Raw genomic sequence first — 108,221 nt, forward strand, 5'->3', positions numbered from 1 at the left:
GCATGTCGAGGTTCGTTCTGATGTCGCGGGCGATCTGTTCTGCATCCGGAATTTCAGTCATTTAACTGTCCCTTTCTTTTGTGAAAACAGTAGCAATTTTCAGCGGATTTCATTCATGCGTTTCGCGGTCATCAAAAGTGTCGATCAACGTCGCCAACGCCAACGTGAAATCGGTCGTCGTCGGCTGAGAGAGATGCGCGATGTCGATCACGGTCGACTGCGACAGATGCTTGTCGTATCGAATTTCCACGACGTCACGTTTGTCGCGATGTTTGAGCCCTCGCGCAAATTCGGCGGTGTCGACCGCGGTCCGTGCGGGGTTGGTGTTGTTCAGGACGGTGATCCGGTGATTGTTCAGATTCCCGACGCCGCGCTGATGTAGATCCGACTGCGTCTCGTACAGCGTCTGCACACCGTCTTCGACGGTCGGCGCCATCATCACCAAGCCGTCGAGGCTGCGGAGCACCGTGTTGTACAGTTCCGAATCCATCAGCGCAGACATGTCGACGAACACGAATCGATACATCTGCCGCGCAGCGTCAAGGATTGCGTAGTAGTCGTTCGGGGTGACCGTGTTCGCCTTGTTCGTCCGGCTACCCGGCACGAAGACGAATCCGTCACCGCCGTCCCATACCTTGCTTGAGATTTCGGCGCCGCCGCCCCGCAGCACAGAAGACAACGTCATCATGATCTGCCGGTCACCGCCCGACTCGTTCACACCGAATGCCCGAGACAACAATGTGCCGTGCAGATCGGTGTCGAGTGCGATGACACTTTCGTCGCGGATCTCGGCCAACAACCGGGAGAGCACGACCGTCGCAGATGTCTTTCCGCAGCTTCCGCGGTACGACGTGACTCCGATGACGATGGGTTTACCGAGGTCACGGCGGATCACCTCGTGTGCGTAGTCCATGAGGTCGTTGAATCGTTCGGTCGCGCCTTTCCGCACGGGAAGGCCCAGCTTCACCAGCCACGCGCGCCATCCCTCTTTCGCGAGGTCGGCGCTTGCCAGCGCGGTATCGACCTCCGGTTCGGCGACCGCATTCGCGGGCGCCGCGGCTGCAGGCGTGGCCCTCGTGGCGTCGGCGCTCGCGGTAGTCGTCGCTCCTATTTGGGCCAGCAGACCCGGGTTCTCCGCCAACAAAGCCTGCAATTGTTCGGCGGTGATCGACGGCGGCGCGACCGCAGGTTGCGCGACAGCGGAATGCGCGACCGGCGCCTGCGAAATAGGCGGCTGTGAAACGGGCGGCGGCGAAATAGGCGGCTGCGCGACGGGAGAATGCGCAGCGCGGTGCTGCACTGGTGGCGATTGCTCAGCGTAGGACTGCGCAACATACGACTGCCTCACCCGCGGCTGCTCTACGTACGACTGCTCCGCAAACGACTGCTCCCCGAACGGCTGCTCTACGTACGGCTGCTCTACGTACGGCTGCTCCTCGAACGACTGCTCGACCGGCGGGTGTGCCGCTGGTGGGTGTGCGATCGGCGGCGGCGCGATGGGCGGCATCGATGAGATCGGCGTCCACCCGTCGGTGTCCACAGGAATTTCTGTGCTCGCAACTGGCGGTTCCGGCGGCGGCGCGAACTGCTGCGCAGGCGGAGCGTGCGATGGCTGACCGGAACTGCGCGGGCGCATGTTCGTGAAGGAGGGCCGCGGTTCAGCGGGCGGCATCTCAGGCTCCGCCCGCTGCGACGTCGGCTGCTCCTCGGCGAAGTCGTCGACGTCCGGCAATCCCACTTCCACGGACTGCTGCGCCAATTCCGGAGCCCGCGTTTGTTGCGGGGCTACCGGCGGCGGTGGTGCGGGCGTGTGGGGAGTACCTGCCACCAGCGCGGCCCGCATAGCTTCCAGTTCAGCAATGTCATCATTCGATTCAAACGTGGCCATAATTCCTCCGGTAAAACGTCACCCATTCGTGTCGAAGAATAACACGCATTTCCGCACTTAAATTGCGTCTCCAAACCCGCCGCGACCACGGTATCTCACTTCATTCTTTCCATCCACAGTCGATGAATAGAATGTGATATTAGGGCGTTCTTCTGTGGATTCATTTGGTGGTGGTTCGATGTTCATTCCCATGCTCTTTGCAAGGGTCTTGTATTCCTGCCACTGGACGTCACTGCTCACGGTGGAAAGGAACTCGCCGGAACGTCCGACGACGCCGTCGGAGATCGGATCGACCTCGCCGGGCTCGGCGGTTTCGCTGTAGACCTTCGCCACCCGGTGGAATGCGGTGGTGTCGACGTCGTGTGTGGTGATGGTGGTCGTGACGCTGGTGTCTTCGACGGCGTCCGGGTCTACGGAGATTTGTTCGATCGCGTCGAGGTAGTTCGCAATGGTCTGTCGGCGCTCGGCTTCGGGGTCCAGGGCAACCACAGCCGCGACGGCTTCCGCCGCTCCGTTCGGGGTTTCGCCGTCGTTGCGGTGATGACGCCCTCCGCTGTCGTCGCCTGCTGTTCCGGGGTATCCGCTGACCCTGGTGGCGACGGCGCCAGCGGCGGTCGCTGCTGCCATACCGGCGACTGCACCGGCTCCGATGTCACCTCCGCCCGTCAACGATGTCGGGTCGGTGAACGCGTCGGCTTTGGCGCCGGACATCTGCGTTTCCGCGTGGCCATTTGCTTCGGCGATCAGCGCCGACGTCGCGGCTGCCGCAAATTCCGCCGAGGACATCGGCCCGGCCGCGGGCTGAACTTCTGTCACCGTGTCGACGCCGTTGGGGGCAGTCGAGGTGAGCATCTTTCCGGCGACCGAATCGAGAATGACGGCGGGTTGTTTCGTCGTCAGGTCAACCGTTTTCACCGCCTCGTCCAATGCGGGGTCCACTACCGGCTGATCCACCGTCGGGCCTTTCTGCGTGGTGCTCTGCGAGTGTGTCTCGCTGGTGCCGTTGATAATCGCTTCCGACATCGCCAGCTCCGCTTTGGATGCTTTCTGGGCCTCGTTGAACGGTTCGGCGAGCCACTTCCCCATTCCGCCGTTCTGCCGGAAATCGTTCCAGCCGGTGGCACCGGAATCGGTGATCTCGATGCGGTTGCCGTCCTTGTCGCGCTTGAATCGGCGTCCGATGTATTTGTTCGCGAATTTGCCTGCCAGGAAGAACAGGGCGGACGAGATCAGCATCGTGATCACAGCAGGCATGTTCGTCGACGACACCGCGGTGATCAATGCAGCTGGCACCGCTGAGGCCACCACCACTGTGATGATCAGCCAGGCAAGACTTTTCGCGGCTTCGAGGAATCGGTCCTTGACCGCGTTGAGTTTTTTGCGCTCGTTTCCCGGGCTTGCCATCAGCATCGCGGCCTGCCAGGGCACGACGGCGACGTTCACGATCATCGTGCACAGCATCCAGGAGAAGCGCATCAGGATGATCCACGAGAAGTAGATGAATCCTGCTGCCATCAGGATCGAAACGATCGCCAGCCCGAGGGTGACGTGATCGGCTGTGGTTGCGGCTTTCTCGGATGCTGTCAGGCAGGAGAGTTTGGAGACGTTGCCGCCACCGGCGAGCGTGGCCGACCAGGATTCCCCACAGGCTGGTGCGAGTACCTCCTGGAAATTGATCACCTGCAACATCGGTGCGAGGAATCCGTCGACCTGTGGGCTGGCGCCGGTGGACTGCGGAGCCAAGCTACCGACGAACCAGGTGATGCCCGAGAACACCTTCACCAGCAGCGTGAAGGGGTTCGCCATCGCGATGATGATGATGAACAACAGGACCGCGGAGTTCATCACCTCGCTGGTGATCTTTTTCCGGAACGCTTCGTCGCCGCCGAGGGTCGAATTGTTGAGCTCGAATCCGCTGATGCGGCCACCGTTCTTTTCGGTGGTCAACACTTTGTCCCCGATGAACATACGCGCGAACAAAATCATCGCGGCGATGACGGCGATGTACAACGGATTGACGTATTGGTAGATCGTGTCGAGCAGGGATTGGTACACCGATCCGGCGACCTCGAGGAATAGACCCTTGTTGATGATCAGGTCCACGATCCAGATCGAGTACGTCAACAACAACTGCACGAACATGACGATCAATTCGGTCGGTGCGCGCCAGATCAGTGTCGACAGGCTGCCGGAGAAGTCGACACCGAACCTGCTGACCTGAGTGCCGTACTTGTCCGCCAAATCAATGAAGTCGACCAGCGGATTAGACATGGCCACCCACCGTCGCCCGGGTGGCATCCTCGATACGGATCATGCTGCTGGTCGTCGTGTCGGAGAAGCGGTGACGCCGCGCGCTGGCCTGCGGCAGGACCTTCACGCGAGCGATCGACCCCGATCCGTCCCGGTACCACCCTTCACCCTCGCGACCGCGAATTGCGCGATTGTTATTTTTCTTGTCACCAGGTGAGGTGTCGACCATCATCTTCTCGATCATCAACTCGGTGGCGGGTATTCCCATCCACTGCAGTGCCGCGATCGCGTTTTCGCGAATGGTCTGACGGAATGCGAACTTCTTACGGATCTGGTCGTAATTGCCGTCCTGTAGATCTTTCGCGAGCTGCGAACCGGCGACAACGATGTTTCCGGCCTTTCGCCCGACACGGTCGGGAGTGCGCACGAGATCTTCGAGGACACTCGACCCTTGAAGAAAGGACACTTCGTCGGCGATAAACGCATTGAGGTCACGGCTCTGCGAGAACACGTACGCCGTGTACGCGGCGATCGCGGTGTACAGCACGCGTCCGAATTGCTTCGACGGCTCTGTCGTGGGCGTCACGTCACCCTTGTGCACGGAAATGCCGTGGGTGCGGAACACGACAGCCCGGTCACGGCTCGGGGCGAACGCGGGCAGCCGCCGGACACCGCCGTCATGTCCGATCGGGTCGAACAGTGTCCGGGTGTATTCCTGCGAGGCGTAGAACGCCAGGCCCGTCGCCAATTGTTGTCCGTCTGCGGTCTTCTCGAGGTAGTCGATGAGGTCGCGGCTGGAATGAATGCCGTGACCCTTACGGTTTGCCGGTGTGAGTGCGTTCGCCAGGATCGACGCGTCTTTGCTCATCGGCGACAGACCGAGCAGCGGGAGCATGAGATCGACGAACAGCTTTCCTGCGCGCTCCATCGGGAGCACCTTCAGCGGGTCCAGAGAGTACTGCGGCGCCATCGCGTCGATGACATCCACACCGCCGAGCTGCTGCGCGTAGACAACCCACTCGCCGTGCTCGCTTTGATCGATCACCCATGCCGGGCACAGGAGATCTGACATGTGTCCGGCGAGCATCTTCTGGAAGTAGCTCTTTCCGGATCCCTGCTCACCGGTGCAGGCGATCGAACCATTTCCGCCTTCGGTGCCGCCGAGATAATCGTGCAGGATGATCTGGCCGAGCGCATTTTCCATGTTGATGGCGATCGGCAGACCCTGCAGATCTCCGACGTGACTCGTACGCAGCGGCAGGCACGCGGAGAACGTGTGCACGGTGGTGGTGCCTTTGAGTTCGGTGCCCATCGGTGTGCAGGACGACCCGGGCATCATCATGTTCAGCAATTCGAATTGTCCGCCGACCGGAACAAACGGCTCGAATCCGTTTCCACGGAACGTCTCCTTCAGCGCAGCCACTTGCTTGGTCAGCGTGAGGCGGTGGGGGTGGGCGAACGCGAAGATCGCGGCAACTTCCATCCCCCGCGGACCCTTTTCTTCGCTGACCTGACTCTGCAGCAGCCGACGTTCCCGGCCTCGGTCGCCGTACGCCTGGGCGTCGAATTCGTCGACAGAGTTCGCCTCGTTTTCACCAGCAAGGGTCTTGAGGAATTGTCGCGTTTCGGTCAGCGAAATAGCGTCCTGACTGAACGAGAATCGGAGCGCGAAATCCGCGTCGACACCGATCTGCTGATCGACGAGATAGGTGAACGTGTTGAGCGCATTTTTGGGGGTCGTTGGCCATCCACCGATAGCCATCAAAGTCTGATAGCTCGTCGGCCCGTCGGGCAAACTATTCGTACGTTGTTCAGGATTGCTGATGGAAAGCTGCTGTCCGTAGCGGATGGAGCCGTAGTTCTCGCGCAGCCGACCGAGCTTCCGTTTCGGTGTGGCTCTGACAGCGCCGGAGTCCACTGCTTCGAGGAACTCGTCGAGGACCGCGCGTGTATCCGCGGCCTTGTCGATGATGACGTTTCCGAACCCCTTCGGCGAGATGGGTGTGGTGTTCTCTCGCGGCGGCGCGCTCGGCACCTCGATTCCGCGTAGGCGCATGCGTTCGTGGACCCACTGCAGCATCAGCGGCGTGGTCCGCGCGGGTTCGAATGCGTCGGGCAGGAGATCGAAGATCTGTGTTTCCAGCCGTGCGATGTAGTTCCGGTCGATGGAGGCGAAAGGGTCGGTGCCGTTCAGTTTCGCCACGGTGCCTGACGTTCCGCTTGCCGCGGTCGGGATTTCGATGCTGAGAATGTAGAGGCGCTGAAATTCTTCGAGCTTTCCGCGCTGCATCTGCTGGAAGAACGCATCGACATGTGCGGCGAGAGCGCCGTGTCGTCCGTCGGCGATATCGGGGATGCCTTTGAGCATGCGGTCGACGAACTCTTCGGGGGATGTTTTCGCCTTGATACCCAGTAGCAGCATGTCGCCGCTGCCGATCTGACTCAGGTTGTGGAAGAGATCTTTGTTGCGTGCCTGCCCGTTGGCGATCGACGTGCCCTGGTACGCACTGACGTTGATTCCGCTGAGGTGGTAGTTCGCCCAAATACGGCCATCGGCCGTGTAGATCAGGTTTCCCCGGACCTCGCGTACCGGAGTGAGGTAGTCCCCCATGTCGTCCCCTTCTAACAGTGTGAGTTCAGTGATTCCGGTACACGGAATTCGAATCCGTGAGCAGGTCGAAATCGTCGTTGATGTCGCCGTCGACGTCGGGCGTCTGGAAGTTCTTGACGCGACGCTCGCGCATCGCATCTCGAATCAGAGAGAGCTGCGTCCCCTCGCGAAGGTTGCCCATCTGCGTCAGCTTCACTATTGCGAAGAAAGCCGTCAGCAAAATGACGAAGCCGATGAAGACGACGAATCCAAGGGCGATAGTTCCGGCGACGAATGAGGCGAAGGCCGCGAGTGCCGCCGTCGCCGCGACGATGACTCCCAGAATCGCTGCCGACCCGATACCGATGTGATTACCAGCAACAGGGAAGGTGACACCGACTGCGCGAACGCGGTTGTAGACGCGAAAATGGCGCATCCGCGGTCACATCTTGTCTGTAATGAACTTCGCCACCCAGGTGACGAACGGGATGACCACGAGAATGGCTGCCATCGCGATTCCGGCGTCGATCATGATGGAAGCGGTCTGCTTGGCGCGGTCCTCGGGTGCAACGACTGCACCGTTCTGACCGGAAGACAGGTAGTTCTTGAAGAGGCGCCACGTCGCCACCAGAACGACCGCGCCGACCAAAATCCCAGCGACCCACATCGCGATCTTGGTGAAATCAATATCGCTTCCGGATGCCGTGATGCCTTGTGCGATCACGGCGAATGCATCTTCCGCACCAATGGTGTCCATAATTAATTTCCTTCTCCTGGGTGTACCGATCACACGTTCAAACGCGCCCGGTTCGGCAATTAATCGCGAGTGTCGGCGCCAATTTGTCTCGCACAGGCTAGCACCGGAAGCCACCATTTTTCCCACCCAATTGGCGCCATAAGTTTCGCCCCGAAGAGCCTCGGATGTTGACGCGGTACATCGCCTGAAGATGGCCCAGATGACCAACAAATGGCCACCACGTAATGTGCCCAAAGCGCAACCCGAGATAGCGAACCTGGGCGCCACGAATTGGGGTTGACAAGCCCTCCATACATCGTGATATGGCGCTCAGAGACGCGCCCAAGGATTGGCCAATTCCGGTGCCAAAACGAGCGCCACTCCCTCCGCCATAACCCTCGCCATGAGCTAATCCACCACCCCGAGGCACGCGAGGAGGCTCGAAACGCTTTTAACTGCATGTTTAGGTCGATTTCACGCCCTCCGGCGCATCCTGAGATACGCGATTAGTCGCCATGGACCCCGCCATGAGCATCGCCATGCTCATCGCCACAGCCCTCGCCATGCACCTCGCCAAACTAGGTGCCACGAGATGCGCCATGGTTGCCGCCATGAGCCTATTTTTCGAGGTCAGAGGCGGTCGCCATGCATCTCGCCAACGAACCCGACGCCGAAATAGCGCGTCGCCACTGGGAGAATACGGATCAATAATTCGGCGCAACCGCCAGAACAATTAGAGAACAGTTGCGTATCGGGCTGCCGAAGAAGTGCAATATCAAGCCGTTCACAGTGTCTATGATGACGTTCATGCGCCTCTACATGTCGTCGCCACAAGGCACGTCGATGAACCTCGCCCGAAACATGGAGCGAGTGGCGCGGCTATACGGCAAAGGGTTCCTCGACGACGCATCGACTGTGTGGATCAATTCGGATGTTCGGGCGCCCGCGTTCTGGACTTTGGCTGCGCGTCCGTCATGTGTTCTCTGGGTTTCCGCGCCGTCATCGGGCACGGTGCGGTTGACAAAAGATCGGATTCGGTGGGCGGCGACCTACAACGACACATCGAAAGCGCCCGCGATTGATGTCTCGGTGAGCACGCTGCCCGTCGACTCCATCAAACATGTGACAGTCGTCGTCGAACATGGACACCCCACCGAGCCGGTCCAGGTGATCGATGGGACCGACTCGGTGAAAATGGTGGACGGGTTTTATCAGGGCCATGAGGCTGCGGTGTTGGACCTCAACAATTTCGTTCCCACAGAAGGTGAACGGACGTTGCCTACGTACGCGACCTCATTGGCGTTCGTGCACGGAACGAATCTGCTCACGACCGGCATGGGCAAAAAGATGGTCACCGAATTCGAAGAGAACATCGAACGGCACGGCATCGACCTCTCTCCGATAATGCTCAACCAGTTGGTGGAGGCCGCGGAAACTTTCAATGTGACGGCGCGGCTACTCACCGAGCAAATTTCGTCCCAGTCGACTTAGTTGCCGGGGACGAGCTGGTTTTTCGACACTTCCACCACACTGTCGACGGAATCGATCTGCCATGTTCCGTTGTCCGTTCGGTGCACTGTCATCGGGACATCCATCGTGTGAAATGTCGTGAGCGAAAATCCCGCCCGAACGGTGACGAGAATCTTCAGCGCAGCTCCGACCTCATACTGATCGACGTTCACGCTTCCCTTCGTTCGGACAACAAGCGCATCCGCCGACGAATACGGAGAATTCGGAATAGGCGCACCAGTGAATGATGACGACACGAATCGACCGAGCGTCCCTTCCCCCGCCGTGAAATACGCCTGCGCGAACGAATTCACTGTCGTTCCGAGGCTCGACGTCACCGACACGTTGGAATCGAAATTCGGCGACAAGTCGACACCAGGCCGAGAATGATCAACCAACCGAGGCATCGTCAACGCCCGCAACGCCTCATCCTGCTCGATGACGGTTACCAGGTAATAGAGCCGCTGAGACGCGCCGTTGTTCGGAGGAACAATCGTCACGCCGAGCTTGACCCACCACTCGGTTCCCACACCACCAGGGTCGGATCGCGTGAGGTCCGCGACGCTCACGTCGGAAATCTCGACGGGCTCCGTACCCCACTTCGTAGGCAACGCAGAGGTGTCACTGACCATTTGTTTGACCGTCGGTGCGTCACGTTCGGTTCCAGTGAGCCAGACCGTCAGAAAATTCGTCGAGAAGAACTGCACTCGCTGCATCGTGGTGAACTCACGGGTGGTGTCCGGAATCTGCGGAGTCGGCTTCAACACGACCATCAGAAATAGAAGAAGAACGGCGACAACTGTGACGTAACCGATGAACGTATTTCGTTTGATCGTCCGCAACAGAGACGCCTCGGTAAACATCCCAGACGGAGCGGATTTAACACGCTTGAATGCGACGGGAACAGCGATCCGGATGCGGTCGATAATTGACATGAACCAATGATACTTTTTATCGGCGATCTCCGTGGGGAAGGAACAGTCCATGAGTAGGCCTTTGAGCGACGACGAACGTCGCTCCATCAACGTCAATAAAATCGACGATGCACTCGCTGCTTTTGCGAGTACACCGATCGATGAACTCGATGCCGACAAGTGGATGGCGGACCTCGACGACGCCCTCACCCCCGGACATACCCGTCGCCCGCTCGAGGTTCCGGACGAGCCGGTGGTGCGCACTCCGAAACGATCGATGCATCACGAAGTCGGCGGCGACGACGATGCCGACGAAGACGTTCAGCATCTACCGACGTGGGACGACGACGATGTCGTCAGCGACACACAATCCACGGTCGATGACGGCGCCCGCGTCGGCGTCGGCACCCCCGAACCCGATGACGCAATCCCACCCCCACCCGAAAATCCCGCGGCTGACGAGGAGTTCGCAGCGGAGCAGGTTCCGGACAACTACCTACCGACGCTCTCCTCGGCATTGGATCGAAACGCAGAGTCGGTTGATCCGGGTCTTCAGTTGAGTGCAGGATTTCGGGACCTGCTCGCACGCAGGCCGAGCGCGCCACCGTCGAACGACTTCTACGGCAACGAGTACGGCTCCGTCGACAACGATTCCCACGCCGCTGCGACACCTCCCCCGTCATCGCTCGCTCCTGCGCCCCCAGTGTCCGCGCCGCCCGCGCACAACGATCCGTACGCCGCGGCGCCCAACTCGGCCTCCACGTCCGACGACACTGCGGCGATCCCTACGATCGACACTCCTGGGGCTCCGGCCGCGCCACCGCCGATACCACTGCGGGGCGCTCGCACGGACAAGCCGAGCGCGCCGAGCGGCGTACTCGGCGCGCTGCGTGAGCGATTTACGACGATGTCTCCCGGGCGCCGCAAAGCCGTCAAGTTCCTGGCGCCCGCCGCGGTGTTGGTCGGGATTATCGTCGGCGTCAATTCCTGTATCCCGGACGAGAAAGCGCCGCCGCCCCCAGCCGCCGCAGCCACCCCGGGCGCAGGTGCTCCAGCCACGACAACGGGTGCCGCAACGGCGATCCCAGTCCCCGAGAGCGCCGTCGGAGTACTCGCCCCGAGCGCGGTCTCCGCGAAATGCCCCGAAGGCTCGACAGACGCCCGTTTCGCGTTCACCGCCGACAAGTCTCAGGCGTGGATCTGCAAGCGGGCTCTCGGAATCGACGGGGCGGTCATGGAGATCACGTTCCCGTACGCAGTGGTCATCTCCGACGTGTTTCTGACGCCGGGCTTCGACTACATCGAACCGTCGGGGATCGATCGCTGGATCGAACATCGCACTGTCTCTCGTGTGCAGTGGTCGATCGGCAATCAACGGTTCATCCAGGAAATCAACCCCTCACGTACCGGGGCGAACATGCCGATCCCCGAAGTGAAGACGCAGAAAATCACCCTCACGATCATGGCGACCGCCGAGCCGACCGGCGCCGTCAATCGAGGGTTCGGTGCAGCAGCCGGAGCGAAGGACGACTCTTTCGCCATCTCACTCATCCGCATCACAGGCCACCAGCCCTGACGAGAACTAGGACCACATGATGAACGCGACAATGGACGAGAAGCAGCTCGTCGAAACCCACTACCAGGCATTGCGATTTCTCTTCGAAGGAAACTCCACCGCCGCGCGCGAGCATTTCGTGTACGCAATCAGTGAGCAGACACTCGAATGCGACACCTTCCGCGGACTTGCAGCGTGCTCAACGGGGCGCTTCGCCACCGACGAACAAATTCAGGCGATCTACCTGACACGCAAGTCGTTCGGGGATTTGACGTACAAAGCGTTCCAGCACGAATCCCGCGAATACAACGTTCAACTGCGAGAACGAAAACTCACCACCCCGGAACCTGAATGCATTTATCAGACCAAGTTTTTCGGCGTCGACATCCCCATCCACTTCGTGGACAACCTGTGCGCCGCGGCAGCAGCGAGTTACATGAACGGTGACCGGTACGACCGCGCGTTGAAAGCGCTCGACGGAGCCGGAGACAAGCCGAGTGTGCACTTGATGCGTGCCGCGCTGTACTACCGCACCTCCCGGTGGATGGATCTCATCCCGGCGATCGAACCGCTGCGCAATGCCGCCATCGTCGACGAATACGGCGCGACTGTTGTTGATCCCCAAGGCGCTGCGGTGCCGAATGTGTTGTTCCACGAATTGGCATATCTGCTCCTGCACACCGCGCAGACGCACCTGGGTAACAGTGACAACTCGAAAGAGGTGTTCGACACCCTCACCAAATCGCGCTTCACTGCCGTGTCCGGCGAAGCCCATCGGATGCTCGGAATGATCGCGCGCACGAACGGCGACGAAAAAACCGCGCAGCAACACTTCGCGATGGGTGTGGCGTTGTCGCGTTCGGACGAACTCCTCCGAGTCCAGGGGGACCGCACCGAGTACCTACGGATCACCAATGCGGACTTGATTTCTCGCCGCGAAAGCTATTGGGACGTCAGCACGGAACCGTCGTTGGAAATGGAACAGCGGACGGAGTTGGACACTCATCGTTCGGATCTGCTGGCCAAGGGCAAGGCGGAACTGGCGCGACAGATCGGTATGTCGAACGTCAAGGCGCAGATAGCGACCCTCGAGAACACGTTGCGGATCAACGCAGAGTTCAAAAAGCGCAACCTCGCTGTCGCAGAACGCACGAACCACCTTATGTTCGTCGGCCCTCCCGGCACCGGCAAGACCACGATCGCCCGCGTTGTCACCGACATCTTCGGCGGCACCGGTGTGTGCCGTCTACCTAAGATCGTCGAGGTCTCACGCCAGGATCTCGTCGCCGAACACTGGGGCGCGTCGGGGCCGAAGACTCAGGCAATGATCGACAAAGCCCTCGGCGGAGTCCTGTTCATCGACGAGGCCTACAACTTGGTGCAGACCACCGACGGACAGAAGGACCCGTTGGGCCAGGAAGCCGTCGATGCACTACTCAAGGCAATGGAGGACAACCGGGACGATCTGGTGGTCATCATCGCCGGATACGAAAAGGAACTGAACCAGTTCCTGAACACGAACGACGGTCTGACATCTCGGTTCAACACCACCATCACATTCGAGACGTACTCCCCCGAAGAAATCGCCGACATCGCCGAAGTCATCGCCACCAGTCGCAGTCTGATCCTCGACGCCGCCGCCAAAGTATCCATCGTCGACGCAGTTCAAGACATGGTCGGCGTCACAGACGACAAGCGGAAAAAACTGATCGACAAAGCAGGCAACGGACGCTTCGCCCGAAACATCATCGAAAAGGCTGAAGGATACAAAAATTCACGCTTTGCGGGCGCACAAGAGTTGGGTCGCCTCAGCTCCGAAGAAATGCAAACATTGATCGCGAGTGACGTCGAATCGGCGATCGCTGAAATCAGGAAGAATCTCCGTTGATTCAACCGCCGAGACTGGGGAAATAGTGCGATGGCTCCACGCTTTCTGACAACAAAGACACAGATTTCTGGATACCGGATGCTGGTCCGCCGAATCGAACAGGCATTCACGCGCCGTGACACCCGGCTGTTGTCGTCGCCGTTCTCGATGCAGACGACAGCGGTGATCCTCGGCTTCGGTCTCGCCGGACTCGTTCTAGCCGCCGGGTTCGTGATGGGGTTGATCAAACCCCAGCCCACCCGCGGTGAGGCGTCGATCGTCGCGACTCAGTCCGGTGGCCGATACGTCATGTACAACGGCGCTCTGCATCCGGTGACGAACCTGTCGTCCGCACGGCTCATCGTCGGTAAAGCCGACGCGATCAAAACCGTCAAAGATGCGGAACTTGAAAAGTATCCACGCGGATTGTTGATGGGCATTCCCGGTGCACCGGACGAAATGATTCCCCGCACGGACGACACCTCCCGGTGGGCGGTGTGCACGCAATACAACTCGGCGACGTCATTGGATCTGACCCCGAATATCTCGACGCGAACCCTGCTCATTGCCGGTGATCCGGAAATCGTTCCCGCGCAGGAACCGATCAGTGATTCCGAAGCGATCCTGGTCAGCGAGCGCGACGGAAACACCAAAAAGACGTGGCTGCTCTACAACGGCATGCGCAGTGAGATCAGCATGTCGGAGAAGGCACTGACCTCGGCGTTGCAGGTCGATCAGGACATGCTCGACAAGGCCACACCGGTGTCTGCTGCTTTCCTCGACGCTGTCCCCGTCCGCGAAGCGATGCGGGCGCCGCGTCTGCTGCGCCAGGGTCAGACATCGACCGCCGTCCCCCAATATCAGGTCGGTGCCGTTCTCTCCTCCACCGGCATCGACGGCGATTCGATGTACCTGGTCTTCGACAACGGTGTGCAGCCCATCGGCTCGTTCACCGCACAGGTGATGATCAACAACGGCTCCAAGTTCGTCGACAACGTCTCCGCTGCCCAAATCGCCGCAGCCCCGCACGTCGTCGGCGCGGACATGGATCACTGGCCCGCTCAGCGCCCGACTCTCGTGCAGAAGGACACGGTGTGCTTCGACTGGTCCCGTCACGGTCAGGCCGCTGCCGATTCCTCCCTGTTCGCACTCAATTCGGTGCCACTGAAATCCGAGGCACGCGATCGCGTTGTCGCATTGCTCCCGGGCACTGATCAGAGCCCGCAGGCTGATTTCTTCTACACCGACCCCGGTCGTGGTTGGCTCGTTCAGGTGACCGGCGAAAGCGACGGGTCGCTGGCTCGTGAGCAGCTGTGGTGGGTCGGCGACAACGGTGTCCGCTATGCGATTACCGGTGATTCCGGCAGCTCACCGGGCGACACTCTCACCAAATTGGGGCTCGGTGATGCCGCTACACAATTGGTGCCGTGGTCCGTTCTGAGGCTGCTTCCAGAAGGCGCCAACCTTTCGCCGAATTCCGCTAGCGTTATCCACGAACAAATACCCGTGGAAATGGCAAAGAATCCGATCACAAATGTTGAAGGATTGAAGTAGTGGCGCAACGCGAATTTAGGTCCCGACCCCCCATTAATCCGAAGCTCGGGAATCACACCGTAGAACTCCCCGACCCACTGCCCCAGCCTGAGGGCACCAAGGGGCCGATTCTGCAGCGAATCCTGCCGTTCCTGATGATCGCGATGATGCTCGGCTTCGTCGGCCTGATGGTCACTCAGTCCGGATCGTTCAGCATTTACATGCTGATGATGCCGATGATGATGCTCATGGGTCTGACGTCGATGCTCGGCGGCGCCGGTGGCGGCGGAACCAGCGAACTCAACGCTGATCGCCGGAACTACTTCCTCGACATTCGTGAGCGGCGCACACTCGCGCATCGCAACGGTGAAGCGATGTTCACGGCACAGGAAATGTCATTTCCGCAGCCCGCTCGATTGACACAACTCATCGGGTCCGACGACAAGAACTTTCAGTCGATGTGGGCGGTCTGGGCGGCGAACCCAGGCGGTTTCGTCACCAAGGAAGGCACCGAGGACGAAAAGGCATACCGCCCTTATCTCGCCGCTCGAATCGGCCGTGGCACCGTCGAACTCGAACCGCTGATCGTGACCAAGGAATTGGCCGTCGCGGAACAGATCGAGCCCGTCACATTGGGCGCGTACCGCGGATTCCACCGGACCCAACGTTTCGTGCCCGGCTTCCCGATCGCATATCACCTGGGGCGCAGTCCGTTCCATTCGTTCGAAGGTGCCGACGCACGTGTTCTTCCCCTGGTGCGGGCGATGGTCGCGTCGCTGGCGTTCAACCACTCCCCTGACCGCCTCGAATTGGTGTTGATCACCGACGACCCCGACGGCGCGGACTGGTCAGCATTCAAGTGGCTTCCCCACGCCAATGACCCGACACGTATGACACCGGACGGTTCGGCTCGCCGGATCTACCGCAGCCTCGCCGATTTCGTGAACGATCTCCCCGAGTCCGTCAGCGAACGACCGGCGTTTCGTGACAACGCCTCCTCGAGTACCAACGAGGAACTCCCCTACGCGCACATGATCGTGCTCATCGATCTCCCCGACGCGGAGGTTCGGCTGCCGGAACTGTTCGGCGTCAGCGGAATCGACGGCATCACTTTGTTCGTCGTGCGGGCGGGAGTCAACGAGATTCCCTTCGCGGAAGATTCCGCGTTGACTCTCGACGCGGACGGCAAGCTCTCCACACCACTGGAACCGGCATTGATCACGGCCGACGAGATGAGCACCGCCGAATTCGATGCGTTCGCGCGCAAGATGAGCGGCTACCGCACCGGCCGCGCCGTCGTCCTGCCCGGAGTTGTCGACACGGCACCGGTATCGACCGGCCGCACCCCGTATCTGAAAGCACTCGGTATCAACGATCTCGAATCCTTCGATGCATACGAGTTCTGGAAGCGCGCCGCCGCCGACCGAGAACGCACCATCCCCATCGGCGACATCCTCGACGAAACATCGCTGCTCCCTACAGGTCTGCTGGCAGATCTGAACCTGTCGGAATCTTCGGTCGGTGGTTCCGGCCCGCACGGGTCGATGCAGGGCGCCACCGGTACCGGTAAGTCGTTCCTCCTGCAGCCGATGGTTCTCTCACTCTGCTGCAAGTACTCCCCCGATCAGGTCGCGTTCATCCTCATGGACTTCAAGGGCGGCGCGACGTTCATGGGGTTCGAGAAGTTGCCGCACGTGCTTGCGAACATCACGAACTTGGAGAGAGACCTCGACGTTCTGCAGCGCGCGGACATCGTCATTCGCGGTGAGTTGAACAAGCGTCAGGAATTCTTTGACAAGCACAAGGTTCCTGGCATCCTCGAGTACGTCAAAAAGCGTGCGAAGAACCCGGAACTTCCTCCACTGCCGGAATTGTTCGTCATCATCGACGAGTTCGGTGAGTTCATCGTCGAGAACCGTGACTTCCTCAAACTGTTCTCCAAGATCACCAAGGTCGGCCGCTCCATGGGCGTTCACCTGATGCTCGCCTCGCAGTTCATCGACCAGACCGTTGTCGGTGACATCCAGAACAACCTCACCTTCGGAATCAGCCTCGCAGTCAACAACTCCACGGCCTCACGGTTCGTGATCGGCAGCGACGCCGCCATCAACCTCCAAAGCGGCAAAGGGCACGCCTATTTGCGTCGCAGTGGCACCAAAGACTCCGGCCTGGCATTGATCCAGGGGTTCCCGGTCAACGCCCCGTACGTGCCGTCTGCGGCGCCGACTGTGGACATCGGTGTCTCCGGCGCCGACGTCGACGAAACCACCGGCACCGACAACGACGTGATCCCGTTCAGCTCCATCAGCACCACCACCACGGTCATCGACACCGACGGCACCGTCGTCACCGTCGACGAACCGGTCATCAACCCCGACCACTACGCCGAAGAACGCGAAGCTCTGCTCGACGCCCTCATCCAGTACCAGGACATCCAGCCGAGAACGCTCTGGCAGCCCACCCTCACCGCACCGATCAGCTTCCACGGCGCCACCCTCCCCATCTCCGACAACAGTGGCTTGCGGATCCGCATCGGCGATCTCGACGACCCGTACAACCACCAGCGGGTGCCGTACACGATCCGACCAGAAGGAGCAGGCGCACACATCCGTGTCGTCGGTGCTCGCGGCACCGGAAAGTCGACAACCCTGCAAACGATCATCGCCTCTGCCGCACAGACATACGCGCCTACGCAGGTGCAGTTCTATCTCATCGACAGCGGCACGAAGCTGCAGGAAATGGAGAACTACCCGAACGTCGGTGGCCGCGCCTCGATCAACGACGACGAGATGATCGACCGCATCATCGCCGAGTTCACCCGCATCGTTTCCCTCCGCACCGACGAGTTCGAACGTCGCCGCGTCGCGAACTACGCCGCCTACACCGCATCGAAGATCGACGAACCGGTTCCCGGTGATCACTACGGCGAAATGTTCCTGGTCATCGACGGAGTCAACGATCTCCTCGACGTCCGGCAGGAAGGTATCAGCGGCACGATCGCCACCCAGCGCACCGCAGCGCTCACCAAGATCGCTGCCGCCGGAGGCTCACGCGGCATCCACCTCGTCATCGCCGGTGAGATGGAGTCGAACAAGATCAACTTCTACAACCAGTTCGCACTGTGGATCCTGCACCCGTCGGCGAACCCGAACGAGTTCACCACCGCCATCAGGGATCGCGACATTCGCACCAAGTACGCGACGATCCCCGACGGGCAGCCGGGACGAGTACTCGAACCCACAGTCGGCTACCACGCACGTATCTACGTCCCGCAGCTCGAGACGATCGAACCGATCCCGGGCAGCGATCCGATCGAATACGACCCGAAAGCTGACTACGGTGACGGAATCCGCGCTCTCGGTGAACGTCTCGCGGCGCAGTACGTAATTCCCACCGACGACGGCGGAGAGATCGAGGTCCGGGCACCGAAGATCGTCACGGTGCCGCATCAGCTCGAATGGGCCACGGTGTGGCAGATCTACCAGCAGAGCACCCTCGCGATGGGCGCTCCGCGGGCGCTGCCACTCGGCGCTGCAGCAGACGATCTGAGCTTGGTCATGCTGCCCACCGACGACGGTCGCGCAAAATCGCACATGATGATCGTCGGCGACCCAAGTTCCGGCAAGACAACAGTGGTCAGGTCGTTGCTGCGCAGCATCATCGAGCAGTACACACCCGACGAAGCACAGATCTACCTCTTCGATCCGGGCTTCACGATGATGAACGAATCCGCAATACTCAGCGCATTCGGCATGCTCGCCCGGTACGAAAACCAGCCCGCCCGCATCCAGGAAGCCGCCGAAGACATCGCGGAAATCATCGCCAAGCGTCAGCCAGATCTCGAAGCCGTCGGACCGCAGGAGATCGCCGAGGGCACCTGGTACTCCGGCCCGAAGATCTTCGTGTTCATCGACCCCGCAACGACATTGACGTCGACCGGATCCTGGGACGCGGCGCCGACGGACGCGCTGAACACCGCTATCGCCGCGCAGCAGGCGTTGGGCATGAGCATGGGCCTGCAGGTCTTCGCGACGGAGACCACGAACCAGTACATGACCCGCCGCAACGGGTCGGCCTTCTACAAGGCACTCATCTCCTCGAATGCCGACATCCTGCTTCTGTCGGGCACCTCCACCGAGCCCGTTGCAGGTTCGTACAGTTCAGCGGACGGCAAGATCATGTTCGCTCGCCGCCGACCAGGCCTGGGGCAGCTGTACTCGCCCAGTTCGAACAGCGGGCACCCGGTCGTGCAGACCTCGTTCCATCCCCCGTTCGATCCCCCAGCTCAGGAAGGCTGAGCCCGGACACGGACGCACAACAACTGCGGCGCCCCACCTTTCGCCAGGTGGGGCGCCGCAGTTGTATGTTCGGGCTTTCAGCGGGAGGCAAGTGCTGCCTGAGCGTCGGCGTCGTCTGCAGGTGGATACTCACGCATCGCCGCGGGCTGCTCCGACGCGCACCTCGAGCAAAACACCGTGTACGTCAACGCAGGTCCGTCGTGGAAGGTCACCTCGGCCGGGTCGATCCCGCGAAGCCCGCACGTCCCGCACGTCGGCTCGGTGTACGCGCCGCCGAACTGGTAGTCGAAGAACCCGGACGGATCGCAAAACGGGCACGCGATGCCCGCGGCCGTCGAGCAGTCGGCGTCGAGGTCGGCGCACTGCCCGTCGACGCAGACGGTGTCCGGGTACCTCGCACCGAAGGCCGACCAGTGGAATGGTTGACCTCCGGTGCACGACTTCGGTTCCGGCAGCGCCGGATCGAACACCCGACCTCCGTATCTGACGGCGCGGCACGACGTGCATTGCTCACCGTCGAAGGGACCTCGGACGTTCCCGTTCTCCGTCGTGAACCGCACCTCGGCGTGCACCCACGTGTGCTGGCAGGGCGTATCGGTGTCCGGAACTGCGGAGACCCGGGTGAGCGCCGGATCGGGTACCACGGTCGCGTCGTCGATCGCCGGGACCAGGCGACGCAAGCGCGCGCGGGAGCTGGCGTCTCCGTCGTTCTCCCAGAGGACGTTCCGCAGATCCGCCAGGTCGGCGGCTGTGAAGATGCGGCCCCCGTGCGCGGCGACGACGGCGGAGAAGTGCTCGTGCGCCGCTTTGGCGTAGAGCAGGGCGCGGGCTCGTCTGTCGGGGAGTTCGTCCCAGGCGGTGTCGAAGTCGTAGGCGTCGTTCAGCATTTTTTTGGCCAGCGCCGTCACGGGGTCCTCGTCGACGATCTCCGGATCGTCCAGGTGGTGGGTCAATGTGTTCTCCTCGTCGATGCCGTTGCAAGGGAAGTGCCTGATCTTGCGAAAAGGCCGGGCCGTCATTGGAACGAATCGTTCTAAACCTATTGGACAGCAACCCAATTGCCGATCATTCGATGTGAGTTTATCGGGTTGCGGCGCTGTCGTGTCAGCCTCGGAAACCGCGGGCACCCGCCCACCTACGAACCTGACCTGACCACACCCCCTTCTTGGGCGCTGAGAACCCCGCTCCCCGATCAGACCCGCTAGGCCCTCCGTCGACTTCCCCGACCGCATCTCGACAGCCACACGGCGATCTCAGACACCCAAACGGGACCCGCACAGCAAGAAACGGGGCGCCGCCGTCTGGCGCCGCCCCGTTCTCCACCAACCCTCGCCGGTTGCTAACGCAACCACACGATGTCGATGTCATGCACTTCCTCGAAATGGAAGCCGTTCCCATCGTCGTACTGCGACAACCCACCCGACGCCTGATTGTCCGGGTACGCCGTCGACGCGAAACGCTCGATCACACCCACCGCATCACCAAACGCTCCGCGCGCCAACGCATGCCCCAACTCCCACAGGTCGGTCGGCGACATCGGAGTGGTGTCCTCAGCGAACCGGAACAATTTCCGGTCCCGATGCTCGTAGCCTTCCTGGCCGTTGTACCGAACCTCCACCGTCGCAGTAACAGTCACTTCCGCACGGCGCAACGTCCCATCCGGATTGAACGCCTTCGCCTCACGCATCGCGTCAAGCGTCTTCGCGTTCGCCATCTCGACACCAGCGGGACCGCGCAGGCGATTCGTCTTTCCCGACTGCCAGCGATACACCGACGACGGTGAACGCTGCAGCATCGCGGCCACGACCTGGACGCCGCCCAGGCGCTCCACCGACGCTCGGCGCTGAGCACCTTCCTCCACTGCGGCGTGCGGAATGTGGTTGCGCTGCACCCAACGCTGCAAGGTACGCAGCGATGGTTCCTTACGGCCCGCTGCCACAGCAGCTGCACGCAAGCCGTCGTAGCCGATCTGCGTCCGCAGTTCCGGCACCGAGACGTCGCCGGTCAGCCGTGAGACACGTTTGACAGGGGACGAAACCACTGACGATGCGAGGGTTTTCGCTGCAACCGGGTCGATCTGTACGGTCGCACCACTGGCGTCGCGGAACTTCGAAGGCTTCTCGCCCGTGCTTTTGCGGCCGGTGATGCGGGGCCTGATCTGGGCCATCGCTACTCTCTCTCGTCTTCGTCGATGTCGCCGCCGAGAATCTCTCCGACCAACGTGCGCAATACATTCACATCCGAGGCTTTCGCTAATGTGGAGATCTGCTTCTCCGTCAGCGGTGCGCCCTTCTCGAACACCAACTTACCCAGGTACGGCGACATATCGGCCAGCTCGTCGTCCGGCCCCGCAACGTAGGTGAGCGCGTCCGCGAACGCCTGGAAGGGCCAGCGACCTGTCTTGTCCGCCAACGCCATAGCGGCCCGGCGCGAACGCTGACGTGACGACGCCATGATCGTTGCCCGCCACACCGGCTGATGGTGGTGCTGCTTGTTCGATGCCTGCCACTGGTCGGGGTTGAGCATCCGGCCGATGTACCGCTTGTAGATGTTGCCGACGTGCCCTTTCATCACCGTGTCGCCGCTCTCGACGGCGACAGCGCGGGCTTTACGCAGCCGCGTCGCCCACGCTTCCAGGGCGCGGCCCTGATTCGGCCACACCCACGCCTCATCCAGCTCGAGGTCGTCGAGGTCCAGACCTGCTCCGCCGTCGGCGACAGGTGAGGTCAGTGCCTCCAAACTGACGCTGGTGACCCACGTGGTGACGATGCTGTCGTACTTCATGTGCGGATGCGGCAACGGCAGCTTCTCCGGCAACGCGATCGAATTCCCGGCAGGCAACGTCACCCGCCACAACCCGTACGGCGTTTTCTCTTCCCGCGCACGACGATCCGCTCCGATGGCCACATGGTCGGGTCTCCCCCAGCCGAACGAATCCGAACCGGCGCTGGCCAGGTACGACGCTCGCTGGTCGATCGAGATCACCCGATCGACACCGGCGAGATCGTCAGCGTCGAGGGTGCGTGCCCACCAGGTGCGCGGTTCGATCTCGCCGTGCAGCTGCCCGTCGAGCATCGGAACCGGCCCGGCGGTGTCGATGACCGCGCCACGAGTCTTCCCGGCGTCGGAGGACTTGCTCCGGCCCCGTGAGGTACTGCCGCGACGGCTCTGCATGATCTGATCGAAGATGTCGGCGGCGGTGCGGGTGGCGGTCGGGCCTGGCAGTACGCCGAGATGTTCGACGCTCCACGCGATTCGGCGCCCGATTTCGGCAGCTTCAGCCATGGGGCCTTCGGGGAGATCGTCACCGGCACCGAGGATTCCGAGGTCCTTCGCCCGTGAGGAGATCGCCCAGGCGTAACCTTCGAGAATCAGATCGACCATGCGGCGACCGTTGCCCAGGTTGCGGGTCAGGTGGATGCGATCTCCGGGTTCACCGCGAATTTCCCATCCCTGGCTCATCAAGGGCGCCATCGAGTTCTGGATCCGCGGTGCCAGTTCCGCCAACACCATGGCACGAGCTTCGGCGGGGGTTTCGAATTCGAGCTCGTCAGCGGCGACGTACCATCCCAGGCTTTCCAGGATTCCCGTGCCGACCAGCCACACCTGCGGCGCACTGCCTTTCGGCACCAGGCCTTTTCGGTTCATCATCCAGTCGATCAGGCGTGTGAGCTTGTTGATGTCGTCGACGGGACCGGCGAGGTACGCACCTGACGGTAGGTAGCTTCCGGTGTCGGTGAGGATCATCGCGTGATCATCGGCCGCTGTCGACGCTCGAAGAGCAGGGCGAGCTTCCTCCGAGGCCTCCGCAGCGGGCTCTACGTCCCCTCCTGAGGGTTCGGCAACGTCAGCGCCGCCTTCGTCACCCTCAATGGCCCTTGGGGGTTCAGCGGCCAATTCAGCGGCTGTTTCCTCGGTGTCGGCGACGGGCGGGTCCTGATCAGCTTCGGGCTCGACAGACGAAGCGGGATTCTTGTCGTCAGCCGTATCGGCAGCTTCCCCGGACGCGGGTCCCGTGGTCGCGGGATCGACGAGCCCACCGTCGACAGACTCGTCGGCATCGCCGAACAGCGACAACTGACCTTCTACTTCAGACATGTCCAACCTCCTCTCGGGACGACAGTGGCTGCCAGGCAGACGAAAACGCCTGGCAGCCACTGAAAGAAACTCATTAACCCTTGATCAGGTGCTTGATCTGAATCAGGTCGGCGGGGTCGAAGAACTCTTCGAGAGCCGCTGTCGCCGTCTCCGGATCCGCCTTCGCGTTCTTGAACGCTTTGACGATCTTGTCGACCGGAGTCACCTCGGGACGATCCTCATCATCGTTCTTCTCGGCATCCGAAGGACTCGGCTTCGGATCTTCCGGCGGAACCGGCGGAGCTTCCTTACGTTCCAACTCCGCCAACCATGCCGCGACCTGCTCCTCGCGAGGAACCTTCACCAGCGCGCGTGCCTCCCGGACACCCAACTCCCCTGCCCGCAACTTCTCCTGCAGCTCGGGGGTGAGATTGAGCAGCGCGCGGCGCGTCGATACCCAAGCGGTGCTTTTCTTGAGCATCGTGGCAGCCGCTGCAGCCGTGGAAAGCTCCTTGACGAGCATCTCCACGGCCTTCGCTTCTTCGATGACGTCGAAGTCTTCGCGGGCGATGTTTTCGAGCATCGCGGACGTCAGGACCGATGCGGGGCTGGCGGCGAGCGAGTCACGAACCACCACGTCCAAGCCGGGTCGGCCGTACTCCCGAGCTGCAGCGAGACGCCGATTTCCGGTTACGACAATGTATTCGGCCTCACCGATCTCGGTGTCGTCACCGGGGAACACCTTCAGCCATGTCTCGCGAGTGACGGCGGAGCCGGGCTGCAGCTGAACGTCGACGATGCTGGAGAGGTCCTCGAGGTTCTTGAGCTCGTCGCGGGGATTGCGGGGATTACCGGCGAGCTTCTCCACCGGCACATTCGCAAGGAAAACACCCTCAGCACCTGCTGTGACAGGCTTGTTCGTTTCCCGAATCTTCGCGCCACCAATGGGGGAATTCTTTCCGATCGCCCCACCAAGATCGGCGAAACTAGTGCGCTTGGTAGCCACAGTCACCACCGGCCCGTCGCGAGTTCGAGTGCGAGCTTCTGGAAGTCGCTGCGCGCGTTGAAGCTGATCTTGTTGTCGGGGTAGCTGGTGACTACCCGGCCTTCAGCGGCGGCGTTGGTGTGGATGCGGTACTGGCGGATGACGGTCTTCGCCAGTGGCCAGCCCTGCCCCTTGATGAGGTTCTGTGTATCGGTGAGGGATGCTTTGCCGTCTCGGGGATCCCAGCCGTTGATGACGACGACGTAGGGAATCCCGTACGACTGGACCACCTCGACAGTTCGGGCAGTCGGATCAAAGGCCAGAGGCTGCGGAAGCGTCGGAATGACAACCAGGTCAGCAGCTTCCATCAAAACCTTGATCATGGGATCGTCACCACCGGCTCCGAGCCAGCCGGGAGTGTCGACGAAAATGCTGGAAAAATTGGTCAGGTCGGACAATCCACGAAGTGTCTCCGGATTGTCTTCCTGCGTGATCACGAACGGGAGATCGTCCACTCGTTCCGACCACCAGGTGGCCGAGCCCTGCGGGTCCACAGAGACCGCGAGAACGGACTGATTCTCCGTATCGGGTTCCTGTGTGGCTTCGGCGGTCACAGCCGCGAGATTCACTGTCAGCGTGGATTTGCCGACGCCGCCCTTTTGATTGAGCAGGACATAAACAGCCATATTCTCTTCCTCCGTCTATTTCATCCCGTTACCGGGACTACTACCGGGCCTGCGAATTGGTTTCCGCAGTGGTCACAGGATACGTAATTTGTGACCTTCAGGTCACGATTTACGTCCCGCGTGTTCACAGCGTAGACCCGATCGGGTCTACATTGCAAGCCCCGTGCACTTCTATGATCAAGAGGTGATCCACTACCTCTCACTTCGCGACGTCGCCGCCAAGACAAACCTCGCCGTCAACACCGTCAAGGGATACGCCCGCAAAGGCCTACTCCCCGAACACGACGCCACGATCGGAACCCACAGAGGATGGACAGACGCAACGATCGAACAATGGATGCTCGACCGAGGCATGACCAAAAAGCTGCCCGAAACAACGATCCCAGAAGGTACATAACCCCTACCGAGAAACGTCACTGTGACGCAACTCTTTTCCTACCGAAAACGAATCATCAACGACGCCAAGGCAACACACCGCTTCAGCAAGACGAACCATACAACCGAAGCCTCCCCAGCCGCCCACCCAAATTTCAGAATCCACAACCCCCACTCCCCCACCGAACAAACCCGCCCACACACAACAACACCATCACCACACGACACTGACCCCGCGACCGAGACGGAATCGTCGAACACTCAGCAGCCACAAACACGCAACCCCAAACCCGAATCACACCAACCCACCCCACACGCCTCAATTCTCAGCGCTGGACATCCCTCGCCCTCCAAAACCACAAACGACCGCCGGATAACTGCGGCATCACGACGACACCACTCCCCCAGAGATGCGCCGAGCTGCCGCAACATAACGATCTCGGCCCTGCCCGCAAAGAACAGATGCGGCACGCGCCGGTCGGCCGCCACCTTCCGAGATTCATTGGCCCTCATCCCACCTCGCCAGCTGAACCGCACATCGCCGCGACCGCGACCTGCCGCCTAGTCCCTCAACTCCTCCTCTACCTGAAACTGCTAGCAGCCCTGGCAAAAGACTCAGCCCCCACTCCCCCAGCTCTGCGTGTCGACCTTGCGCAGCCTGAAACCGCCCACCGCACACTCCGACAGGCCCCAGTCAGCGCTCCGCCCTCACAATTGAGGCTGCCAGTCCAGCTCTCCATGACTGCATCGCTGCAGACACTCCTGACGCCGACATCGAAAAGTCAGCGACTATCTCCTTAACGGAAATCGCGACCGGACATATCATCGACCCGGGCGAACATCAGCAAGCCCAGCGGGCCAACGAGTCACGACGGCGCGTTCCGCCGAATCACATAAACCTTCATTCGACGGCAGACAACTAGATCCACAGCACTCGGCAGTGCAGATCCCACCGCCGGATGCGATGTGCAATCCGTCGTTTACCTGGTTAATGTCCACCACGTAGCCGACATCAACACTCGCCGGGCAACGGGCGCAGACCTGGCATCAATGCTGAGGCCCCGTTCTCCGACCTTCACTCCGTATCCCCCCCAGACGCACTGCGGCGCACACGGTCAGGCCTGCCCCTAGATGCACCTCCCCTGTTCACCCGATAACCATCCGGAGGTCGACAAGACCGATGGGACCAGGCCGGCCCGGCCGTTTACCTCGGTAACTGTCCACCGCTGCGACGACCGCCGATATGCGTTCCCTTCGCCAGGCAAACGCCAGTCGACAAACAGGCTGCAGAAGCCTTCAACATTTACCGGGTAAACGTCCGTCGACAGACGAGCCGGACCACGTGAGCGTTTTCCGGGTAAACATCCGTCGGCAGCCGAGCCACACGGCCGGACCGTTTACCCGGTAAATACCTGTCGGCCAACAGCCGCACGATCCGGTGACGTTTACCCGGTAAATATCTGTCCGCCGACAGCCACACAAGCCGGTGACGTTTACCCGGTAAACATCCGTCGGCAGCCGAGCCACACGGCCGGACCGTTCACCGGGTAAATATCCGTCGGCAGACAGTCCGAACCTCGGTGATGTTTACCGGGTAAATGCCTGTCGGCAGTCGAACCATACGGCCGGGCCGTTCACCCGGTAAATATCGGTCCGCCGACAGCCGCGCGAGCCGGTGACGTTTACCCGGTAAGTATCCGTCGGCAGCCGAGCCGCACGGGCCGCTGACGTTTACCCGGTAAATATCCGTCGGCAGCCGAGCCACACGGCCGGACCGTTCACCGGGTAAATATCCGTCGACAGCCGAGCCACACGAGCCGGTGATGTTTACCGGGTAAATATCTGTCGACCGACAGCCGCACGGGCCGCTGACGTTTACCCGGTAAATATCCGTCGGCAGCCGCGGGGGCCGCTGACGTTTACCCGGTAAATATCCGTCGGCAGCCGAGCCACACGGCCGGACCGTTCACCGGGTAAATATCCGTCGGCAGCCGAGCCACACGAGCCGGTGATGTTTACCGGGTAAATATCTGTCGACCGACAGCCGCACGGGCCGCTGACGTTTACCCGGTAAATATCGGTCCGCCGACAGCCGCACGGGCCGCTGACGTTTACCGGGTAAATATCGGTCCGCCGACAGCCACACAAGCCGGTGACGTTTACCGGGTAAATATCGGTCCGCCGACAGCCACACAAGCCGGTGACGTTTACCGGGTAAACATCCGTCGGTAGCCGAGCTACACGGCCGGACCGTTTACCTGGTAAATACCTGTCCGCCGACGGCAGTACGAACCGGCGACGTTTACCGGGTAAATATCCGTTGGGAGACAACTCCGAACGTCGGTGACGTTTACCGGGTAAACATACGACGGCAGACAGACCCGAACGTCGGTGATGTTTACCGGGTAAATGCCTGTCGCCAGCCGAGCCACACGGTTGGGCCGTTTACCCGGTAAACATCTGTCGGCAGACGGCCGCACGAGCCGGTGACGTTTACCGGGTAAACATCCGTACAGCCAGACCTGACGGCTGGAGCACCAACCCGGGCACACATCAATTAGCGGGTAAGCCGGGCGGCGGAACCGCTTACTTGGTAGATACTTGCAGGCTGACTGATTTGGCGCTGGCGGACTGGTCGCCAGTTGAGGGAGTGGCAGTGTTTACCGGGTAAGTGTTCAGGGCCAACGAAAGGCTGCACCCATTACGCGAGTTCGCCTGAGTAGCGGGCTCGCGGGTAACCAGTTGTACGCATTGGGGTGTTTACCCGGTAAACGGGATGAGTCAGTTCGGCGTTTTATGCGCGCGGCGTGCTGATTGAAGCAACCGCACCTCGAGGATCGAACTGCGGCCAAGCCTCAGGGCACAAAAAGGACCGGACCTGCATTCCATGGGGGAGTGTAGGTCCGGTCTACGGGGAAGGTGAGACGTCTAGCCGACTGCGCTGAGTTCCGATTCCTTCATTGCTTTCCCCAGCGCGTTGATGCGATCGAGGCGGAAGTCGCACCAAATATCTTCTCCCGCAACCACTACTGGTGCCGTCGAGTAGCCCATTTCCTTGAAACGCGCCAAGGCTTCGGGGGCGTCTTCGAGCATGACTTCCTGGTATTCGAGACCTAACGCGTCGAACTTCTTCTTGGTCGCGTTGCATTTCGTGCAGGACGGCGTCGAGTAGATCGTGATGGTGTTCATGCGGGGATCCCTTCGGTTGACGTGATGATGAAACTTGTGGGGTTGGTGCGCTTACGTAGGGCGGCGACTTCGGCGCGTGCCGCTGCTCGGGCTGATTCGCGAGCGGAGGGCAGATTCGGGGGAGCGGTTCGTGCTCCCTTGGTGTCACTGCCAGCGCCAACGGTCGACTTGGACGAGGTGAACGTGGCTGTCTTCGGGGTCAGGACTGCTGCGATCTCCGCCATCCGCCGCCTACGCGTGGCCTCAGAGGCTCGCTGCGCTTCGGCGAGGTGCTCAGCCTGGTCGGACAGGATTCGCGCCTTACGGAGCGTTTCAGAGGCCTTAGTGGCTGCCGCGCTTGGGGAATCGCCGTTCCAGTCGATCCGACGCAGGCGCCAGGCCATCAGGGCGCAGGGATTGTCGATCGATGAAGGCCACATCCAGCCACGACGCCGGGAATCCTCGTCGAGCGCCTTGGCGATGTCACGCCCCGTCCAGGTCGTGGTGTCGATGCCGGTTGAGGCGATGACCTGGCAAATCGAGCCGATATGCGATGCCCGTCGCAGGGCGGGGACTCGGTTAAGGAGTTCCGCAGCTGCTCGCTGAAGGTGCAAGGGCCTGCATTCCTTGCGTGTTTTTTGGGATTTCCCCTGCCCACGCGCACGCTCGCGTGCGTTAGGTGAGTTCTTCTTAAAAGAACTTTCCCTACGGGAAAGAGATTTCAAGGATAGGGGGTCACGGTTCTGAGCAGCTGATTTCGTTCGACGACGCTTCGGTGTTGCTGCAGTGATGTGTGCGAGGTGCGGGGGAGTGGTCAGGTGAATCGTGGAGGCAGCTCGCGATTGGGCGACGCCGTGGTGCAGGATCGCAGCCAGGTATTCGGCGGTCGTGAGGGTTCTGCCAGTTGCAGCGTCGAAGAGCAAGCGCAGATCGCGTAGAACCCGGCGTACGCGCTTGTCGACGGCTTCGGACATGCCGGTGGCTTTCATGATCGTTGCCCTGCTGGCAGTAACTCCGCGGCCGGTGAGTCCGTCTGCATGTGTTGCATATACCGCAGCGTGCTTGAGTACAGCCTCCGGGCACGTTCGGCGCTGTTTGCAGCTCTCACGGCCCTCAGGGAGGTTCACCGCGTGCTGCACCTGTTCCAGCCACGAGCGGCGGTTCGTCCAGACAGGGACGGGACCAGAGGCGGTCGACGGGAGTGCCCACGAGGTCGTCCCGCGTTGCCCGCCTTGCTGATTCATTGCGTGCAATGTGGTGATGCTATCGGCGGCGTCGGCGAGGTCGGCGGCGAGCTTGTGTGGTTCGTCGTGATGTCCGGCGGCAGTGATGACGAGGGGGATAGTGCGGGCGATGACCTTGCGGACGCTCAGGATCCAACTGCGGATGCTGTGAATCGGTGCGTTGGGTGCAGGCCGGTCGGCGATGACAGGCACAGCGCCGCGGTGTGCGGTGGCGTCACGGAGGGCTGTGAGGGCTGTATCGGCGGCGTCGAGAGCGGAATGCCATTCGGGTGCGAAATCAGCGATTTCGGACACGATTTGGGGTGTAGAGCGATGAAAAGTGGTTCTTTGGGTTGAATCATCGACTACATCTGGTCTACTCTCGAGATCGAACAACTTAATAGGTCACTTTCTCGTATGAGAATGGCCCGCCTGCCGAAGGGCAAGCGGTTCAAACAAAAGGGTGAAAAGAAACCAATTGGTCTCTTTAGCTCACGTGAATCGCAACGCGCAGAGGGTGCGAATCCTCTGCTGGTCACCTGCTCATCACTCGGTCCGGGAAGACGTAGTGGTGATGCGTAGGAAACCTGGGAGCTTGAAAACTTGTTCGAGTGAGGCTGCAACCTGACTCGGACCCGGAAACCCCCTCACGGGGGTTTTCCTAATTCTCAAGCGGATTTAGTTGTCACTAAGATCCGCGGGCAATTCCTCTCTGTAATGACACCTCGGTTATTCGAGGTGCGTTTCCATCCCACCACACCGGGGAAATCCCACAAAAACGCCGCGCCGGGCGGAAAAAAGTCACATTTTTCATGTCTAGGCGCCCAAATCCAGAGTGAATTGCACTCCGCTGGCCGTAGCGACTTCACGCTCGAGCGAACGCAGGGTTTCACGGTCCGCACTCAACTGCTCAACGACCTCTGAATCGAAGTCACCGGCCTGCACGAGCTCCAGCGGATCGGCATCAGGGTCGCCATGAAGAGTGCGCTGCGCTTCGACACGGTTGAGGTATCCGAGCAATGCGCGGTCATTCTTCAGCTCGGCGCCGCGGCTCGAGAAGATGCGTCCACCTTTGATCTGATCGCGAGGCTTGTCGGCTTCAATCTCCGCATTGCACCGTGCGAGCATCGGGCATGCCGGGCCTCCGTTGCGGCCGAGGCACAGTGACTTCGCGTAGCAAGCATCAGCGAAACTCGCGTGGTTGAGATCGAACAGGGGGACGTCGTAAGCGCAGGGGGTCCAACCTTCGCGGACTCGACCTAAACCTTTTGACGGTTGGGGGAGCGCAGTCTGACGTCGCTTGTCTACAGTGGACATGAGCATTCCTTTGCTGAGGGTGTTCATCTGTGAAGAAGAAAAGTCGCGTTTGGGCTGGCACCCGCGCGACACTGGCCGGGTTTTACACCCGACTGTCAGTTCCCCTTGGCCCTGGCAGGCTGAGGGGAACGCCTGTTTTCACGTCGTCTTCGTTGTCATCTCGGTTCCTTTCGTTCCTGATCCAGTGCTTTTGAGGTTGTCATCGGGCGTCACCATGTCAACAAACTCGCATATACTTCGCTCATTTAGTTCGCTCACTCAGTAGCAGATTACGGGAGGTGGGGCATCATGTCCAGAGTTGGGAACGACCAGGATGCAGGGAGACGTGTGAGCAGGCGTGTAACGCGCGGCTTCCAAGGGAGTCGTTTGGCTGCGGCGCGCAAAGCGTTCGGCGGAAAACCGGGGATGACCATCCCTGAGTTGGCGCGACTTTCCGGCGTCAGTGCCGCAACCCTGCGTCGCTGGGAAAGCGACATCACGGTCCCGCAAATCGACAAGCTGCTCGACGTTGCCGAGATCTTGGAAATCAAGGTTCCGATGGAGTCCCTCATCGAGGTTCCGCGTGATGAGCGGTATCCGGTTGACTGGCGTGCTCTCTTCGGGCTGCTTCAGCCAACTCTCGGTGCCATGATCGGTGTGCGAACCACTGTTGTCAGTGACATCGAGCGAGGTGGGCGGTTGCCAACTCCGAAGCAGGCCACCGCGATCGCCAAGATTTACGGCATTGCACCTGCCGAATTCCTGGCCTCCTGTGAACGCGCGAGGGCGCGACCGCCGCGTTCCAGCTACTGAATTGATTGTCCTGCTAGGCATTTCGCTACTCGTCCCCGTTGTGCCTTCGATGTCATCTCCAGGGGAAACCTCGGATCGGGCGATCGACTGAAGATGAGTCGCTGTGTGCCACGGTGATGATGCCGCGCCGCCGTTGAAACCTGTGAAGGCCGACGACTTAATCCGAGCGCCTATTCCGCGGAGATTGTTCCTGCGGGCGCGGGTGACGGGCCTCGGATCGTTCGCTGCCTGGCTTGATTCCCGCTGGTGGTCGGTGGGGCGGCCGGGGGAGTGGCGAAGAGTGTCGTCGCTACTCGCGAACTCCGGTGCTGTGACCAAGCTCACTGCCGAGCTGGGGTAGCTGAGTGAGAGAAACGTAGGTCGCGTGCGCCGTGTCGGATCGATTTTCATGTCACCCCTCTCCGCTGTAGTTGAAACCGAAACCACTGGTAGGACGCCTGTTCGGCCGGTCGTGACAGACCTTAGAGCACGATACTGACGAATGAGAACACAGCTTTTTACCAACTCTTTACCGTGTTGCTGAGGTGCGTAGGCGGATGTAACGCCAACGAAGCCCGCGATGATAAGCGTGTACGTGAGGGTGAACATTTCCTTGAAGGTCGACGTTCGGTCGGACTTCTCGCTCGGATGCTTGCGGCCGACGCGGACGTAACCTTCGAGGTGATGGGCACTATCGGACGCAGCGGAGGGATTCTTCCGGGCGCCATCACCTAGAACCTCGCGAAGGCGCTGGGCGTCTCTTCCCAGGGGTGGGCGGCGGCGAATCGTCGCGCGAATCGGTGCGGCATCGATGCGCCCGCCTGCATCGGCACTGGCTTCGGCGGGTGTGTATCGCCCCGCGTCGTGGCTTGAAACTGGCACTATCTGACAACTCCCCATTTTTCGGCAACCGGAAACAGACCCACGAAATGTGGGCCTTCTGCTTCCGGAGGGGAGTCGCTCACCGACCGGTGCTGCGACAAGGCATAACCCTGTCGTTGCTCAGTAAATACCGACAAAGCGGTTCCCGCAAAATTTGTGAGCACCGCCACACACCGCGTGGTTGGTTTGGTGTGTACCGGTGAGTAACTAAATCTCGGGCAGTTTATGCTGGCCAAATGGCGATAAAGGGAATGTGGCTGGCCGTCGACATCATCGGCACGGCCTACGGAAAAGACGTGTTCATCCACTCGGCCGGGGGCGAGCGAGTTGCTACGACACTCCCACGCTGCGCTGGCCAACTCGGCCTCGGCAAGAAGGGGGAGATGGTCGTAGAGGCCGTCGTCCGATCACTTCTCGCAGGCAAAGAAGTCCCGAAGGTAGATGGACTCATTGTCGAAAGTCACCAGATCGACGCATCCGACGGAACGCCGGTCGCCCTGATCGTCTGGATCGGCGAGAACGAGCCGGAACCCCGGCCGACCTACAACGTGTGGGTTCTGGACATGTCCGCAATGACAACGCGGACCAGCGGCGACGATCCGTCCATGATCGGCGACGGGCGAGAAGCCGGAGAAGAACGCCACGTCCAATACCTCTTCACCTGGCTCAACCCCGAGGACGCCTGGGGCATGGTCGGCGGATACTACGACGCCCTCACCGGAGAAGACGGCATGCTCATCCAGAGCTACTGGTCTCTCCGTCCCGGCGGCACAGACTTCGTTCATATGTGGTCCTCATGCCGCCTACGGATAACCGATGACGGAAACCAGCGCACGCTCTACGGGCTCACGCTCAAACTCCAAGAGCGAGAGCTCGAAGCGAACATCGCGTCGCTGGTCAAGTACAGCAACGCCACCCTCATGCTCGTCGAAGCGCGCAATCGAATCCCGTTGACCACAGTCGGCAAACACGCGCCGCTCCGCGAATCGCAGGTTTCGCAAGTTCTCGATCAGATCGACCTCGAGCAACTCGCCAGTCACAACGACCCCGAGAGCGGCGCTCAGAAACTTCTCATCGACGGAGAGCCCTACACCGCAGCGACATTCGAGCTGCACTCTGCACGCGCCCGGGAAAAGCACGGCGACCCGGTCGCCATCATTCTCCTTCTCGAGGACTCAGCAACTCCCGCCTAACCCGGGAATGACACTTCATTCCACTGCCACACAAAACATTTGGAGACTTCTTACATGCGTGTACTCGTCACAGGCGCAAACCGCGGAATCGGCGCAGCGATCGCGAAACAACTTGTTTCCGAAGGACATACAGTCTGGGGAACACACCGCGGCGCAGAGGTCCCGGAAGGCGTGCGCGGCGTCGAATGCGACGTCACCGACGACACATCGGTCGACAGCGCGTTCGCCTACGTCGAAAAGGAAGACGGACCTGTCGAGGCCGTCATCGCCAACGCGGGAATCACCGACGACACCCTGATCATGCGCATGAGCACCGATCAGTTCACCGGCGTAGTCGACACCAATCTCACCGGAGTCTTCCGCGTCGTCAAGCGCGCGTCCCGGAACATGCTCAAGAATCGTGCTGGCCGCATCGTCATCATCGGATCAGCCAGCGGAATGTCCGGCATGCCAGGGCAAGTGAACTACACCGCCGCAAAAGCCGGAGTGATCGGCATCGCCCGCTCGCTCGCACGAGAACTCGGTTCACGCGGCATCACGGCCAACGTCGTCGCACCCGGTTTCACGGAAACCGACATGGCGGCGGAAGTGAGCGACACCGTCGTGGCGAAGGCGCTCGAGCACATCCCGCTGGGGCGTTTCGGTAAGCCTGAAGAGATTGCGGCAACCGTTGGATTCCTTCTCAGCCCCGGCGCCGGATACATCACGGGGACCGTCATCAACGTTGACGGTGGCATCGGGATGGGGCACTGATCGGCTCGAACCAATGCATAATCCGGAGATAGATCCTGGTTCGGTGACGCACTCGTCGGCGCCGAAAGTGCGTACGCCGAATCCGTTGGCTCGCTCCGCCTTCGAGCCGGGTCGAGTGTCGCGCCACGGGGCGCGTCATCTCGACCCAGGCGGGCAGGCCAAGTGATCTCGCACGAGCGCAAGACTGGCGATGTGGGGTCTCTCATCCAGTTTCTGCTGGCCACCCAACCTGTCGATGGGGTGCAGGTCGTCGACGGCTGTGGGGCAATACACCAGCATCTGCGGTCGAATCCCTTGCCGCAGAGTCGAGACGGCCACGCAGTCTGGGCGCAGTCAATCGCAGCTCTCATGGAGAAACCGCAGCGGAAGCTGTCAGGACTGAAATCGTCACCGCGGGGACCGAAGTCGCCGATAGAGTCATGGACGGCCGTCCTCAACGTCGGTACAGACGCACTCTGGGGGGTGCGCGGTGACATACAGGTCATGACGACCGCCGTGATGAGCCGCCTCGGCATCGCGTCCGACGACGGCTCGTGGCGCTGGATCGCGTTGTCACTGCCGATCGTCGGCCGCGTCGAGCGGCGAGTGCAGCTGGCAGCGACACCGCTGGACTACCGCGACCCGACATGGAGTCTGCTCGACCACGAGACATGGGCGCAAAGGACAGCGGCGACGGTCACGGGGGATGCGGAGCGCGGATACCTGCTCTGAGACGGACTGGCCGCGACCGCCCGGATGGCCGATATGGTCGAGGGCGGCGCGGCCGACGGGTAGTCGGGATTCGAGCCGAGGTCCACATTCGAACAGCATCAAGGGAAATCGATGAGCATGGACGGCCTGGACTTCTCCTGGGATCGCCGCGCCATCCCGGCACTGCCGGGCAGGATCAGTCGCGACGAGATCGCGCACACCCTCGCCCGCAACTTGGTGGACTGCGTCTGGAACACAGCCGCATTGGAAGGGAACTCGTTCACCACCCGTGAAGTCCAATCCCTGATGGACGGCGAACAGGTGGCCGGGCGCCCGATCTCCGAAGTGCACCAAATCGCCGACACCGCAGAGGCTTACACATGGCTGCTCGCCCAAGTCCGAACGGACTCCCTCGGCTGGGACCGTGAAACCTCCGACCACAGCAACGGCATCCTCGCCCGCCACGAAGCGTTGATCGCCGGACAATTCCGAACCTCCGAGGTGTCCGTCCACCTCGGCGCCCGCGGCGCGTACACACCGCCACCAGCGGGCGATCTCGAAGATCACTACCGCGCAGGCATTTCGGCACTCGACAACATCGACCGGCCAGACGAACGAGCACTCGCATACTTCGCGTTCGGAGCCCGCGCTCAGTTCTACTTCGATGGCAACAAACGAACCTCACGACACCTCATGAACGAGATCCTGATGTCCGCAGGGCACCGCCCGATCGTCGTGCCAGTCGCGCGAGAACTCGAATTCGACGAAGCGTGCGTGAGCATGTTCGCAGACGCCGACGCCACCGAAATAATGCAGTTCTTGGCCTCCTGTACGGCCTAACCTTCCCAATCGACGCGCACTGACCTTGCAGTTTCCTTTAATTGGAAGATATATTCCATCTATGCGAAACGTGCCTCCGGCGCTCATGCCGATCTTCCGATCGAAAGCACAAGCCGAACTCCTCGCCCGCGTACTCCTGCACCCCGGCGAACAGTTCAGCCTCACCGACCTCGCAGCACACACAGGCGTCGCACTCTCAACCATGCACCGCGAAGTCGCACAGCTGATCACAGCAGGAATCCTCACAGACCGTTACGTTGGCCGGACACGCCTCATCTCCGCCGCCGACACCCCCGTCGTTGCCCCACTTCGCCACCTGGTGATGCTCACCTACGGGCCTCCGCAGGTCATCGCCGAAGAATTCGCCCTGGTCGGCGTCGAGAAGGTAATCATCTTCGGCTCGTGGGCCGCGCGCTACGAAGACCAGCCCGGTCGCCAGCCCAACGACATAGATGTTCTACTGGTCGGCGACGTCAGCCGCCTACAGATGTACACCGCAGCCGAACTCGCGTCAGAACGAATCGGAAAGCCAGTCAACCCTGCCGTCTGCAGCGTGCAGGTGTGGGCAAACCCAGAAGGAGACGTATTGGTGTCCGAGATACAGAAGTCCCCGCACCTCACCGTGTTTGAACGCGAAGCCGAATGACGGCAGCGTGGGGGACCGGCCAGGAAATCATCCGTAAACTCCTCGACGCAGGTGACCTCGAGCAAGTGAGCGGCAACGCCGCCGACGGCTCATTCCTGCTCACCGAAGCCCGAAGCCGCTGCGCGAGCGCCCGAACAATCAAGGGGTCCGACCCGACCGGCGCGTACGTTATGACGTACGAAGCCGCACGCCACACCGCAACCGCTCTTCTCACACAGCAAGGTCTGCGGATCACAAGCAAAGGCGGACACATCGCCGTCGTTGAAGCCGTCCTCGCACAATTCGGCAAGAGTCGATTCTTACAGCTCTCCGGAATGCGTCGCCGACGGAACGACCTTGAGTACCCACGAGATTCGAGTGAGACGGCAGTAACGATCGAGGAAGTCGACGAAGCACTCGACTACGTCGAAGGGCTGTTGGAAGCCGCAGAGATGCTGCTCCCCAAACTCGGACTGTGGAGCTGAAATCCGCGTCGTGAGTAAGCGCCTTACCGAGGCGGCGTCTCAGCTGCTCGCCCACCCACGGACCGCACCTGCTGCACAAACCGACGAAACGCCTCGAAGCCGCCGAACAATGCCTGTTGCAACTCCTCGGCGCTGTCGATCCAGACGACGCCCTCCAATACCGACACATCGCCCGGGTCGTGATTCCGATTCGGGACGAGATACGTCGGATTACCCTCCGGACTGACGATCAAGAACCCCGCCGCAGCACAGAGGTCGTAAATGAACGCACACTCAGCCGTGGACAGCGTCGCGTGGTGGATGCACCCGGTGAGCGGCTCACTCTGGTCCAGCGGGTCCAGAGTGAGCTCGGTGTAAACACCATCGAACTTCAACGCCTGGTCCTGGCTGTCGACAAGCTGGCCGCTCGGGTGAACCCGCAATTCTCTCTGATCGAGGAAAGCGACCACCGCATCCCGATCCGCGTCGAGACCCTTGTCGTTCTCGATCCGCATGAAATACAGCGAGAAACCCATCCGTCGACCCCTTCAGTTCGTTTTCCCAAGTCTGTCGTACCGAGAACCAATGCCGCGACCGACCGCCACGAGAGCGCCGATCCGGTTGTGGCACAGACGCAAACCAGCCACATCGCACCGGTTCGAACGTGCGCTTCGACGGTCTGAGGAGGTCTTCGACAGGTAGGGGAGCGGCAACCGGAACGAGTGAGCCCGGCACCGTACATCGGTGCCGGGCTCACTCGCCTAGATGGAACTCGCTATGCAGAAGCGTCAGCCATCTGCGAATCAAGTCTCACTGTCCCGTCCTCCGAGAACTCTGGGAAACGTAAACCCTGGTCCGATGCAGCTTTCGCTGCGCGCTTGTACCGGCGACGTGAGAACGATGCGGACCCGCCAATCTCTGCGGCGACCTGCTCGAATGACCACTCCGGATTGGTGAGCTTCAATCGAGCGACTTCCTTCTCGCCGTCGTGGATGTCGGCGGCGTCCAGGAATGTCAACTCTGACTCGAATTCCGGAGTCTTACTGGGGGAGTGGCTCTCGGCCTTGACGACCGTGTTCGTAAGTTCGTTGGCCGGGCTCTCCGTCACGGGCTCTGCGATCTCGTCGTCGGCTGGCGGGGCGGACTGTTCGCCGGAAGCTGCTATAGCCGACGTTTCGACCGCTGTGGCTTCTACAGGCTCGTCGGCAGGGGCCGTGGTGTCCTCGTCGGCGACGGGGGTTGAAGACAGCTCGGAGACGCTCTCAGTGGCTGTGCCCGTCGGTCCCGTGACGGAGATGTCCTCGGGCTTTTCGACGGGCGCAACGGCCTTCTCGTGGACGATGACCGGCTGAGTGACAGGCGCGGTGACATGAGCAAATGGTTCCGCCGATGCCATCACCGTCGGCTTGGTGTGTTCTGCGTCCTTCCATGACGGTGGGACGTAGGAGTAGTCATCTGTCTGGGCTGCAACCGGCTCCGGCGCGTCGACGCCGTCGTCGACGGCGTCGCTGTACTCAGCGCCGAAATCGTCCCCGTCCCACAACACAGGCGCATCCTCGACATACGTGCGCTCCCCGGGAGTCTCGACGGACTCCTGCGCGACCGGCACCTCCACAGATTCCGCTTCCATCGCGATACGGCGCATCAGATCGTTGTACTCGCGGTATGCGGCACCGATCGCCTTGATGAGCAGGCCGATCCCGTGAGTGAAGGCGAGAACCAGCAACGGGGGTACTACCGCAATCAGCGCTGCCGCAATGGGATTGAGCGGTCGAAGTCCAACGTCTTCACCGGCAGCGGCCCTGGCCATGACATCCGCCGCAGCGGTGAACGCGTGGTACGCGTTACCGGCGACGCTGATGAAAACCACCAGCACGAGCAGGCATTGGAAGAATCGTTTCCCGACGTCGCTGCCGTCGATCTTGCTGAGGACGATCACACCGACCGTGGCGCCGAGGATTGCGCCGTCCACAATCAACGGGAAGATGTAGGCCTTCGAATCCGGCATCTGGGCTTGCAAGGCAAGATCCTGCAGAACAGCGAACGACAACACGAACGCACCGACCGTGATTCCGACGGCGATCAAGATGGCGAAGAAAACCGAGCCTATGAGGTTGTACAGACGCATCCGCGCAGCGCGGACGTTAAGGTCGTTCATGATCGGGTAGTCCTTTCGTTGGTCCCGGTCGTCGAGGCCCTGTCGGGATGCCGCCTGGCAGGGTCTCTTTTTTGGCTGTAATGCCGTTAAAAGTGTTGTGTGCCAGGTCTAGCGGGTTCGTGCGTCGGCGGGCTTCGGGAACGGTTTGCCGCCGTTGTACTGCTTTTCGAGCTTCAAGCACAGGTCTTCGATGGCGACCCGGATGAACATCTGCTGTGTCGTGATTCCTGTACGTGCCCTCGTGTGTTCGATCGTCCACTTCATTCGAGTTTTCAAGTCGTCGTCGACGGACAGCAACACCTTGCGTTGCTGTGGTTCGTCGCCGGGGTGCTTGGCGGACTCAGATCTTGCTGCCATCAGGTCTTCCTTTCCGGAGAAGCTCTGAGGCCACCGTAAACTATTATCTACTATTAGTCGATATAATAGTTAGGTCGCGATTTCGCAGGGCTCGATCGCATGCAGGCTGTAGCATGGAGGGTGTTCGTCGAGCGGTCGCCTAAGTCCGTTGACAAGCCCCAAAAGTCGAGAAAGATCCTCTCGGTGGCACGAAAATAACACTCAGAGTGATATTATTTCGCCATGAAGATGAAAGATGCCGCCAACATGGTCGCGGAGATCGCGGCCGAACAATGGGGCATCATCACCACCGCACAGGCCCGCGCCCACGACGTCACCCCCGTGCAAATGAAACGCCTCACCGACCGCGGCGCCCTCGAACGAGTCCACCACGGCATCTACACCATGACCCGAATGCCCTACGACCCGATCCAAGACATCCGAATCGCCTGGATCGCCCTCGACCCCAAAACCCCCGCATGGGACAGGCTCACCCAAGACTTCCCCACCGGCGTCGTCTCCCACCGCACCGCAGCCAAACTCCACCAACTCGGAGACATCGACGCCGACTGGACAGAATTCACCTGCCAACGACGTATCCGCATCGACCTGCCCGACATCAAAATCCACACCGGCACAGTCGAAGTGAAAGACTGGACCACCGTCGAAGGGCTCCCCGTCACCACGGCCAGCCGAACCGTCGAAGACCTCGCCGCCGCCAAGATCGACGGGGGACACCTCGCGAGCATCGCCCAAGACGCCATCGCCCAAGAGCTAGCCACCCCCGACGACCTCGAAAAAGCCCTCGCTCCCCACGCCTTCGCCTACGGCCACGCCCTCAACGACGGAAGCAGATTCCTCGCCTCCCTCATCGAACAAGCCGGAGTGTCCACAAACACCCTCCGGCTCGCCGACATGGCCACCCGCTATCTCAGAGAGTGCGAGCCCTCTGCCGCCGACAACGCATCGAACACACCGCGTCACATCAAACTCGACCCAGGAGCCCTCGCCTTCGCTGCCGCAGAGTCCACCGGACAATTCGAGCAATACTTGAAAATAGTGAGCGACAATGTTCTTCGAGACGCGATAAGCGGACTCGCAGCTGCTCAACTCGACACCGTCAGAGACGCCGTCCGCGCTTCCCTTTCTGAATCAGTGAAGAATTCATCGCTGCCGCGAATACAGCAACCCGCGCTCGAGGCAGCCCGCGCGGCGCTCTCACAGGCTATGGCGCCACTCCGGCAAGCCGCCGCAGAAAACTTGAAAGCCAGCACACGGAGCCTCGAGGAGAAGGGAGCGCCACCGATCGCCGAAAGTCACGGGGGACACGAAAACCGGAACCTCCCGAATTCTGGCACCGGTCAAGGCGACAATTCCTAGATGTCGAGCCCACTTGCGTCACGCGCTTTCCGTGAAAAGGTCAACCAACGCCTGAACAACAGGGCTGAAGCCACAGGTCAGTTGAAGAACAGGCTTCAGCGCCAGTTCGTGATGACACGGTTCCTGGCGAGAGTGTTCGGCGCCGATCCTGACGGTTGGGTGCTCAAAGGCGGAACCGGAATGATGATTCGCCTCCCCGAGGCGAGGTACAGCCAGGACGTGGACCTCATTTTCACTGCCCCAACGTCAATCGACGAAGTAGTCGACGGTCTGCAAGTGCTCCTGCGAGCCAACCCCATCGACCTATTCGTGTACACAATTTCCCGCAGGGAGCACAAGCCGGACGGGAAGATGACCGTCCGCGTAGGGGTGGCACTAGGCACGACGGAAATCGACTCGTTCAAGATCGACCTCCGATCCCACAGAGGAGTGATCGGAGCGATCGAGACCCATGCCATCCCTCAGATCATCGATCTCGGGGACGACGTCCCTACCGGAGCGGTTCGTGTCTATCCACTCGCCGATCAGATCGCAGACAAGCTCTGCGCGATGTACGAATTCCATCTCCGGCACGGCCAGCCGCCTCCCGGCGAAAACTCGAACAGGTACCGAGATCTGGTCGACCTACTCCTGATTGGACAGAGCTTGCCCATCGACCTGGAAACCACGGTCGCCGCTCTCGAAAACCAGCGCATCGTCCGGGATCAAATGACCCTGCCGATGGAACTGCACACACCCGGGCCGGATTGGTACGAAAACTGGTCAGAGTACGCTGCAGACAGTCCACTCGACGACACCCTCTACAACCTCGACGCCGCCCTGGCCCTCGCTGCCGGATGCTACAACCGGATCCTTGTCGAGCGACCAACGGCAGCTAGTCCGGCGACGTGGGATCCGGTGGCGCAACAGTGGATCGACGCCGACCAAGATTGACCGACTCTCTGCTCATCGCCCGAATTGGCGTCGAAGCGGAAGCTCGCAGTGCCCGTTCGTCGGACGTGACCATGGCCAATGGCGGGGTTGTGCGCAAAACCCGTTCCCCGACCACCATGTGACAACCCGATCTGCTGCGCCAAATAGCGCCCCTCCCACAAAGGAGGAATGCCCCGACCCTTTGGGGGTCGGGGCATTCCTGTTCAGCGAGAAACTATTTGGTGTCGAAGTCCGACTGCGTGCACGACGCTGACGCACCGGCGCCATTCGCGGTGTTCTCCGTTAGCACCTTGCCGTCAACGATGATCTTGCACGTGATCGCACCGGTACCGTCGTAGCTGTTGCTGGCCGTCACGGTGGCAACCTTGATGAGGCCGGTGACCGTCACATCCTTCGTCCACGGCAACGTCGCTGCGGTGTCCTGAGACAGGTTCGAATCGTTCGCGGTGTACGTGATGATCGCGCCCTCGGAATCGCCGGTCACCTCGTACGTGACAACAACTTCCTTCTTCGACTCCTCATCGACACTGTTGATCGCGCCACCAACGAGAGCGGTGCAGCCCGCGAACAGAGCAATGAACACGACGACGATGGCCAGCAGGATCCACGGCCACTTTTTCTTCTTCTGCGGCGGCAGTGGCGGCTGCGCGTACTGCGGCGCGTAACCCTGCGGCTGCTGCCCATACGGCTGCTGAGGCTGCTGGCCGTACGGTTGTTGCGGCTGTTCGCCGTAGGGCTGTTGCGGCTGCTGGGGATCCTGCGGCGGCTGGGTCATGATGGTCCTTTGGTGTCTTCTTTGCCGACACGTTGCTCGCGCGGCATTGCATATAGATACCAGACAGACCGGTCTCGACGTAGCTGGACAGGCGCGCTATCTCTGCAATTGGGCGGCTACACGCCCGCGACGATGCCTGAGTTTCCGTCGTGCGCTGCCGGTGCCTAGGTGTCCTGACCTTGACGTTCCCCATAAACGGGAAGTATCTTCGGGTTATGCGTAGTAACGGTCCTGCACTGCTGCCAGTGTTCCGCTCGCAGCACCAAGCGGAACTACTCACCCAACTCCTACTTCACCCCGACGACGAATACACCGTCAGCGACCTCGCAAAACGCCTAAAAGTGCCACTGTCCACCCTGCACAGCGAAATCGTCCGCCTCGACAAAGCAGGCCTCGTCGCCAGTCGCACCGAAGGACGAAACCGCCTCGTCCACGCCGACACCCGACATCCGGCATCTGCGGCACTCACCCAACTCCTCCAAACAACATTCGGCCCACGAACCGTCATCGACGAAGAATTCCAGATCCCAGAGGCCGAACTCGTGATGATCTTCGGATCCTGGGCCGCACGATACGAAGGCGAGGACGGCCCACCACCCCGCGACATCGACGTCCTCGTCGTCGGCCGTGTCGACCGCGCAGATGTATATGCAGCGGCCGACCGCGCCCAGGAAAGGCTGGGCATCGAGGTCAACCCGGTGGTCCGCACCCCAGACGAGTGGAACGACCTCTCAGACCCGCTCGTAGCGCAGATTCGGGGATCGTCCCACCTTGTCATCCATGGCGATCCGGAGAGTCGCGGATGAGCCGCTGGAAGACCGGCGAGGCCGACATCGAGCGGTTCCTCCAGAACGGTGAACTTCAACAACTCGTCGGCGAAGCCGCCAATGGAAAACCCATGCTCGCCAAAGCCGCCCAAAAACTCGTTACAGCACGTACCGCTCTGGGCAGCGGTGACTTTGACTCTGCACTCACGCTCGCCTACGACGCCTCGAGGATCGCAACCAGTGGACTCCTCATGCAACAAGGACTCCGACCAACCACCGACGGTGGCCATGTCGTCGTAGTCCAAGCGATGCGCGCACAGTTCGGCAACGGATTCAGGCAGCTCGATCCCATGCGTCGCCGCCGTCACGAACTCGAATACTTCAAGAGGGCAGGCGATTCCGCTACCGAAGTCGAAGCTACTGACGCTGTGCTTGCTACGGAGAGCATCATCGAAGCAGCTGAAAAACTGATCGACTCGCTCGGGCTTTTCGGCTAACCAGAAACCGGACAGAGCCTCGACCCTGGGTGGGGTCGAGGCTCTGTCACTGACGTGCTTGCAAACCTATCGAAGCTGCCAGAGCTTCAAGTAGTCGGCGATGGGTTCGACGTAAGCGATGTTGTTGTTTCCGTGTGGTCCGCCGGAAAGAGTGCCAACGGCGAGGATTTCGCCGTTCGCGCCGTAGGCCCAGACAGGAGAACCTGAGTCGCCGTCTTCGTTCGCAGCGTGGAACGCGATCATGGTGGCCGGTGCTGAGATGTCGGCGAGCGGTCCGCATGAAAGTCCGGTTGTCGAGCCGAGCTTGCAAAGAACGGGACCGTTTCGTTTGACCTCGTCCTTGGTGAGCGCGCTGACGGTGGGATGGACACCTTCGATGGCGGCATCCACGGTGACGCCGGGCAGGAACGAGACAACGGCCGTGTCAGGGCCGTTGAACGTATCGGGGAACTCGACTGCGGCAATTCGGCCGATAGTGCGACCGTCAAGCGTCATCACTTCGTCGTGGAGGTCTCCGCAGTGCCCTGCGATGAGGCCGCGGTCCTCGTTGTCGGTGCCTGTGAGGACGAAGCCGAGTGTGCATGTGTTGTTCTGGCCATCAGCGTGGCGAATCGCGATCTTGTCGCCTGTACTGACAGTCGCCGGTGCTGCGTTGGCGGTGGCGGGCAGTACCGCTGCCGCGGCGACCACAGCGGTAGCGGCGAGAAGTGATTCGGCCAGTTTCATGCACATGGCAGAAGGGTATCGAGAATCGGTCTTGGGTAGTCCGTCCAACTCAATCCGAGGCCGATAGCGGTGATTGTGTTGCAGTGCATGCAAAGAGCACCGAAAAGCGAGCGCGGGGCTGTTTGCTTCGCCTAGCGCAACATCCACTCGACCATGTACCCGGATACAGGCTCGACGTACAGAACCCCGGCTTCCTTGCCTGGACCGCCGGGGAGTGAACCATCGGCGACGAGTGTCCCGATCATGAGGACCTCACCGTTGGCTCCGTAGGCCCAAACCGGAGCACCCGAGTCGCCCTGCTCTCCAACAGCCGAGAACGCAATCATGGACTTTGGGGTTCGTACCTTGCTGTCGATAGGGCCACAGGTAAGGCCCGTGGTGACGCCCAACTTGCACAGCACGGGACTAACGCGCTCTACGTCACCGAGGGTGAGCTTGCCTGAAACCGGCGCAATGCCAGGGAGTATCGAGTTGACGGCTACGCCGGGTGCGAACGAGACAAGCGCAGTGTCAGGACTGTCGAAAGTGCCAGTGAAGTTGGCGGCATCTGCGATTCGACCGATGACGGTGCCGTTGGAGGATTGGAGTTCCTCGTGGACGTCTCCGCAGTGTCCGGCGATCAGCGCACGCGGCTCGTTGTCACTGCCGACGAAGGCGAAGCCGAGGGTGCACTTCGTGAACCCTTCGCTCGATGCGTGGCTGTCCAGGTGTCCACCTACGCCACCGTCTGCATGACGAACCCAAACCTCTTCGCCAACAGTCACAGTGGTTTCTGCTGGTGCCGCGTCGGCCGCGGTAGGTAGCGCTACTGCCGCGGCGACTACAGCGGTGGCAGAGATGAACGATCGGGCCAGCTTTTTGAACATGACACGAAGAATATAGAGAAGCCGTGCAGAGGATATTTCCCAACTCACTGCGCCTTCGCTCTCGTCAACGGCCCCTCTAAGGCGTACGACCAGGGGACTCCCCAGCGATACTGGGGGTCCGCCCTATTGCGGCGTGCGTCTGTCCGTCTTCGAAGCCGGGTTCGCTGTCTGGGGTCTGGCTTCAGACGGGCTCGGTGCGATGTGGCGCCGCCGTTAGAATCTCGAATGCATAGTGAGGGCAGGTATTTCCGCTACGCAACACGTAGCTGTTGTCGTCGCTTCGGGAAGGAATTATCGACGTAGATCCCCAACTCATCTACCAGTTCGGGGCGTTCAGCTAGCCACCAACTGAGCAGAGCCTCGACCCGGAGTGGGACGAGGCTCTACTTTTCGATGTGTTTACGATGTCTATCGCAGCTGCCAGAGCTTCAGATAGGGGGCAATCGGCTCGACGTACGCGATGTCGGATTTGCCGATCGGACTGCCGGAGACGGTGCCGACTGCCAAGATCTCGCCGTTCGTGCCGTAGGTCCACACAGGACCACCGGAGTCCCCATCCAGATTCTTGCCGTGAAAGGCGATCATTGACCCGGGTGTCGCGACCGTCGCAAGTGGTCCGCACGAAAGCCCCGTTGTCGCACCGAGTTTGCAGAGGACCGGGCTGTTGCGGTTCACGTCGTCCTTGGTGAGCGCGCTGACGGTGGGATGGACACCTTCGATTGCGGCATCCACGGTGACGCCGGGCAGGAACGAGACAACGGCCGTGTCAGGGCCGTTGAATGTATCGGGGAACTCGACTGCGGCAATTCGGCCGATAGTGCGTCCGTCAGATGTCGTGACGTCGTCGTGGAGGTCTCCGCAGTGACCGGCGATGAGGCCGCGGTCCTGGTTGTCTGTGCCTGTGAGGACGAAACCGAGCGTGCATGCCGTGGCGGTGCCGTCGGATGCGTGACGAATCACTACCTCGCTACCCGTGCCGACCGTCGCCGGTGTTGCGTTGGCGGTGGCTGGCAGCGCTGCTGCCGCAGCGACCACAGCGGTAGCGGCGAGTAGCGATCCGGCCATCTTTTTGAACATGACACGAAGAATAGCGGGATTGCTACCTTTCGGCAACTATCCCGCTAGTTCTACAACCATTCAATTGGTGTCTAGAACGTCGTTTCTACGTACAAATCTGGCCTGTTAAAGAATCGTTTATGTACATCGAATGCCCAGGTAGAATCGCTTTTGCTTCAAGTTAAGGCGCGAGCACTTGACGGTTTAAAGCCGGGATTCAACTCGCGGAAATGATGGGTTAACTTTCGCGTTCAACAGGGCCATTCTCGTCTATTTAGAGCGACGTCTTGAGCGCTGTCCAGGCGTCACCGAACTGGGGGAGTGGTGTTCCGGTGGGGAGCGTCAGTGTGCTGGCGTACGTCGGTTCCTCATGGGCGGCAGTGTCTTCGACTGGTGGTGAGGTGGGGGTGGCGGTGTTTTCCGGTTCGACCCATACCGGTGCCTGAGCGGGTACTGCAGGTTCGGGTGCTGCAGCAGCGGGTGTGGGGGTTGTCTGGGCTTCGGGCTGTGGTGCCGCGGCCTGAACGGTGGCCTGGTCGTCGGCGGGCGAGCCGCCCTCCTGGTATCCGAGGGTGGGAGTGTCAGACACCTTCAGCTCTGTCTTCGACGGATTGTTCAGAGGCTGTTGGGTGATGGTCGCCTTTTCGGAGATGATGATGAACTGACTTTTGGTCGCTTCTTCGACGTGTGCGATTGCGGAGCCGCCGAGCCACAGGGCGGGGGTGCCGTGAACTCCGACGGCGGACCGGCCTCGTGCTCGGAGGCTGGCGTGGTCCCCGTAGATCTCGACGATCGTCGCGTCGTACGCGTTTGCTCGGGCGGAGTCGAAAATGGTTCCTTGGCTGAAGTTGTGGAACGAGCCGACGGAGATGTCGCGAAGCTCGCCAGAGGATCTGTCGTTCAGGGTGAGGTGGCTGCGTTCGAAGCCGACCGCTGAGGACTTGTTGTTGCAGATGGCGGAGGCTTGTTGGTATGCGCGAACTTCCGCGTCGTCGAATGCGAGCACTCGGACTTCGTCGTGGGCGTAGACCTTCGCGGTGCCACTGGCATAGACGGTGCCTTTGCCGTAGGCGTGGAGTATTCCGCCGTCGATGGTGATGGTTCCGAAGTCGTACACAGTGATGAGGTCGTCGTTGGTGACTGACAGCTGCGGGATGTATCCGCGGATCTGTGAGACTCGACCGCCGTGGACTTTGCGGTAGTTCGCGAGTGTCGGCGATTCGTCGAACTCGCGCTGAAAGCCAATTCCGTCAACGATATTCACTGTGTGTCTCCTTCGGTGCTTCGCGAGAATGGGGGTGATTGCAGGAAAGATGAGGACCAGTCGAAGCCGGTCAGTGCCGTCTCGAAGAGGTGGAGTTGGCTGTGAACCGTGGCGAGGTCTTCGAGCGCGCGGTCCTCGTCGACAACCGCTCGACTCTTCCTCAACAGTTCGTCGTCGGCGGTCGTGGGGGCCGGTTTTCGGTGTTTCCAGTCTAGCTCGTGCACTGCCAAACCCATCTCGTCGACGACGGCACGAGCGACACGTAGTGCACTGTCATGGGTGAGGGATGTCGGGTCGATCGTTGTCACCGTCGCGAAGGCGAGGGGATACAAGGATTCCAGATCGTCCAGGGCACTGAGTGTTCGAGCGTGCTCGATCAGTGCGATCACCCGCGAGAAATGCCCGATGTGGATTTCACACAGGGCAGTCCGTGCCATCGCAGCCTTGTACTCGGCACCGGCAGCAGTGTCGGTGTCGTTGATCTGGCTGGCAGTGCGGTGGTTCGCGCTCACTGGGCCTGAACTGCCGTGATCTTCCACTGTCCCTCAGGCGTTTTCGGAACGGTCATGGTTTGGCTCCACGTGGTAACGGTCGCGCCGTCGGCTTCGACGAAGCGGACGGCGACTGCGAACTTGTCGGCTTCGCCTGTGGGGGTGATGTTTACACACCACGGGGTGTCCACCGGCATCGACAGGATGCTGTTGGCGAGCTGCTCCTCGGTGGCCACTGACGGGGAGGGGATAGACAACTCGGCCATCTGGCGGGCATCACGGGCATTGAAAAAGGCGTGCTCGTAGGCGAATATCGCACCTTCGGCGGATTCTGTGTCGCCCGTGCCGGAGCTTTCGCTCTGTTCTGCCGATCGAATCTCTTTGCACCCGAGGATCGAACTGCTGCTCGAGGTGTCGATCGTGCCTGGCGTTTGGGGGCTGAGTGCGCCTACGGGGCTACCACCATCGGCGCCAGGCTTATCGGAATCGCCGCTGAAGATCGACACGACACCGAAGGCCAGGCCCACCACTAACGCCACTGCGGCTATACCCGCTCCGCCGATCCGCAGTTTCTTCTGCACCTCAGGGTCGGACCACCTCGATGGCATTGCGACAGAATCGTTTTCGTCGATCCATGTGTTGACCGGTTGCTTCACCGATTTCCTCCATAAAAAAGGGTGCGGGCACCCGCCGTGAGAACGGGTCTCTGGCGGATGCCCGCACCTAGTTGATCAGTGTCGTCAGGCGGGAAGAACCGGCAGATCGATCACGATCACATTAGGGATCGTGGGCAGTGGAACGACCGGCAGATCGATCTGCGGGAGTTCGATCCGCGGAAGCTCGATCTGCGGCAGCGGGATCACCGGCAGGACAGGCGGAGCGGGCGGGTAGACGGGAACCACCACGGTGTCCTGAGGGGCAGTCCACTCCACATGCGGAGGCGTCCAGGGTGCGTCGGCTGCGACGACGACGGGCACCGACGGCACGTTGTTGACCACGATGGTCGTGATGGGTGCCGGTCCGGTCGGAGCTGCGGGCTCGGTGGTGCCGCCGCCAGCGTTGCCGCCGGTGTTGGCGCCAGCGTTACCACCCGTGGTGCCGCCGCCGTTGCCACCGGTGTTGCCGCCGCCTGCATTACCGCCGGTGCCGCCACCCGTATTACCGCTGGTGTTGCCACCGGTGTTTCCACCTGTATTACCGCCGGTGTTCCCTCCCGTGTTGCCGCCCTCTCCGGACGGGTTCGTCGGAACGGTTTCCCCGCCGGGGACCTGCGGATTGGTGGTCTCGCCGCCGTTGCCGGGGACCTGCGGGTTCGTGGTCTCTCCACCATTGCCGGGGACCTGCGGGTTCGTGGTCTCGCCGGGCGCCTGCGGGTTCGTCGTCCCGGGCGCCTGCGGATTGGCGGTCTCCCCGCCCTCACCGGACGGGTTCGTCGGAACGGATTCCCCGCCGGGTGCCTGCGGGTTCGTCGTGCCAGGTGCCTGCGGGCTTGTGGTCTCCCCGCCCCCCGGTGTCTGTGGATTGGTGGTCCCAGGCGCCTGCGGATTCTCCGGCGAAGCGAAGGCCGGAGACGCGCCAGCTCCGATGATCGCGACAGCAGCCGCTGCGGCGACGATCGTGCGCGAATAGTTGGTTCTCATGAATCGTTTCCCCTCAGGTTCCCAAACAAGCGTGTATCAGTTCGCAGTGAGTATATGCAGAAATGGTCACATAAATTCCACCCCAATCGAAGCCCTCCCGGTGCCGAATATGGGTGAGAAACTTCCGAACAGAATCGATAGAATGCGCAGTTGATAAATAACGCCGACAAGAGAGAGGTAACTGTGGCGGTAAAGCGAATCTTTTACACATGTCTTGGCGCATTGGTGGTCGGACTGATTTTGTCGATCACCTCGCTGACCTTTGTAAACAACGCGGTTGAGCTGGGTTTTCTCACCGGGGTCGGCGGACGAAAACTGTTCGAAATCCCGTTCTCCGGAGGGGTAGGGATTGGAACCGTGAACCTCCTCCCCGTGGGCGGTTTGCTCGTCACAATTGGGTCAGCGGTGAACCTCCTCGCTGGGATACCCTGGGCCAACGGTACTGACGAAACGGAGTTGAAGTTATGAGCAGTCCTGAGCAATCTATCCAGCTCGATGATGACGTTGCAGGCGCGGCAGCAGGCGAACTATTGGGGGTCGCCACTCGCGTCGTAGAGATGAAGAAAAGATTCGTCGAAGCCGCAGAAGCCTTCGAGGCAGATGCGCGCCTTGACGGAGACGTCATGCCCGCCAGTAAGGCGACCGTGGATTTCTTCAAGAAAGCGGCCACTGAGGCAGGCAGCAATCTTGTAGACAGTTCGGACAAGCTCGAACAGATCGGCAACGCAATCAACGGTCGAATTGCCGAAGGCCAGTTCGAACAAGCGCAGACGGTCTCCGAGGTCGGTGCAGTCGATAGCGGAGGTACGCCTCGGTGACGGAAATCAGCTTCGACGCCGGTGCAGTGGGCGACACAGTCGCACACGCGAAAACGGCGTTGAATGACGCGCTCGGCGGCGAACGCGGCGACGTCAATGCCGATGATCCCCGGGTCGCTGAAGCTCTCGACAAGCTGAGCGGCGCGACGCAGGAAGAGAAAGACAAAGCAGAGGGAACACTCGACAAAGGTGCCGGTGCCGCTCGAACGATGGAAGTGAGCGACGTCGAAGGTTCCGGTGCGGCCGGTGCCGTCCCCGTCGGCGGTGCTGCTGGAACGTCCGGCGCTGGCGTTGCTGGCGGTGCAGGTGCCAGGGTCCAGCCGAGTGTCCAGGTCACCCCGGCTGCGCTCGCGCAGATGTCGGGGTTGCAGCCGATGAGTCAGCCGATGCCGAGTCAGATGATGAACCCGGTGTCGAGTCCCGTCTCGAACCTGATGAACGCCGCGAACATGGTGGCGCCGTTGGCGCAGGCGGCAACTCAGGCCAAGGCTCCTACCTCGATGTCAGGCAAGGTCGCATTGAGTCCTGAACAGCAGGTCAAGCTCGCCGAAGCGCTGGCCGACAGAGGCGGCGACGTCTCTTCGTCCGAGGAGATCTCGCTCAACGCTGGCGGTGGCAGCGTCGCAGAGATAGCGAAATCGGTGGTCGCTGCCGACCTGCCTTACGCATGGGGCGGCGGAACGCTGGAAGGCCCGAGCCAGGGCATCTCCGACGGTGGCGGTGCCGCCGACGCGAATGGCGACTACAACAAGGTCGGCTTCGACTGCTCGGGTCTCTCCCGGTACGTGCACTACCAAGACACCGGGGTGGAAGTCCCTCGCACATCGCAGGCCCAGTACGCGGCAGGTACGGAAGTCTCCCTCGCCGAGGCGAAACCCGGCGACTTCGTGTTCCCCAATTCCAGCTTCAGCGGCGGCGGCGGTCCCGGCCACGTTCAGGTGTACCTCGGCGACGGAAAAGTCCTCGAAGCACCTCAGTCCGGCGACAAGGTGAAGATCTCAGAAATGACGCCTTCCGTCATCAAAAGGATGTGAGAGAAATGCACGAGTCTCTACAAACGATGGTCGACACTGCCGCCAGCGTGAGAAGGTCCGAAACGCGGATCCACGAGGCCTATCTAGAAGCAATGGGCGTAGCCGGAGACAACCCGGAGCATCCATCTGTTCTGGCTGTCGTTCAGCAAAACCGATTGACGAAGTTCGAGATCCACGAATCTGTGCTCGATTACTACCGCAATATGCCGCGGACGGCAGAGCGCGACCCGAACGTCGAACTCGCGATCTACATCAACGTCATCATCCGTGGCGCGTTCGAAGACTGGCATCAAGACCTCCAACAGCGGCTGCGGCAGTCATGAGCGGGCCTTTCGGCCAGTTCGCCGAAGAGATCGACAACGAAGCATCCGTCGTTGCAGCCGTGAACACCGAAGGCGTCACCGGCGCGTTCGGTGAAGCGTTGAACGAACAGAAGCAAGCGCTGAGCAGCAAATTGGACGAGTTCAGTGCCGTGCTCGGTCAACTCGAAGCCGTGGCGGAAGAACACAAGGCGACCGAATCGACCTTCGTCTCCACCGCCCCGACCCTCGCCGAGGTCGAGGCGGCTCTGCAAGAGCTTCAAGCCCTGCAGGCGGCGAGACGAAGTGTGTCCAGCCCGGTCACGATGCTGCCCACCGTCCTCGACGTGTCGAACCTGGCGGCTGTTGAGGCCGCAAACCAGCGCTACACCGAGCTCTCCCAACGTCGCCGGGACGCTGTCCGGGTTTTCCTCGAAGCGCAGGGGCGCCTTGGCGAGCAGATCAACAGCGCCATCATTCCAAGCGGGGGAGTCCAGCGCACAGGACGAGATGTGACTGGAGCGGGTGCGGGTGCGGGGGCGGGTTCAGGAGCTTCTGTCGGTGGTTCAGGTGCCGGTGCAAGCTCAGGACGTGGTTCAGGCGCGAGTAGTCCGCCGTCAGCTGGTGGTGCGTCGAGCCGGGGATCGGATTCCTCATCTGAGAGTGCAGGAGGCGGCTCCGGTCGCGGGTCGGTCGAGGACGTACTGGCCTCGGGCACTCCAGTCGCGGCTGCTGGCGCTGGCGTGGCCCCGATGATGTATCCGCAGGCAGGGATGATGAACCAGCCGGGAATTACCGGCCGGTTCGGTCCGCAGGTCGTGCCGGGCTACACCCTTCCCGGGACAGTGACCAGCGCAGGTCAGGCGAGCACGATGTCCGACCGGGAGTTCAACAGCTTGCTCGACCGAATCCGGCCTGACCGGGCGGGAAGCAGTTCGAGTGCTCCGTCGTCGTCCTTGGGTTCCGGTGGTGGAGCTGGCGCATCCGGTGGTGGGTTGTCCGGCGGTTCCAGTGCTATTGCCGCGCCGCGATTGGTGCAGCCGACGTCCTGGTCGAATGCGTCGTCGCCGACCGGGGTGTCCGAGTCGCAGGCTGCGCGTGCTGCCGCGGCAGCGTCGCAGGCGTCTCCGTCGACTGCAGCACCGGCGGCCCGTGCGGGTGGAATGCCGATGGCTCCGATGGGGCCTATGGGCGGTAATCCCGGTGGGCCGCCCAGAGATCCGAAAGATCAGCCGCAGATCAAGAATGCCGATCCTGACGTCTACGGCGACGACGTCAAAACCCTCGACCCGATCATCGACAACCAGAAAGGGCGGTTCCAATGACCACGTCCATCGCTGATGCGCTCAACCCGTCTTCGACGTCGGGCCATGGAGGTCTGCTCGATGCGATCAGTCCGGATGCCGGGCTGCCGCAGTCCGCTCTTGCGAACCCGGTCAGCCAGATTCAGGCGTCACCGTCCGTCGTTCCGGAAGCGGCTCCCCCCTTCGGTGATGCGTCGGACTGGGGTCGGTGGGGTGCAGTGGCACTCGGAACCACGGCGCTGGCGCCGAAGGTGTCCACGAATGTCACTGGGCCGCTGAAGGCCAGTGTCAAGGACAAGATCCGGCTCAACAATGCGCCGGAAGCTGTCCGCACACGCGTTGCGGCGGTACAGGCCGCGAACGGCACCTCGAAGGTGTCGATGCTGGGCAAGGTCAAGGACGGCACGGCCGGAGCGCGCAGTGTGTTCAGCAAGTTCGGCTCGAACGTCGCTACCAAGGCGACAACGGGTTTGGCGTCGAAACTGCCCGGTGGGCGCACGGTGGTGAACTTGGCGCAGGGGGCGCTGCGGACTGTCGGTCCTCGTGTCGGGCCGAAGGCTGCCGCGATGGCGGCGCGGATCGGTCTGCGGTTTGCCGCGTTCGCGATTCCCGGCCCGGGCTGGGCTGTCGGCTTGGCGGTCTTGGCCGCGTCGTGGTTGTTCGACAGCAGTATGCGCCGGTTCGTGAACAACATGATCGGAAAGTTGTTCGGGACCAACAACTCTCCGGCACTGGATGCGCCTCCCGAGCCTCCGCGTACCCAGTTCCTGCCGTTGACGCACGACGGTGACCGGGACTCGGTCATCGACACCAAGGACGCCGAGATGGTGGCGTTCAACGATGCAGCGTTCAAGTTCGACCCGGCGAACGTGTGGCATCCGACCGCACCGGCGATCGCGAACACCCCGACGTTCGAGGCGAGCACTGCGATCCTCGAGGAACTCACCGCGACCTCGACTGGGCTGCGGGAAGAGCTTGACGGCATCCTGCGCAAGTACCGCGACGAGCAGGTCGTCGCGAAGGCTTCGGTCGCGATGAAACAGACTCTCGATTCGCTCGAGGAATTCGGGTCGGTCATTTTGCCGATGATGTCGAATCTAGTTGCCACGACCGCGAACGACACCAACAAGCTCTACATGGATCTGCGTGATGCGAACAGCTCTGCCCGTGAGGAGATTTCGAACTCCGGTGCCGGTCTATTCCCGTGGACCGCGGATGTGGAAGCGAGCAACATGGGGCAGCTCGCGGGCAAGGTCGAAGCATTCGCGACGCAGCAGGACTCGTATCTGCAGGAAGCGGGGAAGACGTTCGCCGGGTGGACTCCTCCGGTCAGTGCATCAACGACACCCCTGGTGCCCAGCCTGCCAGGCGGATCAAGCCTTGATAGGACGGGGAGAGGGGTTCAGGTTCCGCAGGCTGGCGCGGGTGGACAGTCGTCGGCCCCCAGCAAGATCAGCCCCTCGACCCCGAGCGCCCCGATCACGCCGTCCGAATCCAAGTCCGGCGCGGACAGCGGAAAGTCGAAGCAGGACGTCCTGGACGCGCTGAAGGGTCTTGGTGTTCAGCCCGGCGCGGCGGCAAATCCGACGACGCCGACGAACCCGTTGAGCCAGTTGGGGAACTCGAACCCTTTGGGTCAGATGGGGAATTCGAACCCGTTCGCTCAGTTGGGGAACACGAACCCGTTTGCTTCGCAGATGCAGAATCCGCTCGCGAATGCGGCGAATGGTTTGGGGTCGGCGTTGCAGCAGCCCGCAGAGTCGAAGCTCGACAAGTCGAAGCTGGAATCGAAGCTGCGTGATCTGATGGGCGGCGCCAAGGAAGCGAAGGCTGACAGCACTGTCGCTGACAAGTTGGCGAACGCCGAGAAGGACAAGAAGGGCAAGGACGGTGCAGCCGAGGCGGAGAAGAAGGACGGTGAAGTCGCCGAACCGGTAGCTCCCGCAACGAATGACGCACCCCCGGCGGCACCGGCTGCGGCAGGCGGCGCGGCGACTCCGGCGGAGGAAGCGTTGCATTCGATGGATCCCGCCCCGGACGACACGAAGAGTGACGTTCCGGAGAAGAAGACCGCCGAAATCGGTGGGAAGATCGTGGAATTCGAGGATTCGCGTAGCGCGAAGATGGCGGAGATCTTGAACCCGAGTGACGGGACGTCGGCGCCGACGATCCAGGAAGCTGCGACGCAGGCGGGTTACACGTTGCCTCCGGTGGGGGATCCGATCGGCAGTATCGTTCCGACCGCGGATCTGCGTCCTGGTGACTTGATCATGGGTGAGGGCAACCACAATGGGCTGTATCTCGGTGACGAGAGGGTTCTCAGTGGCGGTGAGGTGCGCCCGATCGGCGACATCGCGCATTTCAGTGACGACGGTCAGGGCATTTTCCGTCTCGAGGATGCGGCAGCTCCGGCTCCGAATGCTCAGGCGGTAGATGGTCCGGCTCCGGCGCCGGGTGCTCCGGCTCCCGCGGTTGACGCTGCGGCTCCTGCTCCGGCCCCTGCTGACGCTCCAGCGCCCGCTGGGGCTCCGGCTGCGGAACCGCAGCCGAGCGAGAGCATGCCGTTGCCGCATGCGTCGATCCAGACCTCCGACACCACCCAAGGATCCACGCCAGCCGAGCCGTCCGTTCCGGTCGGCGACTAACGGAAGTAGTGACCCATGGCTGAAATTGTCGTCGACGAAGCTGAAGCGACCGCGGCGCTGGACCGCGGTCGCGGGCAGGTCGAGGAAGTCGCGAATGACGCGAAGTCGGACGAACCGCAGAGCGATGACCCGAAAGTCGCCGATCTGCTGCGGGCGTTGTCTGATCGGACGGCGGAAGACAGTGACCGCGCTGCTGACACTGCTACCGACGGTGCTTCTGCTGCACAGGGTTTGACGAATGCGGACGAGGAGTCCGCTGCTGCGGTCGGTGCTGCGCCGACCGGGGCGTCTCCGGCGTCGTCGCGGTCGTCGACGGCGACACTCTCACCTACGCAGATGAGTGCGCAGCCCTCGCAGCAGTCGCAGTTGATGGCTGCACAGCAGCAACAGCAGGCGATGGCAGCTCAGCAGCAGCAGATGATGGCCGCAGCGGCGCAGCAACAGCAGCAGCAGGCGATGAAGGCGCAGCAGTCGATGATGCAGCAGTCGATGATGCAGCAGACGATGAATGCGGCGTCGGCGGGTGTGACGGCTGGGCTTCCTGCGGGAACGATTCTGGTCGATCCGAATGATCTCGCAGCGTTGATCGATTCCGGTGACAGCGGCGCGTCAGGTGGCGCGGAATCGGGCGCCGAGGCGGGTAAGAAATGGAACGGTTCGACCAGTCCTGAACCGATCGATGTGGGTCAAGTTGAGTACAACAAAACCCACGGTGTCCAGACGACCGAAGAGATGTCGAAGTATGTCGATTCGGCGCTCGACAAAACGGGAGTCGAAGATCCGGCGGCGCGTGCGAAATGGAAAGACATTCTGCTGTACATGGCGGAATCGGAGTCCAGTAACAATGCAGACGCGGTCAACAACTGGGATTCGAATGCTATCGGTGCGACGCAGGTAGACGGCTCGCCAGCGCAGTCATCGCGTGGTCCCTGGCAGACGATTCCGACGACGTTCGCCGCGCATCACGCGGCGGGGACGAGTAACAACATTTACGACCCTGAAGCATCCGCTGGCGCAGCGATCAATTACATGATGGATCGATATAGCATCAGTCCAGACGGCACCGGGTTGGACGAGTTTTATGCAGCGAGAAGGCACGGAAGTTATGTCGGATACTGATGCGGCGAAATGGGGAGGAAAGCGCGATGAGTGACAGCAGCGGTGGAATACGAGGAATGTGGTTCGGTGACGGACCGATGCTGGTGATCTCGCAGCTTGGAGATGTCACGAGCGAGCAGTTCGAGACGTCCGTGATGGAGACGGTGAACAACCTGATGGACGAAGCCGACGGGGTCGGTGTCGATGATCCGCATCGGCTCGACTTCGGGCCTGCGTCCTCCGCTGCGCCGCCGGTCGCTCCACCTGTTGCGCCGCAGGTCGCCCCTGCCTCGCCGATGAACTGGCGCTAAAGACGATGAACAGCAATGCACGACGCCGCGGCGACGCGGCACCGACCGAGAGGGTCTGACCGTGGCCATCCAACCCAATGCGAATCCGGAATCCGCTCTGATCCTCGGTAGTGCGTGGATCAGCAAGGACGAGGACAAGTTCCGTGCCGACGCCGAAAATCAGCGCAAACTGGCAGAGTCCGCAGCGTCGGGCGCTGATGCCGTGTCCACTGCTGGTGCAGGTACCGCGGATTCTCTGCGCGGCAACGCCGGAAATGCCCTGCAGGACAAGCTCGGTGAAGAATCGAATGCTCTGAACACCTCTGGTGATCGTCACGCCGAGGCTGCGTCGCACCTCGACGCCGCGGCGATCAACATCGAAGAAGCGAAGGCCGCGATGAACGCGACCGACGACCAGTTCCACACCCAGCTCGCGGCGACGACAGCGCAGGCCGCTGTCGAGGGGTGGACGCCGTTGGAGTTGGAGGCGGCGAAGTCGAGTTTGGTGGCGCAGGCGCAGAGCGCGATCGCGAACATCCAGGCGGGGTTCAGCGGCGCCTACGAAGGTGTGGTGACGGCGTTGGGTGCCACCAGTGGCGCTGGCGGTGGTCCGGCGATCGCTGAGGGGACCGTTGAGGTTCCGGGTGCTGACACGACGAACGCGCAAGCGATGGGTCAGGCCGCGGGTACCGCTGCAGTGGACTTCACGTCAGGGGTGCTGTCCGGCATTACCGGCCAGGGCGCCGGTGCCGGTGCCGGGGGAATGGCGGGAACACCGCAGCAGCAGGCGATGGCGCAGCAGCAGGCCATGGCGATGCAGCAGGCGATGGCCGCGCAGCAAGCGATGGCAGCCGGTCTCGGGGGTTACGGCATGACCGGGATGGGCGGCATGGCCGGGATGGGTGGTTTCGGGATGAACGGCATGCCCGGCATGGTGGGCGCTCAGCCGTCTCCGCTCAATCAGATCGGTCAGATGGTCGGCAGCGCGGCAGCAGGGTTCCTGAACCCGCAGGGTCAGGCTGGTGCTGCTGCTGGTGGACAGAGCGCGCTCGGCAACATCGCCGGGCAGGGCGGTCTGGCGAATCAGGTCGGTGCGGCCGGACAGTCGGCGGTCAACGGTCTTCTGCAGCAGAGCGGCCTCGCTGGTGCTGCCGACGCTGCGGACGGATTGAAGACAGAACTCAGTAGCGCGAATTCGCAGGAGGACGTGGAGGCGGCTCTCACCGAAGCAGTGGAAGCGGTCCTCGCCGATCCTGAAGGAACCGGCGCCGATGCCGACGCGGACGCGGATGCCGGTGGCGAGTCCGGCGACGCGGCTGCCGACGCCCCCGCGGACGGAGACGCCAAAGCCGACGGCGAGGACGCTCCAGCCGACGGCGACAAGGGTGCAGAGGACGCTGCTGCCGAACCGGCACCGGAAGCTCCGGAAGACGGCTCGATTCCCGCTCACCCGACCTCCGAAGCAGCTACTCCGGTGGACCCGATCACCCGTCTGCAGACCGATGTGAACTCTGCGATCTCCGGCGCAGCCGACGCAGCTCAGAATGGCGTCAACGGTGTCGCCGACGCAGCACGGGGTGCGATGAACACCTCGGTCGGCTTCGTCTCGACCGGCCCGGACGGCGCTGTCAGCGCCGACACGTTGGGCTTGCAGGGGCCGCAGCACATCGACGCGATCCGCACGGAAACATCCGCAGCGGAGGTCGGTACCCGTGAGTCCGCAGCTCCGGCCGCGTCAGCCCCCACCGGCGGTGCCCCCGCTGCCGCTGCGGCTGCCGCTCCGGCTGCTGCAGCGCCAATGGCGCCGTACGGTTCGGGTGGTCCCGTCATGGCGGCACCGCCCGCAGCTGGCGCCGCCAACGCCCCGGCAGTGAACGCTCCCGGTGGCGGTTCCGGTCCCGCTCCGGCCGCGCAGCGTCAGCCACTCGGCGAAGGCCGTCACCGCCTCGACGACGCTGTGCCGCCGAGCAGCGGGCACACCCCGACTGCACCGACCGGCGCCGAGCAGATCGCCGCTGCAGCATCAGGTGTGGCGTTCCTGACGTTGCTGCGCAAGCAGATCGCCGGGGCTCACACTCGGTTGGCGTTGCTGCGCCTGCAGCAGCTGTCAAGCAACTCGGTGACCGCGTCCGCGATGGGTGTGTTCGAGTCCGAGACGGCAACCACCTACGTGCTGGCGACAGCGCACGGTGTGTCGTACCTGGCTCGGGAAAGTGCGTTGCCCACCGACACTGTCCTGTTGTCGGAGGTCGTCGACGACACCTTCTACCGGCAGTGGTGCGGATACGTGAACCCGGCAGCGAAGCTGGCCGCGTTCGATGCGACCGCCCACGATCTCGGCAAGCTCGCCTACGTGCTGACCACAGACAAGGGTGTCGCGTTGCCGGGTATCGAGGTGGTGACCCAGCCGCCGTCGGAGATCGAGAGCATCGCAGAGTCGAAGCTGCTGGCGCCGACCGCCCGTAGTCGCCGTGACGTCGTCCGGATCGAGGACATCGACCTCGCGAGCGAGATCCGGCAGATGGCGATGCGGACGATGGTGATGAGCGGCGATCAGTACCTGTCCGCGTTGGGGCGCGCGTCAGGTGCGTTGTGGAACAACGACTCCGACCGCGCCGGGTACCTCGAGCAGTGGCTCGGTGTACTCACCGCTGACGCGTTGCGCGCCGTCGAGGACGACAGCAGTGAGCATGCGTGGTTCGCGGTGGCGGAGTTCCGCCGGGCAACGCAGATGTCGGCGCCTCGGCGCTGATCGAGCGAACATATTCGCTGCCGAAACGCGGCCTCACCTGATCGTCGGTGGGGCCGCGTTCGTGTGCGCGGAGGCATGCGACGGCATGTGACCACGGCGCCGGAAAATCGGCTACGGTAGTGAAAGGTTCGGCGAGTGAAGTTGCCCGCCAACTACATTCGAACTCATTGAGGGGTAGAGACATGAGCGGAGCAGGCGCGATCAGTGTCGCGGATCCGGCCGGAACGAACTTCGTCGGGCTCGAAGGTCCGACGCCGTCGGCGGCGAAGCGCACTCCGAAGGAGACGCTCCTGTTCGTGCGAGCAGAAGCCGCGCGGTGGCGTGAACGAAACACCCGCCGCCCCGTCCCGTGCGTCAGCACTCTGCCGGGCCATACCTACCTCGTGAATATGCCCGACGGCAGCGAAGAGGCGGTCGAGCGTGTCCTGGGCCGGTTCGCGGGCCGTCCCCACCAGCGGCCAGACAGGCCCTAGAACGTCCCCTTCGGGGGTACGAAAAAGCGGATGCGAGCCACTTCGACTGGCTCGCATCCGCTCTTTTTCCGAGAAGGTCAGGAATGTGCTGCGTGGTACTGCTGGATCAGTTCCGCGGACAACCGGCCCCGGTCACTGACTTCGAGACCTTCCTTCTTCGCCCAGTCACGGATCTTGTTGTGCTCGGTCCGTTTGTCGGCTTTCGGCGCTTTCATCCTGCGAGCCTTGTTGATGTACGGCCGCAATGCTTCGTAAAGCTCGTCGGTGTGTTCCGCGTTCAAATCTATCTCGTAGAACGACTTTCCGACCGAAAACTGGATCGTTGTCGCATTTGGTGAACGATCGAAATCGTCGACGACAGCCGTGGTGGTGACAGTAGCCACGATGCTCCTCTCTAGGGGTGGACCTCCCGCAGTTTATGCAGGAAAAGGTTCAGGGAAGAAAAAGAAATCAACCCATTCCTCTAGACGCGAAACTATACACGACCACCTGGGAAAAACCGGTGATAACGTGGGTAGATTCGCCGCAGACGGGGCCTGATAAGGGGAGAGAATGCGCAACAAATTACCTCCATGGATCGGCCGTTCAAGCATCCGAATAGCAACCAAACCGACCTCTCGTTACGCGTTTCCTGAATGACAAAGGCAATGATCACCATCGACCAAGAAACACTCCGCAGACCGGTGCAGCTGGTGAGCTTCGGAGCGCTGACGATTCCATACCCGGCAGGGTCCGCACTGTCGGTGGTGGTACACGACGGCCACGCGGACACCATCGCCATCCGCACCTCCACCGGACAGATCGCACTCAACCTGTACGCCGCCACATCCAGCGGCCACGTCCCCGGCTACCTGGGAAGCTGCCTACGCTACTTGAGCAGCGAAAACATCGACACAAGCGCTCTGGAGTCCTTCGCTGGCGACGAACTCGGCGGAACAGCGGCCGACGGCATGCACTACCGGTTCCTGAGTACCAGCGGGGAGGGCTGGCTGCTGCGAGGATCGGTGCGCTCACCACGTGCCTGCGCGCCCGCCGACATCGCCCTCACACGGTCTGTGCTGCACGGCGCTATCGTCGTCGCCCCGCGCCATCATATGGCCGGAACAACACTCGAACTCGACACCGAACCGCGGTGGATTTCCCCCTCCGAATAGCCGAATGTCAGATGGTGGAGAAAACGGTCAAACAATCAGCTACCGTCTGAGGTGCCGCGCGAGAAATTGCGCGACACGCATCTGCCGAACGCACTATCCCCCGGTAGCGCGGTAGATGAAGTGAAACTCTCCAATCCAGTACGGAGAGCTACACGGTCCGGCCTGGCGGTCACCCATTCCAGCTATATGCATCGCCAGGCCGGGCACCGTAAAGCATCAATCAATTACGTGTGGGTGGCGAGAAACGGCGCTACGGGGGGCGACACGAAATGCAGTGAACACCGAACGACGTGACACACAAGGTCGTCTCGCGACGAGGCGGCGAAATCGGACAAAAAGGGGCGGCGAACATGTCAGAGAACACGGTCATCACCAACGCGGACGGCAAACGCTTCACTGTGCGCACCGTGAACCGCAACGACGGATACGGCGAAGATGACGACATCGTCCATGAGGGCGACGACCCGATCATCGAGTTCTACGACCTCGATCAGGATCCGTCGAAGTTCGGTGAGCGTGGACAATTCGTCTCCCGCTACTACGCGTCCACCCTCGCCCATCGCGGTGCCGGTGCGCTTCCGCTCGACGGCGGCAATCCCGCCTGGACTGTCGACGCGGCGGCAATGGCCCCGGTCCTCGAGCTCGCGCACAGTGTGCACCGCTCCTGCACGGACGGCAGCTGCCTGTAGGGCTGCCCGTGAGGTCAGGGGGTAGGCGGCACCATCGGGCGGGCCGCTGATGCGGTGGGCCGTCGACACGGCGCCGATCGCCGAGTGGCTGTCCACGTTGGGTGCGGCCGACCACGCGCTCGTCGCCGCCGCGATCGACCGCCTCGAAGAGCACGGCCCGTCGTTGGGGCGACCCACGTGCGACCACGTCAAAGGTTCCTGCATCAAGAACCTCAAAGAGCTGCGTCCGGCGTCGTCGACGATGCGAATCCTGTTCGCGTTCGCCGCTGATCGCACCGCGATCCTTCTCGTCGGCGGCGACAAACACGGTTCCTGGACGGGGTGGTACCCACACGCCATCGTCGACGCCGAACAAATCTTCGCCACCTACTCCTGACAGCGATCCGTGCACATGGAATATGTCAGCTTGACAGAAGTATTGACCAACTGCGGCCCGCCTCACCAGCGGGCCGCAGTTGTCTCCCGGCCACGGCCGGAAGGCGTGACACAAACACCCCGAAACGGCTTATAGTCGATGGGAGAGAGCAGCATTCGAGTTTCCCGGATCGAGCACGGGAAGTCAGGGGAGAACACCGATGACCGCAATGATCGAACGTGTGGACCTGATCACCTCCATCCTCGGTCCCGCCGAACGCCAATTCTACGACCAGAGCTGGCGACACGAAAGCCTCTGCAGTCAAGCCGATTCGGAAACGTTCTTCCCGGACGTTCGAGCGAAAACACAAGCGAAGAAAGCCAAACGAATCTGCGGCCAGTGCCCCGTCGCAACCGAATGCCTCGAATTCGCGCTCACCACTCACGAACGGTTCGGCGTGTGGGGCGGTAAGACCCCGGTCGAACGCCGCGACATCGCCCGCGCACGCAACGCCGCAACCCAGTCCCGTGCCGATACCAACGTGCGGCCCGCGCTGAGTATGGTCGCGCCCGTAGCATGACCGCACCCAGTAGCTCGGGCAGTGAAACAGCTGCCCCCCAACAGCTCTGGGGCCGAGCCGGTCAACGCCTCACAGAAAACGAACAGCGTCGCCGCCGACAAGCCCGCGCCTACCGTCGACGCCAAGAACAGAAAAGCCGTGAGAAAGCGACGGAAGTCGCCCGCCGAGGCTGGGAACTCGGACTCGTCGCACCCTGGCGGATCACCGCAGCCCTCGACGCCGGTGGACACGAAGGTCCAGACGTCGACATCGCCTGCGGCACCGAAGAACCCGCAGTCGACGAATGGGAAGCCGGAACCCGGTACCCGACCTTCGAGCAACTCACCCTCCTCGCCGAACTCACCGGCTACGGCATCTCCTGGTTCGTCGAGACCGACGAGCCGATCGACATCCGCAGCACCACCATGTGGGCACACATGAACAAACGTGCCCGTGAACAGTGGAAAGACCCGATACTCGTGTGCAGTGACGACGCGATCGGCGCATGCCCGGGAACCGCGGACTACCTCGAAACGCATCTGTTCTGACCGCTCCACAGATCGCTATCGTATTCGGCGTAAGCCGTGAATCATGTTGCGCACGAGCCTGACCGGAGGATCACGAAAACCGATAGTGTGATCAGAAGTCAGGCGGAGCGATCGCTTCCGCCGCCACCTTCCCAGGAGAACCATTCATGGACCAACGCGACATTGCCGGATACACGTACAAGGCCGAGAACCTCATGCCCGAGAAACTGATCGAGGTACTGATCGCCGAAGGAACAGCAAGCCCGGGCGCCCGCGGAATGATCTCCGAAGAACTCGTCGACCAGCTCGCTGCCGAACGGGGGATCGATCGCCTCGACCTCTACAGCTACGACAGCGGTGATTTCCCCAAGCACATCCTCACCGAAGAGATCGGCCCCGACGACAAGAACTGGTACAAGCCCTGACCGTTTCGGAACGGAAACAGCCACTGGCGCCGCGAGATCCGGCGCCACTCCCCACGAGACGAGAGTGAACAACACATGAGCGATCTGGAAATCGACGGCGTAACCAAGTTCGACAGCAAAGAGACCACACGCAACGTGTGGGTGTTCGACACGACCGGCGGCGGCTACGACGCCACCCAGGTCCGCGACGAAATCGAAGACGGCGACATTCTCCTGGTCCCGTCGGAGAACGTCGCCGGATACCTGCACCAGGCGTGGCCGATGGCCGTCACCGAGGACAGGGGTGAATTCCACGGATACGTCGACGGCGTCGTCGCCGACGACATGCGGGTCTCACACGACACCGCCGTCGACGTCTGGAAGGAATACCAGGCAGCAAACAGCCGCTAACCGATCCACCAGGGCGGTGCCCGCGACTGACCTGTCGCAGGTACCGCCCTTGTCGACCGCAGCCGAGGCCTAGTCGTCATCGCTGCGTTCGCCGTACCGACCAACCAGCTGCACATCGTCGTGTCCTCCAACACGCACCCGGGACCGAAGTTCGACGCCACCGATCCATCAGAGCTGCTGGTCATCGCGGCCCAGCGCTCACCTGGCCGAGCCAAGGCCGGACCGCACGTGCGTGCGGCGACGTCGTCCCGTCACGGTGTCACCGCCCGAGACATCGGCGTATTCGAATCCGCGTGAGTCCAGCAGCGAGATCGCTCGCCGCGCGTGTAAACCGAGCTCTAACGAGGAAACACAGCCAAAGAGTGATCGCCTGTCCAGTCATCCTTAACGTACTGGGGCGCTGCACGTTCGATCCGACGGTAAGGCTGTGACCGGAAAATTACCTACAAGACCCCCGTTTCTCGGGACACTACCGAAACGGATGGCAAACTCAGAGCACAACGACGAGGAAACACCCTCGGCGACGAAACGCCCGGGAGGATACGGACATGCTCAATGGCACAGTGAAATGGTTCAACAGTGAAAAGGGATTCGGGTTCATCACCCCAGAGGACGGCGGCGCTGACGTGTTCGTCCACTACTCACAAATCTCAGTGACGGGGTACAAAAGCCTCGAGGACGGCGAACACGTCGAGTTCGCGATCGGTGACGGCGCCAAAGGCCCGCAGGCCGTCGACGTCCGCCCACTTTAATGACGGCATCGGATTCCCGCGACGAGGCGATGGCGGCACTCCGGCAGGGGGATTGGGCGTCGACGTCGACGGGAATCCGATGGTTTCGAGAACACGCCACCGGCGACCTCGACTTCAGTGTCGTATCCGACACGCTGCGGTTCCACGATCTGGTTCCGATGGGCATCGCCGCCGAAACGCTCGTGCTGCGATACGGAATCCCAGGATTGTGCGAGGTCATTACCTACCTGGTATCCGACGGCATCGAATGCAACGCCCACGAATACCTACTCGGGGTGATCGAGGACCTGTACCACCAAGAGGATGTACCGATCCGCGGCATGCTCGTTGCGATGGCCTCGGACAACCGTTACGCCTCAAATCGATTGGCAATCGTCGAGATGCTCGACGCCCCATACTTGGCAGCCGACATGCAAGGGATCCTCAAGGAACTGTAATTGTGGGCCAATCCAGTGCACGAAAACTGCGGCAGCACAACCGAAAGTCCCCCACGCGACGCGGCCCAAGATTGAACAATGCGCCTCCCGAAAACCATATAGTCGAAGTGGCACAACAACAGCCACCCGACCTCGTCGGGAACAGGGGAGGACACACCATGAACGCTGAATCGACACTCGCGAGACTGATCTACCCGACCCTCGGCCGCGGCAACCCCGCCGAGGACAGCGACGACGAGACCTGGCGCTGGTCAGCGCTCTGCGCGCAATCGGATCCCGACGAGTTCTTCCCAGACAAACAAGGGCGCGGCGGCTCCGTCCAAGCCAAAAGGGTGTGCGCTCGCTGCCCCGTCGCCACCGAATGCCTCGACTTCGCGCTCGAAAACCACGAAGAATACGGAATCTGGGGCGGCAAAACCCGCCGCGAACGCCGCGCGCTGCGCTCTACGCGGGCAGTCGCCGCCGCATCATGACCGAGGTGGCGAACCTCGGCGCCGTTGAGTGCGCAGGGAAGATGCGCTCTGGGGCAACACCGGAGCGCGTCACCGATGTCGAACTTTGACGTTCGCATCACGACCCTGTGGATGCACGTCACAAAGCATAAGGGGTAGCTCCCATCCCGGCGTTCTCCGATGATTCGATCGCGAACTGCGCTGGCACTGTCGACTACCGCGCCACCCAACTGTTCTTGCGGGTGAGCGGCGCCAACATCTAGCTTCCGTACGCCTTTCCACCATTACACCGTCGACAGCGAATTCGTTTCCAATTGAACGCGAATCCAGCTGTCAGGGAACTGTTTCGGCGCATCGAGTGACGACAGTGGGGAAGTTCGCCGGAGGGTGACGTTGACCATATTTGTCCCGCTCGGGACTTCTTTCCCTCGTGGTGGCTGGGGCTTGTCGTAACCATGGACCCATGTTCCGTCCTGCGCAGCGTGCTTTGAGTCCGGGTGCAAGCCGCATCGAAGTCGCGGCCTGCAGATCGAGTCTGGCATGGTGATGTCGAAGCTCGCCAAATGGCAGCTGTTCGGATGCGCGATGATGGTCCTATCGGTGCCGATCATGACGCGCAAGACTGACGGTCCACGACTGAATCTGGCGCCTTCGAAGAGATTTTGGTGAAGCGGGCCGAGAATGATCGACGATTACGACTGGTGGCCATCCCATGGCACGTGTGGGCAATCGGATAACAGGGACATTTTCCATCCCGAAGGCACAGGTGACGGGCGGGCCCGGCAACGTCGCCAAGCGATCGCTATCTGTCAGAGTTGCCCCGTCAGACAACGATGCCTGGATCATGCCGTCCGCACCGGACAGCGTTCCGGAGTCTGGGGTGGTGTCGACATGAGTCTCACGTCCCCAACGAGGTCGAGACCAATCGGCCGAGCGCGAGAACCGATGAATTGCCCTGAGGGCAGCGCGGGGACGATGGATCGGAAAGGTGGCGGCAGGCAATGAGTTCTCTCGTCTACTTCTCCAGCGCGTCACTGAACACACATCGGTTCATCCAACGGCTCGGCATCCCAGCGACCCGGATCCCCATCCACGGCCCAGACGGCGGGTTCCGCGTGGAGGAACCATATGTACTGGTTGTCCCTACCTACGGGGGCGGCGGATCTCTTAGCGGAAAAGACACGCACTACGTACCCAAACCAGTCGCACGCTTTCTGAACAATCCCGATAACCGGGCATTGATCCGAGCTGTGATCGCGTCGGGAAACCTCAATTTCGGCGAGTTCTTCGCCTACGCCGGACATGTCATCTCCCAGAAATGCGGTGTTCCTTTCCTTTACAGATTCGAACTGATGGGCACTGCCGAAGACATCGTTCGAGTGCGAGAAGGCTTGGCGGAGTTCTGGAATCAGCCCAAACCAGCAGAATGCCCATAGGGAGTTCGAATCTTCGCTCGGCTGTCGATGAGTGGTGGGGGTGCGAAGGCGTCGTGCATTGGAACCGCTGGGCGGGACGGAACATGGGTCCATGAGTTCTGAGGGGATCGGCCGCGGAGAAGAGAGTATGTCGCACGAAGGTCGAACATTTCGACATCACCGGCCGCGGACCCGTTCCACCTTCGGGACCTTTTCCTCTGACCAGAGATGCAGGGCTGCAATAATGTTCGATTCGTCGGGGGACACTCGGGCCGCCCCGTGGATATGCAAGGCGTGAGTGTCCAGTCGAGATAGTTGTTGACCTAGACCCCATCGCTGTCTCGACTGGGTCCTGCGCTTGCGCACTCCACTCCGCAGGGCCACCCGCTTCTTCGTGCTCCGCTCCCTCGATCTGGGTCGGAGCGCAGTCGGCCTCTTTGCTCCGGGCCGATTGCAGCACGCGGGTCCGGCTGAGGGTTGTTCAAGGTGCCGCTGTCGCGGAAGATTTGCGGAGCGCCAGTCGGTGTCGGCTGCTCAGGACGTCGTCCAGGTGGTGCACTCGGCGAGCGGCAGCAGAGAGCGGCCCGGCACAGCGATCCGAACCTTCACGGGCATCGCGGTGAGCCGTCTATGGTGCCTGTATGACGACAAAAGGGAAAGGCGTACGGAGCTGGATTCTTTTCGTCCTGGGCATCGTCGTACTTGCGGGTGCATACGGCGCCTTCAGTGCCTTCGGAATCGGCTACACCTCAGCTGAGTTGTGCATCGTCAAAGCACTCGAAGACATGTCGGGCAGCGGAACCACGGAACCGTTGGCGGAGGCGACCAGGCTCTGGCTGCCGGTCGTCGGCGCTTCCTGCACGTGGGCGCCCGCCGACGACGTCCGAATAGTTCAGTACGTGTTCGACACTCCGGCATCGGTATTCGCTGTCGCAGGATGGACGATGATCGCTGCGTCGGTTTTCTCGCGACGATCCGCCAGCCGTGTGATCTGATCGCCGATAAGCACACGACACCAAAAGCGTGTGAGGAGGAAGAGCGATGGCCGAACACTACGGACGCATGATGGTCTGCTACTCCGCGATCTGGATCTGCGGAGCGCCAGTCGATTACAAGGGCGATCGATCACCCTCACTAATCGGCGGCGTCGACGACTTCGTAACGATCAAAGCCCTCGCCAACGACGTCTACGCCGGGGTCCGAGTCGTCACCAGCGAGACCGCATTGCCGGTCGACAACCAGGAACAGTGGGACCGCGTCGAACAGAGACCGGTGACGTTCCACGCCCCGCCCTACCTCATGGTTTCGCTCACCGAACCCGGATTCCTCGTCGATCCCGCCCTGCAAGACCTCGGCCTGCCCGAAGGGCACTACATGCTTCGCTGCTACTCGCGGGGGAGCGTTGCTGCCGGGCTCGCGTACCCGTACGGGGCGCCGCCACGCGACGAACAAAGCGACGACCCCGCATCCTTCCTTCAACAGTTCCGGATCGAGTTCTGGCCAGCCTCACCCGACATCGGCACGGCGATCACGTAGTCGCCGCCGCAACAGCCAGCGCGGCCTTCTTGTCCTTCAGGATGGTGTCGAGTTCGAGGATGAAGGCGCGGCAGAACTGGGCGACGTGTGTCATCGTCTCTTCGGTCAGTACAAGTCGTGTTCCGGCGACGGTGATTTTGTGTTTGCTGAGCTTGTCTTCGAGTTCTGTGCGGTTGCCGCGCTGCTGTTTAAAGGTGAGATGGCCGTGACCGTGCGCGACGGCGTTTCTCGCATGCGTCAGGTCGAAGAGTTGCGGCCAAGTTTTTCTGGGAACGGCCAGCCACGAGTAGTAGGCCTCTTTGATGCCGTTCCATGATCCGGTGGCACGATCGTGCGAATCGTCCCACATTGCCTGTACTGCGGCATGATCAGAGACGGCGTCCGGAATCAGTGCAGCGATCTCGGTCAGTAGTCGTGCGGTACAGAACGATTCGGTGATCGACAGAAACCGGATGAGCGTGGCCTGGCGTTGAATTTGTACGCGGTCGACCCCTGTCGCGGGAAACCGTCGCGGTCGGCTGCCGTGCGCCGTGATCGCGTCGATGGACTCCTGGTGGGCCGACAGGGTGTCGTTGATCAGATTTCGCGAGTTCTCCGCGTCCAGGGAGAGGGTCGTGCTGGTCATTGCGGGTCCGAGAGGACAAGGCGATCGAATTTGCTTTCCGCAACCTCGGCAGCCTTCTCGGAATCGAGGCTCCCGAGAGCCCAGAGGACCGAGAGGCGGAACTCCGGGGCGATTCGGCCGTAGGCCTTCTTCAAGATTGCGGTGCTTCCCATGTGCAATCGCCCGAGGGCTTCGGCGGCGGCAGCGGCAAGGACGTCGGACGACTCGTCCTGCACGCATTCCTCGAGCCATGCGACGATCTGGGAAGGATCTGGTGCCAGTCTTTTCGCCTGAGGTCTCAGGGCGCTTGGAGACCCGAGAACATATGCGAGCCACACCTTCTGCCATTCGCTGAGTCGATCTGACCGCACCCCTGAATACACGACCGCTCGAGTGCGATCGGCGAGGAATGAGCCTGGGGCCGCGAGGTTCCTGAGATACTCCGCAAGCTGGGGTGTTAGATGTGGCGCTGTCTCCAGAAGTGTTGGCACTTCCTCGAGCGGCCCATTTTCACCCAGTAGCCCCAGCCCTGGTAGCGCCTGCCCGAGGAAGCGTCGAAAGAACTCATCGGTGTGACGGTCAGGGTTCGATGCCCAGGCCTCCCACACTCCGAGGATGAGAGTGCTGTCTTCCTCGTCGAACTCGGGTGCAGTGACGCTCTCGGCATCGTCCGCACCGGGCGTCGAGTCGGCAAATCGGCGAAAGTCTGGCGCGAGAGGGGCTGGCTCACCCAGGTCCTCGTATTCTCCACCCATGAGAAACTCGGCGGCCCGGTTGAGATCCATCTCCTCCAGCAGTGCAGTCGCGGCAGCGCTCAGCGGTTTCAACGTCGAAGCATAGGTCTCTCGTTTGTATGTGCGGGTCTTCGAGTCGTTGAGAACTAAACCCAACGAACGCGCTGCATTGGCACACAGTTCGAGCGACGCGCGTGCCTGTCCGAGTGACGTACACCCGATTCGGAAATCGTCCGCATAGACATACGCGTCGAATCCTTCACGGATGAGGGTCCGCCGAATGGGGTCGATGTAGGTGTCGCCGAGAATGTCGCTGGCGGCGTGCACTTGAGGGATCCCGACTCTGGTGCCCATGACCTGTTCGAGAAGTCCGATCAGTGCGCTCACCGTGTGATAGTCACCCGTCTGCGCGGTGAGTTCGTCCGCAAGCACGTCGTGGTCGATGTACTGGTAGTAGGCGGTGATGTCCGTCGAGCAGATGTATTTGTTGTCTTGGTTTTCGTAGGGTGCGGCCTCGAACTCGGAGTGGGGGCGCCGACCCTGCAGCTCGATCGGAAGTTGCAGGCGCAGACGCTCAACGAGCGCGCGGTAGAGCACTCGGTCCTGCAGGCGCCATTGGTTCAGTGGCCGCGCACCCCTGACCTTGGGTGCGAGGACGACGCTGGCGGGCTTGGCTTGTACGCCGCGGGCGAGTTCGTCTCGGATGAGCTCGGCGACTTTCCCACCGCGAAACTTGAGTTTGGCGGTCACCGGTGAAGGAGGCAGCAACCGAGTGGTGGCGTCCAGTTCCTTGACGACGGCGTCATCGAAGTCGAGTTCGCCGAGTAGATCCGATCGATTCATGAATTGGAGTATTCCCGACTACCTCAAGCACACGGCTTCTCGCCCTGTTCGCGGTGTGGGTGTGCCGGGTGTGTGGTGCTCTGCTGAAATCCTAGGGCGTTGATGTACTTCAGGTGGCTGCTCAGCTCGCGCATCGTGAGTTGCTCCGCATGGGTGCGGCGAGCTGAGCGTCAAGAGTGGTTGTCTCGGACCAGGATGTCGATCCACCGTGCGATCGCGGCGGGGGTGAAGGCGGCGGTCGAGACCCTGAGCGTGGGGCCGTGCAGTGGTGGGGTTTGGTCGTATGCGGCGATGCGTTCGGCGACGTCGCCGGTGCCGCGGGCGGTGACTCGTTCGATCATGATTTCGCGGGGGCACCACAGTTCGACGACGGTCCAGTAGATGTCCGGTGCCGCGGTGGTGACTGCGGGGATCGCGTCGGGCTGCCCGAGGTGCAGTACCGGTATCTGGTCGTCGGCGAGCATCCGGTCGAGATGAGGCCGGTCGGTGGCGTAGGTCGAGGAGTAGCGGTCGTTGCGCCAGAGAACGTCGCCGCGAGCGGCGAGGCCGTCAATCGTCTCGATGGTGGTCATCCGGTAGCCGTGGGTGCGTCCGGGGCCGGCTTTGAGGCGTTCGGCGAGTTGGTAGGCGGGGTTCAGGTGTGTGAGCGCTGCGGTGATGGTGTCTTTGCCGGAACCGGGCGGGCCGTAGAGGAGTAGTGCGCGGGGGGTCACGCGGATGCGCCGATGGAGGCGAGGAAGGCGCGGGCTTGGTCCTGGAGGGGTTCGGAGTCGGGGTCGTTGACGATGACGGTGTGGTCGAGGACTGGTGTGAAGTTCGTGTCGACTCCGTCGATGTAGCTGTTCCAGTTCGACAGTTTCCATCCGTCGCGGCCTGCGCCGCGGCGCCGTAGGTACAGCTGCATCGTTTCTATGGTGCAGCGGACCCAGAGGACGTGAACGTCGGCGCCTTGGGCTGTGTAGTGGGCGATGGTGCGGGCTGCCCAGGTCGGGTCGGCGAATTCGCGCAAGTATGGCGCTGTGGCGATGACGGAGGTGCCGCAGGCGATGTTTTCGTCGATGGTGCTGGCGAGGGCTTCGTATTCGCGGGGGCGGATGATCCGGACGTAGTCGTCTGATTCGCGGTCGTCGTAGGACCGGTCGAGGGTTTCGAGGGCTGCTTCGACGACGGGTCGGGTGATGGTGTCTTTGTCGATGATCGGCCAGTGTGTGAGTCGGGCGAGGATGCGGCCTAGTTCGCTTTTGCCGCTGCCTGCGTAGCCGCCGATGAGGATGACGTGGGGGCGGGTCGTGGAGGCTCGGAGTGCGGTTTCGTAGCCTGGGGCGATTTCGTACCCTCCGCGGGGGACGCTGATGATGACACCGGCGTCGACGAGCGTGCCGAGGGCTTGCGTGACGACTCCGCGGCTGACGCCCCATTGTTCTGCGAGGTTGCGGCTCGATGGCAGGACTTCGCCGGGCTTGTGGATGCCTGCGTCGATGTCGGTGTGGAGTGCTTGGGCGATCTCCCGGTAGCGGTGCCGCTGGGTCATCCTGTCGCTGGTCCTGTCGTGTGTTGCGCCGGTCAATTCTGTGTCGCCGACTAAGTGGTCTGTTCTGGTCTTGCAGGTGGTCGCAAGTGGTCGGTACTGGTCTTTCTGCACGTTACCAGGGTTGATGTGTGCGTTCTCGTCGGTTCAGGGATCCAAATGTGCGGTCGCTCGTTGGTTTCAATTTGGTTCCCCCTGTTGACAGGAGTTGGTTACCCCGATAGAAATGACCACAACAGGTCCAGAACAGGTCCAGTAAAGACCAGATCGAGACCAGGCGTTGTGACCAAGATTCAAGGGGATCTGACGATGAACACTCGACCGTGGTGCTACGACAACATCGAGGACTACGACCTCGACCGCAGCACCCTGCCGAAGGTCCTCGTTGCCCGCAACGCGTGCCTGAACTGCCCCCGCCTCATCCAGTGCCGCCTCGACGCCGCAGCCCTCCGCGACAAGGGCACCCCGCCCCAGTCCCAGGTGCTCGGCGCAGTCGCCTACGGCCATGACGGCAAACCCCGCGACGGCGCCGCCCTCGTCAACTACTTCAACTCCCGCAAGCCGGAGAAATCCGCGCCCCCATACGTCAGCAAGATCTGCTGACGCTTCACAGAAGAACAGGCTCCCCCCGGTGCCAGCCGGGGGGAGCCGACCCCCAACAGCACGCCCAGGAGGCACGCCAATGTCGTACAACACCGACACCGCCAAGATCGGCGATCGAATCCTCGTCGAGGAACCGAACCGCTCCCCACTGTTCATGACGGTCTGGCACATCAGCCCGACCGGCGACGGTGGGCGCAAGTACTCGGCAGGCCCCCTCATTCACGCGCACATCGCAGTGGGCGGATACGGGATCGCTTTCGATGCGCACAGTGCCGTCACCCAACACATCACCGCAGCCTGACCGCGCAGGAGTAAACGACATGGCCGAGCTTCTGAACTTCGACGAATGGAATCGCGCTGTCACCGCGCGGATCTGCGCGAACGAGGACCCCGTCACCGGGGTCGCGGTGCGCCGCGAACGTTCAGGGGCGTCGGCCTACATCAATTTCTGGGACGACTACCTCGCAGACTGTGCGGCCGAGAACCGCGCGTGTGAACCGAAGCCGTTCTAGGTCGCCGACGGAAGGAACAATCATGCTCGTCATCTCCACGCACGCAAAAGATCTCACCGAACACGACACGATCGATCTGGCTGATCCACTCGAATGGCTCAGTGGGCATACCGACGAGTCGATAGTTATCGATTCACCGCTGGCCTACACGCGGGAAAACTTCGTCGTCGCCGACGGCATCGTGTTCGACGAATTCGCTGTCGCACGCGATATCGCCGCCATCGACTACGCCACCATCTACGAGCTCGAACGCACGGAGCATTCAGTCACCGGTGAGCCCGTGGTGATCATCCGCAACAGCATCTACGACCTCGCCGTCCCCGCCACCTTGCCCATTCCGCGCATCACCAGCTGAGAAAAGGACCCCGCCATCATGTCGATCACCATCGAGTACGTCGAAACGCGAATGAGTGCAGTCGCTGTGGACCGCGAAGAGATACGAGTGTTGTTGTGCCAGAACGGGCAGAAGTCCGCGAAGCACTACATGGACTGCTCGGAGAGTGAACTGATCGCCGAGCTGCAGGACGAGCTGAGCGCGGGCCGAGTATCCGAAATGCCCACCGCGCTCGAACCTCTCGTGGACAACGTCGCCGAGATCAGCCACCGCGCCTGGACCGTCACCGTCAAATAACCCAGTTCCATGCACCCGGGCTGCCGAGGGTCGGCGCCGCGCCCACCGCAAGCGCCGACCCCGCATCCCCTCCACGTTCGATCGGAGTCCGCCATGAACGAGACCTCCCACATCATCTGCGAGACACCACCGGCCGCGCAGCCAGGAATCCACGTCGAGTGCCCACTGTGCCGTTCGTTCACCTTCATTCCGCAGACCCAGCTCACCTCGCCCACGTTCGACTGCGAGTACTGCCACCACACATGCAATACCGATCCGACCAGGAGCTCCGGACGATGACTGCCGCCGAAGCGAAGTACATCCTCGACCACCCCGACGACTTGGCTGCCGAAACGATCACCCTCGCTCGCTACACGCTCGACTACTCACTGGAGGCGGATCCGCGATGACCACCGCCGCACCGACAGCTGGTGGATTACCCGCTCCAGCAACGCATGAGGACCGTCCCGTCCCCACAACACCCAACGCGTCAGCGCAGCTCGTCGAGAGCGCCCAACACCACGTCGACGCCTGGGCCGATACCGGCGACGGCTACCGCAACCTCGGTAGACGCCACGTTCTTCAATGCCTGTGGTGCGAGAAGTATTTCGGAGGCAGAACCAAAGCCGACGCCCTCACCAACTACCGCATGCACGAGAAGGAGATGAGCGATGTCGCCCACCGCGCCCACGCCGAACAGTTCGACGCTGACCGCCGCGCCTGACCCCGCGGTGCTCGACCTGATCGCTGCCGAACTCGCCACGCACTGCCCGGCTTACGAACGGTCCTACGACGACGACCCCGAGTTCCTCGGTTGCGCTGCATGCGAGTGGGGAGGCGGCGAAGACGAGTTCGAACGCCATCAAGCCGAACGCGTGATGGAGGTGACCTGCCAGTCGCCCGGCTCGGCACCGTCCGCAGAACTCCGATCCCGCATCGCCGACCTCGAAGAAGACATCGCTCGCCGTCAGGCTGGCGCCGAGATCATCGGCGCCCTGCACGCCCAGGTCTGCGACAACGTCGCCAACGCTGTCGGTGTGGACGTCGCCCCGGACGGTGACGCCGACTGGGCCGCGATTTTCGAGCGCCTCGCAGAACTGGGCGCTGACCGCGACCACTGGAAAGCACGCGCGCTGCGCGCAGAAGACGAGGCCACCGCATGAATGCCACTGAACTGCTCGCCGTCCTCTCGCGTCACTACAACGCGCCGAATCGACCCAAGGGTTGGCTTCTGGCGCCGGAGATACTTTCCCCGCCTGGGGGTCGTCGCGCGGACCTCATCGCCGCCCCGCTCACGTACTCAGGCGACGATGACATCGTCGGTCATGAGCTGAAGGTGTCCCGCGCGGACGTGCTCACCGAACTCGCCAACCCCACCAAGCACGACGAATGGGCGCGGTACTGCCACCGGTGGTGGCTTGTCGTCGCGGATCCGGCGCTGGTGGACGGTCTGGACATCCCCGCCCATTGGGGGGTGATGGCTCCGCCATCCGGCCGTCGGACCCGTTCGATGACCGTCCTCAAGCCTGCCCCACCTTTAGATCCCCTCAATCCGTCGGATGCTTGGATGAAGTTGGCTCGCTGGCAGTCGTTCCGTGCCGACGCCGCAGTCCGGGACGCCGCCGCGATGACCGGGAGCCAAGCTCGGGAAATCGAGCGTCTCAAGCGCGTAGTCGAGGAACTCAAAGATGCTGGCGCGGACATCGCGCTGTCCCCACAGCGGCAGCGTGCGGTAGAGCTACTCGAGAAGATCGCCGAACGAAGCTCCCGTGAACAGATCTGGGGGGTCGGGAACCTCGACGCCATCGTCGACGCGGTCCTCGACGTCGAAGGGGCCCGCCGCGCAGCCCGCGAACAACGTCAACTGGTCACCCGAGTGCAGCGAATGTTGGCACCGGCGATCGAGTCGATGTCAGCAACCCTCGCGCACGCCGAAAGGTTGGGCGGCGAGGGACCGGTCACAGCGGGTCGCCGAACCTGACAATTGGGTGAGCGGAAAACCGACCAAACGAGATATCTTCAGGTCAATCACACGCCGGGAAGGAGGAGAGCAATGAGTTCCGAGTCGAAGATCGAATGGACTGACAGAACCTGGAATCCGACGACAGGGTGCTCGAAGATCTCACCCGGCTGCGACAACTGCTACGCGCTCTCCCAGAGCAAGCGACTCAAGGCGATGGGCGCAGCGAAGTATCAGACCGACGGTGATCCGGTCACCAGTGGACCCGGCTTCGGGGTCGCATTCCACGACAGTGCGCTGACCCTCCCGTTACAGTGGCGCAAACCCAGGCGTGTGTTCGTGAACTCGATGTCCGACATCGGGCACGCCCAAATCAATGACGCGCAGATCGCCCGCATCTTCGCGGTCATGGCGGCGGCGGAGCAACACACGTTCCAGGTGCTCACGAAACGCCCCAAGAGGATGGCGAAACTTCTGACTCGGCAGAGCTTTGTCGAGCAGGTCCACGACTCGTACGCGACGCTGCCGCAGAACGCCTCTCGCGTCGGCGCGCCCGTGTGGCCGCTGCCGAACGTGTGGATGGGCACCTCGATCGAATCCGATGACTACTGTTGGCGCGCGGACGAGCTACGAGCTACACCTGCTGCGATGCGGTTCCTGTCGTTGGAGCCGCTGCTCGGTCCGCTGCCGAGCTTGGACTTGACCGGAATCGACTGGGTGATCGTCGGTGGTGAAAGTGGTTCCGGGCACCGGGATCTCGATGTGGACTGGGTGCGTGATATTCGCGATCGCTGCCTGGGCTGTACGACTCGCTTCTTCTTCAAACAGGTCGGCGGTGTGAGGGCCGCAGCTGGTGGCCGACTTCTCGACGGCCGCACCTGGGATGAAATGCCTGAACTCGCCGGATCCCGCTGACGGTTCCGCTATCTGCCAACTGCTGTGAACGACACAAATTTCGACGGAGGACAACACGATGATGATGCTCATGATCACCTGCGACGGCGGCTGCCTCACGCACATGGAAACCCCGACGGAGCACGGCGACAAGTGCAGTGACATCGATCGTGAACTCGAACTGGGGTGGATTCACCAAGGGGAGACGGACTACTGCCCGAACTGCGCGAAGAAACTCGCACGCTGACACTCGGACGGTGAGGACACGATCGCCCTCACCGTCCGAGATGTTCAGCGGAAGTCTTCGCCGAGATCAATCCCTACTCCGTCGACGACGAAGGCCGTTGCGGTCGACTCTGGATTGCGGTGAATCCTTAAAGCCTTCTCTGCCGCTTCCCGGGGGCTGTCCGCCTCGATGGGCATATGCCATTCCACATTGAATTCCTGCATCGGGTTCCTTCTGATATGAGGGTTTGCGTGCCGAAGTGACACGTCAAGAATAATAGTTATGAACGCCAATAGCGGCGACCTCATTTTGCGTTCACATCATTTTCGGAATATCGAAAGAATGAAGCCATGCATCAGAAAGTTCTCTTCGAAGGTGAACATCTCGTCATTGCCGAAGCGGCAGGCGATGAACGGGCAATCGGAATCGAACTTGCTCACCAAGGACTTATCCGCGCAGTGACGGTCGGCCTATGGAACCAATTCATCATCCTCCGATGGAAAGCCAAGAAATGACGACGCCAGAACCCTTGACGTGCACTGGGTGCGGCGACACCCCCAAACCTGCCGTCGACGAAACATGCTGCAGCCGTGCTGAAACGCGGACTCTGCCCGCGGAGTGGACGAGCAGTTACGACGAAACGTACTGCCCCATTTGCGCGGACGTCCGGGCACGGACATGGGGACTTGACACCTGATCTGCTGAATTCTCAGCCCGTCGACCTACTGTGTAACGAACCGGAATTTCATACCGAAACTGGTCGCGCATCAATGGCATCGAAAATGTTACGGTCAAAGAAATCGATTGCCATTCACAGGCCAAAAAGGCTATCTCCCCGAGAGGAATTCAGTAGATGTCACAGGCGCGTTGGATCGACACTTTGATCGACGAAAAAGGCTACGACCCGGAACACATATTCGAGGTCGAAGGCCCGAGTGGCATCAACATCATTCCCCTCGGAGCCGTCGTCGAATCATTCAAGAATGCTTCCTCGGACGAGCAGCTCGCCATCAAGAAAAACTTGATCGCACTCGACTTCCGTGCGGCTGACCTTCTCGAATACTTCGGCAAACTCGCCGAAGCGCTCGCCCAGTGAACACGGAAACACAATGAGTACCGACCTCATGGACTTCGACACCTGGATCGACAACTTCGTCGTCCGGCGCCGCTACGACCTCAACCACCGGTTCGAAAACCTCGGAACGGACGGCAACCGCAGTGTCCCGCTCGGGGCGATCGTCGAACACTGCAAACGCACCGGCCCCGACGACAAGGTCAAGATCCGGGGATCGCTGATCAGCCTCGACCTCCACGGTGACCCCCTCGATCACTTCCAGCGCCTCGCCGCCGCCCTCGCCCCGTAACCGACACCAGGAAGGCCACGACATGACCGCCAGCACCGCTGCCGCAGTGGACCTGCTCACCCGCGCCGACCGCGCCCTGGACGACCTAGTCGGACGCGAGGGCATCAAAAGCGCCGTCCACAAGATTTGCCGCACCGCCGAACACCCCGCACCAGGAGTTGGGCAGCCTGGCCACCTGGTGTTCACCGGCCCGCTCGGCACCGGCAAATCCGCCGTCGCACAGATCATCGCCGACATCTACGCCGGGACCGGCATCATCACCTCACCGACCGTGCACTCCGTCAGCGACAGAGACCTTGCCGGACGGCACTGGGACGACCCCCTCGCGCAACTCGACAAGGCCGTCAACAGTGCACTCGGCGGCGTCCTCTACATCGACGAAGCCAGCCGACTCAGCGTCGGCGCCACCGGCATCGTCGATGCCAGCGGACCGGACGTCATCGCGGCACTGCTCGACGCCATGGACACCCACGCAGGGAACCTGATCGTCATCCTGGCCGGATACGGCGACGAAATCGAGACATTCCTCGCGGGCAACGAAAGACTCGCAGCACAGTTCCCGACCTCCCTCGACTTCGAGAGCTACAACGCCTACGAGATCGCCGAGATCACCGCCGTCGTCGCCGCCCGCGCAGGCATACGGCTCACGGCGAAAGCGAGAGCCGCGATCCGCGTCGCCGTCCAACTCAAAATCGAGCACTCCGTGCCGCGGAAATATCCGATCATCGACAGATTCGCCAACGCCCGCCTGTCCCACCAGATCTACGTCCAGGCTAAGGAACGTCGCACCCAGCGACTTGCAGAAATGAAGCCCGACGACATCACCAACGCCGACACCCGCACACTGGACGTGGCCGACGTACAAGCCGCCACCGCACGCATCCTCGCCAAACTTCACTGACCAGACCGTACCGACACGAGAACCAAGGAAAGGCCGAAACATCATGAGCGACACCAGCTACAAACTGTGCCACCGCTGCGCGACAGCCATCACCAACGACGATTACAGTGCCTTCGACTTCGACAACGCCGAGAAAGCGAAGGAAAAGGCCATCGACTTCGTCGAGAAGGCCGGACTCATCGTCATCGACGTCGACGAAACCGAGCTCCGCGGATCCTGCGACGCATGCGGCGAGGACATCGACGGGCCCGGCCACACCGCGGAACCCCAGTGACGCCCGCACTGCCGCACACCTTCGCCGAAGGTGACGCGACCTTCACGGTTACCAGTAACCACCCCGGCTACTACGACATCACCGTCAGTGGCCCCCAGGTCGCGCTCGTCATGCCCGGCGGCGGCGACTACACCATGAACATCGACGGCACCCGCGGCCGTGTCCTCGGCACCGGTGAACTGCACACCGAGGTGCTCGACCGCTGGAAGATCGTGCTCCGAGAAACCGCCGCCGCGCACCGGCCCTGAACGGGGAACTGCCGGTCGCAGGAAGCGTCGCCGTTCGGCACCGACTCGCAGGTGTCGAACGGCGACGCCACCTTGTTGGTCTCCCCGCCGTTGTGTGCCCCGGACCTGTTGTGGGGCTGAGCTTTTACGCTCGTCAACTCCACAAGAACAGTCGGTGGTAGCGATCTCCATGAGGCAAACACGCTGAACCGCGGCAACGAGTCAGTTACCTGTTCACGTCGAGGTACGTATAGAATCGTTCCGAATAGAGGGGACGGAACGAGTGACGCCGAGCAAGAAACAAGCAGCCCTGATCGTGTCGACGTCAATCCTCGCAATAGCCCTTGTGGTGCTCGCAGCGATACCTCTCACAGGTCTGGCGATCACGAAACTAGGCCGAGCCGACCACACCCGTCAGAGCGGCGAAATAGACGCCACCAGTGGCATTCTCACCGACGGCACGATGACATTCTTCGACCCGGAATGCGTGCCCCTCCCATGGGTGAAGCGACTCGACGAGCAGAAAAAGTACGCGGAGAAGATCATCTCGTGCATGGACGCGATGTGGAGACCCGCGATCGACCAACAGTCCCACACGGGAATGTCGATCCCCACCGTCATCCTCGATTCCCCCAATCGGCCCGGCGAATACATCTGCGGCAAGACCGAAGCCGACGAAGAGACCAGCTTCTACTGCAACTCGAACCACAAAATCCGGATCTGGAAATACCGGGGGATGACCGAGCGCGAAATGGCGCAGACCGTTGCCCATGAGTACGGACATCACATCCAGAACCAGATCGGAGTGGAAGAATCGTTCAGACGAATGCTCGCGACGCTTCAATCGGACCATCGCGCAGACAGGATTCTGCACAAAAGATATGAGGCACAAGCGGAATGCCTCGGCGGTTTCACTTTCAAGTACTTACTTCCCGAGATGGCGGACCAGTTCCTCGCCGATCATGACAACGGCCCCGAAGGTGAAGACATCAACGACACCCATCCCAGTTACACAAACAATCGGATGTGGTTCCAGAGGGGGATGAACAGCATCACCTCGTGTGACAGCTGGTCCGCGCCCGAATCAGAAGTCCTCTGACGATGAAACACTACGACGTACTCGTTGAACTGGAGATGCATCGCACCTCCAGTCTCGCTGTCAGTGCGTGCTTCGCCGTCGTGGTCGTCTTACTCGCTCCTCCATGCTGGAAGCGGCTCAACACAATACGTAAGGGTCGCCGAGACAGCTCATACGTCCGGTCCACCATCGCGATGTGTGCGGTGTGGGTGTTGATCACAACGGGCGGAATAGCTTTGATGGCCCATGAAGGATCCGTGAATGGCGACCGCTGGCGGAAGCAGGAAGCCCAAGCCATCCACGCCCAGACCGGGTTGACGTTGACTCCTGACGGTGTGGCGCACCTTCCCGGGGTGCAACCCACCAAAGGATTCGTGACCCCCGCCGTGGACAAGGACGACGGTGTGTGGATCTGCGCCATAGACACACTCATCCGAGTCAGCGATGGGAAATGGTGGAGCAACCCACCTTCCGGCAAGTTCGATCCGTACAAAGACGGTGGAGTGCGACTCCTGATGAACTGCTCCAGATAGGTTGCGGACAGCACCATGCCCTAAGCCGGTGACTGGATTCAGCGGAGTCGACTATCTAAGTCCGGCAACGAGCAGGCCCTCCGCCCGACTCGCCCACGCCTCGAAAACGCCCGTATCCTCTGAGCGTGCCGCCTGAGCGCCATCGCTCTCTCCCGGCCGTCGCTGCAACAGTATTCGCGGTCAGCGCTACGTCCCCGCCGTCTCCGTCGACGAGGCGACACCGCCCGCCGACAACGCGGTAGCCTCATATCCAGACCACGACCAGTAAGGAACGACGACATGAGCACCGGATTCAACAACATCGCCGAACTCAAGGCTGCAAACGAAGCCAAAGGCCACACCTGGTTCTCCAATGAATCGACGGACTACCACGGCACCGTCACCGAAACTGAAGTCATCGGCGGCTTCTACTTCGTAGAATCGAGCAATCTGAACTTGGGGGAGCCAGAGAGCGGACGCGCCTTCCGGGCCGTCGGCGCCAGCCCAGACGGCGTCGTGCAGTACCTCAAGGGCGGCGACAAGTTCGCAACCCTCGAAGAAGCGGTTGCCTACATCGACGGCGTCATCGCCGACCGATAGCGCACACGACACCGCCAGACAACAGTGGCGCCGCACCCGAGACGGGTTGCGGCGCCACTGTCGTTCAACGCTGTGGGTGCGGCAATCAGGTGTCGGCGTTGTCCAGCTGCGCTGCGACCCACGCCCAATAGCCGAGACGGGTATCTCCGTCGGCGACCTCGTCCTGCCAGCCCCGAGCCGGGTGCAAGGGATGCTCGCCCCACACGCCGAACTGCTCGACAAGAACTGATTCGTTGTGTGCCATGAGATCTCCCCCCTAGATGTGGTCGAACATGTACGGCGCGTTGAAGGTGCCCGGATCGCAAATGTTGATCATCGTTGCACTGAACGGCCACAGCGTCTCGTCCCAGTACTTTTGGAACTTCGTCGAAAGACCGGGTGTGGATGTGAGGATGACCGCGAACCCCGGGTCCTCACCAAGAGTGGATGTCTGCTCATCGGCGCTGACCTCCAACGTGGAGGTATCCAGACCGCTCTCCTCACTCAGATACTTCCGCAGGTACGTCTGCAGACGCTCTGCCCCACCCTTGGTCAATTCGCCATCACTGTCGACGATTCCGTCTTTGAGACCCAACTCGCGGTGGAACGCCAAGGTGACACCGAAGATCGCGGAGACCGCTCCGTCTTCGTTGATCTCGACCTCGAACCGCTCGTCGTCCAATGCGAGATCGAGGTGCGAAAGGGTGTCGTTCTTGAGGTCGGCGATAGTGGCCGAAAAGTCCATGTTCTTTCCTGTCGTCGTCGTGGAGGTACACCCAGAGAGCGGAGCCGCAAGAACGGTCCGCCGGGTACTGAAACACGGTGTGGAACAAGTGTATCGACGAAAGCGAGTGCTCGGTCAGGCCTGCAGTGCGGGGCATTCGAAGATGCGGGCGCGTTGCGGGCTGATCAGCACGGTCAGGGCCGTGCACGTTCGATCGGTCGGAGCGCTGCGGGCCGTCTCTGTGAATCCCGAAACCTGGGGGAGGGGTCGGTGGTAGCGGAAAAGTAAGGACGACAACAGGGTTGCTGGCAAGTAACATGCTCGATACCAGCCCAGGGACGCAGTCGAACCGTTCGCGTCCCATTCGAACCTGACCCGAGCCTGCAGCGACAGGCGACCGAACTTGCCCAGTAGTCCGCGCCGACCTCGGCACCGGAGAGAAGGGGATCGAGAACATGAGTCACGCCCCGCATTGCACCCGCGCCACAGCCGACCTCCGTGCACGGGTAGGCCGATGAAAGACATGGCAGTCAACGCGTTGGTCACCTTGTCCGCGCCCCACGGCATCGCCGGACCCGACGTCGTCGCCCTGATCCACTTCGACGCCGACGGCGTCGAAAACGAACTGGACCAGATCATCTGGCGGGACGGTTACCGCAATGTCTACGCCGCCTTCAGAGATCTACCGTCGCGGCACTGGGGTCAACTGTTCGCCGACGCGAAAGCCACACTGCCCAACGAAGTTGCCTATATCGCCTACGAAGTCGAACAATCGCGCCCCGTCGAAGGTTACGGAATCGTCTGGATCGGCGAAATGACCCTCACCGCCAGCGAAATGGGCGACGGATCACGATGGGACTGCGACCGCGAGTACTCCGTCAACCCGAGCGGGCGAGTCTCGCGGATCGACAACCTCGTCACCGGCGCAACACGACCTCGGAGGCGGCGCCACGCGCGGCGGCGCAAGTCCGAGAGCATCTTTCGGCGCTTTCACCTCGTCGGTCAACACTCGGCGGGAGTAGTGCCGCAGTGACCGAACGCCCATCGCGACCCGTCACACATTCGCTGCTCGTGCGAGAACCGCCCCGCGACTACGCCGCGCTTCACGCCGACACGTGACGCGGCCTCCCCCACGATGCCCCGCCCATCACGGGCGGGGCATCGCCCCCTGTCAGCAGTCGCGCGCAGCCACTGATTCCTCGATCGTGAACGGCACACCCACCCGCGCATCGAAGTCCTCCAGGTGCCGGTCGAACACCGGCTGCAAAGACAACGGCAGAACCTCGCGCACAGCCCCAACTCGCTCCGGTGTCACAGCGGCATGAAAAGTGATCACCGCCCGCCGACGGTGCTCGGGAGGGGCCGGTGCCATCGTCGTCACAGACGCCTCGATGACCCGAGGATTCATTGCAGTGCCTCGCGTCGGAAACATGATCTGGCGGAACAGAAATAGCCGATCCGAGAAGTAGATTACTGCAGAGGCTGCACCCGCGATCGCACCCACACGCAGCGCCCCGGAAGCACCCGACCCCGCGACCACCGCCGAGCGTGAACCGGTAGCGTAAACCCCATCGACCCGCGGCCAGACAGCCACGAAACCCACAGACGGAGACCACCCCACCATGATCACGATCGACGAAGCCAAAGAGGCATCGCGCAACTACACCGCCGAACCTAAAGAGCCAGGCGCCGGATACGCGAAATGCGCAGTGTGCCAAAACAACGCCGGACATCACGTACGCGTGCTCGGCCCACTCGTACCGTTCTGCACCAACCACCTCCCGCCGCACACCAAAGACAAGTTCGGCACCTACCTGCTCGACGAGGACGGCAAGTGATGAAACCCGGCGACACAGTCACCATCGGCGAACACGGCGCATCAGTGTTCAAAGTCGTCGCAGACGGGGGACCAGACCACCTGATCATCGAACCCGTCGAAGACGCACCGGGAAAGTACCAGTTCCCCTCACGGCGTGACGGACTCTTCCCGCACCAACCATGACCGGCGACCCGAAGATCGGGCAGTACAGCGGCGGGCCGCGAACAGCCGACACCGACCGGCTCCTCGCCACCCTCTCCGCACACCGGTCCGGTCTCCGGGATCTCGCTCGCACCTACTGTGCCCGCGATATCCATGTCTTCGGATCCGTCGCCCGCGGCGACGCAGGCCCACACAGCGACATCGACCTGCTCGCCAGCTTCAACGGCCCGGACTACGAGCAATTGATGGCCATGCTCGGGTTCGCAGAGCAACTCACCGAACTGCTCGGCGTTGCCGTTGACGTCGTCGCACGTGAGCTGTCCGTCGACTTCGTTCCCGGCCCGACCATCGCACTCGAGATGTGACTGCCACACTATTCTCTCTCCCGTCTCTGGTGGTGTGGCGGCGACAACGCGCGCCGGGCGATAGTTGTCCTGGCAGAGCGCCATCACACGAATCGAAGGGCATCGACATGGTCGTCATGGACGAGAAGAATTACGACAGCGGATCGCGCGCGGGGGACTGTCCGCAGTGCGGCGGAGACTCCAAAGGCGTGAAGCTGCTGGCGGATGGCATCCACGAACTTCGCCAGTGCTTCGACGAGCCGACGCATCGGTTCGAATCGGAGGCAGTGTTCGACGTGCCCTTCAAGGACGCCACCATCATTCCCCACTGACGGCTCCCCGGATCCTCCATCAATGGATGAGTAATTGCGCCGCGTTGTCGGTATAGTCGGCGAGGTGGTCAGTAGCTAAGACCCACCTGGTGTGCGACGACGGTTTGGTCGCCGGATGACTCGCGCGATACCAGGCCCACCTTTCGAGGTGGGGTGGCGTGGCAGGTGTTCAACTGGGACGTTAAATACCTGCCACGCTCCAGCTTTCGCACACCACGAGACGGGTACCGGGTGAGGAAATACACGCTTTCAGTCGACGGCGACACCCGCCTTGATCCAGAAGCCGGTAGCGACACCAGCTTCGTGTCCAAACAAGGGGAATACCGCTCCCGCCACACTTACGACGACCGCGCCGACGAGCGCAGATCTGCGCGCGGTCTCGATCGCACCGTCGAAGACGGCGCCTACACCCGAGCACGCAAAGACCTGGAGCGTGCCTACCCCCGCTCGGCTGTCAAAGATGTCAACGAACGCAAACGACGACCACTACCCATCCCGGATGCGATTCGCCTCCCACCATCCTCGCGTCAGCGCAAAGCGCGATCAGTCGCCAAACATCAAGCACAGTCGAATCTTTCCCGTATCGGATATCGTGAGACCCGCCGACTGATCAGCGAAGACGATACCTGGGTCGGCACAGGCGACGCCCTCACCGACGTCGGCGGCGACGCCCAGCTCCTCCCCGAAGAAACGCGGGCGCAAGTGCAGCGCATCGACCGAGCCATCCAGACAGCCGAACGCAGCAACGACCGCGGCCACGTCGTCTACTGCACAGTGTCGCTGCCACACGAGTTGCCGGAGCAGCCGCAGAATCTTCCGTCGACGCTGCAGGAAGGCGCACGGATCGAGTTCGACCGGTTCACCATGACCACACACGCCATTCATGAGCTGGAAGAGGCTATCGGAGAGCAGGAGGTGGTGTTGGAGATGGAAACGACGCGCGGGATGTACCTGGGCCGGTCGGATTCGGTCGACGACACTGCGCACCTGCTGCCCCGCGGCTTGCAGTGGGACGTGGTCGGTGCCCACGAGGGCCGTTACCAGCGGCCGGACGGAACTTTGGCGAGATGCCGGATCGTACAATTGCGAGAGATTGCAGAGGAGCAGCCCTGATGGGTTTCGTAGACGACAAAGGTCGACCCGAACTGGTCGTGAGCCATGCGATCAAGCTGGGCCGAGCGTTCTTCAAGCCTGTACCGTCCGCTGAGCCCGCACCGGAACCCGCCCAGGTCGCTGAGAAGCCGAAGCGTGTGCGGCGCACGACGGCCGTCACAGAGCTGACGGCGACGAACCCGGCCCCCACACAGAAGGCGACGCCGGTCAAGCGGCGGCGTAAGGCTGCTGATCCCAACGCGTCCGGACACGAAACGGCGATCTCCGCGAAGGCGGTAAGGCGACAGGATGCTGCTGCCGCGGCGACAGAGCCGAAGCAACCGGCAACGAAGAACACATCGGCACCGAAGAACACAGCGGCGACGCGGTCCAGGAAACAGAAAACCGGAGGTCACCCATAGGGGTGAAGCCTCCGGCTCATCCTGGTCATACGCAGTGACGACGACTATACCGACTGCCTCAGGTGCTGGTGTACAGGCGTGCCAGCTTCTGGCCAGCTCGCGAGGAAGAACGCGGTGGTGATACCGACGCCGGTTTCGGCTTTCGCGAGTTCGACGGTTTGCTACACGGTGATCGATTCTTCGCTCATTCGTCATTCTTCGCGAGAGGCTCAGCGTCAGCGGATTTCGCGCGTGGACGTGTCGATGTCGTTGCCGCACTGGTCGTTCGGCGTGTCCGTTTCAGGTCCGAGATATCCGTGCGGGCGCCACTTCCAGGACGATTCTGTGCCCACTCGATGATCTGCTTGCGACTGAACAGAAGCGTGCGTCCGACTTTCTTCACCGGTGCAGGTGCCAAGTCGCGGTAGACGTACGAGCGGAAGGTTTGGGCCTTCATCACCGATTTCGTTTCGGCCTCAATAAGCGCCACGGCTTCCTGGGCTGTGACCAGCTTCGGTTCGGACACGGCAATTCCAATCTGGGTGTTCATGGTCTTCGGTCTGCGCTTCTGTCGTCACTCTACAGCGTCACGCTGCTGGTCAGCCTCCATCCGAACGGTCGCTTCGCCTTCGCTGCCAGTGTGGTCGGCCGAGGAGTGAGTGGGCAGATATAGCCAGTTCAACGGCGGTGTGAGCGCCGAGCTGCCACATTTTCGTTCACTCGGGTGATGCCGGTGGGGTGGCGGTTGAGAGTCGGTCTCACCACCTGTTCGTAACCCCCTAACCATGCAGCGTGACGCGGTAGAACTGCCCCACGAGACCTTGCAGCGTCACGCTGCGAACAGCTGCCCTTGAACCTTGCAGCGTCACGCTGTACGGTTGGCGCTCAGACAGTCACCAACGAAAGGCAAAACGATGACCAACCCCACCGCGACCAGCCGCACCAGCCGCCGCAACACGGACATCAGCTGCGCCCACCCCGCACCAGAACAGGCCGACACGACCCACTCCTTCAAAATCGCCGCGTACGCCCTCGGCGTCCCCATCACCGGCTACTTCGCAGCCATGGGCTTCATGTCGTTCCTCGTCGACCACGGCTGGCACGCCTGACTCCCGCTCGTCCGTCGCGCCACTGCCACTACCCGAGGAGTACACGATGACCGCCACCCACCGGCTCGCCCGCCTGGACGAAACCACCCCCACCGTCGTGCTCAGCTACGGGCTCGGCGAAGACAGCACCGCGATCCTCCTCCGCTGGATCGAAGACCCCACCTCCCGTGACTTCGACCTCTCCGACCTCGTCGTCATCACCGCCATGACCGGCAATGAATGGGAATCCACCCGCACCGCCGTCGAAACCCACGTGCTCCCACGTCTCGCCGCCGCCGGAATCCGATACGTCCAAGTCGGCCGCGCCCGCCGCCACGTCACCAAAGCCGGTGACGGAGTCGTCGTACTCGACGACTCACGCACCCCCACCCAGCTGCACATCGATGGCGACTACACCCTCTGGGACGAGATGGTCGAATCCGGAACCATCCCCCAATCCGGCGGCGCCAGAATGTGTTCCGTACACGCCAAAGGTGATGTACTCGACCCCGTCATCGCCGCCGTTACCCGCGGTGAGCCCTACCGGCACGTCGTGGGCTTCGAAGCCGGGGAGCAACGCCGCGCCGTCAAAGACGCCACCTACAACACGGAACGTCGCACCGGCGACTACCCCCTCATCGACTGGGGCTGGTTCCGCGCCGACGCGATCGCCTACACCGAATCCGTCACCGGAACCAGCGTCGGAAAATCGGCATGCTTTTACTGCCCCTTCGCATTCGCCAACCGCGCCAACCGGCGCGAGGTCTTCGCCCGCTACGCCGCCGACCCCGCCGTCGGTGCCCGGACCCTGCTGATGGAACACCTCGCCCTCGCACTCAATCCTGCTCAAGGACTCGTTGGCGGCACCCGCCTTATCGACCTCATCCGCGCCGAAGGCATGACCGATGTCCTCGCCGCTTTCGACGAACTCCTCGCCGAACAGGAGTACGCGTTCTATGAAGTGCGCCGAATCCTGCGCCCCCGCATGGCCGACCCGACCAAACTCGGCAACGCCGCCCGTTCCGTACGTATTCGCACCCGCGGTACACGCACCCTGCTGCAGGGGACGCTCGACAGTCTCGCCGCCCGGGGTGAAGAGCAACGGAAGGTCAAGAGCATCGTTGGTGAGGACAAGATTATGCGCCTCTACCAGTACCAGCGAGGTGCGACTTTCCCCGCCGTCGAACGGTTCTTCGTCGTGGCACCGGCCCTCGCGCTGGCGAAAGAAGCCGACAACTTCGACACCTGGTGGGCCGAGGCGCTCGCTGTCGCCGAGGGCGTCAAGGTGGCGTCCTGACCGCGCCGCGCACCTACGGGACATGCTGGTGCGCAATGCCACTCGAAACTGCCACCAACTCCGCATCTGAACACGGCCACAGACGAATCGATAGGATGGAAACATGTCCGAGCCAGATACCGGCAGTGCGCTCACACCCCCCGCATCGCTACTCGCCGCAGCCGTCTCGACCTCCGAATGGACTGCAGCACTTGCAATCCTGCGCGACTACACCACCCTGCAGGGAACGGCAGAACTGCAACCGCACACCACATGGAGCGGCTTCGACCTCGGGGCCTGGGGCCGACGAGTGCGAGGAGTGCACAACAAAGGCCTCCTCTCGTACGCCCAAATCGCAGAACTCGAAGCACTGCCCGGTTGGACATGGAAATACAACCTCAAGACTCTCCCCTGGGGCACCGGGATCGCCGCACTACGCGACTACGCCGCGCACTACGGACTCGCTGTCGTCCCACGCAAGACGATATGGAAGGGCCTCGAGCTGGACGAGTGGGTCGCACGGGTCCGCAAAATCTACACGCAGGGCGAGCTCGCCACCGACCGTGCCGACGAGCTCGGCTCATTTCCAGGGTGGTTGTGGTTCGCGGACGACCGGAACCTCCTCACAACAGACGCCGTCGCCGCATACATCCGGAAATCGCATGTCACGGTCGAACAATGGCGACGAGACGGCACCGGACCGGCCCACTACAGACTGGGGGACACCGCGTACTACGACAGAGCCGTCGTCGACCGTTGGCGCCGCGCACACCTACACCTCTTCACCGTCACGACCCCACCCCAGGCGATCAGCGACACCGGCACGGCAACACCACGGAGAGGATAGCCAGATGGGCGACTGGATGAGCACCGGAATCTCGATCTGCAGCCGGATGCAACCGCGACACTACGAATCGGGGATCCTCGGCAACTCCGAAGTCGGACGGTACGCCACAGTCCTCCCCGGGCAGACATGACGACCGCAGAACGGTCCACCTCGCCCTCTGGCCGTGTCCGGCGCCGCAACCCGGGGTCGCCCGCGCTCCCCGTGAGCCGAGATGCTCCGCGTCCACGGACGGGAAGCAGTCGTGGGTTCATCGACCGTAAAGGCAGGCCCGAGCTGATCGTGAATCCTGCAATCAAGCTGGGCCGCGCCTTCTTCGTCCCTGTGCACCCCGCAGCCTGACGGCGCGTTCAGCGCCGGACAGTAGTTGGTCGACGAGGTTTCGGCAGCCGGGGCGGGCCCCGCCGATCGAGCAGGCAATGCGCTGGGGGAGAGAATCGCCCGAAGCCATCGCAGTTCGGCGTGCTCTAATCTCCAATCACAGCCACAAAGCATCCGGCCCCTCGGATCGGCGACGTAGGAGAGGTCCCATGGACGATCGAGTGAAGTTGGATCCCTGGTTCGTCCACGATCGGCTGATCGTCGGCCTGCTGACTGACCTCGAGAAGGCCGCCGTGGAGCACTCCCTGGGGCCAGCCAACTCCCCCCTCGCCGCTGTGTACAAATCGACGGCGCTCAGTGACGCGGTAGCGAAGTATGTGGTGACTCGCAAGGTGCCGAGCGGAGCCCGAGAATACGTCGCCGGAACGCTCCACAAGGGGCAACTCGTGTGGTTCGACCAGAAGTTCCACTTCAAAGGTGTCGCCGCAGCACACGGCAAAGGTCTCACGAGAGGAGCGTTCCTGCACACGAAGCTCGACGTCGACGAAAGCGTACGAGTGCACGGCGAGTTCAATCCGCAACGGGTGACGTCCGGTTCGAGCCTCGTCCAACTCAAAGGGCACCAGCAGCAGTTCGTGTTCGCACATGTATCGGACATCGACGAAGGCGGAATCGAGATCCGGCCGATTTTGCTCGGACACATGATCCGGCCTGACGGAATTTTCGACGAATACGTCTGCAATCGTGTGAGCGTCCACCCTTCCCGGATCGACCAGTTCAAAGATGTGAAGTTCGCCGTGCCAGGAGCTTCGCCCAAAGACCTCGAACCACTTCGGGCAGTGCCTGAAGAACAGGTCAAGCGTTGGTTCGCGGAAATTCTTCACGAGCCGGTAGTCCCTAAGGACTGGGGTGGGGAACAATTCGACCTGTGGACCGACAAGATGACGATCGACGGTGAGAATCAGGTTGCTGCGATTCAATTCAAAGGACCGGCAAAATTCTCCCGGATGACGATCAAGACTCTCGGGGCGAACGGCGACCAGATCGACCGCCTCGCTCAGACTGATGCAGACTTGCTTGTCGTTCAGCACTGCCACGAGATCACCGCACCCGTTTCCAACATGCTGCGCGCTGTCGTATCGCAACCAGGCAGACAGCGCCGGTACATGATCATTGACGGCTACAAGACGCTCGCCATCCTGCGTCACTACGGGTACCTCCCATAGCGCTAACTCGACTGTCGAAGAAGCAAGGCGGTCTCGATCTGCGTTGCGCGGGTTGAGATTCCGTGAAGATCCAGGCTATCGACCTTCGAGGTTACCGGCGGCGAGGACCACATTGCGCTCCCGTAGTTGAATGGGTGTGCGGAGGTAGTCGAGCCAAAAGTAGCGGCCGGTGTCGAGTGGATCGAACAGCGCAGGCAGGGACCGATCTTGATCCCGGCACCAGTTAAGAATGTGCGGATCGGAAACCCGGTTTACTCCGGTCATCTCGGCGACCCCGGCGAGGACCGCATCCCATGCCGGGCGTCCAGTCCGTGGGGGTTCGAGGTGGAACGCGTCGATGTCGTTCGGTGTGGTGAGTTCGTCTGCGGTCATGCGGCATTGACGAAGGACGCGCACCATGAATCGTTAGTCGTCGTCGGCGGCGACGAACATCGCGTACGTGGTCAGGTGGCCGGTCAGTATCTCGGAGGTGCTGTCCAGGCGTGCGAGGACGTGTGCGTGAAGTCGTCCCCGGTGGGATTCGTTGGCTTCCACCGCGGGATGGCCTGTGATCCAGGCAATCTCTCGTGCGCTCAGTGGCATCGCCTGCGCATCCCTTCTGTGTTCGTGTGGGTGCTGCACTCGGCACTACTGCCGTGACGGTCGATGGAATGGTGTCCGGATAAGAGTGCGTGAGAGCGGTCCGCCCATGGGAGCGCCGAACACTGAATACTGCAGAATAGATCCTGCCCCACAGACCACGGCAGGGGAATGTTCAGCGATGCATAGTGTTTCGCTGTCGAACGGAGATGAGGGCAAAGACTATGGGGCTCGACGGCTTCTGGGAGGACAGCGACGCGGCACTCGACAAGTGCGCGAAGGCGAAGACCGTGACGGAAATCGTTGACGCTCTCAATGAGCACTTCGACAAGTCCGCCGGTGATGCATTCTTCGGCGGATCGGGCGGCGATCGGCAGATGCTCGAGGTGATGTACGAAGCTGTGGGATGGACGGTGTACGACGTGGAGGCGGAGTATCACTTCAAGGCGCGCGACAGTAATGGCGACTCGTTCGAGTACTGCGAGGGAGACGTCTCGCGGCTCTGAGCGACCATGCGGATGCGCTCACGTCGCGTAACCGGCGTCGTCACGTAGCGAGGAGGGGTCGTCCGTCCCGATCCAGGAACGGGCGGATCCTTCTGCATGTTCGGCACGTGTTGGCGTCGATTCTGGTGCGAAACAGCGGCAGCGGTGGCTCGGGCCGCTCTCGCTAGCGGTGCGGGCCGTTGCCGGAGGGTGGAGTGGTCCCGTTTGGGGTGATGGCCTCGATGGAACGAGATCCGCACGCGGGGGGTGCGCACGAGGGGGGTGCGGTGTATGGTCATTCTCATGACACCCCCCGAACCGGACTGGGGCACCGTCCTTTCCGGGCACAGATCCCCAAAGAAGATTCCCCAGCTTGCCGCGATCTTCGAGGCGCACGGCATCGCCCCTGATGCAGTTGCCTCCGCGCTCGCCGCCCCCGAAGCGTTTGTGGCGTCAGCCGCCAGCGGGCCGGACTGGGCCGACGCCTACGGCGGACCGGTTGCCGCCGCACTCATCGCCGCGGAAATTCTCGAACAAGCAGCGGCCCTGCAGATCACGGTCTCGAATATTCGATCGCATCTCGTCGCCCAGCTCGTCGACGAATCGTCCGTTGTCGAAACCGCCCGGCAGCTCGGGTACAGCCACCAACACACTTCCCGTCTCCGCAAGAGCGGCGCGCTCGTACCTGCCCTCACTGCCCTGGTCCGGAAAGGACTCTGATGTCCACGCACACAAAAGAACCCGCCATCCATCCGGTGCAGATGTCCGGAAAGCCGCGCCGTCTGTACCTGATCGGATCCCTGCTCAGCACCGCCGGATTCCTCCTACTTCCCATGAGCGTCGGATACGCCATCCGGCAGGACGCGAATTCCGCGGTCCTGTACGCCCTTTTCATCGTCGCCGTGGCTGCCCAGGTGTTGGCGACGAGAGTCGTGCAATCCGCCTACTGGCATGTTCCGACGAAAGACCTTGAGCGGCTACCGCGGTGGCCCAGTGTGGTGAAACGCACGGTCGTGACCATCTCGATCGCACTCGTTGCGGCAGTGTCGATGGCGTACGGAAACGGCACGATGCACTTGGCATGGGTGTTTGTTGGTGCCGGGATCGTGGGCATCGAGGTCACACTGATGTTGGGTTCACTATTGGATCGATTCTTCGGTACCCGAGACGAATTGGAACGGCGGGACATAACGTGGATGGTCGGGGAAGCCGTTTCCGCGGCAGTCATCGGCTTGGTGGTATGGCTGCAGTTTGATGCCGGTCTTGTCGAGAGTGTGGACGGCTTCGATCGTGTCAGTGATGCCGTTGAGGTGTGCATCGTCTTCGGGCTGTCCGCCGGTATCGGAATTGTGGGATTCCCCCTGGTTGCGCTGCGGTGGTGGAAAGTTCTGTCGGCTCGCTCGAAAGTCTGAGATCGGGTAGGCCCAAAGTTATCCACGACATAAGCGCGGGGGCGCGCGAAGTATGGTGTGCGCATGCCCCACTGATCCGGCCCGACATGCAGCTTCCACGCACGGCCGCACCTACATCAAGGGGAATGACATGAATGACAGTACTGGCACCGAATCCGACGACCGCGAGGCGCAGTCCATCGCTGTGATCCGTGACCGCCTCGTTCTCGCGCAGGCGATCCCGTACGAGTTGGCGACATCGTCGGAATTGGACGAAGCACGTCTGCGGGAACTCTCGCCCTCCACAGTGCGCCGACTCGAACGCCGAACCAAAGCCGGATTGGCGAACCCTCTGCATGGTCGTGGAAACAGGCACTTCACCGGATTCCGGAAGTGGCAAAACACCATTGAAGAATCGGAACGTGCGTGGAGCATCTGGGACGGCTGGGACGAGGCCAACATCGTGCAGTGGCACCAAGTGCCTATGGACGAGGCCAGGGCGCACCTCCGCGACATGGCGTCGTCGCCGCTCAACTTGCTCACGCCGATTCCGTTCGACAGTGACAATCCGCGCGAACCGACCCCTTCCTCGGCACACGCTTTCCTGAGCCGCTTCGATGCGCGCAATCTCGCGTACCGATCGGCGCCGTTGACCGTTGCAGCGGTCACTGTCAGTGTTTGGTTGGCGCTCTACAACTACATCGCCGGACTCGGAGTATTTCTGTGTTTCCTCGCACTCGTCGCGGCAGCCGAGGTGTCGCGTCATCGTTCACTGGAACTGACGGCCAACGACTGGTACATGCTGGAGGAGGCGAGCGTTCGAAAGTCGGGGCCGACGCCGGGAACCCGGGAGTACGGACTCGCCCACGTGGCGGTCGAACTGATCCTGTTGATCACCAAAAGCCCGGTCTGGCAATCGGAAACACTTGACGTGCAGCGGATCCAGCTGAATCCCTATGTGGAAGCTGCCCAGATCATCGACCATGCCGCCCGGATCAGTGAACTGCGTGGCAAAGTCGGGGAGCGAACCGACGGTGAGGGTGACTCCGCGATCCGCGCGCAGCAGCAATACGACACCAACGCCCGCATTCTCGACGCGGTCGAGGAAACACTGGTGGCCCGAGTCGCCGCGCTGTACCGGTACGCGGTCGAATTGCGCACTCTCGACCGCGAATACGTCGTCCTGGCCGAGCTGCAGAAGAGCCTCGAGTTGGCGCCAGATCTTGAAGTGTTGGCTCGGCAGACAGGCGCAGACGTTGTCGCCGCGATGAACATCAACGCGCTGACCGGGGATATCGAAGGCGTTCAGAGCACCATCGAAGCGCAGATCAGCGTCCTCAGCGGTGACCTGAGTGCGTTGAAGATGTATGCCGCCAAGCCGGAGTAACCTTCTCTGAATCGAGTTGCTTATCGGCTTCGGGTTCGCTGCCGGTATCGCAGTTGTGGGATTTCCCCTGGTTGTGCTGCGGTGGTGGAGGATTCTGTCGGCTCGCTCGAAAGTCTGTGACCGGGTGGGCCCAAAGTCACTCACGGGGGTACGCACGGGGGCGTGCGAAGTATGGTGTGCGCATGCCCCGTTGATTCGGTCCGAGGTTCAGCCTCAATACATCGCCACACCGATATCAAGGGGAACGACATGAACGACATTGCTGGCACCGAATCCGACGACCGCGAGGCGCAGTCCATCGCGGTGATCCGCGACCGCCTCGTTCTCGCGCCGGAGAACGCCAAAGCGCTACCGATGACGTGGCAGTTGGACCGATCACGTCTACGGGAGCTGTCGCCCTCCACGCTGCGCCGACTCGAACGCCGGACCAAAGCCGGATTGGCAAACCCTCTCCATGGACGCGGCAAAAGGAACGGCTGCGCGGGCACCGAGGCGAACGGCACCGTTGAAGGCTCGGAACGTGCGTGGAGCATCTGGGACAACTGGGCTGAGACCAGCGGGGAAGATCTCGCCGAAAAGCTCCGGGATAACTTTCACCGCCAAGTCATGGCGCCTTCTTTCGTGGAAGGGCAGACACCGATACCGTTCGACAGTGACGGCCCGCGCGAACCAACCCTCTCCGCGGGCCAGGCATTTCTGAGTCGCTTCGAGACACGCAATCTGCCCGCCGCCGCCGCGCCGGTAACAATCGTAACCCTCACGGTCTGCACTGGGTGGGCAGCTGTGGCGAGCAACTTCATCGCCGGACTCGGGTTTTTCCTTTGCTTCCTGTCCTTGTGCGCGCTCGTCGCTGCCGCCGAGTTGCTTCCAGGCAGCCGTTCGCTGGAACTGACCCCGCGTGACTGGGAAATGCTGCGAAAGGCGACCGTTCTAGCCCCAGGTCCGAAGGCGGGAACCCGGGAGTACGCACTCTCCCAGGTGGCAGTCGAACTGAGCGCGCTGATTACCAACAGCCCGGCCTGGCGGTCCGAAACACTTGACGTGCACAGAATTCAGCTGAATCCCAACGCGGAAGCAGCGCAGATCATCGAGCACGCCGCCCGGATCAGTGAACTACGCGGCCAAGCCGGGGCGCGATCCGACGGCGAGAGTGACTCCGCGATTCGCGCGCAGCAGCAATACGACACCAACGCCCGCATACTCGACTCGGTCGAGGAAACACTGGTGGCCCGAGTCGCCGCGCTGTACCGGTACGCGGTCGAATTGCGCACTCTCGACCGCGAATACAGCGTTCTGGTCGAGCTGCAGAAGAACCTGGCATTGGCGCCGGATCTGGAAGAGCTGGCTCGCCAGACCGGCGCCGACGTTGTCGCCGCGATCAACATCAATACGCTCACCGGCGAAATCGAAGGTGTTCAGAGCGCCATCGAAGCGCAGATCAGCGTCCTCAGCGGTGATCTGAATGCGTTGAAGACGTATGCCGCCGAGAGCGAGTGACCTGCACCGAAGCGGTCGAAACGTCTGCGCTGTTTGAACACAGCGCAGAGTTGCGACACCGACGACATCGCGGCTCGGGCCTTCCCGAATGCTGGAAAACGCATTCTGGCAATGTAATTGGGGAACCGGTCACCTAGGCCAGTGGCGACAGCATCGCGACGACGAAGCCAACGCGTCGACCGGCGTGATCGAGGCACTGTATAGCGGATCCACGCTCAACGCGGGTGTTTCACAACGAGAGCTGAACGCGCTGATACTGCACGACGCGCACGCTCGACATCCGCCAACCGATCACGTCATCTGGCGGATCCGGGGGAGCGCATCGGCAAGCTGCTCGAACAAAGTCGGCCACCCGCGCCGCAGCCACGTCAACCGGCCACGATCGAGGTGGCTGCCATCGAGGATGTGCGAAACCCGGCGCTGGACTTCCGGGACGCCGAGATCGGCGAGTCTGCCGTAGAGCGGGTTGACGGGCAGATCGTGCCGACGGATGTAACTCCACACGTCGGCCGTCGACCAGTTCCAGATCGGCCCGTAGGCGACGGTCCCGTCCGTGCGGGAGATGACGCCGTCCACTGTCTGAGCTCGGGCGTACAGCACGCGCCGTCCCGCGGACTCGTCAGCTCGCACGCCCCACAGCTCACCAGGGCCGAGAAGCTGATGAGCCTTGCGGGATGGAGCGCCGATCAGCACGTCGTGCAGGTCCGGCAGCGGCCCTGCGGGGGAGTCGTGATCCCAGGAGCCGCTGTCGACGAGCGCGTCGAGAAGTGGGGGATCGGCCGCGATGCGATGCAAGTCAAGGTTCCACTGCTCGGCGACGGTGCGAATGTAGTCGAGGGTTTCCGGGTACTCGAGCCCGCTGTCGAAGAACACCACCGGTATGTCGCGGTCGGCGCGCAATGCGAGGTGGAGGACGACGAGGGAGTCCTTTCCCCCGGAAAATGCGATGTACCCGTCGTGGCGGTTGAAATGAGCGCCGATGCGGTCGACGAGGTGATCGAGGGCCGCGCGATCGGTGCGCCGAGTGCTCGGACGCAGCGCGAGTAGACGATCAACATTCAGGCCCGGATCCGGTGTGGTGGTCACCGTGTCGACGATAGTGCAGACGTGACACCGGTGGTCGTTCGTTGAGTAGTATTGGCGCGGAATGCAATTCCGCGCGCAGGTGCGGAAGATGAGAAAGGGGAGAAGCATGGCGGAACTCAACGAGATCTCGGTCCTCGAAATCGAAGACGGTGACCGCGTCCATGAACGTAACGCCGATTGGCCGCAGCCGTTCAGCGACGGCGACGTCTACATCTACACCGCGGAAGGTGTCGACCGGCTCAACGTGGACACTGTCCAGGTGCGGATCACCGGCGGCGACATCCCCTCGGCGATCACCTACAGCGCCACTGACACCGTCAAGATCGAACCTCGCTGACCATGGTGGGAGGCGACGTCGTCTCGAGCGCTCACCTCGCAGCGTTCGGGGCGGCGTCAGCCCCCGGCGTCACGGGAGGGTTGGGGTGCGGGCGGTGCGGTTCCGTCGGCGCCGCGATGACCCCGGTCAGGCAGGTGGTCTCGAAGCAGTTCACTGCCTACTTCCGTTGGCTCGACCCAGGTGCGGACACCCTCTGTGAGACATGCGTATGGCTGTACCGGACCAGGTCGCTCCGCTCGGACATCCACCTAGTCCGGCAATCCGGGCCGACCCTGGACGTACTGACTGAACGGCAACTGGCGCAGCTACTTTCCGCACCACTGCCGCACGATACTGCGGTGATCGTTCCCTCGCGCCTGGGACGCAAGCACATCTTCGCGGACGCCCAATGGGGACACATCGCCGTCGACGACGCACAAATCCCGTGGACCGCCCGCGACGTCGGCACGCTCGCCGCAGTGATGCGACTGCGACAAGCTGGATTCAGTGAACGACATCTCCTCGATCCGGCACCCGATTACACCGTTCTACGGAGACTTCCGAGCACACAGTGGCAGACCGTTCTCGAGGATTGGCGGACCATCGACGTGTGGCGAACTGCTCCGCCGTGGTGGACCGTCGCGTTACGCACTGCCACCAGTTCGTGACTACACCTGGCGCTCAACTGCAGGTCGCCGAACAGTCGCCCCCGGCGATGCGAGGTGCACTACTGACGCTCAGCAGACCGCACCCAAGCGTGCACGGACTTCGATAAAGTCGACCGAGAGCGAAAAGCGTTGCAGGAGCGTGACGAAACAACCCGAAGGGCTGATCACAGAAATGGTTGCGAAAGCAAGCGTGACCGAACAATGGTTGGCCGCAGCGCCCCACCTTCCGTCCCTGACGGATCCGGCGGCAGTGGTCGCTGAGCGGCTTCTGCTCCTGCTGCACTACGGGATGGACTGGACTGCCTCGAACTGGGTCGCCGCCCGGCGTGCAGACTATTGGGACCACCTACTGCCCGCTCACGTTCGGCTCGGAACATACAGCAGCGGAACGAACCTGCACCACTGGTGGAGCACTGTGTCCGGCAAACTCGGGTCGACACCACGAACCGACGGGGAGCGTCTCGAGGTGGCGCAGCTGCTCACCTCCGAACCCAAAGACGTCATCCAAACGCTGCGGGACCAAACGATGGCGCTGACATTGCGAACGCGGATCGTCGCGGACGCCGTCCGCGCACACAAAGGAGCAGGATTGTGACCGTCTCTGTCCGATGGGATCTGGACATCACTGCCACCTCCCCGATCGCCCACCGCGGGGACATGCTCGGAACCACAGCCTTGATGCGGAGAATGAAGATCGTCCAACCCGACGGCCGCACCGAGCTGGTGCCGGTGATCTCGGGGAACTCCCTGCGCGGTGTGCTTCGCCGCATCGGGGAGGAAATGCTCCGCGACGTTCTCGGTTACGAGGGATTGCTGCCGTTGCCGGTGGCGCACCTGCTGCGCAACGGCGGGTCGATCGTGAAGTCGACGACAGATCCCCTGACAGGAAGGCGGCTGAACGAATTCCGCGCACTGGTACCGCAAGTGAGCGTGTTCGGTGGCGCGATCGGATCCGCCCCGATCGGGGGCTGCCTGCGAGTGGGCCACGTGATGCCGATCATCGTGGAAGCGGTACCAGCGCTCCGGTACGAATACGAAGGTCCACTCCCGAGTCGACTCGATGTCGAATCGCACGAATCGTACAGTCACACCGACGATGTCACGACCGGGCGCGATCACGGCACCGGCGACACCAGTGGGTCCCCGCTGATGCGTTTCGACGTCGAAGCCCTCGCTCCGGGCACACGATTCGAATCCTGGGTGCACCTCGACCGAGGAAGCGAACTCGACCACGCGTTCGCTGCCGACGTCCTCAGTGAGTTCACGCGCCGCGGCTGGCTGGGCGGGCGCACAGCATCAGGGCACGGGCAGATCCGCTCCGTCGTCGACCCGGACCCAGCAGATGGCGTGGAGCTGGACTGGAAGGCCGTCGTCGCAGCCCGCCGCGACGAAGCGATCGAAGCCCTGCAATCACTGTCTCTGACACGCGCATCGACCACCGGCAGCTGAACCCGACGAGAAAGAACGAACATGGCCACACCCATCGACGCAGAAGCGATCATCGGCGAACTCGAATCGGACTACCCGGGAACAAAAGTAGGGATCCGAATCGCCCCCATCGGTGAGCTGGTGTTCGACAAGATCATCGTCCCCGCCGGTCAGCGGTCGTCAGGCACAGGTACCGCGATCATGGAGAGGCTCATTGGCATCGCGGACGCGAACTACCTCCGGGTGACATTGACGCCGTCCGGGGATTACGGCGGATCAGTGACACGACTCCGCCCGTTCTACAAACGATTCGGGTTCGTCGAGAACTCCGGGCGCAACAAAGACTTCGAGACGAAGCAGACGATGCTGCGCGATCCGATCACCAACTGAACCAAGCCCACTCAACCGCTGACGTCCAAGTGGGCGATCGCAATCCGATCCTCTTCGGCGTCGGCCAGCACCACCGTGTGGTCCTCTCCGGCGTGGAGAAACGGCCGCGTCGGCACTGCATGGCTTCGGCGATCAAGGGCACGACCCAAAACGTCTGCCGCCCAACCCTCGCCGCGGCGGTCGAGCACTTCCAAACAGCGGTGCAGCACTCGCGGATCCACAAAACCTCCCTGCAAGCCGCTGGCGACCTTGCCGTCGCTACGAAGCTCCACCAAACGCTGTTCCGGGATTGAAGTCGTGGCCATAGGTCCTCCTCGTGACCGCCTCACTGTGGCGCGCAACCGGGTGCGGCCGTCAGGCGAAATACTTACGATAGCAGCGTAGTTCAGTGCACGGTCGGCGACGCAGGGCAGATGCGCAATACGACCATGTCGTCACCCGGCTCATCCATCCAGCGTCACAGATCGTCGAATCCGCGATGCGTCCAACTGCGGTTGCGGCAACACATGAGAGTTTGTACCTTGATGGTGCGGCTGATCGCGTTGGCCGTTCCCCGTTCGAATTCGACACCGTGCCAGACGAATTCCACCGAGGGCAAGGGCCTCCGGCTCACGCGAACGCTCCACCCCCGTGTGTTCCAGCGCACCGGGTCGGCACGGGGCCAGGTGCTCGAAAACTCACGAGGAGAACTCAACATGACGCGCACGAACAACGCCGCCAAAAACGCTGCCCGCGAACACCAGCGGAAGGCAGGCGGCAACTACACGACTGCGTTGCGGCACGTTAAGCGCGTAACTTCGCACGACGGAGACTGGAACCTGATGGTCCCCTTCGCTGCTGTGGACGGATGGTTCAAGCAAATCCATTCGGATATGCACCGCCAGTGCATCTCGATCGATTCCCCCGCCGGTGGTGTCGTACTCTCGGACGGCGAAGCGCGCGAAGGCGGCCTCAGTATCAGCCTGCTGGCTGCGCTCGCTGACCGCTACAGTCCGCAACGTGTGAACTTCATGACGTGGGGTTTCGATGACGATCGGCTCCGCAAGGCTGGCCTCGCCGACTACCTGGTGGATTCCTCGCACGGTTCACTCACCGAGTTTCTTGCTGCGGCATCCGCCGAAGACAGGGCCCGCAGCAAAAAGTTCGACGAGTCGGGTGTGGGCACCCTCGCGGATTATCGGGAAAAGGGAGGAATTCACGGTCCGGCCATGGCGAACTTGGTCATCGTGGTGAAAGTACATCTCGATGACGAAACTCGCCCGACCGGTAATGATGGCAATGCACTGGAAAGGCTGAAGAACAGCAACTTTAGTGGGCTGACTGTGGTCGTGGACCTGATCGCGGATGGGAAATCGGCAAGTGGGGCATTGAGCGCAGCAAAGTTCAGACTGGGTATCGACCATTCTCACGGATGGGTTCTGCAGGCGAAATTCGATGGGGCGAAAAACCGTTGGAGCCCGCGGCCAGGCGAGGGCCGCAACCGAGATCAGTTCCTGGCGCACGCAGACAGTGAACTGAACCGCCTCATAGGTCTGGATGAACCGAAAAAGCAGGTGCAGTTGCTCCGTCAGCAAGTGCTCCTGGAGTTCGAATACCGGAAACGCGGTATGCCCCTGGCGAAGCGACCCAGACACTTGCTCTTGGAGGGTCCTGTCGGATCTGGTAAGTCAACGATGGCGCAGGTCGTTGCAGACCTGTATACCGGACTTGGGGTACTGCGAACTGGGCAGTTCGAAACGCTGTCGTGCGAGCCCTCGAAACTCGGTTTCCTTACTGATCGCCCCAGAGGGGGCGTGCTGTTCATGGACACATCCAGATGGGCTTCGAGGAGCGTGATCGACGCGATAGACGCGATCGTGTCGCGGGAAGTGGACGATGTGATGTTCATAGTGGCTGGTGATAGCGCGGTGCTCGAAATGGCGATTGACGCGGTCGACGGGGCCAGTCGTGATTTCTCGACCACCATCACGTTCCAGCCATACCAGCCGTCCGAGATCGCGGAACTCGCCACTGAGGTGGCCGGAGAGACTGGACAGACGCTCACGGCTGAAGCTGGACGAGCTATCGAAGACCACCTCGGGATGGTTTACCGCGGGAATCCGAATCTTGCGGCGAAAGCACTCACGGGAAATGCACGGCTTGCGCGCGCGATCGTGGAAGGCGCGGAAACACACCGCGGTTTGCGGCTGCCCACAGACTTCACCGATCTCACTGACGACGAGCTGCGAACGCTCACTGAGGTAGACGTGACTCTGGCGCTGCGGAAGATCTTCCGCGATTCTCGAAACTGACCGCGGCAGGTTAGGCGGGGAGTAGCTAAAGGGGCGGGGCATCTGTGGAAGATGCCCCACCCCTTGCGGTTCGGTGGGTTGCGGGTGCTGTTCCCCGCGCTGTGATGGGCAGCCGGAGTGAGGTGACCACAGATGCCGAGATGCCTCTATGCTGCTGGTAACAAACAAAATTCGGACGGTCATGCGACGCGCGCAGTGTGTGCACGCCGGGCAGTCCAGGTGAGGATGTGCATCGCATGGCCATGGATCTCAGGCTTGACGGCGACACGTGGCAAGGGACGTACGCGACGGTCGTGCTTGCTGCGTGTGTAGATCTACTTGCTGACGGGGAGCCGATCCCAGGCGTGACGTTTTTCGTCGACGGGTTTCCGACGGTGGACAATGTCTCCGTCATCGCAGTACGTGACCACGTGATCGTTGCACGGACAGCGAGAGGTGACGAGGTGATCGTCAACTCCGCTGATGTGACGAGGATTCTGATTCCCTGACCCACGGCCTGCATTGTTGTCACCCCTGTGAGGAAATCAGCGGCGCTCGCTGACACCTTCGAAAAGCTACGACTGCCAGATCCTTCTCTGCAGCAATAGAAATGAGACAGATCCAGTGCTTCCCGACATTCCGTTTTACCCGCACCGCTCGCAGACGGACAGTGCTGCCAGTGAAGTCGACACCTTCACCGTCCGGGACGGGGTCCAGTGGCTCGGAATCGACTGGGACACCTACGCGAGTGCAGAAGAACTCACTGCAGGCATGCATGGCGGACCGCTTGCCGCCGCCATCCTCGACGCCCGCGCAGCCCAGAGCAGCGACACCAGTCATGCGCGTCCGGGAATCGTCCCTGGGACAACAACCGCCGAAGATGTCCTGTCCAAGCACGGAATCGACCCGACAGACCCTGCCGCGGCAGTGCGGGCGTTCATCGGGGACCGCTCGAGAACGTGGTGACTGCTTCACTTCGATGTGATCGACGAGCACGCCCGCCGGTGTGCAAGCGAGGCAAACACAAGGTGTGGGAACTATGAAATTGTTCGGGTAGGAACCACGTAGCCGCAAGGGCTGCTGTGGCCGTAACATTCGGCCACTCAACGGGGTCGGGGTCGTTCCCGCCCTCGAATCCCACTGTCGCGTTGCGACACAACAGGAGCAGGAGATGGCCATGGCCGAACCGACTACCACCAACCGCTGGGATATCGAACTGAAGAACTCGTACGGCGAGTTCTGGAAGCTCTCGACGATTGTCGCCCCGAACGCCGAGGCAGCTCAAGCTGATGCGCTGGCCCGCTGGGGGCATCTCAACGGCGGCGGATGGACCATCTGCTCGTGCAACGCTGCGTGAGCGAGGACTGAGGGCGGGAACAACAGCGACGTTCGCCGCATCCAACACGTCAGTGCATCGACGATCAGGAGATACGAGATGTCCAAGGAACGCAGTGAGATCGGTGCGGGGAGCGAGGGCATGTCGGACGAAAAGTTCGCCACCATGATCGAACGGGCCGTGGACCCGTCCACGCCGCCGGTGGACCCGTCCATCGTCCCCGAGCGTGCGGCGATGAGCGTGCCGTTCACCGTGCGGGCACGGCTGTCTGCTGGATACGCACACGCGACACCATGGGGGATCAGCCTGGACGGCCTGCTGGCGTCCGAGGTGTGGGAGTCACGGAAAGCCGCGGCGCGCGCCGCGAACACCGAGTGGTCTGCATATGACGTGCGAATCGTTCCCGAGGACATCGACTTGCCGTTTGAGCGGTGCGACAGCGGCGACGGGAACTGGCATTGGGCGGCGACGTTCGCGTACCCCCAAGACGCCGTGCCAGGTCCTCACGTACAGATGTGGACCGGCCGTCCAGACCAGCAGGCATTGGCGCAGCTCACCGACAACCTTCCTGCGCATGTCGATCCACGGAAAGGCCGATTCCGGTCGTGGGTGATGCCACTGCCGATGACCGTGGCTCCTACCCTCGTGTGGCGCGGTCTCGGGGATCCAGCAGCAGTGGGGGAGATGTTGTCGTCGGTGGTCTCGATCGGAAAGAAACGTGCCTCCGGCCACGGGCTGGTGCTGGATTGGGCGATCGAGCCGGATGCGGATGCGGATGCTGATCGGTGGGAGTTCGGCCACCTGCACCCGGACGGCACTCTCGGACGCACTGTCCCGGCGGCATGTCTGGGCGGTCGTGAGTCCATTGTTCACGGCGGTGTCGGGCGCATGGGAATGCGCCCGCCTTACATGCATCCGAGGATGCGAGCGGACGTTGTACTTCCCGCTATGTGAGCGGCTTCGCGGAGAGGTGGAAAGGGTCGGTCAGGATAGCGCTGGCCGACCTTTCGTGCTTGTGCGCTACATAGTTTGACGGTTGTTGTTCGGGCGAACTGCAGGCAACGAAAGTGTGAAAGGCTCAGTAGCAGTCGGGAATACCACACTTTGCTGCCGACCCGAAAGAGGCTGAGAATGACCATCACCGTGACTGAATCTCACACCTTCGGGCAGCGCACGGTCCGGGTGGTCGAACTTCCTGCGCTCTCCGCCACTGCGATAGCGGACATGCTGGACGCCTCGCCGTACCGAAGCCTGTGGGAAGGCGTCGAATCGGACTCTCTGGCCACTGCAATTGCCGACGCGCTCATCCGGTGGGGGCACATCAGCACACGCTGGGGCGCATACGAAGTCGTCGACATCAACCCGTACCCGGGGAAGCTGTCCAGCAAGACCGGCCAGCCGGATGACAGCGACCGCGCGCAGCTGCCGCGCCCCACCGCCGGTCGTGTCACCTTGACCGAGTCCATCCACTTCGCCGACCGTCTGGTCCGGGTCATCGAACTACCGTCACTGACCGACGTTGCCGTCGCTGCCATGCTGTACGACTCCCCACACCGATCCATCCGAGGCAAGATCGGAACTTGCGGCCTCGTCAAACGCCTCGTCGACAACCTCGCCGATCACGGACGCGCCGAAATGGGATGGGGCGACTACCAACTGGTCACCATCGAACCCGCACACGAACACCACCTCGGTGCCGCACGCACCTTCGTCAACTGAAAGGCAGAACCACCGTGAAAATGGTCTACAGACGCATCATCACCTCCGGATCCGTCGGTGGACTCAACTGGTGGCCGACCAGTGAGGAGCGAACTGCGGTCGTTCCCGCCGATCCTCAGGACTGGGCAGATCTCGATGTGACCTTCCTTCCCGATTCAACCCCATCACCGACGCAGGGGCCGTCACCGACTTCCTCGACGACGATGACCAGTTGGGGCCGATGGAAGCAGCCGCCGCCGCCGGAAACACGACCATAGACTTCGGGAACCGTTGATAACGAACAGAATCGACGCTCCCGCCGGGCGGAGTCCCCGGCCGAGGATGCACTACCGTTGGACAACAACAGACAGATAGCGAGACAAGCATGAGCACAGACACCACGCCCTACCCCGATCCGCGCCTGAGCGTGGCGTACACAGACATCGAAGTCGGTGATGTCATCCGCTACGACCTCAAAGACAGTCGTGGTCGCGAAGTCGACGACCAGGACTACCTAGTCACCGCCATCGACACCGAAGGCCTGAACTTCGGTGCACGTCGGCTGCACGTCAGTGCGCTCAAGCGCCCCGTGGACAGCGCCAGCAGCCGCACCATCGGAGACGTCGAAGTTCGCCTCGACACCACCCGGATCGTTGATAGCACCGACACCCTGTTGCGGGCCGACAAGCGTCACGTCGGCAAGCTCGTCGCCTACATCGGGCGTGACAGCCAGTGAGATGGCCCACCAGCGCGCGGCGGGCAGAGAAGATCGCCCGTCGAGCCGAGGAGTTCGCATGGGCGCGCAGCCAATGGGAAACGGGCGGTGTTGTGCCGTACTACCTCACCAGCGCCATGGACAGGAAAGGCCTGTCAGGGCCGAGCGTCGACATCGACTGCGGCGCAGCCGAACCTGCAGTGAACGAGTGGGAAGCAGGCACGAGGTACCCGACATGGGAGCAGTTGCTCAAAGCTGCGACGCTGTGCGAAGTCTCCCCGGCTGCGCTGGTGCGACGCCCCACAGATCCAGAGATGGCAGCGCGGTTCCCCACACCGCCGACGGTCTACCTCGGTCGGTGCGCGTCGCATCAGCGTCCGTGCATCATGGAGTTCACCGAAGATGCTGTCGCGGC

At 61.9% G+C, this 108,221-nt stretch carries 132 protein-coding genes and 1 pseudogene (2 of these 133 only partly in view); 92 read left to right on the forward strand and 41 right to left on the reverse strand.

Features of this window, described 5'->3' with window-relative positions:
- The 6 genes in view from CPI83_RS29470 to CPI83_RS29495 are tightly spaced (at most 57 nt apart) and all read right to left on the reverse strand, a layout consistent with a single transcriptional unit that may run on beyond the window.
- Nucleotides 1–61 carry the 5' end (the start) of a hypothetical protein gene (locus tag CPI83_RS29470; protein WP_097388394.1) on the reverse strand. 230 nt of this gene lie to the left of the window's left edge, so the window shows 61 of its 291 coding nt (coding positions 1–61); it begins with the start codon at nt 59–61; its stop codon lies off the left edge, out of view.
- Nucleotides 62–109: 48 nt separating this feature from the next.
- Nucleotides 110–1,888 (reverse strand): ParA family protein, encoded by a 1,779-nt coding sequence (locus CPI83_RS29475; protein WP_097388395.1) that lies wholly within the window; start codon nt 1,886–1,888, stop codon nt 110–112.
- 57 nt (nt 1,889–1,945) lie between these two features.
- Nucleotides 1,946–4,159, reverse strand: coding sequence for a hypothetical protein (locus tag CPI83_RS29480; RefSeq protein ID WP_157920663.1), 2,214 nt, complete (start codon nt 4,157–4,159; stop codon nt 1,946–1,948).
- The gene (locus tag CPI83_RS29485; protein WP_157920664.1) at nt 4,152–6,749 is read right to left on the reverse strand and encodes an ATP-binding protein; all 2,598 of its coding nucleotides are present in this window, start codon (nt 6,747–6,749) and stop codon (nt 4,152–4,154) included. The genes CPI83_RS29480 and CPI83_RS29485 overlap by 8 nt, the downstream gene beginning before the upstream one ends.
- A gap of 25 nt (nt 6,750–6,774) precedes the next feature.
- The gene (locus tag CPI83_RS29490; protein ID WP_097388398.1) at nt 6,775–7,164 is read right to left on the reverse strand and encodes a hypothetical protein; all 390 of its coding nucleotides are present in this window, start codon (nt 7,162–7,164) and stop codon (nt 6,775–6,777) included.
- Between the two features lie 6 nt (nt 7,165–7,170).
- Nucleotides 7,171–7,485, reverse strand: coding sequence for a hypothetical protein (locus CPI83_RS29495; protein ID WP_097388399.1), 315 nt, complete (start codon nt 7,483–7,485; stop codon nt 7,171–7,173).
- Between the two features lie 786 nt (nt 7,486–8,271).
- Between CPI83_RS29495 and CPI83_RS29500 the strand changes: the two genes are divergently transcribed.
- A complete protein-coding gene (locus tag CPI83_RS29500; RefSeq protein WP_157920665.1) occupies nt 8,272–8,955 on the forward strand; it encodes a hypothetical protein in 684 nt (227 codons plus the stop codon).
- On the opposite strand, the gene CPI83_RS29505 is transcribed toward CPI83_RS29500, so the two are convergent.
- Nucleotides 8,952–9,908, reverse strand: coding sequence for a conjugal transfer protein (locus tag CPI83_RS29505; protein ID WP_157920666.1), 957 nt, complete (start codon nt 9,906–9,908; stop codon nt 8,952–8,954). The genes CPI83_RS29500 and CPI83_RS29505 overlap by 4 nt on opposite strands.
- A 49-nt stretch (nt 9,909–9,957) precedes the next feature.
- Here CPI83_RS29505 and CPI83_RS29510 point away from each other — a divergent pair, with 49 nt between their 5' ends.
- From CPI83_RS29510 to CPI83_RS29525, 4 genes are all read left to right on the forward strand, one after another.
- Nucleotides 9,958–11,463 carry a hypothetical protein gene (locus tag CPI83_RS29510; RefSeq protein ID WP_157920667.1) on the forward strand — a complete coding sequence of 502 codons (1,506 nt, stop codon included), beginning with the start codon at nt 9,958–9,960 and terminating at the stop codon, nt 11,461–11,463.
- Between the two features lie 16 nt (nt 11,464–11,479).
- Nucleotides 11,480–13,330, forward strand: coding sequence for an AAA family ATPase (locus CPI83_RS29515; RefSeq protein WP_097388403.1), 1,851 nt, complete (start codon nt 11,480–11,482; stop codon nt 13,328–13,330).
- Between the two features lie 30 nt (nt 13,331–13,360).
- Nucleotides 13,361–14,863 carry a type VII secretion protein EccB gene (gene eccB / locus CPI83_RS29520; RefSeq protein ID WP_097388404.1) on the forward strand — a complete coding sequence of 501 codons (1,503 nt, stop codon included), beginning with the start codon at nt 13,361–13,363 and terminating at the stop codon, nt 14,861–14,863.
- Between the two features lie 134 nt (nt 14,864–14,997).
- Entirely contained in the window at nt 14,998–19,140 is a 4,143-nt protein-coding gene (locus CPI83_RS29525; RefSeq protein ID WP_097388405.1) for an FtsK/SpoIIIE domain-containing protein, read from the forward strand.
- Between the two features lie 77 nt (nt 19,141–19,217).
- Here the strand turns inward: CPI83_RS29525 and CPI83_RS29530 are convergent, their stop codons facing one another.
- The 5 genes from CPI83_RS29530 to CPI83_RS29550 form a co-directional block, all read right to left on the reverse strand.
- Complete coding sequence (locus CPI83_RS29530; RefSeq protein ID WP_157920669.1) at nt 19,218–20,093, reverse strand: hypothetical protein; 876 nt, start codon at nt 20,091–20,093, stop codon at nt 19,218–19,220.
- 386 nt (nt 20,094–20,479) lie between these two features.
- Nucleotides 20,480–21,307: a hypothetical protein gene (locus tag CPI83_RS29535; RefSeq protein WP_097388407.1), complete on the reverse strand. Its 828-nt coding sequence runs from the start codon at nt 21,305–21,307 to the stop codon at nt 20,480–20,482.
- A 2-nt stretch (nt 21,308–21,309) separates the two neighbouring features.
- Nucleotides 21,310–23,238 carry a hypothetical protein gene (locus CPI83_RS29540; protein ID WP_097388408.1) on the reverse strand — a complete coding sequence of 643 codons (1,929 nt, stop codon included), beginning with the start codon at nt 23,236–23,238 and terminating at the stop codon, nt 21,310–21,312.
- Between the two features lie 73 nt (nt 23,239–23,311).
- The gene (locus tag CPI83_RS29545) at nt 23,312–24,223 is read right to left on the reverse strand and encodes a peptide transporter (RefSeq protein ID WP_097388616.1); all 912 of its coding nucleotides are present in this window, start codon (nt 24,221–24,223) and stop codon (nt 23,312–23,314) included.
- 2 nt (nt 24,224–24,225) lie between these two features.
- Nucleotides 24,226–24,888: a ParA family protein gene (locus CPI83_RS29550; RefSeq protein ID WP_097388409.1), complete on the reverse strand. Its 663-nt coding sequence runs from the start codon at nt 24,886–24,888 to the stop codon at nt 24,226–24,228.
- A 184-nt stretch (nt 24,889–25,072) separates the two neighbouring features.
- On the opposite strand from CPI83_RS29550, the gene CPI83_RS29555 reads away from it, so the two are divergent.
- Nucleotides 25,073–25,285 carry an XRE family transcriptional regulator gene (locus CPI83_RS29555; RefSeq protein WP_157920670.1) on the forward strand — a complete coding sequence of 71 codons (213 nt, stop codon included), beginning with the start codon at nt 25,073–25,075 and terminating at the stop codon, nt 25,283–25,285.
- A gap of 2,906 nt (nt 25,286–28,191) precedes the next feature.
- Here the strand turns inward: CPI83_RS29555 and CPI83_RS29560 are convergent.
- The 3 genes from CPI83_RS29560 to CPI83_RS30840 all read right to left on the reverse strand — a co-directional run bounded on the left by CPI83_RS29560 (nt 28,192) and on the right by CPI83_RS30840 (nt 30,971).
- Nucleotides 28,192–28,452, reverse strand: a complete 261-nt coding sequence (locus tag CPI83_RS29560) for a glutaredoxin domain-containing protein (protein ID WP_097388411.1) — start codon at nt 28,450–28,452, stop codon at nt 28,192–28,194.
- Nucleotides 28,449–29,969 carry a hypothetical protein gene (locus tag CPI83_RS29565; RefSeq protein ID WP_097388412.1) on the reverse strand — a complete coding sequence of 507 codons (1,521 nt, stop codon included), beginning with the start codon at nt 29,967–29,969 and terminating at the stop codon, nt 28,449–28,451. Before CPI83_RS29565 ends, CPI83_RS29560 begins: the two co-directional genes overlap by 4 nt.
- Nucleotides 29,970–30,470: 501 nt before the next feature.
- On the reverse strand, nt 30,471–30,971 hold the full coding sequence (locus CPI83_RS30840) for a hypothetical protein (protein WP_157920671.1): 501 nt from the start codon (nt 30,969–30,971) through the stop codon (nt 30,471–30,473).
- Nucleotides 30,972–31,298: 327 nt separating this feature from the next.
- Between CPI83_RS30840 and CPI83_RS29575 the strand changes: the two genes are divergently transcribed.
- The 7 genes from CPI83_RS29575 (at nt 31,299) to CPI83_RS29605 (ending at nt 37,210) form a co-directional block, all read left to right on the forward strand.
- Nucleotides 31,299–31,763: a helix-turn-helix transcriptional regulator gene (locus CPI83_RS29575; RefSeq protein WP_198586390.1), complete on the forward strand. Its 465-nt coding sequence runs from the start codon at nt 31,299–31,301 to the stop codon at nt 31,761–31,763.
- A gap of 1,097 nt (nt 31,764–32,860) precedes the next feature.
- Complete coding sequence (locus tag CPI83_RS29580) at nt 32,861–33,817, forward strand: hypothetical protein (protein WP_232816966.1); 957 nt, start codon at nt 32,861–32,863, stop codon at nt 33,815–33,817.
- A 54-nt stretch (nt 33,818–33,871) separates the two neighbouring features.
- Nucleotides 33,872–34,570 (forward strand): 3-oxoacyl-ACP reductase FabG, encoded by a 699-nt coding sequence (gene fabG, locus CPI83_RS29585; RefSeq protein WP_097388416.1) that lies wholly within the window; start codon nt 33,872–33,874, stop codon nt 34,568–34,570.
- Nucleotides 34,571–35,053: 483 nt separating this feature from the next.
- On the forward strand, nt 35,054–35,281 hold the full coding sequence (locus CPI83_RS30845; protein WP_157920672.1) for a hypothetical protein: 228 nt from the start codon (nt 35,054–35,056) through the stop codon (nt 35,279–35,281).
- A 111-nt stretch (nt 35,282–35,392) separates the two neighbouring features.
- On the forward strand, nt 35,393–36,100 hold the full coding sequence (locus CPI83_RS29595) for a Fic family protein (protein WP_097388418.1): 708 nt from the start codon (nt 35,393–35,395) through the stop codon (nt 36,098–36,100).
- Between the two features lie 61 nt (nt 36,101–36,161).
- Complete coding sequence (locus CPI83_RS29600; RefSeq protein ID WP_097388419.1) at nt 36,162–36,746, forward strand: winged helix-turn-helix domain-containing protein; 585 nt, start codon at nt 36,162–36,164, stop codon at nt 36,744–36,746.
- Complete coding sequence (locus tag CPI83_RS29605) at nt 36,743–37,210, forward strand: hypothetical protein (protein WP_097388420.1); 468 nt, start codon at nt 36,743–36,745, stop codon at nt 37,208–37,210. The genes CPI83_RS29600 and CPI83_RS29605 overlap by 4 nt, the downstream gene beginning before the upstream one ends.
- A 23-nt stretch (nt 37,211–37,233) precedes the next feature.
- On the opposite strand, the gene CPI83_RS29610 is transcribed toward CPI83_RS29605, so the two are convergent.
- From CPI83_RS29610 to CPI83_RS29620, 3 genes are all read right to left on the reverse strand, one after another.
- Nucleotides 37,234–37,725, reverse strand: coding sequence for a hypothetical protein (locus CPI83_RS29610; RefSeq protein ID WP_097388421.1), 492 nt, complete (start codon nt 37,723–37,725; stop codon nt 37,234–37,236).
- 239 nt (nt 37,726–37,964) lie between these two features.
- Nucleotides 37,965–39,347 carry a DUF2637 domain-containing protein gene (locus CPI83_RS29615; protein WP_097388422.1) on the reverse strand — a complete coding sequence of 461 codons (1,383 nt, stop codon included), beginning with the start codon at nt 39,345–39,347 and terminating at the stop codon, nt 37,965–37,967.
- Nucleotides 39,348–39,455: 108 nt separating this feature from the next.
- The gene (locus tag CPI83_RS29620) at nt 39,456–39,704 is read right to left on the reverse strand and encodes a hypothetical protein (RefSeq protein WP_097388423.1); all 249 of its coding nucleotides are present in this window, start codon (nt 39,702–39,704) and stop codon (nt 39,456–39,458) included.
- A 222-nt stretch (nt 39,705–39,926) separates the two neighbouring features.
- On the opposite strand from CPI83_RS29620, the gene CPI83_RS29625 reads away from it, so the two are divergent.
- Nucleotides 39,927–41,063 carry a type IV toxin-antitoxin system AbiEi family antitoxin domain-containing protein gene (locus CPI83_RS29625; protein ID WP_097388424.1) on the forward strand — a complete coding sequence of 379 codons (1,137 nt, stop codon included), beginning with the start codon at nt 39,927–39,929 and terminating at the stop codon, nt 41,061–41,063.
- Nucleotides 41,064–41,996: a nucleotidyl transferase AbiEii/AbiGii toxin family protein gene (locus tag CPI83_RS29630; RefSeq protein ID WP_097388425.1), complete on the forward strand. Its 933-nt coding sequence runs from the start codon at nt 41,064–41,066 to the stop codon at nt 41,994–41,996.
- Between the two features lie 214 nt (nt 41,997–42,210).
- Here the strand turns inward: CPI83_RS29630 and CPI83_RS29635 are convergent, their stop codons facing one another.
- On the reverse strand, nt 42,211–42,771 hold the full coding sequence (locus tag CPI83_RS29635; RefSeq protein WP_097388426.1) for an MmpS family transport accessory protein: 561 nt from the start codon (nt 42,769–42,771) through the stop codon (nt 42,211–42,213).
- 215 nt (nt 42,772–42,986) lie between these two features.
- Here CPI83_RS29635 and CPI83_RS29640 point away from each other — a divergent pair, with 215 nt between their 5' ends.
- Both CPI83_RS29640 and CPI83_RS29645 read left to right on the forward strand, forming a co-directional pair.
- The gene (locus CPI83_RS29640) at nt 42,987–43,577 is read left to right on the forward strand and encodes an ArsR family transcriptional regulator (RefSeq protein WP_097388427.1); all 591 of its coding nucleotides are present in this window, start codon (nt 42,987–42,989) and stop codon (nt 43,575–43,577) included.
- Nucleotides 43,574–44,035, forward strand: coding sequence for a HEPN domain-containing protein (locus tag CPI83_RS29645; protein ID WP_097388428.1), 462 nt, complete (start codon nt 43,574–43,576; stop codon nt 44,033–44,035). The genes CPI83_RS29640 and CPI83_RS29645 overlap by 4 nt, the downstream gene beginning before the upstream one ends.
- A gap of 66 nt (nt 44,036–44,101) precedes the next feature.
- Here CPI83_RS29645 and CPI83_RS29650 read toward each other — a convergent pair whose 3' ends face one another.
- From CPI83_RS29650 to CPI83_RS29680, 7 genes are all read right to left on the reverse strand, one after another.
- Nucleotides 44,102–44,767: a hypothetical protein gene (locus CPI83_RS29650; RefSeq protein WP_157920673.1), complete on the reverse strand. Its 666-nt coding sequence runs from the start codon at nt 44,765–44,767 to the stop codon at nt 44,102–44,104.
- A gap of 125 nt (nt 44,768–44,892) precedes the next feature.
- A complete protein-coding gene (locus tag CPI83_RS29655) occupies nt 44,893–45,627 on the reverse strand; it encodes a hypothetical protein (protein ID WP_097388430.1) in 735 nt (244 codons plus the stop codon).
- 408 nt (nt 45,628–46,035) lie between these two features.
- The gene (locus CPI83_RS29660; protein ID WP_097388431.1) at nt 46,036–46,704 is read right to left on the reverse strand and encodes a hypothetical protein; all 669 of its coding nucleotides are present in this window, start codon (nt 46,702–46,704) and stop codon (nt 46,036–46,038) included.
- 253 nt (nt 46,705–46,957) lie between these two features.
- Entirely contained in the window at nt 46,958–47,947 is a 990-nt protein-coding gene (locus CPI83_RS29665; RefSeq protein ID WP_097388432.1) for a hypothetical protein, read from the reverse strand.
- On the reverse strand, nt 47,944–48,459 hold the full coding sequence (locus CPI83_RS29670) for a hypothetical protein (RefSeq protein ID WP_157920674.1): 516 nt from the start codon (nt 48,457–48,459) through the stop codon (nt 47,944–47,946). The genes CPI83_RS29665 and CPI83_RS29670 overlap by 4 nt, the downstream gene beginning before the upstream one ends.
- Nucleotides 48,456–49,046, reverse strand: a complete 591-nt coding sequence (locus CPI83_RS29675) for a hypothetical protein (protein ID WP_157920675.1) — start codon at nt 49,044–49,046, stop codon at nt 48,456–48,458. Before CPI83_RS29675 ends, CPI83_RS29670 begins: the two co-directional genes overlap by 4 nt.
- 132 nt (nt 49,047–49,178) lie before the next feature.
- Nucleotides 49,179–50,078: a hypothetical protein gene (locus CPI83_RS29680; RefSeq protein ID WP_097388435.1), complete on the reverse strand. Its 900-nt coding sequence runs from the start codon at nt 50,076–50,078 to the stop codon at nt 49,179–49,181.
- 150 nt (nt 50,079–50,228) lie between these two features.
- Between CPI83_RS29680 and CPI83_RS29685 the strand changes: the two genes are divergently transcribed.
- The 10 genes from CPI83_RS29685 (at nt 50,229) to CPI83_RS29740 (ending at nt 60,791) form a co-directional block, all read left to right on the forward strand.
- Nucleotides 50,229–50,546 carry a hypothetical protein gene (locus CPI83_RS29685; RefSeq protein ID WP_097388436.1) on the forward strand — a complete coding sequence of 106 codons (318 nt, stop codon included), beginning with the start codon at nt 50,229–50,231 and terminating at the stop codon, nt 50,544–50,546.
- Complete coding sequence (locus tag CPI83_RS29690; RefSeq protein ID WP_097388437.1) at nt 50,543–50,896, forward strand: hypothetical protein; 354 nt, start codon at nt 50,543–50,545, stop codon at nt 50,894–50,896. Before CPI83_RS29685 ends, CPI83_RS29690 begins: the two co-directional genes overlap by 4 nt.
- The gene (locus tag CPI83_RS29695) at nt 50,893–51,930 is read left to right on the forward strand and encodes a C40 family peptidase (protein ID WP_232816949.1); all 1,038 of its coding nucleotides are present in this window, start codon (nt 50,893–50,895) and stop codon (nt 51,928–51,930) included. The genes CPI83_RS29690 and CPI83_RS29695 overlap by 4 nt, the downstream gene beginning before the upstream one ends.
- Nucleotides 51,931–51,935: 5 nt before the next feature.
- Nucleotides 51,936–52,253 carry a hypothetical protein gene (locus tag CPI83_RS29700; RefSeq protein ID WP_157920676.1) on the forward strand — a complete coding sequence of 106 codons (318 nt, stop codon included), beginning with the start codon at nt 51,936–51,938 and terminating at the stop codon, nt 52,251–52,253.
- The gene (locus CPI83_RS30850; protein ID WP_157920677.1) at nt 52,250–53,554 is read left to right on the forward strand and encodes a hypothetical protein; all 1,305 of its coding nucleotides are present in this window, start codon (nt 52,250–52,252) and stop codon (nt 53,552–53,554) included. The genes CPI83_RS29700 and CPI83_RS30850 overlap by 4 nt, the downstream gene beginning before the upstream one ends.
- Complete coding sequence (locus CPI83_RS29720; protein ID WP_097388441.1) at nt 53,551–56,178, forward strand: hypothetical protein; 2,628 nt, start codon at nt 53,551–53,553, stop codon at nt 56,176–56,178. Before CPI83_RS30850 ends, CPI83_RS29720 begins: the two co-directional genes overlap by 4 nt.
- A gap of 15 nt (nt 56,179–56,193) precedes the next feature.
- Nucleotides 56,194–57,297, forward strand: coding sequence for a hypothetical protein (locus CPI83_RS29725; RefSeq protein WP_097388442.1), 1,104 nt, complete (start codon nt 56,194–56,196; stop codon nt 57,295–57,297).
- 26 nt (nt 57,298–57,323) lie between these two features.
- Nucleotides 57,324–57,587, forward strand: a complete 264-nt coding sequence (locus CPI83_RS29730) for a hypothetical protein (RefSeq protein ID WP_097388443.1) — start codon at nt 57,324–57,326, stop codon at nt 57,585–57,587.
- A 61-nt stretch (nt 57,588–57,648) separates the two neighbouring features.
- Nucleotides 57,649–60,318 (forward strand): hypothetical protein, encoded by a 2,670-nt coding sequence (locus tag CPI83_RS30855; protein ID WP_097388444.1) that lies wholly within the window; start codon nt 57,649–57,651, stop codon nt 60,316–60,318.
- Between the two features lie 182 nt (nt 60,319–60,500).
- Nucleotides 60,501–60,791, forward strand: a complete 291-nt coding sequence (locus tag CPI83_RS29740) for a hypothetical protein (RefSeq protein WP_097388445.1) — start codon at nt 60,501–60,503, stop codon at nt 60,789–60,791.
- A gap of 77 nt (nt 60,792–60,868) precedes the next feature.
- Here CPI83_RS29740 and CPI83_RS29745 read toward each other — a convergent pair whose 3' ends face one another.
- Nucleotides 60,869–61,174: an Lsr2 family protein gene (locus tag CPI83_RS29745; RefSeq protein ID WP_157920678.1), complete on the reverse strand. Its 306-nt coding sequence runs from the start codon at nt 61,172–61,174 to the stop codon at nt 60,869–60,871.
- Between the two features lie 264 nt (nt 61,175–61,438).
- Between CPI83_RS29745 and CPI83_RS29750 the strand changes: the two genes are divergently transcribed.
- The 15 genes and pseudogenes from CPI83_RS29750 (at nt 61,439) to CPI83_RS29820 (ending at nt 69,482) form a co-directional block, all read left to right on the forward strand.
- A complete protein-coding gene (locus tag CPI83_RS29750) occupies nt 61,439–61,945 on the forward strand; it encodes a DUF3710 domain-containing protein (RefSeq protein WP_157920679.1) in 507 nt (168 codons plus the stop codon).
- A gap of 350 nt (nt 61,946–62,295) precedes the next feature.
- Nucleotides 62,296–62,634: a hypothetical protein gene (locus tag CPI83_RS29755; protein WP_157920680.1), complete on the forward strand. Its 339-nt coding sequence runs from the start codon at nt 62,296–62,298 to the stop codon at nt 62,632–62,634.
- A 49-nt stretch (nt 62,635–62,683) separates the two neighbouring features.
- Nucleotides 62,684–63,010, forward strand: a complete 327-nt coding sequence (locus CPI83_RS29760; RefSeq protein WP_097388449.1) for a type II toxin-antitoxin system RelE/ParE family toxin — start codon at nt 62,684–62,686, stop codon at nt 63,008–63,010.
- Nucleotides 63,011–63,209: 199 nt separating this feature from the next.
- Nucleotides 63,210–63,569 carry a WhiB family transcriptional regulator gene (locus CPI83_RS29765; protein WP_232816950.1) on the forward strand — a complete coding sequence of 120 codons (360 nt, stop codon included), beginning with the start codon at nt 63,210–63,212 and terminating at the stop codon, nt 63,567–63,569.
- Entirely contained in the window at nt 63,566–64,096 is a 531-nt protein-coding gene (locus CPI83_RS29770; protein ID WP_097388450.1) for a hypothetical protein, read from the forward strand. The genes CPI83_RS29765 and CPI83_RS29770 overlap by 4 nt, the downstream gene beginning before the upstream one ends.
- 146 nt (nt 64,097–64,242) lie before the next feature.
- Nucleotides 64,243–64,500, forward strand: a complete 258-nt coding sequence (locus CPI83_RS29775) for a hypothetical protein (protein ID WP_097388451.1) — start codon at nt 64,243–64,245, stop codon at nt 64,498–64,500.
- Between the two features lie 75 nt (nt 64,501–64,575).
- On the forward strand, nt 64,576–64,890 hold the full coding sequence (locus CPI83_RS29780; protein ID WP_097388452.1) for a hypothetical protein: 315 nt from the start codon (nt 64,576–64,578) through the stop codon (nt 64,888–64,890).
- A 78-nt stretch (nt 64,891–64,968) separates the two neighbouring features.
- A pseudogene (locus CPI83_RS29785) lies at nt 64,969–65,278 on the forward strand (hypothetical protein); the annotation flags it as partial.
- Between the two features lie 160 nt (nt 65,279–65,438).
- Complete coding sequence (locus CPI83_RS29790; RefSeq protein WP_097388453.1) at nt 65,439–65,642, forward strand: cold-shock protein; 204 nt, start codon at nt 65,439–65,441, stop codon at nt 65,640–65,642.
- On the forward strand, nt 65,642–66,079 hold the full coding sequence (locus tag CPI83_RS29795) for a hypothetical protein (RefSeq protein ID WP_097388454.1): 438 nt from the start codon (nt 65,642–65,644) through the stop codon (nt 66,077–66,079). Before CPI83_RS29790 ends, CPI83_RS29795 begins: the two co-directional genes overlap by 1 nt.
- 158 nt (nt 66,080–66,237) lie before the next feature.
- Entirely contained in the window at nt 66,238–66,552 is a 315-nt protein-coding gene (locus CPI83_RS29800) for a WhiB family transcriptional regulator (RefSeq protein ID WP_097388455.1), read from the forward strand.
- A 660-nt stretch (nt 66,553–67,212) separates the two neighbouring features.
- Entirely contained in the window at nt 67,213–67,536 is a 324-nt protein-coding gene (locus CPI83_RS29805) for a WhiB family transcriptional regulator (protein ID WP_097388456.1), read from the forward strand.
- Complete coding sequence (gene nrdI / locus CPI83_RS29810) at nt 67,533–67,967, forward strand: class Ib ribonucleoside-diphosphate reductase assembly flavoprotein NrdI (protein ID WP_097388457.1); 435 nt, start codon at nt 67,533–67,535, stop codon at nt 67,965–67,967. Before CPI83_RS29805 ends, nrdI begins: the two co-directional genes overlap by 4 nt.
- A gap of 620 nt (nt 67,968–68,587) precedes the next feature.
- Nucleotides 68,588–68,941 carry a hypothetical protein gene (locus tag CPI83_RS29815; RefSeq protein ID WP_097388458.1) on the forward strand — a complete coding sequence of 118 codons (354 nt, stop codon included), beginning with the start codon at nt 68,588–68,590 and terminating at the stop codon, nt 68,939–68,941.
- Between the two features lie 46 nt (nt 68,942–68,987).
- Entirely contained in the window at nt 68,988–69,482 is a 495-nt protein-coding gene (locus tag CPI83_RS29820) for a hypothetical protein (protein ID WP_097388459.1), read from the forward strand.
- Here the strand turns inward: CPI83_RS29820 and CPI83_RS29825 are convergent.
- From CPI83_RS29825 to CPI83_RS29840, 4 genes are all read right to left on the reverse strand, one after another.
- Nucleotides 69,475–70,107 carry a hypothetical protein gene (locus CPI83_RS29825; RefSeq protein ID WP_097388460.1) on the reverse strand — a complete coding sequence of 211 codons (633 nt, stop codon included), beginning with the start codon at nt 70,105–70,107 and terminating at the stop codon, nt 69,475–69,477. The two genes, CPI83_RS29820 and CPI83_RS29825, sit on opposite strands and share 8 nt — an antisense overlap.
- A complete protein-coding gene (locus CPI83_RS29830) occupies nt 70,104–71,663 on the reverse strand; it encodes an RNA-directed DNA polymerase (protein ID WP_097388461.1) in 1,560 nt (519 codons plus the stop codon). Before CPI83_RS29830 ends, CPI83_RS29825 begins: the two co-directional genes overlap by 4 nt.
- Before the next feature lie 170 nt (nt 71,664–71,833).
- Nucleotides 71,834–72,376 (reverse strand): kinase, encoded by a 543-nt coding sequence (locus tag CPI83_RS29835; protein WP_097388462.1) that lies wholly within the window; start codon nt 72,374–72,376, stop codon nt 71,834–71,836.
- Nucleotides 72,373–73,194: a GntR family transcriptional regulator gene (locus CPI83_RS29840; RefSeq protein ID WP_097388463.1), complete on the reverse strand. Its 822-nt coding sequence runs from the start codon at nt 73,192–73,194 to the stop codon at nt 72,373–72,375. Before CPI83_RS29840 ends, CPI83_RS29835 begins: the two co-directional genes overlap by 4 nt.
- Before the next feature lie 306 nt (nt 73,195–73,500).
- Here CPI83_RS29840 and CPI83_RS29845 point away from each other — a divergent pair, with 306 nt between their 5' ends.
- The 11 genes from CPI83_RS29845 (at nt 73,501) to CPI83_RS30870 (ending at nt 78,017) form a co-directional block, all read left to right on the forward strand.
- Nucleotides 73,501–73,794, forward strand: a complete 294-nt coding sequence (locus CPI83_RS29845; protein ID WP_157920681.1) for a hypothetical protein — start codon at nt 73,501–73,503, stop codon at nt 73,792–73,794.
- Nucleotides 73,795–73,873: 79 nt separating this feature from the next.
- Nucleotides 73,874–74,095, forward strand: a complete 222-nt coding sequence (locus CPI83_RS29850) for a hypothetical protein (RefSeq protein WP_097388465.1) — start codon at nt 73,874–73,876, stop codon at nt 74,093–74,095.
- Between the two features lie 19 nt (nt 74,096–74,114).
- Entirely contained in the window at nt 74,115–74,306 is a 192-nt protein-coding gene (locus CPI83_RS29855) for a hypothetical protein (protein ID WP_097388466.1), read from the forward strand.
- Between the two features lie 22 nt (nt 74,307–74,328).
- Entirely contained in the window at nt 74,329–74,661 is a 333-nt protein-coding gene (locus CPI83_RS29860) for a hypothetical protein (protein WP_097388467.1), read from the forward strand.
- 18 nt (nt 74,662–74,679) lie between these two features.
- Nucleotides 74,680–74,937, forward strand: coding sequence for a hypothetical protein (locus CPI83_RS29865; RefSeq protein WP_097388468.1), 258 nt, complete (start codon nt 74,680–74,682; stop codon nt 74,935–74,937).
- A gap of 93 nt (nt 74,938–75,030) precedes the next feature.
- The gene (locus tag CPI83_RS30860) at nt 75,031–75,216 is read left to right on the forward strand and encodes a hypothetical protein (RefSeq protein ID WP_157920682.1); all 186 of its coding nucleotides are present in this window, start codon (nt 75,031–75,033) and stop codon (nt 75,214–75,216) included.
- Between the two features lie 106 nt (nt 75,217–75,322).
- Nucleotides 75,323–75,640, forward strand: a complete 318-nt coding sequence (locus CPI83_RS30865; protein ID WP_157920683.1) for a hypothetical protein — start codon at nt 75,323–75,325, stop codon at nt 75,638–75,640.
- Nucleotides 75,588–76,079, forward strand: coding sequence for a hypothetical protein (locus tag CPI83_RS29875; RefSeq protein ID WP_157920684.1), 492 nt, complete (start codon nt 75,588–75,590; stop codon nt 76,077–76,079). The genes CPI83_RS30865 and CPI83_RS29875 overlap by 53 nt, the downstream gene beginning before the upstream one ends.
- Nucleotides 76,076–76,897: a hypothetical protein gene (locus tag CPI83_RS29880; protein WP_097388471.1), complete on the forward strand. Its 822-nt coding sequence runs from the start codon at nt 76,076–76,078 to the stop codon at nt 76,895–76,897. Before CPI83_RS29875 ends, CPI83_RS29880 begins: the two co-directional genes overlap by 4 nt.
- A gap of 72 nt (nt 76,898–76,969) precedes the next feature.
- A complete protein-coding gene (locus CPI83_RS29885) occupies nt 76,970–77,791 on the forward strand; it encodes a phage Gp37/Gp68 family protein (RefSeq protein WP_097388472.1) in 822 nt (273 codons plus the stop codon).
- Between the two features lie 58 nt (nt 77,792–77,849).
- Entirely contained in the window at nt 77,850–78,017 is a 168-nt protein-coding gene (locus tag CPI83_RS30870; protein WP_157920685.1) for a hypothetical protein, read from the forward strand.
- Between the two features lie 44 nt (nt 78,018–78,061).
- Here the strand turns inward: CPI83_RS30870 and CPI83_RS29890 are convergent, their stop codons facing one another.
- The gene (locus CPI83_RS29890) at nt 78,062–78,220 is read right to left on the reverse strand and encodes a hypothetical protein (protein ID WP_157920686.1); all 159 of its coding nucleotides are present in this window, start codon (nt 78,218–78,220) and stop codon (nt 78,062–78,064) included.
- A 126-nt stretch (nt 78,221–78,346) separates the two neighbouring features.
- On the opposite strand from CPI83_RS29890, the gene CPI83_RS30875 reads away from it, so the two are divergent.
- The 9 genes from CPI83_RS30875 to CPI83_RS29930 all read left to right on the forward strand — a co-directional run bounded on the left by CPI83_RS30875 (nt 78,347) and on the right by CPI83_RS29930 (nt 82,952).
- On the forward strand, nt 78,347–78,511 hold the full coding sequence (locus tag CPI83_RS30875) for a hypothetical protein (protein ID WP_157920687.1): 165 nt from the start codon (nt 78,347–78,349) through the stop codon (nt 78,509–78,511).
- A 338-nt stretch (nt 78,512–78,849) separates the two neighbouring features.
- Nucleotides 78,850–79,092, forward strand: coding sequence for a hypothetical protein (locus CPI83_RS29895; RefSeq protein ID WP_097388474.1), 243 nt, complete (start codon nt 78,850–78,852; stop codon nt 79,090–79,092).
- A gap of 13 nt (nt 79,093–79,105) precedes the next feature.
- Complete coding sequence (locus CPI83_RS29900; protein WP_097388475.1) at nt 79,106–79,360, forward strand: hypothetical protein; 255 nt, start codon at nt 79,106–79,108, stop codon at nt 79,358–79,360.
- Nucleotides 79,361–79,382: 22 nt separating this feature from the next.
- Nucleotides 79,383–80,261, forward strand: coding sequence for an AAA family ATPase (locus CPI83_RS29905; RefSeq protein WP_097388476.1), 879 nt, complete (start codon nt 79,383–79,385; stop codon nt 80,259–80,261).
- Nucleotides 80,262–80,304: 43 nt separating this feature from the next.
- Nucleotides 80,305–80,535, forward strand: a complete 231-nt coding sequence (locus CPI83_RS29910) for a hypothetical protein (RefSeq protein ID WP_097388477.1) — start codon at nt 80,305–80,307, stop codon at nt 80,533–80,535.
- A complete protein-coding gene (locus CPI83_RS29915) occupies nt 80,532–80,783 on the forward strand; it encodes a hypothetical protein (RefSeq protein ID WP_097388478.1) in 252 nt (83 codons plus the stop codon). The genes CPI83_RS29910 and CPI83_RS29915 overlap by 4 nt, the downstream gene beginning before the upstream one ends.
- A gap of 262 nt (nt 80,784–81,045) precedes the next feature.
- On the forward strand, nt 81,046–81,861 hold the full coding sequence (locus CPI83_RS29920) for a neutral zinc metallopeptidase (protein WP_097388479.1): 816 nt from the start codon (nt 81,046–81,048) through the stop codon (nt 81,859–81,861).
- A gap of 2 nt (nt 81,862–81,863) precedes the next feature.
- Nucleotides 81,864–82,373: a hypothetical protein gene (locus CPI83_RS29925; RefSeq protein WP_097388480.1), complete on the forward strand. Its 510-nt coding sequence runs from the start codon at nt 81,864–81,866 to the stop codon at nt 82,371–82,373.
- 279 nt (nt 82,374–82,652) lie between these two features.
- Nucleotides 82,653–82,952 (forward strand): hypothetical protein, encoded by a 300-nt coding sequence (locus tag CPI83_RS29930; RefSeq protein WP_097388481.1) that lies wholly within the window; start codon nt 82,653–82,655, stop codon nt 82,950–82,952.
- 85 nt (nt 82,953–83,037) lie between these two features.
- On the opposite strand, the gene CPI83_RS30880 is transcribed toward CPI83_RS29930, so the two are convergent.
- Both CPI83_RS30880 and CPI83_RS29935 read right to left on the reverse strand, forming a co-directional pair.
- Nucleotides 83,038–83,196, reverse strand: coding sequence for a hypothetical protein (locus CPI83_RS30880; RefSeq protein ID WP_157920688.1), 159 nt, complete (start codon nt 83,194–83,196; stop codon nt 83,038–83,040).
- Nucleotides 83,197–83,208: 12 nt separating this feature from the next.
- The gene (locus CPI83_RS29935) at nt 83,209–83,676 is read right to left on the reverse strand and encodes a hypothetical protein (RefSeq protein ID WP_097388482.1); all 468 of its coding nucleotides are present in this window, start codon (nt 83,674–83,676) and stop codon (nt 83,209–83,211) included.
- A gap of 493 nt (nt 83,677–84,169) precedes the next feature.
- On the opposite strand from CPI83_RS29935, the gene CPI83_RS29940 reads away from it, so the two are divergent.
- Nucleotides 84,170–84,688, forward strand: a complete 519-nt coding sequence (locus tag CPI83_RS29940; protein WP_097388483.1) for a hypothetical protein — start codon at nt 84,170–84,172, stop codon at nt 84,686–84,688.
- Nucleotides 84,689–84,826: 138 nt separating this feature from the next.
- Here CPI83_RS29940 and CPI83_RS30885 read toward each other — a convergent pair whose 3' ends face one another.
- On the reverse strand, nt 84,827–85,063 hold the full coding sequence (locus tag CPI83_RS30885) for a hypothetical protein (RefSeq protein WP_157920689.1): 237 nt from the start codon (nt 85,061–85,063) through the stop codon (nt 84,827–84,829).
- A 214-nt stretch (nt 85,064–85,277) separates the two neighbouring features.
- Here CPI83_RS30885 and CPI83_RS29950 point away from each other — a divergent pair, with 214 nt between their 5' ends.
- From CPI83_RS29950 to CPI83_RS29970, 6 genes are all read left to right on the forward strand, one after another.
- Nucleotides 85,278–85,493, forward strand: coding sequence for a hypothetical protein (locus CPI83_RS29950; protein ID WP_097388485.1), 216 nt, complete (start codon nt 85,278–85,280; stop codon nt 85,491–85,493).
- The gene (locus CPI83_RS30890; protein WP_157920690.1) at nt 85,493–85,657 is read left to right on the forward strand and encodes a hypothetical protein; all 165 of its coding nucleotides are present in this window, start codon (nt 85,493–85,495) and stop codon (nt 85,655–85,657) included. The genes CPI83_RS29950 and CPI83_RS30890 overlap by 1 nt, the downstream gene beginning before the upstream one ends.
- Entirely contained in the window at nt 85,654–86,001 is a 348-nt protein-coding gene (locus CPI83_RS29955; protein WP_097388486.1) for a nucleotidyltransferase domain-containing protein, read from the forward strand. Before CPI83_RS30890 ends, CPI83_RS29955 begins: the two co-directional genes overlap by 4 nt.
- A gap of 107 nt (nt 86,002–86,108) precedes the next feature.
- On the forward strand, nt 86,109–86,312 hold the full coding sequence (locus CPI83_RS29960) for a hypothetical protein (protein ID WP_097388487.1): 204 nt from the start codon (nt 86,109–86,111) through the stop codon (nt 86,310–86,312).
- A gap of 231 nt (nt 86,313–86,543) precedes the next feature.
- Entirely contained in the window at nt 86,544–87,425 is an 882-nt protein-coding gene (locus CPI83_RS29965) for a hypothetical protein (protein ID WP_097388488.1), read from the forward strand.
- Nucleotides 87,425–87,826, forward strand: coding sequence for a hypothetical protein (locus CPI83_RS29970; RefSeq protein WP_097388489.1), 402 nt, complete (start codon nt 87,425–87,427; stop codon nt 87,824–87,826). Before CPI83_RS29965 ends, CPI83_RS29970 begins: the two co-directional genes overlap by 1 nt.
- Nucleotides 87,827–88,010: 184 nt before the next feature.
- Here the strand turns inward: CPI83_RS29970 and CPI83_RS31445 are convergent, their stop codons facing one another.
- Entirely contained in the window at nt 88,011–88,355 is a 345-nt protein-coding gene (locus CPI83_RS31445) for a transcriptional regulator (RefSeq protein WP_343229959.1), read from the reverse strand.
- Nucleotides 88,356–88,719: 364 nt separating this feature from the next.
- On the opposite strand from CPI83_RS31445, the gene CPI83_RS29980 reads away from it, so the two are divergent.
- The 4 genes from CPI83_RS29980 (at nt 88,720) to CPI83_RS29995 (ending at nt 92,560) form a co-directional block, all read left to right on the forward strand.
- The gene (locus CPI83_RS29980) at nt 88,720–88,914 is read left to right on the forward strand and encodes a hypothetical protein (RefSeq protein WP_097388490.1); all 195 of its coding nucleotides are present in this window, start codon (nt 88,720–88,722) and stop codon (nt 88,912–88,914) included.
- Nucleotides 88,915–88,960: 46 nt separating this feature from the next.
- On the forward strand, nt 88,961–90,190 hold the full coding sequence (locus CPI83_RS29985) for a hypothetical protein (protein ID WP_097388491.1): 1,230 nt from the start codon (nt 88,961–88,963) through the stop codon (nt 90,188–90,190).
- A 103-nt stretch (nt 90,191–90,293) separates the two neighbouring features.
- Nucleotides 90,294–91,016, forward strand: a complete 723-nt coding sequence (locus CPI83_RS29990) for a Helicase associated domain protein (RefSeq protein ID WP_097388492.1) — start codon at nt 90,294–90,296, stop codon at nt 91,014–91,016.
- Between the two features lie 527 nt (nt 91,017–91,543).
- Nucleotides 91,544–92,560, forward strand: a complete 1,017-nt coding sequence (locus tag CPI83_RS29995; protein ID WP_097388493.1) for a hypothetical protein — start codon at nt 91,544–91,546, stop codon at nt 92,558–92,560.
- 75 nt (nt 92,561–92,635) lie between these two features.
- On the opposite strand, the gene CPI83_RS30000 is transcribed toward CPI83_RS29995, so the two are convergent.
- Both CPI83_RS30000 and CPI83_RS30895 read right to left on the reverse strand, forming a co-directional pair.
- Nucleotides 92,636–92,932: a hypothetical protein gene (locus CPI83_RS30000; protein WP_097388494.1), complete on the reverse strand. Its 297-nt coding sequence runs from the start codon at nt 92,930–92,932 to the stop codon at nt 92,636–92,638.
- Nucleotides 92,933–92,965: 33 nt separating this feature from the next.
- Entirely contained in the window at nt 92,966–93,142 is a 177-nt protein-coding gene (locus CPI83_RS30895) for a hypothetical protein (RefSeq protein WP_157920691.1), read from the reverse strand.
- A 206-nt stretch (nt 93,143–93,348) separates the two neighbouring features.
- Between CPI83_RS30895 and CPI83_RS30005 the strand changes: the two genes are divergently transcribed.
- From CPI83_RS30005 to CPI83_RS30025, 5 genes are all read left to right on the forward strand, one after another.
- Entirely contained in the window at nt 93,349–93,645 is a 297-nt protein-coding gene (locus CPI83_RS30005) for a hypothetical protein (RefSeq protein WP_232816951.1), read from the forward strand.
- A gap of 282 nt (nt 93,646–93,927) precedes the next feature.
- Nucleotides 93,928–94,344 carry a hypothetical protein gene (locus CPI83_RS30010; protein ID WP_157920692.1) on the forward strand — a complete coding sequence of 139 codons (417 nt, stop codon included), beginning with the start codon at nt 93,928–93,930 and terminating at the stop codon, nt 94,342–94,344.
- Complete coding sequence (locus tag CPI83_RS30015) at nt 94,344–95,036, forward strand: hypothetical protein (RefSeq protein ID WP_097388497.1); 693 nt, start codon at nt 94,344–94,346, stop codon at nt 95,034–95,036. The genes CPI83_RS30010 and CPI83_RS30015 overlap by 1 nt, the downstream gene beginning before the upstream one ends.
- A 130-nt stretch (nt 95,037–95,166) precedes the next feature.
- Nucleotides 95,167–96,402: a hypothetical protein gene (locus CPI83_RS30020; protein WP_097388498.1), complete on the forward strand. Its 1,236-nt coding sequence runs from the start codon at nt 95,167–95,169 to the stop codon at nt 96,400–96,402.
- 249 nt (nt 96,403–96,651) lie between these two features.
- Nucleotides 96,652–97,899, forward strand: coding sequence for a hypothetical protein (locus CPI83_RS30025; RefSeq protein WP_097388499.1), 1,248 nt, complete (start codon nt 96,652–96,654; stop codon nt 97,897–97,899).
- A gap of 291 nt (nt 97,900–98,190) precedes the next feature.
- Here CPI83_RS30025 and CPI83_RS30030 read toward each other — a convergent pair whose 3' ends face one another.
- Nucleotides 98,191–98,985, reverse strand: a complete 795-nt coding sequence (locus tag CPI83_RS30030; RefSeq protein ID WP_097388619.1) for a phosphoadenosine phosphosulfate reductase family protein — start codon at nt 98,983–98,985, stop codon at nt 98,191–98,193.
- Nucleotides 98,986–99,091: 106 nt separating this feature from the next.
- Here CPI83_RS30030 and CPI83_RS30035 point away from each other — a divergent pair, with 106 nt between their 5' ends.
- The 5 genes from CPI83_RS30035 to CPI83_RS30055 all read left to right on the forward strand — a co-directional run bounded on the left by CPI83_RS30035 (nt 99,092) and on the right by CPI83_RS30055 (nt 101,787).
- Complete coding sequence (locus tag CPI83_RS30035; RefSeq protein WP_097388500.1) at nt 99,092–99,322, forward strand: hypothetical protein; 231 nt, start codon at nt 99,092–99,094, stop codon at nt 99,320–99,322.
- A gap of 2 nt (nt 99,323–99,324) precedes the next feature.
- Nucleotides 99,325–99,969 carry a hypothetical protein gene (locus CPI83_RS30040; protein ID WP_097388501.1) on the forward strand — a complete coding sequence of 215 codons (645 nt, stop codon included), beginning with the start codon at nt 99,325–99,327 and terminating at the stop codon, nt 99,967–99,969.
- Nucleotides 99,970–100,108: 139 nt separating this feature from the next.
- Nucleotides 100,109–100,564 carry a hypothetical protein gene (locus CPI83_RS30045; RefSeq protein ID WP_343229960.1) on the forward strand — a complete coding sequence of 152 codons (456 nt, stop codon included), beginning with the start codon at nt 100,109–100,111 and terminating at the stop codon, nt 100,562–100,564.
- Nucleotides 100,561–101,418, forward strand: coding sequence for an RAMP superfamily CRISPR-associated protein (locus CPI83_RS30050; RefSeq protein ID WP_097388502.1), 858 nt, complete (start codon nt 100,561–100,563; stop codon nt 101,416–101,418). The genes CPI83_RS30045 and CPI83_RS30050 overlap by 4 nt, the downstream gene beginning before the upstream one ends.
- A 21-nt stretch (nt 101,419–101,439) precedes the next feature.
- Nucleotides 101,440–101,787, forward strand: coding sequence for a GNAT family N-acetyltransferase (locus tag CPI83_RS30055; protein ID WP_097388503.1), 348 nt, complete (start codon nt 101,440–101,442; stop codon nt 101,785–101,787).
- 11 nt (nt 101,788–101,798) lie between these two features.
- Here the strand turns inward: CPI83_RS30055 and CPI83_RS30060 are convergent, their stop codons facing one another.
- The gene (locus CPI83_RS30060; RefSeq protein WP_097388504.1) at nt 101,799–102,092 is read right to left on the reverse strand and encodes a hypothetical protein; all 294 of its coding nucleotides are present in this window, start codon (nt 102,090–102,092) and stop codon (nt 101,799–101,801) included.
- A gap of 152 nt (nt 102,093–102,244) precedes the next feature.
- Nucleotides 102,245–102,400, reverse strand: coding sequence for a hypothetical protein (locus CPI83_RS30900; RefSeq protein WP_157920693.1), 156 nt, complete (start codon nt 102,398–102,400; stop codon nt 102,245–102,247).
- Between the two features lie 82 nt (nt 102,401–102,482).
- Here CPI83_RS30900 and CPI83_RS30065 point away from each other — a divergent pair, with 82 nt between their 5' ends.
- The 9 genes from CPI83_RS30065 to CPI83_RS30105 form a co-directional block, all read left to right on the forward strand.
- Complete coding sequence (locus CPI83_RS30065; protein WP_157920694.1) at nt 102,483–104,078, forward strand: hypothetical protein; 1,596 nt, start codon at nt 102,483–102,485, stop codon at nt 104,076–104,078.
- 236 nt (nt 104,079–104,314) lie between these two features.
- Nucleotides 104,315–104,566, forward strand: a complete 252-nt coding sequence (locus tag CPI83_RS30070; protein WP_157920695.1) for a hypothetical protein — start codon at nt 104,315–104,317, stop codon at nt 104,564–104,566.
- Between the two features lie 115 nt (nt 104,567–104,681).
- Complete coding sequence (locus tag CPI83_RS30075; RefSeq protein ID WP_097388507.1) at nt 104,682–105,023, forward strand: hypothetical protein; 342 nt, start codon at nt 104,682–104,684, stop codon at nt 105,021–105,023.
- Between the two features lie 211 nt (nt 105,024–105,234).
- On the forward strand, nt 105,235–105,414 hold the full coding sequence (locus tag CPI83_RS30080) for a hypothetical protein (protein ID WP_157920696.1): 180 nt from the start codon (nt 105,235–105,237) through the stop codon (nt 105,412–105,414).
- Between the two features lie 78 nt (nt 105,415–105,492).
- A complete protein-coding gene (locus tag CPI83_RS30085) occupies nt 105,493–106,347 on the forward strand; it encodes a hypothetical protein (RefSeq protein WP_343229961.1) in 855 nt (284 codons plus the stop codon).
- A gap of 177 nt (nt 106,348–106,524) precedes the next feature.
- Entirely contained in the window at nt 106,525–107,112 is a 588-nt protein-coding gene (locus CPI83_RS30090) for a hypothetical protein (protein WP_097388509.1), read from the forward strand.
- Nucleotides 107,113–107,126: 14 nt separating this feature from the next.
- On the forward strand, nt 107,127–107,369 hold the full coding sequence (locus CPI83_RS30095) for a hypothetical protein (RefSeq protein ID WP_157920697.1): 243 nt from the start codon (nt 107,127–107,129) through the stop codon (nt 107,367–107,369).
- 107 nt (nt 107,370–107,476) lie between these two features.
- Nucleotides 107,477–107,827, forward strand: coding sequence for a hypothetical protein (locus tag CPI83_RS30100; protein ID WP_097388511.1), 351 nt, complete (start codon nt 107,477–107,479; stop codon nt 107,825–107,827).
- A protein-coding gene (locus CPI83_RS30105) for a helix-turn-helix transcriptional regulator (protein WP_097388512.1) crosses the window boundary here: on the forward strand, nt 107,824–108,221 show its 5' portion. The gene runs 25 nt beyond the window's last position; the window shows 398 of its 423 coding nt (coding positions 1–398); its start codon is at nt 107,824–107,826; its stop codon lies off the right edge, out of view. Before CPI83_RS30100 ends, CPI83_RS30105 begins: the two co-directional genes overlap by 4 nt.

The organism is Rhodococcus sp. H-CA8f, from assembly GCF_002501585.1.
Classification (GTDB): Bacteria; Actinomycetota; Actinomycetes; order Mycobacteriales; family Mycobacteriaceae; genus Rhodococcus_F; species Rhodococcus_F erythropolis.

Excerpts from the sequence above, each read along its gene's own strand:
- CPI83_RS29475 (WP_097388395.1), bottom strand. The coding sequence starts at position 1,888 with ATGGCCACGTTTGAATCGAATGATGACATTGCTGAACTGGAAGCTATG.
- CPI83_RS29480 (WP_157920663.1), bottom strand. The coding sequence starts at position 4,159 with ATGTCTAATCCGCTGGTCGACTTCATTGATTTGGCGGACAAGTACGGC.
- CPI83_RS29485 (WP_157920664.1), bottom strand. The coding sequence starts at position 6,749 with ATGGGGGACTACCTCACTCCGGTACGCGAGGTCCGGGGAAACCTGATC.
- CPI83_RS29490 (WP_097388398.1), bottom strand. The coding sequence starts at position 7,164 with ATGCGCCATTTTCGCGTCTACAACCGCGTTCGCGCAGTCGGTGTCACC.
- CPI83_RS29495 (WP_097388399.1), bottom strand. The coding sequence starts at position 7,485 with ATGGACACCATTGGTGCGGAAGATGCATTCGCCGTGATCGCACAAGGC.
- CPI83_RS29500 (WP_157920665.1), top strand. The coding sequence starts at position 8,272 with ATGCGCCTCTACATGTCGTCGCCACAAGGCACGTCGATGAACCTCGCC.
- CPI83_RS29505 (WP_157920666.1), bottom strand. The coding sequence starts at position 9,908 with ATGTCAATTATCGACCGCATCCGGATCGCTGTTCCCGTCGCATTCAAG.
- CPI83_RS29510 (WP_157920667.1), top strand. The coding sequence starts at position 9,958 with ATGAGTAGGCCTTTGAGCGACGACGAACGTCGCTCCATCAACGTCAAT.
- CPI83_RS29515 (WP_097388403.1), top strand. The coding sequence starts at position 11,480 with ATGATGAACGCGACAATGGACGAGAAGCAGCTCGTCGAAACCCACTAC.
- eccB (WP_097388404.1), top strand. The coding sequence starts at position 13,361 with ATGGCTCCACGCTTTCTGACAACAAAGACACAGATTTCTGGATACCGG.
- CPI83_RS29525 (WP_097388405.1), top strand. The coding sequence starts at position 14,998 with ATGATCGCGATGATGCTCGGCTTCGTCGGCCTGATGGTCACTCAGTCC.
- CPI83_RS29535 (WP_097388407.1), bottom strand. The coding sequence starts at position 21,307 with ATGGCCCAGATCAGGCCCCGCATCACCGGCCGCAAAAGCACGGGCGAG.
- CPI83_RS29540 (WP_097388408.1), bottom strand. The coding sequence starts at position 23,238 with ATGTCTGAAGTAGAAGGTCAGTTGTCGCTGTTCGGCGATGCCGACGAG.
- CPI83_RS29550 (WP_097388409.1), bottom strand. The coding sequence starts at position 24,888 with ATGGCTGTTTATGTCCTGCTCAATCAAAAGGGCGGCGTCGGCAAATCC.
- CPI83_RS29560 (WP_097388411.1), bottom strand. The coding sequence starts at position 28,452 with ATGAACACCATCACGATCTACTCGACGCCGTCCTGCACGAAATGCAAC.
- CPI83_RS30840 (WP_157920671.1), bottom strand. The coding sequence starts at position 30,971 with ATGTCCACTGTAGACAAGCGACGTCAGACTGCGCTCCCCCAACCGTCA.
- CPI83_RS29580 (WP_232816966.1), top strand. The coding sequence starts at position 32,861 with ATGGCGATAAAGGGAATGTGGCTGGCCGTCGACATCATCGGCACGGCC.
- fabG (WP_097388416.1), top strand. The coding sequence starts at position 33,872 with ATGCGTGTACTCGTCACAGGCGCAAACCGCGGAATCGGCGCAGCGATC.
- CPI83_RS30845 (WP_157920672.1), top strand. The coding sequence starts at position 35,054 with ATGACGACCGCCGTGATGAGCCGCCTCGGCATCGCGTCCGACGACGGC.
- CPI83_RS29595 (WP_097388418.1), top strand. The coding sequence starts at position 35,393 with ATGAGCATGGACGGCCTGGACTTCTCCTGGGATCGCCGCGCCATCCCG.
- CPI83_RS29600 (WP_097388419.1), top strand. The coding sequence starts at position 36,162 with ATGCGAAACGTGCCTCCGGCGCTCATGCCGATCTTCCGATCGAAAGCA.
- CPI83_RS29605 (WP_097388420.1), top strand. The coding sequence starts at position 36,743 with ATGACGGCAGCGTGGGGGACCGGCCAGGAAATCATCCGTAAACTCCTC.
- CPI83_RS29610 (WP_097388421.1), bottom strand. The coding sequence starts at position 37,725 with ATGGGTTTCTCGCTGTATTTCATGCGGATCGAGAACGACAAGGGTCTC.
- CPI83_RS29615 (WP_097388422.1), bottom strand. The coding sequence starts at position 39,347 with ATGAACGACCTTAACGTCCGCGCTGCGCGGATGCGTCTGTACAACCTC.
- CPI83_RS29620 (WP_097388423.1), bottom strand. The coding sequence starts at position 39,704 with ATGGCAGCAAGATCTGAGTCCGCCAAGCACCCCGGCGACGAACCACAG.
- CPI83_RS29625 (WP_097388424.1), top strand. The coding sequence starts at position 39,927 with ATGAAGATGAAAGATGCCGCCAACATGGTCGCGGAGATCGCGGCCGAA.
- CPI83_RS29630 (WP_097388425.1), top strand. The coding sequence starts at position 41,064 with ATGTCGAGCCCACTTGCGTCACGCGCTTTCCGTGAAAAGGTCAACCAA.
- CPI83_RS29635 (WP_097388426.1), bottom strand. The coding sequence starts at position 42,771 with ATGACCCAGCCGCCGCAGGATCCCCAGCAGCCGCAACAGCCCTACGGC.
- CPI83_RS29640 (WP_097388427.1), top strand. The coding sequence starts at position 42,987 with ATGCGTAGTAACGGTCCTGCACTGCTGCCAGTGTTCCGCTCGCAGCAC.
- CPI83_RS29645 (WP_097388428.1), top strand. The coding sequence starts at position 43,574 with ATGAGCCGCTGGAAGACCGGCGAGGCCGACATCGAGCGGTTCCTCCAG.
- CPI83_RS29650 (WP_157920673.1), bottom strand. The coding sequence starts at position 44,767 with ATGTGCATGAAACTGGCCGAATCACTTCTCGCCGCTACCGCTGTGGTC.
- CPI83_RS29655 (WP_097388430.1), bottom strand. The coding sequence starts at position 45,627 with ATGTTCAAAAAGCTGGCCCGATCGTTCATCTCTGCCACCGCTGTAGTC.
- CPI83_RS29660 (WP_097388431.1), bottom strand. The coding sequence starts at position 46,704 with ATGTTCAAAAAGATGGCCGGATCGCTACTCGCCGCTACCGCTGTGGTC.
- CPI83_RS29675 (WP_157920675.1), bottom strand. The coding sequence starts at position 49,046 with ATGCCATCGAGGTGGTCCGACCCTGAGGTGCAGAAGAAACTGCGGATC.
- CPI83_RS29680 (WP_097388435.1), bottom strand. The coding sequence starts at position 50,078 with ATGAGAACCAACTATTCGCGCACGATCGTCGCCGCAGCGGCTGCTGTC.
- CPI83_RS29690 (WP_097388437.1), top strand. The coding sequence starts at position 50,543 with ATGAGCAGTCCTGAGCAATCTATCCAGCTCGATGATGACGTTGCAGGC.
- CPI83_RS29700 (WP_157920676.1), top strand. The coding sequence starts at position 51,936 with ATGCACGAGTCTCTACAAACGATGGTCGACACTGCCGCCAGCGTGAGA.
- CPI83_RS30850 (WP_157920677.1), top strand. The coding sequence starts at position 52,250 with ATGAGCGGGCCTTTCGGCCAGTTCGCCGAAGAGATCGACAACGAAGCA.
- CPI83_RS29720 (WP_097388441.1), top strand. The coding sequence starts at position 53,551 with ATGACCACGTCCATCGCTGATGCGCTCAACCCGTCTTCGACGTCGGGC.
- CPI83_RS29725 (WP_097388442.1), top strand. The coding sequence starts at position 56,194 with ATGGCTGAAATTGTCGTCGACGAAGCTGAAGCGACCGCGGCGCTGGAC.
- CPI83_RS29730 (WP_097388443.1), top strand. The coding sequence starts at position 57,324 with ATGAGTGACAGCAGCGGTGGAATACGAGGAATGTGGTTCGGTGACGGA.
- CPI83_RS29740 (WP_097388445.1), top strand. The coding sequence starts at position 60,501 with ATGAGCGGAGCAGGCGCGATCAGTGTCGCGGATCCGGCCGGAACGAAC.
- CPI83_RS29750 (WP_157920679.1), top strand. The coding sequence starts at position 61,439 with ATGATCACCATCGACCAAGAAACACTCCGCAGACCGGTGCAGCTGGTG.
- CPI83_RS29755 (WP_157920680.1), top strand. The coding sequence starts at position 62,296 with ATGTCAGAGAACACGGTCATCACCAACGCGGACGGCAAACGCTTCACT.
- CPI83_RS29760 (WP_097388449.1), top strand. The coding sequence starts at position 62,684 with ATGCGGTGGGCCGTCGACACGGCGCCGATCGCCGAGTGGCTGTCCACG.
- CPI83_RS29765 (WP_232816950.1), top strand. The coding sequence starts at position 63,210 with ATGACCGCAATGATCGAACGTGTGGACCTGATCACCTCCATCCTCGGT.
- CPI83_RS29770 (WP_097388450.1), top strand. The coding sequence starts at position 63,566 with ATGACCGCACCCAGTAGCTCGGGCAGTGAAACAGCTGCCCCCCAACAG.
- CPI83_RS29775 (WP_097388451.1), top strand. The coding sequence starts at position 64,243 with ATGGACCAACGCGACATTGCCGGATACACGTACAAGGCCGAGAACCTC.
- CPI83_RS29780 (WP_097388452.1), top strand. The coding sequence starts at position 64,576 with ATGAGCGATCTGGAAATCGACGGCGTAACCAAGTTCGACAGCAAAGAG.
- CPI83_RS29790 (WP_097388453.1), top strand. The coding sequence starts at position 65,439 with ATGCTCAATGGCACAGTGAAATGGTTCAACAGTGAAAAGGGATTCGGG.
- CPI83_RS29795 (WP_097388454.1), top strand. The coding sequence starts at position 65,642 with ATGACGGCATCGGATTCCCGCGACGAGGCGATGGCGGCACTCCGGCAG.
- CPI83_RS29800 (WP_097388455.1), top strand. The coding sequence starts at position 66,238 with ATGAACGCTGAATCGACACTCGCGAGACTGATCTACCCGACCCTCGGC.
- CPI83_RS29805 (WP_097388456.1), top strand. The coding sequence starts at position 67,213 with ATGATCGACGATTACGACTGGTGGCCATCCCATGGCACGTGTGGGCAA.
- nrdI (WP_097388457.1), top strand. The coding sequence starts at position 67,533 with ATGAGTTCTCTCGTCTACTTCTCCAGCGCGTCACTGAACACACATCGG.
- CPI83_RS29815 (WP_097388458.1), top strand. The coding sequence starts at position 68,588 with ATGACGACAAAAGGGAAAGGCGTACGGAGCTGGATTCTTTTCGTCCTG.
- CPI83_RS29820 (WP_097388459.1), top strand. The coding sequence starts at position 68,988 with ATGGCCGAACACTACGGACGCATGATGGTCTGCTACTCCGCGATCTGG.
- CPI83_RS29825 (WP_097388460.1), bottom strand. The coding sequence starts at position 70,107 with ATGACCAGCACGACCCTCTCCCTGGACGCGGAGAACTCGCGAAATCTG.
- CPI83_RS29830 (WP_097388461.1), bottom strand. The coding sequence starts at position 71,663 with ATGAATCGATCGGATCTACTCGGCGAACTCGACTTCGATGACGCCGTC.
- CPI83_RS29840 (WP_097388463.1), bottom strand. The coding sequence starts at position 73,194 with ATGACCCAGCGGCACCGCTACCGGGAGATCGCCCAAGCACTCCACACC.
- CPI83_RS29845 (WP_157920681.1), top strand. The coding sequence starts at position 73,501 with ATGAACACTCGACCGTGGTGCTACGACAACATCGAGGACTACGACCTC.
- CPI83_RS29850 (WP_097388465.1), top strand. The coding sequence starts at position 73,874 with ATGTCGTACAACACCGACACCGCCAAGATCGGCGATCGAATCCTCGTC.
- CPI83_RS29855 (WP_097388466.1), top strand. The coding sequence starts at position 74,115 with ATGGCCGAGCTTCTGAACTTCGACGAATGGAATCGCGCTGTCACCGCG.
- CPI83_RS29860 (WP_097388467.1), top strand. The coding sequence starts at position 74,329 with ATGCTCGTCATCTCCACGCACGCAAAAGATCTCACCGAACACGACACG.
- CPI83_RS29865 (WP_097388468.1), top strand. The coding sequence starts at position 74,680 with ATGTCGATCACCATCGAGTACGTCGAAACGCGAATGAGTGCAGTCGCT.
- CPI83_RS30860 (WP_157920682.1), top strand. The coding sequence starts at position 75,031 with ATGAACGAGACCTCCCACATCATCTGCGAGACACCACCGGCCGCGCAG.
- CPI83_RS30865 (WP_157920683.1), top strand. The coding sequence starts at position 75,323 with ATGACCACCGCCGCACCGACAGCTGGTGGATTACCCGCTCCAGCAACG.
- CPI83_RS29875 (WP_157920684.1), top strand. The coding sequence starts at position 75,588 with ATGTCGCCCACCGCGCCCACGCCGAACAGTTCGACGCTGACCGCCGCG.
- CPI83_RS29880 (WP_097388471.1), top strand. The coding sequence starts at position 76,076 with ATGAATGCCACTGAACTGCTCGCCGTCCTCTCGCGTCACTACAACGCG.
- CPI83_RS29885 (WP_097388472.1), top strand. The coding sequence starts at position 76,970 with ATGAGTTCCGAGTCGAAGATCGAATGGACTGACAGAACCTGGAATCCG.
- CPI83_RS30870 (WP_157920685.1), top strand. The coding sequence starts at position 77,850 with ATGATGATGCTCATGATCACCTGCGACGGCGGCTGCCTCACGCACATG.
- CPI83_RS29890 (WP_157920686.1), bottom strand. The coding sequence starts at position 78,220 with ATGCAGGAATTCAATGTGGAATGGCATATGCCCATCGAGGCGGACAGC.
- CPI83_RS30875 (WP_157920687.1), top strand. The coding sequence starts at position 78,347 with ATGCATCAGAAAGTTCTCTTCGAAGGTGAACATCTCGTCATTGCCGAA.
- CPI83_RS29895 (WP_097388474.1), top strand. The coding sequence starts at position 78,850 with ATGTCACAGGCGCGTTGGATCGACACTTTGATCGACGAAAAAGGCTAC.
- CPI83_RS29900 (WP_097388475.1), top strand. The coding sequence starts at position 79,106 with ATGAGTACCGACCTCATGGACTTCGACACCTGGATCGACAACTTCGTC.
- CPI83_RS29905 (WP_097388476.1), top strand. The coding sequence starts at position 79,383 with ATGACCGCCAGCACCGCTGCCGCAGTGGACCTGCTCACCCGCGCCGAC.
- CPI83_RS29910 (WP_097388477.1), top strand. The coding sequence starts at position 80,305 with ATGAGCGACACCAGCTACAAACTGTGCCACCGCTGCGCGACAGCCATC.
- CPI83_RS29925 (WP_097388480.1), top strand. The coding sequence starts at position 81,864 with ATGAAACACTACGACGTACTCGTTGAACTGGAGATGCATCGCACCTCC.
- CPI83_RS29930 (WP_097388481.1), top strand. The coding sequence starts at position 82,653 with ATGAGCACCGGATTCAACAACATCGCCGAACTCAAGGCTGCAAACGAA.
- CPI83_RS30880 (WP_157920688.1), bottom strand. The coding sequence starts at position 83,196 with ATGGCACACAACGAATCAGTTCTTGTCGAGCAGTTCGGCGTGTGGGGC.
- CPI83_RS29935 (WP_097388482.1), bottom strand. The coding sequence starts at position 83,676 with ATGGACTTTTCGGCCACTATCGCCGACCTCAAGAACGACACCCTTTCG.
- CPI83_RS29940 (WP_097388483.1), top strand. The coding sequence starts at position 84,170 with ATGAAAGACATGGCAGTCAACGCGTTGGTCACCTTGTCCGCGCCCCAC.
- CPI83_RS30885 (WP_157920689.1), bottom strand. The coding sequence starts at position 85,063 with ATGAATCCTCGGGTCATCGAGGCGTCTGTGACGACGATGGCACCGGCC.
- CPI83_RS29950 (WP_097388485.1), top strand. The coding sequence starts at position 85,278 with ATGATCACGATCGACGAAGCCAAAGAGGCATCGCGCAACTACACCGCC.
- CPI83_RS30890 (WP_157920690.1), top strand. The coding sequence starts at position 85,493 with ATGAAACCCGGCGACACAGTCACCATCGGCGAACACGGCGCATCAGTG.
- CPI83_RS29955 (WP_097388486.1), top strand. The coding sequence starts at position 85,654 with ATGACCGGCGACCCGAAGATCGGGCAGTACAGCGGCGGGCCGCGAACA.
- CPI83_RS29960 (WP_097388487.1), top strand. The coding sequence starts at position 86,109 with ATGGTCGTCATGGACGAGAAGAATTACGACAGCGGATCGCGCGCGGGG.
- CPI83_RS29970 (WP_097388489.1), top strand. The coding sequence starts at position 87,425 with ATGGGTTTCGTAGACGACAAAGGTCGACCCGAACTGGTCGTGAGCCAT.
- CPI83_RS31445 (WP_343229959.1), bottom strand. The coding sequence starts at position 88,355 with ATGAACACCCAGATTGGAATTGCCGTGTCCGAACCGAAGCTGGTCACA.
- CPI83_RS29980 (WP_097388490.1), top strand. The coding sequence starts at position 88,720 with ATGACCAACCCCACCGCGACCAGCCGCACCAGCCGCCGCAACACGGAC.
- CPI83_RS29985 (WP_097388491.1), top strand. The coding sequence starts at position 88,961 with ATGACCGCCACCCACCGGCTCGCCCGCCTGGACGAAACCACCCCCACC.
- CPI83_RS29990 (WP_097388492.1), top strand. The coding sequence starts at position 90,294 with ATGTCCGAGCCAGATACCGGCAGTGCGCTCACACCCCCCGCATCGCTA.
- CPI83_RS29995 (WP_097388493.1), top strand. The coding sequence starts at position 91,544 with ATGGACGATCGAGTGAAGTTGGATCCCTGGTTCGTCCACGATCGGCTG.
- CPI83_RS30000 (WP_097388494.1), bottom strand. The coding sequence starts at position 92,932 with ATGACCGCAGACGAACTCACCACACCGAACGACATCGACGCGTTCCAC.
- CPI83_RS30895 (WP_157920691.1), bottom strand. The coding sequence starts at position 93,142 with ATGCCACTGAGCGCACGAGAGATTGCCTGGATCACAGGCCATCCCGCG.
- CPI83_RS30005 (WP_232816951.1), top strand. The coding sequence starts at position 93,349 with ATGAGGGCAAAGACTATGGGGCTCGACGGCTTCTGGGAGGACAGCGAC.
- CPI83_RS30010 (WP_157920692.1), top strand. The coding sequence starts at position 93,928 with ATGACACCCCCCGAACCGGACTGGGGCACCGTCCTTTCCGGGCACAGA.
- CPI83_RS30015 (WP_097388497.1), top strand. The coding sequence starts at position 94,344 with ATGTCCACGCACACAAAAGAACCCGCCATCCATCCGGTGCAGATGTCC.
- CPI83_RS30020 (WP_097388498.1), top strand. The coding sequence starts at position 95,167 with ATGAATGACAGTACTGGCACCGAATCCGACGACCGCGAGGCGCAGTCC.
- CPI83_RS30025 (WP_097388499.1), top strand. The coding sequence starts at position 96,652 with ATGAACGACATTGCTGGCACCGAATCCGACGACCGCGAGGCGCAGTCC.
- CPI83_RS30035 (WP_097388500.1), top strand. The coding sequence starts at position 99,092 with ATGGCGGAACTCAACGAGATCTCGGTCCTCGAAATCGAAGACGGTGAC.
- CPI83_RS30040 (WP_097388501.1), top strand. The coding sequence starts at position 99,325 with ATGGTGGGAGGCGACGTCGTCTCGAGCGCTCACCTCGCAGCGTTCGGG.
- CPI83_RS30055 (WP_097388503.1), top strand. The coding sequence starts at position 101,440 with ATGGCCACACCCATCGACGCAGAAGCGATCATCGGCGAACTCGAATCG.
- CPI83_RS30060 (WP_097388504.1), bottom strand. The coding sequence starts at position 102,092 with ATGGCCACGACTTCAATCCCGGAACAGCGTTTGGTGGAGCTTCGTAGC.
- CPI83_RS30065 (WP_157920694.1), top strand. The coding sequence starts at position 102,483 with ATGACGCGCACGAACAACGCCGCCAAAAACGCTGCCCGCGAACACCAG.
- CPI83_RS30070 (WP_157920695.1), top strand. The coding sequence starts at position 104,315 with ATGGCCATGGATCTCAGGCTTGACGGCGACACGTGGCAAGGGACGTAC.
- CPI83_RS30080 (WP_157920696.1), top strand. The coding sequence starts at position 105,235 with ATGGCCGAACCGACTACCACCAACCGCTGGGATATCGAACTGAAGAAC.
- CPI83_RS30085 (WP_343229961.1), top strand. The coding sequence starts at position 105,493 with ATGTCCAAGGAACGCAGTGAGATCGGTGCGGGGAGCGAGGGCATGTCG.
- CPI83_RS30090 (WP_097388509.1), top strand. The coding sequence starts at position 106,525 with ATGACCATCACCGTGACTGAATCTCACACCTTCGGGCAGCGCACGGTC.
- CPI83_RS30100 (WP_097388511.1), top strand. The coding sequence starts at position 107,477 with ATGAGCACAGACACCACGCCCTACCCCGATCCGCGCCTGAGCGTGGCG.